Source organism: Rhodoferax sp. GW822-FHT02D07, assembly GCF_058802405.1.
This window is the reverse complement of sequence record NZ_JBXAOD010000003.1, coordinates 1-110010: the sequence shown is the minus strand read 5'-3', so window position 1 is coordinate 110010 and position 110010 is coordinate 1. Positions and strand designations below refer to the sequence as shown.

The following is a 110010-nucleotide window of genomic DNA, read 5'->3' as shown; positions in this document are numbered from 1 at the left end:
GGTAGGCGGCAGCAGGGCCACGCTGGCCACCGAGAAGATCTTGATGATCTTGTTCTGGTTGATGTTGATGAAACCAACCGTGGCGTCCATCAGGAAGTTGATCTTGTCAAACAGGAAGGCCGTGTGCGAGTCCAGCGAGTCGATGTCGCGCAAAATCTGGCGCGCCTCTTCAAACTGCTCGGCGTTGAGCATCTTGCTGCGCATCATGAAGCTCACGGCACGGCGCGTGTCCATCACGTTGCGACGGATGCGGCCACTCAAGTCTTCGTGACGCGCGATCGCGCCCAGCGCTTCGCCGGCAATCGCGTCGGTCACATTGCCCGACAGCACTTTCTTGCTGACTTTCTCCAGCTCGTCGTAAATGCCTTCGAGCGTATCTGCCGAGTATTCGGCGTCGGCGTCGAACAGCTTGAGCAGCACTTCCTTGGCGTCCTCAATCAGGCCCGGTGCCCGGCGCGCACGCATGCGCAGCAGGCGGAATACGGGCACATCCTCGTCGTGGATGGAGAAGAGTACGCCCTTGCTCTTGAGGTGGTCGTTGACCAGATTCAGGATAAAGGCGGCACGCACTGTTCGCGGCTCATCATCGTCGGCGACCAGAAAGTCGCTGCGGATGTGCACATCGCCATTGTCTTCGGCGTAAAAGCGCGCGGATTCCTCGATGTCCTCGTCCATCGCGTCTTCCGGGATGGACAGGCCGTAGTACTGTTTGACCCAGCGCTTTTCTTCTGGCGTGGGGGACTCCAGGTCCACCCAGATGGGCTGGAACTTGGAAAGCTCTTCCAGCGACTCGATTTCTTCCTGAAACAGTCGGCCGTTGGCGAGCGTAAAGATATTGAGCATGGCTCACTCCCGAGGTGGTGTTGTCTGCGGTGTGGGGTTGGGTGCTTTCAACCCCGAGGCAGAGCCGGGAGTCGAAAGCTACCGACTAGGGTAGGTTTCCAAGGAGCGATCTCCAGTTGTGATGACCGGCAAATTATCGCACCGCACACGCGGTGTTAGAGTGCTTCGCCTACTTCCCCACCCATTTCTTTACCGTTCCTTTATGAACACTGCGCTTTCGCCCCGCCGCGAACTGTGGCTATTGATCACCCTGGCCGGGATTCAGTTCACCAACATCCTGGATTTCATGATCATGATGCCGCTGGGGCCTGCGTTGACCACGTTGTTCCAGATCAGCGACGCCCAGTTCGGCATGCTGGTCTCGGCCTACACTCTAGCGGCGGGCGCCTCAGGTCTGGCGGCCTCCACCTACATCGACCGTTTTGACCGCAAGCGCCTGCTGCTCACGCTGTACGGCCTGTTTGCGCTCTCCACGCTGGCTTGCGGCTTGGCGCCCACCTACGGTAGCCTCATGGCCGCGCGCATTGCGGCTGGCATCTTCGGGGGCGTGCTCTCGGCCCTGGGCCAGACCATCGTGGGCGACGTGATTCCCTTCGAGCGCCGCGGCCGTGCCATGGGCATTATCATGACCTCGTTTTCGCTGTCCACGGTGGCGGGTGTACCTCTGGGGCTGTTCCTGGCTGCCAAGTTTGGCTGGCATCTGCCCTTTATCCTGATCTCGGTACTCAGCCTGCTCTTCATGGTGTTTGCCCAGCTCTCGCTGCCCCCGTTGCGCGAGCATCTGGCGGTGCAGGCCCATGCCTCGTCCTGGGAGCGTATCCGCGATGCGGTGGCGGACCGCAACCACCAGCGCGCCTTTGTCTTCTCGGCCCTGTTGATGTTCACAGGCTTCACCGTGATCCCCTACATCACCATCTATATGCAGACCAACGTCGGCATGCATGCCGAGCAGATCCCGCTGATCTACCTCTGCGGCGGCGTGGCCACCCTGCTGTCGGCCCGTGTGGTGGGGCGCCTGGCGGATAGCTGGGGCAAGTACAAGACCTTCCGGGTGATGGCCCTGTTCGTGCTCGTGCCCATGGTCATCACCACCCAGCTGGGGCCTGTGACCACAGCTTGGGGCATGGGCTGGGTTTTGCTGATCACCACCCTGTTTTTTGTTTTCATGAGTGGCCGCATGATTCCGGGCATGGCCATGCTGACTTCGGCGGCCAGCCCGGCTGTGCGTGGCACCTTCATGACCCTCAATTCCGCCGTTCAGTCTGCGGCCATGGGCGTTGCGGCATTAGTGGGTGGTTACATCATCAGTCGTGACGCGGGCGGCATGGTCCAGCACTATGGCTGGGCGGCCGTGGTCGGTGGCATCGCCAGCCTGTTTGCCATCGTGGTGGGTGCACGCCTGAATCTGCATGCAGGGCCGCCGCCGGCCCCCAAGTGAGTGCCCACCAGAGAGTCCCTGCATGTTGCATTGCATTACAAAAACCGATTGCAATCACCTCCAAACGGGCGCATAGTCATTCGCAAGACGACCGCAAATAGGGTTTAGAAATTCGGATATGAAGTGTGAGCGCCAACCACCATGTGGAAGGCTTTTTCAACCCTGAGAGCAACTGGAGGCTATTTATGAATTTGACGATCAGCGGTCATCACCTTGAAGTTACCCCCGCTCTGCGCACCTATGTCACGACCAAGCTCGATCGCATCATGCGCCACTTTGATCAAGTGGTAGACGTCAAGGTACTACTCACCGTTGAGAAGCAAAAGGAAAAGGAGCGACGGCAGCGCGCCGAATGCAACATTCACGTCAAGGGCAGTGACATGTTTGCAGAAAGCGCTCACCAAGACCTCTACGCTGCCGTGGATGAGCTGGTCGACAAGCTGGATCGCCAAGTCGTCCGTCACAAGGACCGTCTGCAAAACCACCATCACGAAGCGCCCAAGCGTTTGATGTAAATCCGGAACGCTAGGGACTGCCACCCAAAAACCGCCCTTTCACGGGCGGTTTTTTTGTGTGCATAATTCGCTCCACACCATGAACCGACTCGCGTCCATCCTCTCCGCTTCGCAAGTGCTTGCGCAAGTCGATGTCACCAGCAAAAAGCGCGCTTTTGAAGAAGCGGGCCTCCTGTTCGAGAACCTGCACGGTCTCAGCCGGGCCTTGGTGACGGACAGTCTGTTCTCCCGCGAGCGCCTGGGCTCCACCGGTCTGGGTCATGGCGTGGCCATCCCGCACGGTCGCATCAAGGGTCTCAAATCCCCCATGGCAGCCGTGTTCCAGCTGGCGCAGCCCATTGGCTTCGACGCGCCGGACGACATTCCGGTGAGCCTGCTGATCTTCCTGCTGGTGCCTGAGGCGGCAACGCAGAAGCATCTGGAAATCCTGTCTGAAATTGCCGAGTTGCTCAGTGACGCAACGCTGCGTGAGCAACTGACGGTTTGCACCGATTCGCTGCAATTGCATGGCCTCATTGCCGGTTGGCAATCGGCCCGCGCGGCCTGATTTTTCTGAGCGAGCCGCGCAGTGAAGCCCACCGCGGTCAGCGCTGACGCCCTTTTTGAAGAGTTTCGTGCCTATCTCCGTTGGGAGTGGGTCGCCGGTTTGGGCGCTTCCGAGCGCCGCTTTGACGAGGTTGCCATCAGTGCGGCGCGTTCCGGCGCTGACCTCGTCGGCTACCTCAACTACATCCACCCCTACCGCGTTCAGATTCTGGGTGAGCGTGAAATCACTTACATCACCAATGCCACGCCGGAAGATTGTGCGCGCCGCATCTCCCGGATCGTGACCCTGGAGCCGCCGGTGCTAGTCCTGGCGGATGGGCAAGCGGCCCCGCAGGCGCTGCTCTCCATGTGCGAGCGTGCGCAGATTCCGATGTTCGCGACCAAGGAGTCCTCGGCCTTTGTGATCGATGTGCTGCGGGCTTACCTGTCCAAACACTTTGCCGAGCGCATGTCCATGCATGGCGTGTTCATGGACATTCTCGGCCTGGGCGTGCTCATTACCGGCGAGTCTGGCCTGGGCAAGAGCGAACTGGGTCTGGAACTGATCTCGCGCGGCAACGGCTTGGTGGCCGACGATGCGGTCGATCTCTACCGCATCAACCAGACCACCATCGAGGGGCGCTGCCCCGAGTTGCTGCAAAACCTGCTGGAGGTGCGCGGCATCGGGCTGCTCGATATCCGTGGCATCTTTGGTGAAACCGCTGTGCGCCGCAAGATGCGCCTCAAGCTCATCGTGCACCTGGTGCGCCGCGAGACCCTGGAGCGTGAGTACGAACGCATTCCGTATGAGCCGCTAACCCAGGATGTGCTGGGCATTCCCGTGCGCAAGGTGGTGATTCAGGTGGTCGCCGGCCGCAATATCGCCGTGCTGGTGGAGGCTGCGGTGCGCAACACCATTCTGCAGCTGCGCGGCATCGACACCTACCAGGAGTTCGTCGAGCGCCACCGTAAGGCCATGCTCCAGGGCGGCTGAGGGTTTTAGTGATCGGAAACTTCCCCTGGCCGATTCAGCGCAGGGGGTGAATGTTCCGGACAGTCTCAGTGCTGGCTCTTGGCGCAATTGGCGCACAGGCCGTAGAGCGACATTGCATGTTCCTGCAAAAGCCAGCCTTTGCTCTTGGCGATGGCTTTCTGGAGATTCTCAATCTTGTCGTCGAAAAATTCCTCGACCGTGCCACACTGGGTGCAGACGAAGTGGTCGTGGTGCTGGCCTTCGTTGAGCTCATAGACCGCCTTGCCGCCTTCGAAGTGGCTGCGGTTCAGGATGCCGGCCTGTTCGAATTGGGTCAGCACGCGGTACACCGTGGCCAAGCCCACATCCGAGCGTTCCTGCAGCAGGACACGAAACACGTCTTCGGCCGTCATGTGGCGCTGGGTACCGCGCTGGAATACTTCCAGGATCTTCAGGCGTGGGACCGTGGCTTTGAGGCCCGTATTCTTCAGTTCGTTGATGTTGCTCATGGCGTTTTCCCGGCGCGGGCGCAAATCGGGCTGGCACAGGCCAGCCGCTACAATCGGCCGATCATATCGTCACTGACTTTTCATGCCTAACACCCTGCTGCGCGGTTCCCGTTTTTCCTTGGGTCTTTTGGCCTTGCTGGCCCTCACAGCGTGCAGCACACTCAAGGGTACGGGCGATGCAGTGACGACAGCGGTGCAGCCCTACAAAATCGATATCGTTCAGGGCAATGTGGTGACGCGCGAGCAGCTCGCCGTCTTGCGTCCCGGCATGCCGCGCGCCATGGTGCAGGATGTGCTGGGCTCCTCCCTGCTGGCAAGCGTGTTCCACGCCAACCGTTGGGACTATGTGTTTACCCTCAAGCGCCAGGGCGCCGAGCCGCAGTCGCGTCGCGTGACCGTCTTCTTCAACAATGACCTGCTTGATCGGGTTGAAGCGGATGAACTGCCCAGCGAGTCGGAATTCGTCGCCACCCTGCGCTCCAACCCCGTCAAGGGCCCTTTGCCGGCCCTGACCGCGCCGGACGACAAACTGCAGAAGTTTCCTGCTCCGGCAAGGGGGGGGGATGTGACACCGGCACCTGGCACTGCCCCGGCCAATCCGGTGGCCTATCCACCGCTTGAACCTGCGGCGCAATAAGTTTTTCAGACAGGACAGGGACATGACCCATACGATTGCCATCGCTGGCGCCTCCGGCCGCATGGGCCAGATGTTGATTGAGGCCGTGCGTGCGGCCGATGATTGCCGCTTGGGTGGCGCGCTGGACCGCGCAGGCAGCCCCAGCCTGGGCCAGGATGCGGGCGCCTTTGCAGGCCAGCCCACGGGCGTGCTCATCACCTCCGATCTGCGCCAGGGCCTGCAAGGTAGCCAGGTGCTGATTGACTTCACGCGCCCTGAAGGCACGCTGGAGCATCTCAAGGTCTGTCGTGAACTGGGCGTGGCCGCCGTCATCGGTACCACCGGCTTTACCGAGGCGCAAAAGGCGGAGATTGCCGAGGCCGCCAAGCACATCGCCATCGTCATGGCGCCCAATATGAGTGTGGGCGTGAACGTCACGCTCAAGCTGCTGCAGATGGCGGCCAAGGCCATGGCTACGGGCTATGACATCGAGATCATCGAGGCGCACCATCGCCACAAGGTCGACGCTCCCTCGGGCACCGCGCTGAAGATGGGTGAAGTGATCGCCGAGGCCTTGGGTCGGGACCTGAAAGATTGCGCCGTGTATGCCCGCGAAGGCGTCACCGGCGAGCGCGATCCCTCCAGCATCGGCTTTGCCACCATCCGTGGCGGCGATATCGTGGGCGACCACACGGTGCTTTTCGCCGGTACCGGCGAGCGCATCGAAGTCACCCACAAGTCGTCCAGCCGTGTGACGTATGCGCAGGGCAGTCTGCGGGCCGCACGCTTTCTGGCAGGCCGCAGCGCAGGCCTGTTTGACATGTTCGACGTGCTCAATCTGAAATGATGCCGGCCCATCTGTTTCAGGGCGATACGGTCAGCACCACGGTGTCAGTGGTGTTGCTGGGCATGTCGATCTGCAGCTGGGTGGTAATTCTCTGGAAGGGCTGGCTGCTGCAGCGCGCGGCGCGCGATGTCGCCCGCTGCACTGCGGCCTTCTGGCAGGCACCGAATTGGGAACAAGGGCGCGATACCGTGCGTGCGTTGGATCGCGAGTCCCTCGTCAGCCCGCTGATTGAGTCAACCGCAGGGGCCCTCCCCGGAACGCTGGGAGCCAGCGGTGACCGCTCCCAGCAGCTGACCCGTGTGCTGCGCGATGCTCTGCATGCCATCCTGCGGCAGTTGCAGGCTGGGCAGGTCTTGTTGGCCACTGTGGGTTCCACGGCGCCTTTCGTGGGTCTGCTGGGCACGGTCTGGGGGATTTACCACGCGTTGATGGGCATCGCCGGGGCAGGGCAGGTCAGCATCGACAAGATCTCCGGCCCCGTGGGTGAGGCGCTGATCATGACCGCAGCGGGCCTCGCGGTCGCCATTCCCGCTGTGCTGGGCTACAACATCCTGGGTCGACTGATTGCCCGGATTGAAGCGGACCTGGAAGGTTTTGCGCGCGATCTGCGTGAGCTTTTACTGACATCTCAGGCATGAGTTTCGGCCGTCTGGAGCGCACGCCCGGCGCACAACCCATGAGCGACATCAACATGACGCCGCTGATTGACGTCATGCTGGTGCTGTTGGTGATTTTCATCATCACGGCGCCCCTGATGGTCAGCGCAGTGAAGGTGGATCTGCCCAAGACGGAAGGTGCCCAGGCTGCAGACGGGTCCCAGTTTGTATCGCTGGCGCTGGATACATCGGGGCAAGCCTATCTGGCAGACCAGCCGATTACATTGCCGGCGCTGGCCCAGGCACTGCAGAAAACCGCGGCCCAGAACCCGCAGACCGAGGTGCAACTGCGCGCCGACGCCACTGTGCCCTACGGCAAGGTGGTGGAGCTGATGGGACTTGCCCATGCGGCGGGCCTGAGCCGTATCGGCTTTGTGGCTCAGCCCGAGGCGCCAGCTGCCGCGGCCACTCCCTAGCCCTTCTGCCGTCCGCGCTGGCGCAGCGCCTAAAATCCTTCCAAGCCTTTTCCACTGGCAGCCCGGCGCTGCCCCTTCCCCATGCAAGACAAGTATCAGCACCTCGACGTAGAAAAATCGGCCCAGGACCATTGGGCCCAACCTCTGTGGAACGGTCAGAACGCCTACCGCGTGACCGAAGACACGAGCAAGAAGAAGTTCTACGCCTGCTCCATGCTGCCCTATCCCAGCGGCAAACTGCACATGGGCCACGTGCGTAACTACACCATCAACGACATGCTCACGCGCCAGTTGCGCATGCAGGGCTACAACGTCTTGATGCCCATGGGCTGGGATGCGTTTGGCCTGCCTGCCGAAAATGCGGCGCTGAAGAACAAGGTGCCTCCCGCGAAGTGGACCTACGAGAACATCGCCTACATGAAGAGCCAGATGCAGTCCATGGGCTTGGCGATCGACTGGAGTCGTGAAGTCGCCACCTGTGACCCTGAGTACTACAAGTGGAACCAGTGGCTGTTTTTGAAGATGCTGGAAAAGGGCATTGCCTACCGCAAGACCCAGGTGGTGAATTGGGACCCAGTGGACCAGACGGTGTTGGCCAACGAGCAGGTCATTGACGGCAAGGGCTGGCGCACCGGTGCCGTGGTGGAGAAACGTGAAATCCCCGGCTACTACCTCAAGATCACCGACTACGCGCAAGAACTGCTCGACCATGTGCAGATGGGCAACGAGAAGGCCACGCTGAACGGCTGGCCCGACCGCGTGCGCCTCATGCAGGAAAACTGGATCGGCAAGAGTGAAGGCGTGCGCTTTGCCTTCCCGCACGACATCAAGGACGCCAGCGGCGCGCTGATCGGCGAAGGCCGCATGTACGTGTTCACCACGCGTGCCGACACCATCATGGGTGTGACCTTCTGCGCGGTGGCGCCTGAGCATCCCTTGGCCGCCCATGCGGCGGCCGGCAACCCCGCTCTGGCCACCTTCATTGAAGAATGCAAGACCGGAGGAACTACCGAAGCCGAGCTGGCCACGCAAGAGAAAAAGGGCCAGCCCACAGGCCTGTTCGTCACGCACCCGCTGACGGGTGCGCAAGTGCCGGTCTGGGTCGGCAACTATGTGCTCATGGGATACGGCGATGGCGCTGTGATGGGTGTGCCTGCACATGATGAGCGTGACTTTGCGTTTGCGCTCAAGTACGGCATCGAGATTAAGCAGGTGGTGGCCGTGGAAGGCGAGACCTTCTCGACCACCGTATGGGCCGACTGGTACGGCGACAAGCAACGCGGCGTGACCGTGAACTCTGGCAAATACGACGGCCTAGCCTACAAGGCGGCCGTGGACGCCGTGGCAGTCGACCTGGCGGCCAAGGGCTTGGGCGAGAAAAAGACAACCTGGCGTCTGCGTGACTGGGGCGTGAGCCGCCAGCGCTACTGGGGTACGCCTATCCCCATCATCCATTGCGAAGAGCACGGTGCTGTGCCGGTGCCCGAGAAGGATTTGCCGGTTGTGCTGCCGCAGGACTGCGTGCCGGACGGTTCGGGCAACCCGCTGCACAAGCACGAAGGCTTCCACGCCGGCGTGGTCTGCCCCGTCTGCGGCAAGGCCGCGCGTCGTGAGACCGACACCATGGATACTTTTGTGGATTCGTCCTGGTACTTCATGCGCTATTGCGATCCGAAGAACCCGGACGCCATGGTGGCCGGTGGCGCGGACTACTGGATGCCGATGGATCAATACATCGGCGGTATCGAACACGCCATCCTGCACTTGCTGTACGCCCGCTTCTGGACCAAGGTAATGCGCGACCTGGGTCTGGTGAAAGTGGACGAGCCCTTCACCAAGCTGCTGACGCAGGGCATGGTGCTCAACCACATCTACAGCCGCCGCACCGCCAAGGGCGGCAAGGAATACTTCTGGCCGCATGATGTGGAGCATGTGCTCGACGAAGCGGGCAAGGTGGTGGGCGCCAAGCTGAAGAACGCGGTGGACAGCGCCGACGGCAAGCTGCCCGTGGGCACTGCCATCGACTACGAGGGCGTGGGCACCATGTCCAAGTCCAAGAACAACGGTGTGGACCCGCAAGAACTGATCGCCAAGTACGGCGCCGACACCGCGCGCCTGTACACCATGTTCACTGCGCCGCCCGAAGCCACACTGGAGTGGAATGATGCCGCCGTCGAAGGCAGCTACCGCTTCCTCAAGCGCGTCTGGAACTTTGGCTACAAACTGTCTGCTATGGATTCCGTAGCTGCTCGCGCAAGCGTGGCAGGGGCTGGGAGCCTGAAAGACGTTGAATTCGGCAAGGAAGCCAAGGCCCTGCGTCTGGAGATGCACACCGTGCTTAAGCAGGTGGAATTTGACTACCAGCGCATGCAGTACAACACCGTGGTCTCCGGCACCATGAAGATGATCAACGCGCTGGAGGGCTTCAAGGCCCTGGACAGCGCCGGTGCCCAGGTGGCGCTGATCGAAGGCTTTGGCATCCTGCTGCGCTGCTTGTACCCGGCCACGCCGCACCTGACGCACGCGCTGTGGTCCGGCTTGGGCTATGCGGGCGCGCTGGGGGATCTGCTGGACGCGCCCTGGCCCCAGGTTGACCCCTCGGCCCTGGTGCAGGACGAGATCGAGCTGGTGCTGCAGGTCAACGGCAAGCTGCGCGGTGCGGTGCGCGTGCCTGCGGGCGCGGACAAGGCGGCTATCGAAGCCGCTGCCCTGGCCAGCGAAGCCTTCCTGGCCCACGCCGCTGGCGCAACGGCCAAGAAGGTCATCGTGGTGCCCGGCCGTCTGGTCAACGTGGTGGTCTGATCCGGTGATGCAGCGCCGCTCCTTGTTGACCCTGCCCGTGATGGCGCTGCTGGCCAGCTGCGGCTTCAAGCTGCGCGGCCAGCAGACCTTTGCGTTCGAGACCATTGCGGTTACGCCCGAGCGCGGCGGCGCGGTGGCGTCCGAGCTTGCGCGCTATCTGGGTGGCATCGTCCGTCCGCTGGTGCCGCCAGCCGGTGGCCAGCCGCCCCAGGTGGTCGTGGACATCCTGCAGGAGCTGCGCGAGAAGACCGTGGTGGGGGTCAATACTTCGGGCCAGGTGCGTGAGTTCCAACTGCGCATCCGCGTCAGGTTCCGCATGCGCACGCCGCAGGGGCGCGACCTGATCGACGAGACCGAAATCATTCAGCAGCGCGACATCAGCTTCAACGAATCCGCTGTGCTGGCCAAGGAGGCCGAAGAGGTGCTGCTGTACCGCGACATGCAATCCGACATCGTGCAGCAGTTGTTGCGCCGCATTGCCGCGGTCAAAACCCTGGACTGAGCATGGCACTGGATCGCGTGGACCAAACCCTGTTGGAGCTGCTGCAACGTGACGGGCGCATGAGCGCGCAGGCGCTGTCCGAAGAGGTGAACCTCTCTGCCCGCGCCACGCTCAATCGCATCCGCAAGCTCGAAGAAGACGGCCTGATCGCCGGCTACCGCGCGCTGCTGGCTCGCAAGGCGCTGGGCGAGCATGTGTCGGTGTTTGCCGAGATTGCGCTCAAGGACCAGCGCCAAGCTACGGTGCAGCGCTTTGAAGCCACCATGGTGGCTTGCCCTGAGGTGATTGCCTGCCATCTGGTGAGCGGCCGCTACGACTATCTGGTGCGTCTGGCCTGCCGCGACCTGGCCCATTACCGCGACCTCACCAACACCTGGATCGACGATGTCGGTCTGGGCATCGACAAGGTAGTGACCAGCACCGAGCTGCAAACGGTCAAAGAATTCGCAGGCTTTCCGCTGATGGTGCGCGACGAAGACTGATTCCGAAACGGAATCGTCAAGCTGCCAGTTCAGCGCTTTGCGCGCTTTGCCTGCATTGCTTCGGCGCTTACAGCGCCCACCTCCTGCCTAAACTTCTCCTATGCCGGTACTGCGGATTCCGCACAAACTCCGGCAGTCTGAGGAGAAGAACATGACCCGTTATATCGACGTGCACGACATGCAGGCGCTGGTGCGCCAACACGGCCTGGCCCCCATGATGTCCGAGATGGCCCAGACCATCCGCGAAGACTTCCTGCGTTGGGAAGACTTTGACAAATCCCCACGCACCGCAAACCACAGCCGGGACGGCGTGATCGAACTCATGCCTGTGTCCGACAACGCGCTCTACGCCTTCAAGTACGTCAACGGCCACCCCAAGAACCCGCTGCAAGGGCTGTCCACCGTCATGGCCTTTGGCGTGCTGGCCGATGTGGCCACCGGCTACCCCGAGCTGCTCAGCGAGCTGACCATCACCACCGCCCTGCGCACGGCAGCCACCTCCGCCATGGCGGCCAAGGTGCTGGCCCGGCCGGAGAGCAAGACCATGGCCCTGATCGGCAATGGCTCGCAGAGCGAATTCCAGGCGATTGCCTTCATGACCCAGCTGGGCATCACCACCCTACGTGTGTTCGACGTGGACCCCAAGGCCACCGACAAGCTGGTGGCCAACCTGCGGCCTTACACCGAGGCTGGCAGCCTGACCATCATCCGCTGCGCTTCCACACGTGAGGCTGTGCGTGGCGCCGACATCGTGACCACGGTGACCGCCGACAAGACCAACGCCACCATCCTGACGGCCGACATGATCGAGCCTGGCATGCACCTGAACGCCGTGGGCGGCGACTGCCCCGGCAAGACCGAGTTGCAGGCCGAGATCCTCAACCACGCCAAGGTGTTTGTGGAATTCGAACCGCAAACCCGCATCGAGGGTGAGCTGCAGCAGATGCCTACCGACTTTGTGGCGCATCCGCTGTGGCAGGTGCTGGCCGGTACGGCCGTGGGCCGTGACGACGCGGCCCAGGTCACGCTGTTTGACTCGGTCGGTTTTGCGCTGGAAGACCTGTCGGCCCTGCGCTATGTGCATGCCCTGTCGCAGAAGCTGGGTGTGGGCAGCACCGTGCAACTGGTGCCTGACCTGCCGGACCCCAAAGACCTGTTCGCCTGTGCCACGGCCGCACGTCCCGCGCTGCGCAAAGCCGCATGAGCACGTCCGTGTTGCATCTGGTGGGCGCCGCCGTGGGCGAGGGCGCCAGTGATGGCGGTTGCAAATGGGGCGCTGCTGTGCTGCGCGAGCACGGCATTGCCAATGCGCTGGCTGCCACGGGCCGTACCGTGACCTGGGGTGAAACTGTCACCGCCCAGCCCATGCATGCCACCAGCCGCCTGAACGCCATTGAGGGTTTCTCGGAGCGCCTGGCCGGCGCCGTGGCCCAGGTGCTGCGCCAGCACCAGCAGCCCCTGGTGCTGGGCGGTGACCATTCCTGCGCCGTAGGCACCTGGAGCGCCGTGGCCGACCACCTGCGCCCGCAGGGCGCGCTCGGCCTGATCTGGATCGACGCGCATCTGGATGCCCACACCCCCGACACCTCGGACAGCCAGGCGCCGCACGGCATGCCCGTGGCGGCGCTGCTGGGCCATGGCTCGGCGGGCATGACGGAGCTGTTTGGCTGGCGCCATAAGCTGCGTCCGGAGCATCTGGTCATCATCGGTGCGCGCAGTTACGAGCCGGCCGAAAAAGCGCTGCTGGACGGCTTGGGCGTGCGCGTGATGTTCATGCCCGAGGTCATGGAGCGTGGCTTTGCCGCCTGCTTCGCAGAAGCCCGCGAACGCGTGCAGACCGGTACGGCCGGTTGGGGCATCAGCTTCGATCTGGACGGCCTGGACCCGCGCGACGCGCCGGGCACCGGCACGCCGGTAGAGCAGGGCATACGCCTGGCCGACGCGCTGCAGGTGTTGGCCGGTTGCAGCCAGGATCCGCAGTTTGTGGCGCTGGAACTGACCGAATACAACCCGCTGCGTGACTTTGGCGGCCAAACCGCCCAGGCGGCGACGGAGTTGGTGTGCGCCATGCTGGCACCTGAAGCCAAGACGATGGGGCTGGCTGCCTGAGTTTTCGTGTCGGGGCCTTAAACTTGGGCCCCTATGCAACTCGCAGCGAATCAACTCCACAACCACCTGCAGCGCGGGCTCAAGAGCCTGTACACCCTGCACGGTGACGAGCCGCTGCTGCAGCAAGAGGCGCTGGATGCGATCCGCGCCAACGCCCGCGCGAACGGCTACACCGAGCGCACCTCGCACACCGTCGCCGGCGCGCACTTTGACTGGAGCGAGGTGTTGGCGGCCGGTGGCTCGCTGAGCCTGTTTGCCGACAAGCAGATTGTCGAAATCCGCATTCCCAGCGGCAAGCCCGGCAAGGACGGCAGTGTCGCGCTGCAGCAGCTCGCCGAAGGCGCGCAAGGCAACGACTCCACGCTCACCATCGTCATGCTGCCGCGTCTGGACAAGATGACCAAGTCCGGCGCCTGGTTTGGCGCGCTGGAAAGTTTTGGCGTGACCATCCAGGTGGACCCGGTGGAGCGCGGTGCGCTGCCGCAGTGGATTGCCCAGCGCTTGGGCGCCCAAGGCCAGCGCGTGGCGGCCGGGGAAGAGGGCCAGCGCACCTTGCAGTTTTTTGCCGACCGCGTGGAAGGCAATCTGCTGGCCGCACACCAGGAAATTCAGAAGCTGGGCCTGCTGTTCCCAGCCGACGTGAACGATGGCGTGCTGACCTTGGAGCAGGTGGAGAGCGCCGTGCTCAATGTGGCGCGCTACGACGTGTTCAAACTGTCCGAAGCCGTGCTGGCCGGCCAGGCCCAGCGCGTGCAGCGCATGCTCGACGGCCTGCAGGCCGAAGGCGAAGCAGAGGTGCTGGTGCACTACACGCTGGCCGAAGACATCCGTGCGCTCAAGCGCGTGAAAGACGCCATGGCCCAGGGCCGCCCCTTGCCCATGGCACTGCGTGAGAACCGCATCTGGGGCGTGAAGGAACGTTTGTTCGAGCGCGTGCTACCCAAGCTCTCTGAATCCAAACTGGCCGAGCTGCTGCAATCCGCCCATCTGGTGGACGGCATCGTCAAAGGCCTGAAGCAACCCGACTGGCCCACGACAGGCTGGCAGGCCCTGCACCGGCTGGCGCTGCAGCTCTGCGCTCTTTGCGGGGCTGGCGCCGCGCGGCCCGCGCGCTAGGCGGGTGCAGCTGCGGTTTCGGCCATGACGTCCTCTTCCCAGCGCCACGGTCCGCGCCACAACCAGATTTCCATACGCCTGCAGGGTTTGTGGGACGGCGTTTGGCAGTCCGTGGACGCGCAGCAATGGAATGACAGCGGATTTCTCTTCTTCCATGCGCAGGAACTGCAACCAGGGGCCGTGTCGTTCAAGCGCAGCTTGCAGCACTTTGAGTGCGAGTTGGTCTGGGCCAAGGCCTTGAACGACGAGGCCGTGGTGCTCGAAATGCTGCTCAACGGCGCCATCCAGGCCCAGTCGCAGAAACTGCAAGCGCAGCCCGAAACCCAGCAACGCTTGCTCAATCTCATGCGTGTGCAGGGCATGGTGGAGGCCAAGCACAAGGTCTTGTCCGCGCTGGGCGGGCAGCTGTCGCCCGATCAGTGGCAGGTACGCGTGCAGGAGCGCCTGCAAAAGCCGCTGTACCAATCCGGCGTGCGAGTCGACTCCCCGGTGTGGCGGGCTCTGGTGGACGAGGCCCTGCCGATGGAGGGCGTGGTGCGGGATCTGGAGCGTTGGTCGGGGACCCTGAAAGGGGCGTGATCCTCCACAAGCCCCTGTCCACCATGCGCCCGGCGGCAGTGGACGATAATCGAGGGCTGCGCAATAGCATCTGTGCTACCGCCCATTTCGAGGGTTTTCCCATGCCTGCCTACCGTTCCAAGACTTCCACTGCCGGCCGCAATATGGCTGGTGCCCGTTCGCTCTGGCGTGCCACCGGCATGAAGGACGACGATTTCAGCAAGCCCATCATCGCGGTGGTCAACTCCTTCACGCAGTTTGTGCCCGGCCACGTGCACCTGAAAGATCTGGGCCAGCTGGTGGCGCGCGAGATTGAGGCGGCAGGTGGCGTGGCCAAGGAATTCAACACCATTGCTGTGGACGACGGCATCGCCATGGGCCACGACGGCATGCTCTATTCGCTGCCCAGCCGCGACATCATTGCCGACAGCGTGGAATACATGGTCAACGCGCACTGCGCCGATGCCATGGTGTGCATCTCCAACTGCGACAAGATCACGCCCGGCATGCTGATGGCCGCGATGCGCCTGAACATCCCCGTGGTGTTTGTGTCCGGCGGCCCCATGGAGGCCGGTAAAGTCAAACTGCTCAACCCCACCACCCAGAAAATCGAGTTCAAGAAGCTGGACCTGATTGACGCCATGGTGATGGCCGCGGACGACAAGGTGAGTGACGCCGATGTGGCCGAGGTGGAGCGCTCTGCCTGCCCTACCTGCGGCAGCTGCTCCGGCATGTTCACCGCCAACTCGATGAACTGCCTGACCGAAGCGCTGGGCTTGTCCCTGCCCGGCAACGGAACGGTGGTGGCCACGCACGCGGACCGTGAAAAGCTGTTCAAGCGCGCAGGCAGTCTGGCTGTTGAGCTGTGCAAGCGCTACTACGAAGAGAACGACAGCAGCATCCTGCCGCGCTCCATGGGCTTCAAGGCGTTTGAGAACGCGATCGCGTTGGACATCGCGATGGGCGGCTCCACCAACACCATCCTGCATATTTTGGCGGTTGCGCAAGAGGCCGAAATCGACTTCACCATGGCCGACATCGATCGCATGTCCAAGATCGTGCCGCAGCTGTGCAAGGTCGCACCCAACACCAACAAGTACCACATTGAAGACGTGCACCGCGCTGGCGGCATCATGGGTATTCTGGGCGAGCTGGACCGAGCAGGCCGCCTGCACACCGATGTGCCCACCGTGCACAGCAAGACCATGAAGGATGCGCTGGACGCCTGGGACATCAAGCGCAATCCGTCCGAGGAGGTCAAGACCTTCTACATGGCCGGCCCCGGCGGGATTCCCACGCAAGTGGCGTTCAGCCAAGCGGCCCGCTGGCCGAGTCTGGATACCGATCGTGCCGAGGGCTGCATCCGCTCGTTTGACCATGCCTTCAGCAAAGAAGGTGGCTTGGCCGTGCTGGTCGGCAATATTGCCTTGAATGGTTGCGTGGTGAAGACCGCGGGCGTCGACGACAGCCTGTTGGTCTTTGAAGGCCCTGCCCACGTGGTGGAGTCGCAGGATGAGGCGGTGGCCAACATCTTGGCCGACAAGGTGGTGGCCGGTGACGTGGTCATCGTGCGCTACGAAGGCCCCAAGGGTGGCCCCGGCATGCAGGAAATGCTCTACCCCACCAGCTACATCAAGTCCAAGGGCCTGGGCAAGGCCTGTGCGCTGCTGACCGACGGACGCTTCTCGGGCGGCACCTCGGGCCTGTCCATCGGCCACGCTTCGCCCGAAGCCGCCGCCGGCGGTGCCATCGGCCTGGTGCGAAATGGTGACCGCATCCGCATCGACATCCCCAACCGCAGCATCAATGTGCTGGTGTCGGACGAAGAACTGGCCAAGCGCCGCGTGGAGCAGGACGCCAAGGGCTGGAAGCCTGCGCTGCCGCGTCCGCGCAAGGTGTCTGCAGCCCTCAAGGCCTACGCCAAGCTGGTGATGTCGGCTGACAAGGGCGCTGTGCGCGACCTGTCGCTGCTGGAAGACTGAAGCCCGCCGCCATGAACGCCATCAACGTGACCGAGTACGCCCAGTCCCTGGGTGCACAAGCCAAAGTGGCATCTGCCCGCATGGCCAGTGCGTCAGCAGCTACCAAAAACGTAGCGCTGCGGACGCTGGCGCGCCTGCTGCGCGAGAACATCGCGGCTCTGCAGGTGGACAACGCCAAGGACATTGAGCGTGCGATCGCCAACGGCCTGGCCGCACCCATGGTGGACCGGCTCAAGCTCACCCCCAAGGTGCTGGAAACCTGCGCCGAAGGCTGCGAGCAGCTGGCGGCGATGGCGGACGTGATTGGCGAAATCATTGGCATGAAGCAGCAGCCCAGCGGTATCCGCGTGGGCCAGATGCGCGTGCCGATTGGCGTGTTCGGCATGATTTTCGAGAGCCGGCCCAATGTGACGATCGAGGCGGCCAGCCTGTCGATCAAGAGCGGCAACACCTGCATTTTGCGTGGCGGTTCCGAAGCCATCGAATCCAACAAGGCGCTGGCCAAGCTGGTGCAGCAGGCCCTGCAGGAAGCCGGTCTGCCGGTGGACGCGGTGCAGCTGGTGCAGACGACTGACCGCGAGGTGGTGGGCCAGCTCATCGCCATGCCGCAGTTTGTCGACGTGATCATCCCGCGCGGTGGCAAGGGCTTGATCGAGCGCATCAGCCGCGAAGCCAAGGTGCCCGTCATCAAGCACCTGGACGGCAATTGCCATACTTATGTGGACGACCCCTGCGACATCGCCATGGCCGTCAAGGTGGCGGACAACGCCAAGACGCAGAAGTACAGCCCCTGCAATGCCAGTGAAGGCCTGCTGGTGGCGCGTGGTGCGGCGGCCGAGTTCCTGCCCCGCATTGCGGCCGTGTATGCCGCCAAGGGCGTGGAGATGCGTTGCGATGCGGAAGCGCTGGCGATCCTGAAGTCCAATCAGCCTCTAGCCCCCGTGGATAGTGCGCAAACAGCTCCTGATTTGGTAGCAAAACTGGTGCCTGCCTCCGAGCAGGACTGGTACGAGGAATACCTTGCGCCCATCATCAGCATCAAGGTGGTGGCTGGCGTGGACGAGGCGATTGCCCATATCAACCAGTACAGCAGCCACCACACCGACGCCATCCTGACGACCGACCATGTGCACGCCCAGAAATTCCTGCGCGAGGTGGATTCGGCCAGCGTGATGGTGAATGCCAGCACGCGCTTTGCCGACGGCTTCGAGTACGGCCTGGGCGCGGAGATCGGCATCAGCACCGACAAGTTCCATGCGCGCGGCCCCGTGGGTATCGAGGGGCTGACCTCGCTGAAGTACGTGGTGCTGGGTGAGGGCGAGATCCGGACCTGAAAAATACCGGGGACTAGAGGAAAACTTCCTTGTTAATCCGCCCGGGAGGGTGTACTTTCACTGTGGCTCGCTGAGCGCCTGAAGCGCCGCCCGGAGCGCTGTCAGCAGAATGAAGGTAGATGTCTCTTGAGTATTTCGCTTCTCTCCAAACTCGAAAAAATCACTGCCACCCGCGACTTCGCCGCCATAGAACACAGCCTGCTGAGGGCTATCGGTTCCACCGTCCATGTGGCGGAGTTGTCCATATGGACCCTGGACGCCAACCATGAGGTGACGCGTGCCTTGCACTACCACCGCCAGATCGAGGTCCGGGGTGGCAGCATGGGCCGGGATACCGAGCAGGTGGACACGGTCTATACCCATATCGAGGTGCCCGAGGATGTGCGCAGCCTCGCCCAGACGGTGGTGCTGACGCAAAAAGCCTCCTCGCGGCGAACGTCCACCGGCGGCCTGCAGATGTTTCCCCTGCTCAGCTCGCGCGGACTCACCGGTGTCATCAGCATGCGGCTGGAACAGCCCATGGATGAGCAGAACCAGGCGCTGGTCAACGGCATCCTGCGCGTGTATTCCAACTACCACGCCCTGCTGGACGAGAGCCAGCGCGACCGGCTCACCGGCCTGTACAACCGCCACGCCATGGACCTCAATATCGACCGCATGTGGTCGGTCCTGGGGCGCGAGGCCACCCATAGCGACACACGCCGCTCCAGCGTGGTCCAGATGTACTCGCTGGCGGTCATTGACATCGACCACTTCAAGCGCATCAACGACACCTTCGGCCATGTGCTGGGGGACGAGATCCTGCTGCTGGTGTCGCGCCTCATATCCAGCTGCTTCCGCAAGAGCGACCCGGTCTACCGCTATGGCGGGGAAGAGTTTCTGGTGGTGGCCGGCTCCGATTCGGCGGAGGCGACGGAGGCCCTGTTTGAGCGGGTGCGGGCCAAGATCGAGGGCCATGTGTTCCCGCAGGTGGAGCAGATCACCATCAGCTTGGGCTACACCATCATTGATCCGGGCCTGTCCCCCTCCGAAAACATAGGCCGGGCTGACCGGGCCCTCTACTGCGCCAAGGAAATGGGGCGCAACCAGGTGCAATCCTTCCTGGACCTGCGCACGCGCGGCCTGCTGCCCGAGGCGCGCTACGGCTCCACCGAATTGTTCTGAGCGGCGGACGGGTTTTTTGTGGAAATGCCGGCTTGCAAAGGCCGACGGTGCCCCCAAGTGCGGGGCACTTCTAGAATGTTGCTCCCACCTACAAGAAAGCCGCGCGCATGGTTCCCCACCTCGTCACCGCCCTCACTGGCCCGATCAATGAACTGGAGCAGCGCGTGCTGGATTCCATGCCGGCCATCGAGCGCTGGTTCCGCCTGGAGTGGATGGAGCACACGCCGCCTTTCTATTCCTCGGTCGACGTGCGCAATGCCGGCTTCAAGCTCGCCCCGGTGGACACCAACTTCTACCCCGGCGGCTGGAACAACCTGACACCCGCCATGCTGCCGCTGGCCGTGCAGGCTGCGCAGGCGGCCATCGAGAAGATCTGCCCCGAAGCGCGTAACCTGCTCATCGTGCCCGAGAACAGCGCGCGCAGTGCCTTCCACCTGAACAACCTGGCCCAAATGCGCCGCGTGTTCAATATGGCCGGCCTGAATGTGCGCATCGGCTCCATCAGCCCTGACATCAAGAAAAGCACCACCTTCGAGCTGCCCGGTGGCGAGTCAGTCACGCTGGAGCCTGTGGTGCGTACCAAGGGCCGCCTGGGCCTCAAGGACTTTGACCCCTGTACCATCTTGCTCAACAACGACTTGCGCGCCGGCGTGCCCGGCATTCTGGAAGAGGTGCACGAGCAGTACCTGCTGCCCCCGTTGCACGCCAGCTGGACGACCCGGCGCAAGAGCACCCACTTCAAGTGCTACGAGGAAGTGGCCAAGCGCTTTGGCAAGCTCATTGGCGTGGACCCCTGGCTCATCAACCCCATGTTCGACAAGTACGGCGTGGTCGACCTGGCCACGCCCGCCGGCATCGATGCGCTGGTGCAGCGCGTAGACGCCATGCTCACCAAGGTGAAGAAGAAGTACAAGGAATACGGCATCAAGGAGCGGCCCTTTGTCGTCATCAAGGCCGACAACCGCACCAGCGGCAACGCCATCCTGTCGGTGCGCGACATGAAAGACCTGGAAGCCCGGTTGCGCAAGCTGGGCGCCGGGCTGGAAGCCTCGCCCGCCCCGCTGGAGCTGATCCTGCAGGAAGGTGTGCTGACCAATGAGCGCGTCAACGATGCCGTGGCCGAGCCTGTGGTCTACATGATGGACCGCTATGTGGTGGGCGGTTTCTACCGCATGCACGCCGAACGCGGCCAGGAAGAAGACCTCAGTGCCCCCGGCTCCCGCTATGTGCCATTGGCATTTGCCGAGAGTACGCACTTACCTCAGCCCGGTGAACGCCCTGGCGCCAGCGCACCCAACCGCTTCTACATGTACGGCGTGATCGGCCGCCTGGCCATGCTGGCCGGTAGCTACGAACTCGAAGCCACGGACCCTGACGCAGAACGTTACGACTGAGGCCCGTCAAGCCCCCCGAAGGGGCCCAGTTGCTGCGCTGCAACACGGTTGGGGTTTCCACTCAAATTGCCCCTGTGCCCCCTTGTGGGCTCGGGCGCCGGGAGCAAAATAGCGGTCCCCAATGGAATGGACCCCGGCGCCAGCGATGTGCCGGGACAATTTGTGTCAGCTTCAAAATCGTCTCTCGCGGCGCTCACCCTGGGCGCTATTGGCGTGGTCTACGGCGACATCGGCACCAGCGTGCTGTATGCCATGAAGGAAGTCTTCGGCTCCGGCCACGTGCCCTTCACGGCCGACAACGTCTACGGCATCCTCTCCATCTTCTTCTGGACGCTCACCGTCATCGTCTCCATCAAGTACGTGGTGCTGGTGCTGCGGGCCGACAACCATGGCGAAGGCGGCTTGGTGGCCATGCTGGCGCTAGCCTCGCAGTCAGTGAAACACCGGCCCGAGCTGCGCCGTGTGCTGCTCATCGTGGGCATCTTCGGCACCTGCCTGTTCTATGGTGATGGCGTCATCACGCCGGCCATCTCGGTGCTATCGGCGGTGGAGGGCCTGGAGGTCATCTCTCCGACCTTCAAGCGCTATGTGATCCCCATCACCCTCGTTATCCTGTTTGGGCTGTTCTTCGTGCAGAAGCGCGGCACGGCCGGTATCGGCAAGTTCTTCGGCCCTATCACCGTGGTCTGGTTTGCGGTCATTGCCCTGCTGGGTGTGAGCCACATCGTCGAGCACCCCTCCATCCTCTGGGCCATCAGCCCGCACTATGCGCTGGGCTTCATCTGGAACAACCCCGGCACCACCTTCATCATCCTTGGCGCCGTGGTGCTCTGCGTGACGGGCGGTGAGGCGCTCTATGCCGACATGGGCCACTTCGGCAAGAAGCCCATCCGCCTGGCCTGGTTCTCCATCGTCATGCCCGCGCTCACGCTGAACTACTTCGGCCAGGGCGCGCTGCTGCTGGATACCCCCGCGGCGGTCAAGAACCCCTTCTTCATGATGGCGCCCGACTGGGCGCTGCTGCCCCTGGTGGGGCTGGCCACCATGGCCACGGTGATTGCCTCGCAGGCGCTCATCTCGGGTGCCTTCTCGGTCACCAAGCAGGTCATCCAGCTGGGCTACCTGCCGCGCCTGCAGGTCACGCACACCAGCGTCAAGGACACGGGCCAGATCTACCTGCCCTTTGTGAACTGGGGCCTGTTCGTGGCCATCGTGCTGGCCGTGGTGATGTTCAAGTCCTCCAGCAACCTGGCCGCAGCCTACGGCATTGCCGTGTGTACCGACATGTTGATCACCACCGTGCTGACCTTCTACGTGGTGCGCTATGGCTGGAAGTACCCGCTGTGGATCTGCATTGCTGCCACCGGCTTCTTCTTCGTGGTGGATTTCGCCTTCTGGGCCTCCAACCTGCTCAAGCTGTTTGACGGCGGCTGGTTCCCCCTGGCGATTGGCGGGGCCATCTTCACGCTCATGATGACCTGGAAGGACGGCCGCCGCCTGCTCAACGACAAGCTGCGCGCTGATGCCTTGGACCTTTCCAGCTTTCTGGAAGCGGTGTTTGTGAGCCCGCCTGCGCGCGTGGAGGGCACTGCCGTGTTCCTGACCTCGGAAGTGGGCACCGTGCCCAATGCCCTGTTGCACAACCTCAAGCACAACAAGGTGCTGCACAGCAGCAACCTGTTCGTGACGGTGAAGAGCCACGAGGTGCCCTGGATTGGCATGGACAAGCGCCTGCAAATCGATTCGCTGGGCCACGACTGCTGGCAGGTGGTGGTGCACTACGGATTCAAGAACGACCCCGACCTGCCCAAGGCACTGGAGCAGATCAAAGGCCGCGGCTGTGAGCTGGAGACGATGACCACCAGTTACTTCCTCTCGCGTGACACCGTGGTGCCCACGCTGGGCGAGGGCATGGCGCCCTGGCGCGAAAAGCTCTTCGCGCAAATGCACCACAATGCCAGTGCGGCGGCGGACTTTTTGAACCTGCCCAATAATTCAGTCGTGGAGCTAGGCTCCAAGATCGAAATCTGAATCTCCAGGGGCCGCGCAGCGGCCCCGCTTCTTTGTGCCTGCCATGCGATTTTTCAAAGACCTGAGTCTCTCGGCCTTCACCGCCGGTTTTGTGGCCGTGCTGGTGGGCTTTACCAGTTCCGTGGCTATCGTCTTCCAGGCCGCGCTGGCGCTGGGCGCCACGCCGGCCATGGTGGCCTCGTGGATGTGGGCGCTGGGCATTGGCATGGGCCTGTGTTCGCTGCTTCCCTCGCTGTGGCTGCGCAAGCCGGTCATGGTGGCCTGGAGTACGCCGGGTGCTGCCGTGCTGGCTACCGCGGCCACGGCAGGCGGTTTCGGCATGGCCGAGGGCGTGGGCGCCTTCATCCTGTGCGCCGTGCTCATCACCGTGGCGGGTGCCACCGGCTGGTTCGAGCGCATCATGAACCGCATTCCGCTGGCGCTGGCCTCGGCCCTGCTGGCGGGCGTGCTGGCGCGTTTTGGTCTGTCGGGCTTTTCTGCGGCGCAGACGGCTTTGCCGCTGGTGGTGCTGATGCTGCTGGCCTATCTGCTGGGCAAGCGCTTTATGCCGCGCTATGCCGTGCCGCTGACGCTGCTGGTTGCTATTGTTTTCGTAGCTGCTCGCGCAGAATTCACGGGGGCTAACATCGAGTTTGGCTTGACAATGCCGGTCTGGGTCACGCCCACCTTCTCGCTGGCGGCCTTCATCAGCATGTCGCTGCCGCTGTTCGTGGTGACCATGGCCTCGCAAAACCTGCCCGGTGTGGCCGCCATCCAGGCGGCGGGCTATGCGGACCGGCGTTCCGAGGGTGGCGATGCCGGCATTCCCATCTCCAAGGTCATCACGCTCACGGGGCTGGTCACGCTGGTGCTGGCGCCGTTTGGCGCGTTTGCGCTCAACCTCAGCGCCATCACCGCCGCCATCTGCATGGGCCCCGAGGCCCACAGCAATCCGGCACGGCGCTACACGGCTGCGGCTTCCTGCGGTGCTATCTATATCGTCATCGGCCTGTTTGGCGCCGCCATCACTGGCGTGCTCACGGCCTTTCCCAAGGAGCTGGTGGCCGCCATTGCGGGGCTGGCGCTCTTGGGAACCATCGGTGGCGCGCTGGCCGCTGCGCTCAAGGACGAGACCCACCGCGAAGCCGCGCTCATCACTTTCCTGGTTACGCTCAGCGGGGTCGTAATAGCCGGAGTCGGCTCAGCCTTTTGGGGGGTGGTGGCCGGCGTGCTGGCGCTTTTGGTGCAACACTACGGCCGCAAGCCCCCCGGCGCCTGAGCGGCGCGCCCCATTCTTCGCTATTGCCCGAGACCTTTGCCATGGACATTCTGTTTGTTGCCGACCCGCTGGAATCCTTCAAGACCTACAAGGACACCACCTTCTCCATGATGCGCGAGGCCCAGAAGCGCGGTCACCGCATCATCGCCTGCGAGCCCAAGCACCTGGTCTGGCAGCGCGGAGGTGTGGTGCAGGCTGCTGTGCGTCGCATCACCCTGACGGGCCAGCTTGATGTCTGGTTCACCGAGGCCGAGCCCACCACTATGGCGCTGAAAGACTTTGACGCCATCATCATGCGCAAGGACCCGCCGTTTGACAGCGAATTCTTCTACGCCACCCACCTGCTGGAGCAGGCCGAGCGCGAGGGTGCCCAGGTCTTCAACAAACCGCGTGCGCTGCGTGACCACCCCGAGAAGCTGGCGATTCTGGAATTCCCGCAGTTCATCGGCCCCACGCTGGTCACGCGTGACCCGGCCGCCGTGCGCGCCTTCCATGCCGAGCATCGCGACATCATCCTCAAGCCTCTGGACGGCATGGGTGGCATGGGCATCTTTCGCGTGAAGGACGATGGCCTGAACCTGGGCGGCATCATCGAGACGCTGAACAAGGACGGCGCCCAAACCCTGATGGTGCAAAAGTTTTTGCCCGCCATCAAGGACGGCGACAAGCGCGTGCTGGTGATTGGCGGCAAGCCCGTGCCCTACTGTCTGGCCCGCATTCCGCAGGGTGGTGAGGTGCGGGGTAACCTCGCGGCCGGTGGCAAGGGCGTGGCCCAGCCGCTCAGCGATAGCGACCGCCGTATTGCCGAGGCGCTAGGCCCCATCCTGGCCGCACGCGGCCTGCTGCTGGTGGGCTTGGATGTCATCGGCGACTCGCTCACCGAAATCAACGTCACCAGCCCCACCTGCTTCCAGGAAATCAGCGATCAAACCGGCTTTGACGTGCCGGCCATGTTCATCGACGCGCTGGAAGAGGCCCAGTCCGCCGCCAGCCGCACGCGGTAAACCGCGCTGGTTGCGCAGATAAACAGGTCGCAGCCTGTGGTGCCGCCAAACACCAAATTGGCCGCGCGCTCGGGCAACAGTAGCTTGCCCAAGAGGGCCCCACTGGGCGCGTAGCAGTGCACGCCGTCGCCCGCGCTGGTCCACACCCGGCCCAGCGCGTCCACGCGGAAGCCGTCAAACAGGCCCACATCGCAGTCCGCAAAGACAGTGCCACCGGACAGGGCATAGCCCGGCCCCACCTTGAAGACTCGGATGTGTTTGGGGCCGTCTGCAAAATGGGTGCGTCCTGTGTCCGCCACATAGAGCCGGGTTTCGTCCGCGTTGAAAGCCAGGCCGTTGGGCCGCACAAAGTCGGTCAGCACGGCCTCGCATTGGCCGCTGGCCGGGTCCACGCGGTATACATGGCAGGCGCCAATCTCACTGTCGGCCTTGTGGCCTTCGTAATCACTGTCGATACCGTAGGCCGGGTCAGTGAACCAGATGGCGCCGTCACGCGCCACCACCACGTCGTTGGGGCTGTTGAGGCGCTTGCCCAGCCAGTGGCTGGCGATGGTGGTTGTGCTGCCGTCGGCTTCCTGCCGCGTCACGCTGCGCGAGCCATGCTCGCAGCTCACCAGCCGGCCTTCGCGGTCCAGCGTGTGGCCGTTGGCAAAGCGGGAGGGATTGCGGTAGTCGCTCACCGTGCCCGTAGCCTCATCCCAGCGCAGCATGCGGTTGTTCGGAATATCGCTCCAGACCAGGCAGCGCTGGCCGGCCAGCCAGGCCGGGCCCTCCACCCATTTGCCACCGTCTGCAATGCGTTCAGGCGCGCCATCCCCGGTGAACAAATACGGAAACTGGGGGTGAAGGCTGTACAGATGGGGCATAGGCGGCGGGGCAAAGTTCACAGTTTGTTGCTTTTATTGTGCGTCTGATAGCGCAGCTTGGTGCCGAGGCAGGTGCACCGGCGCACAATCGCGTGGCGTGGTCCGCTGCCATGGTTGCTGCAGCGGCACGAAACGAAGGAGCACATCCCATGAGCACACGCATGCATTACACAGCCCTGTTGGCAGCCAGCCTGTTGGCCGCATCGGCACAGGCCCAGGTCCTGGGCACCATCACCGCCTCGTCGACCAACGTCAAGGTGGGGGAGCCCGTCACCATCACCGCCAATATTGACGTGATCAACAACAACTACTGCGGCTTCGTCGTTGGTTTTGGCGACGGCACCTTCAAGGACGCGGTGAGCGATGTGAATACCCCGGTGCCTCTGGTCGTCACCCGTACCTATGACAAGCCCGGCGCCTACCATGTGACCCTGGGTGGCAAGAATGTACAGAACCACCCGAACTGCGGCGGCCCGGAGCGCGCAGTGGACATCACTGTGACCGGTATGGCCGCCAAAGCGGCGCCCGCCAAGCCCGGCGATGTGTGCGAGAAACCCTGGAAGCTGTCCGGCAAGTTCAACGCCAAGACCGGTGCTTTCACCTGCGCAGCCAAGCCGGGCACTGCCTTGCCTGCCGCCAAACCCAGCTGCAGCGGTGACCTGAGCTACTTCGAGAACACCAAGAAGGGCCAGTACGGCTGCAAGCCCTGAGGAAGGGCAGCGGGCAGACCGCCCGCTGAATGCTTACACCGTAGCGGAGGCTGCCAGGGCGAGGGCTTTGGCAGCCTCTTCCGCTTCGCGCTGGGCCGCAGCCGCAGCTGCTGCCGCAATCAGCGTGGCCTTGCAAAAGGTACGTGCGAGCGGTTGGCCATCGGCAAAAGCCTGCAGTTCGCCGGCCTCCATGGAAACCCAGGTTTCGTTGGTGGTCAGCGGCTCCGTCACCACAATCACCAGCCGGTCTTCCGGGCCATTGAGCTCGGACAAGTCCACAGTCACATCCTCGTCCTTGAGCTGCACGTGGCTGAAGGGGTGTTGGCGCACCACGTAGCAGAGCTTGGTGCTGGCGTGGGCCCACAGGGCCTGGCCGTTGCTTAGTAAAAAGTTGAAGGTGCCGTGCCGCGAAATCCGGGGCACCAGCTCGGCCAGCGTTTGCGTCAATTCCTCAACCGTAGGGACTGAAGCATGGGATTTGTTGAGTTCTTGCAGCAACCAGCAAAACGCCAGCTCACTGTCTGTGCTGCCTACCGGCTTGAAGCTGCCGTGCAGCGGCGGATTGAATTCCTTGAGATCGCCGTTATGGGCAAACACCCAGTAGCGGCCCCAGAGCTCACGCGTGAAAGGGTGGCAGTTTTCCAGGGTGACGGCGCCTACCGTTGCCTTGCGCACATGGGCCACCACGTTGTGGCTCTTGATCGGGTAGGACTTGAGCATCTTGGCGATGGGCGAGGTCGACGCGCTTTCCTTGTCCACAAAGTGCCGCGCTGCCTTGCCGGGCTGGTCGCCTTCGCTCTCAAAGAAGGCGATGCCCCAGCCGTCCGAATGGTGGTCGGTGCAGCCGCCGCGCTGCGAGAAGCCGGTAAAGCTCAGCGTCAGGCTGGCCGGCAGGTGGCTGTTCATTCCGAGCAGTTGGCACATGGAAACAGTTTACTCCGCAGGGCTGGGGGCGGTGATGCGAAAACGGTTGGTGCTTATGCGCGCAAGTCAGGTGCGTGGCTCGGACCAGAACTTGCCGCCCGTGGCCCAGTTGTCGCGCTTGACGTCGGTGATGATGATGTCCACCGCTTCGGGCGAGCAGCCCAGAGTCTCGACGGTGACGCGCGTCACTTCCTCGACGAGTTTCTTCTTCTGCTCCTGCGTGCGGCCTTCAAGCAATTCAACGTGGTAGGTAGGCATGGGCGTCCTGGGGAAATAGTGGGTGCAGATTAGACTGCGGGGTTTCCATTGTCCTCCGACTCGCCCTTGCAAATTTTGTTCCCGCCCTATCCGCGAGCCTGCGCCAACCGGGTGATGACGCTGGTGTTGGTGCTGCATGCCCTGCTGGGCGCGGCGCTGGGCCTGTCGGTGGACGAGGCGCACTACCTGCTGTACGCCGCCCACCCCGCGCTCAGCTACTTTGACCACCCGCCCCTGGTGGGCTGGGTGCAATGGCCGCTGGTGGCACTGGGGGCGCCGGTTGCCGTGTTGCGCTTCATTCCCGGCCTGCTGTGGCTGGGCACCGTGTGGGGCGTGTACCGCCTGAGCCTGCGCCTGTTGGCGGGCCACGTTCTGGCCCAGCCCGCGGCACTGGGCGCCGTGCTGGCGCTGGCGCTGGCGCCACTGCTGCATGTGCTGGGCATAGGTCTGCTACCCGACACCCTGCTCATGGCGCTGACCGTGGCACTGCTGTGGCAAACCACCACGCTCATGGAGCCGGAGGCGCTGGATAGCCCCAAGGCCTGGCTGCGCATGGGCCTGCTGCTGGGTCTGGCTGGTCTGGCCAAGTACACGGCCGTGTTTACTGCGCTGGCATTGGGCCTGGTCTTGCTTTGGACGCATGGCCTGCGCCTGCTGCGCAAGCCCTGGCTGTGGGCGGCGCTGGGTCTGGCGCTGGTGTTGATCCTGCCGGTTTTCATCTGGAATGCGCAGCACGAGTGGGCCTCGTTCGCCTACCAGGTGGCGCACGGCCAGGGCCACCATGAGTGGCTGGGCCTTAATGTGCTGCGCTTCCTGGTGCTGCAGTTGCTCGCCTTTGGCCCGCTGCAGTTGGCGGCGGCCTGGGCGCGCGGGGCTGGCCCGGCACGCTGGCTGTGGGTGGCGTTTGCACTGCCTTTCGGCATCTTCACGTACATGGCCGGCGGCGGCACCAGCCTGCCGCACTGGACGGCTCCAGCCTGGGTGGCTCTGGCGCCGATGGTGGGCCTGGGGTTGGCGCGAGCCTGGCAATCGTCAGCGCGCTGGCTGGTTCTGGTCCTGGGCGCCGTGCAGGCGCTGGCCTGTGCTGGCCTGCTGGGCTTGATGCTCACGGCCGGCTGGCCGATTTTGCCGGGCAGCACCGCCCCGGTCGCTCCGCAGCCCAACCCCTTTGCCGACCTGCATGGCTGGGACGCGGCGGGCGCCCGTGCGCAGGCGCTCGCTGCGCAGCAGGGTCTGGGCAGTGTGGCCGTGCAGAACTGGACGCTGGCCAGCCGCCTGGGCTGGTATGCGCGGCCCCTGCCGGTGCACGTGCTGGAAGACCGGCCCACGCAGTTCCGTTTCTGGGCGGGCGACCTGCCGGCCGGTGGCAACACCTTGCTGGTGGACTGGTCCTACCTGTCGTATGACGCGCCCCTGGGCGCCCACGGCTTTGCCAGCTGCACCCTGTTGGATTCGCAGGAAGTGACGCACTGGGGCATGCCGCTGGCCAGCTTCCGTTTCTACGATTGCCGCGGCTGGTCCGGCCAACCGCAGGCGAATTTGGAACCGCGCAAGCCCTGAGTGCGGGCGCGTACGCACTACACTGGCGCCCCTTGCTTTTCACCATGCTGCCCCCTCCCACTACCCCCCACGCCCTCGCCAGCCCGCTCGCCCGCGCGTGGTGGTGGCTGCCCCTGCTGGTGCTGGGCCTGGGCACGCCGCTGTGGCTGCACTGGTGGGAGCCAGGCATGTTCCTCGCCATCAACCGCTGGGGCGCGCCCGTGGCGGCCGAGTTCTGGACGGGTCTGTCCCTGCTGGGCAATGGGTGGGGCATTCTGGGCGTAACGGCGCCGCTGCTAGCGCTGGCACCGCGCCTGATGTGGGGGTGGTTGTGTGCTGCGCCCTTCGCTATCCTGTTTGCGCGCACTGGCAAGTTTTTTATCGAGAGCCCGCGCCCCGCCGCCGTGGTGGAGAACGACCAGATGCGCGTGGTGGGCGAGCTGCTGCACAACGTCTCCATGCCCTCGGGCCACACGCTGACCGCCTTTGCGGTGGCCGCCGGCATCTTTTTCGCGCTCACGCCCGCGCTACGCCGCCGCCATTGGTGGCTATGGCTGGCGGCTGCGGGCTGCGGCCTCTCCCGCATCACCGTAGGCGCGCACTGGCCGGGTGATGTGGCCGTGGGCATCAGCCTCGGCATCCTCTCGGGCCTGCTGGGCCACCAGCTCTGGATGCGCCTGAACGAACGCCACTTTGCCCCCACCGCCTGGAGCCTGCGCGTGGTGGCCGCGCTGGTGGCGCTGGCCACCTACCACCTGCTCACCGAGCCGCTGGACTTCGCCGAGAACCAGCCCACCCAGTACGGCGTGGCGCTGTTGGCCATAGGCTCACTGCTGGCGTTTGTGCGCCAGAGCCTTCGCGGCAGCATTCAAGCCAAATAGGGCTCTAGCCCTCGTGGATAGTGCGCAAACAGCTCCTGTTTTGATAGTGGACTGAATCGCATGAGGCCTTGGCTGGCCTAGCCGGCACCAGCCCGCTACCATGGCAGCATGAAAAAAATTCTTGTGACCGGTGGCACCGGTGCTGTGGGCCGGTATGTGGTGGACGAGCTGGTGCAGCACGGCTACCAGGTGGGGGTGATGGATCTGGCAGCGCCGGCGCGCAGTGATGTGGCGCACCACGCGGTGGATGTGCTGCAGCTGGACGCGGTGTTGCAGGCCATGGCGGGCTACGAGGCTGTCATGCATGTGGCGGGCATTCCGCACCCGCTCAATGACCCGGCCAAACGCGTGTTCGACGTCAATGTGAACGGCACCTTCAATGTGCTGGAGGCTGCGGCCCAGCTGGGCATTGGCAAGGTGGTGTTCACCTCCAGCGAATCGACCATGGGCTTTGCCTTTGCCACGCACCGGCTGGCGCCGCTCTACATCCCGGTCGACGAGGCCCACCCCGCGCGCCCGCAGGACCCGTATGGGCTGAGCAAGGTGGTGAGCGAGCAGATCTGCAAGACTTATTCCGAGCGCTATGACATGCACACCGTCTGCCTGCGTATGCCCTGGGTCTGGCTGCCTGAGGATGCGCAGCGGCCTTTCTACCGATCGCTGGTGGCGGAGTACCGGAACTGGAACAAGAACCTCTGGACCTTTGTGGATGCGCGCGATGTGGGCACGGCGCACCGCCTGGCGCTGGAAACAGCGCTGGAGAGCCGGCACGAAGCCTTCTTCATCACCGGCCCGCAACACTGGACGGGCCTGAACGCACGCACGCTGATGGCCGAATTCTGGCCCGAGGTGACCGAGTTCGCACCGGGCTTTGTGGCCTCGGACCCGCTGATCTCCCATGCCAAGGCGACCGCCTTGCTGGGCTACCGGCCGCGCTATGGCGTGGCCGATGTGCTGGGCTGAGCCGGCGCGGGCACCGCCGGCCGGTGCAGGTGGTGACGGGCAAAGGGCTTGCCTTGGCCGGAGGCCAGCAGGGCCAGGCGCACTTCCAGATTGTGGGTGGGCAGGTAGGTGGCGCTGGTGCTGTGCAGCGCCAGCAGCAGCACCAGCGGCGCGACTTTGCTGGCCCAGTGCGGTAGCGGGCGCGGCTGGCCCTCTGCGGCAAGCGCCCGCAACGTGGGCAGCACGACAGCAGCGCCCAGCACCCAGCCGGCCACGACCTCGCTGACGCTGTGGGCGCCCAGCACGACGCGGGACACGCCCACGGCGAGCACCATGCCTGCACTCAGCACGGGCAGCCAGCCCCCGCGCTGCAGCGCTGGCCAGGGAATGCCACGCAGCACCAGCGGCAGGATGGTGGTGGCCAGCAGGGTGTGGCCGCTGATGCCGGTGAAATCCACCGCGGCGATGCCGATGCCCCAGCCGAAAAATAGACATTTGGTGAATACGGTGAGCGCCACGGCCAAGGCCAGGTGCAGCACATAGCGCCGGGCGATGCTGCGCAGACCAGCTTCCCACAGGCCGCCCAGCACCAGTGCCAGGGCGGGCAGCAGCAGGCTGGAGGAACCGAGGTGGGTGATGATTTGCCAGACGGGCAGGGGACTGGAGGCGTCGGCCATGAAGGTGATGTTGCGCTGCAATAAAGACGCGCCAGTGTAGCCCTGCGCTGCGGCAGGCAGGGTCACCGGACGCAGCCGATCAGACTAGCGCCGACGCGATCTGTACCTCGCCCAGCAGTGTGCGGTGGATGGGGCACTTGTTGGCAATCTCCAGCAGCTTGGCCCGGTCTTCGTCGGACAGGGCACCGTCGATGTGAATCTGGCGGTTGAGCTGGTAGATGGATTGGCCCTCGGCGTCGCGGCTCTCCGTGTGTTCCACGGTCACGCGCAGATCGGTCACGGCGAGGTTGCGGCGGCGGATGTAGAGCTCCAGCGTGAGCGTGGTGCAGGCGGCCAGGGCGGCGTCCAGCAGGGCGTGTGGATCGGGCGCCAGGTCGGTGCCACCCAGGGGCTTGTCCACATCGGCGGCCCAGGCGTGGCGGCCGTCGGACAGGGTGGTGAGCGAGCCGTGCGCGCGATGCAGCTGGGCGGTGATGGTCATGGTGCCGGGTCCTGTGGTGGATGAGAAAAGCTCAGACGATCAAGGGATCGTCCTGCATGGCTTCGATCTGGTCTTCCAGCATCTGGATCTGGCCCTTCCAGTAGTCGCTGCTGCCAAACCAGGGAAAGTTGCGCGGGAAGGCCGGGTCGTCCCAGCGGCGCGCCAGCCAAGCGCTGTAGTGGATCAGGCGCAAGGTGCGCAGCGGCTCAATCAGCGCCAGCTCGGCGCGGTCGAATTCGCGGAACTGTTCATAGCCGTCCACCAGCATGCCGAGCTGCCGGGTCTGCTGCTGGCGGTCGCCGCTGAGCAGCATCCACAGGTCCTGCACGGCGGGGCCGGTGCGGGCGTCGTCCAGGTCCACAAAGTGCGGGCCGGGGCCGGCCGCGGCGGCCACATCCGTGGGCGTCCAGAGGATGTTGCCCGGGTGGCAGTCGCCATGCAGGCGCAACTGGCGGATACCGGAAGAATTGACCTTGTTTTGGCCACTGGCCCCCGCCATATCTGCGCGAGCAGCTATTAAATCAATAGCGGACTGGCAACGCTGGGCCCACAGGCTTTGCACGTCCAGCGGCACCATGTGGTGCTCGAGCAGCCACTGCATGGGTTCAATCGCAAAGGTCTGGACGTTCAGCGCCGGGCGGTGTACGAAAGCCCGTTTGGCGCCTACGGCGTGGATGCGTGCGAGAAAGCGGCCAATCCACTCCAGCACCTCGCCATCGTCCAGCTCGGGCGGGCGCCCGCCGCGGCGCGGGCTGACCGAGAAGGCAAAGTCGCCAAAGTGGTGAAGGGTCCGGCCTTCCAGCATCAGCGGCCCCACAGCCGGGATCTCATCGGCCATCAGCTCGGCCGCGAAGTCGTGCTCTTCCTGAATCTGCGCGTCCGTCCAGCGCCCGGGTCGGTAGAACTTGGCCACCACCGGGGCGCCGTCTTCCAACTGCACCTGGTAGACCCGGTTTTCGTACGAAGACAGCGCGGTCAATCGGCCGTCGCCGCGCAGGCCCACGCTGTCCAAAGCGTCCAGCACCAGGTCCGGGGTCAGGGCTTCAAAGGGGTGGCGTTCGCTGTCGATGGGGCTGTGCATGGAGGTATTGTCCCCTGCCCGCCAAGCCGTACCGGCGACAAGGACTTAGCCCAGCGGCCCCAGGTCGTCGCCGTAGAGCGGCGCCGGGCTCGATACGTCCGCGTCGGAATCCGAATAGCCGCTGGCTGTTGCTGCTTGCGCGTTGTGGGCGAGCTGGGCAAACGGCAAGGCCTGCTTGACCAGGATGACGGTGCAGGGCGCGTCCATGGCGACCTTGATGGGGACGGTGGCGACGAAGCGCTGGGTCATCAGGCCATGCGTGGCCGCCCCCATCACGATGACGCTGACATTGTTGCCACGCGCGTAGTCCAGCAGGGCCTGGGCCACGTCACCGCTCTCCAGCACATGGCAGGAGGTCTGGTGGCCCGGGTGGTCCAGTGGCTGGGCCCACTGGCGCAAGGCCGTCAGGTAGCGGCGGTGCACGCTGGTCTCGCTGTTCTCGTCTTCCGAGGTGTTGGTCAGACTGCTGGAAATGACGGTCACGCAGGCCAGGCGGGCGCCGGGGCGCGTGCCCAGGGCGCGTGCCACGGCTTCACGCAGCGAGTACAGCGTGGCATCGCTCACGTCCTTGTATGGCACGGCGACCATGACGATGGGCACCTCCTGCACCTGCCGTGCGGGCAGAGGGCTGGGCTGGTAGTGCATGCCGGCGGCCTTGAGCCAGCGCTTGAAGTGGGTGCGAAACGGGGTGCCTTCGGTTTGGGTGCCGCGCTGCGTCACATGGACCTGGGTGGGGTGCGTGAGGTCGAAGGCCAGGTGGGCGGCGGATGGGTAGCGTTTGGCAGCCTCGGGCTCCAGGCAGCGCAGCACCACTTCCTGCAGCCAGGCCGGAATGTCCGGGCGCCGCTTGCGCGGCGGTGTCGGGTCTATCCACAGGCGCTGGCGCAGGCCAGCGGTGGTTTGCGGGCTGCCAAAGGGCAGCTCGCCGGTGCAGAGCTGGTAGAGCATCACGCCGATGGCAAACACATCGCTGCGCGGATCGCCGCGCACGCCCACCACCTGTTCGGGCGCAATCCACGCGGGGGAGCCCACGGCCTTGCGCAGCTGTTCGGCCAGCAGGTCGGGGTAGTGCGCATGGCTGGACAGGCCAAAGTCCAGCAGTACGGCGCTGCCGTCTTCGCGGAAGAGCACGTTGGCCGGCTTCAGGTCCAGGTGCACCGTGTTCTGTTGGTGCAGCGCGTGGGCCGCGCGCGCCATGGCCGCGCCCAGCTTCGCAATGGTGTCTACATCCAGCTGCAGCGGGCTCTCCAGCCAGTGGTCCAGCGTCTGGCCCTGCACATACTCCATGACCAGGTAGGGCACACGCTGCAGGTCACCCGCGGCCACAAAGCGCGGCGTGGTGCTGCCGTGCAGGGCCTGCAGGATCTGGCATTCCACCTCGAAGCTAACGATGTTCTCCGCGCCATCGCCCGCCGTCATGCGCGGAATCTTCATGGCCATGGCAAAGCCCGGGCCGGGGCGCGCGTCGGCGTAGACCACGCGGTAGATGTGGGCCATGCCGCCGGAGTGGATGCACTCTTCGATGCGGAAGCCGTCCAGCTCGGTACCAGGGGCCAGCAGCTTCATCGTCCTTCCTCCAGCCGGTGGGCAAAGAACTCAGGCAGGCCGGCGCGGCGGATGGCGGCGGCGGCGGCATAGTGGTCGTAGGGCACGCGGTGAAAGGTGAGCTGGGCGCGTTCGGTGTCCAGCACGGCGTACATGGCCTGGGGGTGGCCATCGCGCGGCTGGCCCACCGAACCCACGGTGGCCAGCCACTGCCGGTGTTTGGGCACCGGTACCGCCACACCGGCCTGGGGCGTGAACATCATCAATCCGTCGGTGGCACCGCGGTAGTACAGCGTTTGCAGGTGCACGTGGCCGCCAAACACATAGCGCACGCCGGGCCACTTGTCGGTGGCATTGAGGCTGGCGGTGGCGGCACGTGCGTCGTAGACATAACGCCAGAGTTCGGGCGCATCCACACTGGCGTGCACCATGAGCACGCTGTCCAGGTGATGGGTCAGGGGCAGGGTGTCCAGCCAGGTGCGTTGCTCGGGGCTGAGCTGAGCGTGTGTCCAGGCGGCGGTGCTGTCGCCCACGGTCTTGATGGTGGCGGGCGGATGCACGGCCATCTCGTCGTGGTTGCCCTTGAGCACGACGGCACCTTCCTCGGTGAGCAGCTGGATGCGTTCCACCACCTCTGCCGGTTGGGCGCCGTAGCCCACCAGGTCGCCCAGGACGGCAAAGCGCTGCACCTGCTGGGCGCGGGCATGGGCCAGGCAGGCGTCCAGCGCCTGGAGGTTGCCGTGGATGTCCGACAGCAGGGCCAGTCTCATCAAGTCTCCGAAGTTAGAGGGCCGGTTGTGGGGCCCAACGCGCGATCATGCGCGCCGCGCCTGACGGCAAGTTTGCAGCAAAAAAGGCCGGCCCCGCAGCGCGGAACCAGCCTTTTGCGCAAGGCGCGTGGGGGCTTAAACGACGGTGATGGTCACGTCGATGTTGCCGCGGGTGGCGTTGGAGTAGGGGCAGACCTGGTGGGCCTTGTCGACCAGCGCTTGCGCAGCGGCCTTGTCCATGCCGGGGATGGAGACTTCCAGTTGCACTTCAATGCCAAAGCCCTGGGGGATTTGGCCGATGCCCACGGTGGCGTTGATGGATGTGTCAGCGGGCAGGGCAATCTTCTGTGTGCCGGCGACGAACTTCATGGCGCCGATGAAGCAGGCGCTGTAGCCGGAGGCGAACAGTTGCTCGGGGTTCACGCCGCCGCCGGGGCCGCCCATTTCCTTGGGCACGGCCAGTTTGAGGTCCAGCAGACCATCGGAAGTGCGGGTGGTGCCGTCGCGGCCGCCAGTGGACTTGGCGTGGGCTTGGTAAATCACTTTTTCGATCTTGTTGCTCATGGTGCGTCTTTCATAAAGTGCTGCGCTTGGCAGCGGGGTGGGTAATGGGGTTGTCTCGGGATCAGGCGGCGGTGAGGCGCTGGCGCAGGGCCTGCACCTGCTGGGTCAGGCTCATCAGCTCGTCCAGCGGGCAATCGGCGGCGGCCAGCACGCAGGCGGGGATTTTTGTGGCTTGCACTTTGAGGGCGCGGCCCTTGGCGGTCAGGAATACTTCGACGCGGCGCTCATCGGCGACGCTGCGCTGGCGGCTCAGCAGCTCGGCCTGCTCCATGCGCTTGAGCAGGGGGGTGAGCGTCCCGGAATCCAGAAACAGGCGTTCGCCCAGGGCCGAAACACTCAGACCGTCCTGCTCCCACAGCACCATCATCACCAGGTACTGCGGGTAGGTGAGCTGCATGCCATCCAGCAGCGGCTTGTACAGCTTGGTCATGGCCAGGGAGGTGGAGTACAGCGCAAAGCAGAGCTGGTTGTCCAAACGCAGGGCGTCGTCGTTGGCAGGGAGGGTGGATCGGCTGAGCATGGGCTAAATTGTAGGCATCAATTAAATTGTGTTCAATTAAATTGATAAAAACCATTCTCTGAAGATGGGCATGAGGCTGCCAAGGGTAAATGGGGGCTTGGCAGCGGCGGGGTGGCTGGGGTAACGTTAACGTCACCCTGAAGGAGGCAGTTCGCGTGTTCGACTACATCATCATCGGCGCCGGCTCGGCGGGTTGTGTGCTCGCCGCCCGGCTTAGCGAAGACCCCACAGTGAACGTGGCCCTGCTCGAGGCCGGCCCGCCCGACAACAGCGTGCTCATCCATTGCCCCGCGGGGCTGGCCGTACTGGCCAAGAACGGGCAGGCCAACTGGAAATTCGACACCACGCCGCAACCCGGCCTGAACGGGCGAACCGGCTACCAGCCACGCGGCAAGGTGCTGGGCGGTTCCAGCTCGGTCAACGCCATGATCTACATCCGCGGCCAGAAGGAGGACTACGACCATTGGGCGTCGGAAGGCAATCCGGGCTGGAGCTATGACGAGGTGCTGCCCTATTTCAAGAAGGCCGAAGACAACGACCGGGGTGCCGATCGCTTCCACGGCCAGGGTGGCCCCCTGCATGTGCAGGACTTGACCAGCCCGAACCGCCTGGGCCCGGTGTTTGTCGAGGCCGGGCGCCAGGCAGGCTATGCGGTCAACCCGGACTTCAATGGCGCCAGCCAGGAAGGCGTGGGTGTTTACCAGGTCACCCACAAGAATGGCGAGCGATTCAGCGCGGCCAAGGGCTACCTCACGCCCAACCTCGGGCGGCCCAATCTGCATGTGTTCACGGGCGCGCACACCACGCGCATCCTGCTGGAGCACAAGCGTGCCGTGGGCGTGCAGTTCCTGCACGAAGGTGAGATGAAAGAGCTGCGTTGCAGCCGCGAGGTGCTGCTCAGTGCGGGCGCGCTGCAGTCGCCGCAAATCCTGATGCTGTCGGGCATAGGTCCGCACAAGCATCTGGTCGAAAAAGGTATTGCCACCCTGCACGACCTGCCGGGCGTCGGCCAAAACCTGCATGACCATATCGATGTGGTGCAGCTGGTGAACGCACCGAAGCTGACGGAGACTTTTGGTGTGTCCTTCACCGGCATGGCCAACGCCGTGCGTGGCATTTTCGAATGGCGCAAGCAGCGCACCGGCATGCTCACCACCAACTTTGCCGAGGCGGGCGGCTTCATCAAGAGTCAGCCCGACGAGCGCACCCCTGATCTGCAGTTCCACTTCGCCATCGCCAAGCTGGTGAACCATGGCCGCAGCACCGTGCTGGGCCACGGCTATTCCTGCCACGTCTGCCTGCTGCGTCCCTACAGCCGCGGCAGCGTCACGCTGGCGAGCAAGGACCGGTTCGACGCTCCGGTCATCGACCCGAACTTCCTGGGCGAACGCGACGACGTGGACCGCCTGGTGCGCGGTTTCAAACTGATGCGTACGGTGTTGGAGCAACCGGCGCTAACGGGCTTGGGGGGCAAGGAGGGACCGAAGTCAGCCGCCGCACGTAATGATTTTGAGATTGAACAGTTCATCCGCGAGAACGCGGACACCGTCTACCACCCCGTCGGCAGCTGCCGCATGGGCCAGGGCCGCATGGATGTGGTGGACCACGAACTGCGCGTGCATGGCATCCAGGGCTTGCGCGTGGTGGACGCCTCCATCATGCCCCGCATCGTGAGCGGCAATACCAATGCGCCGACCATCATGATTGCGGAGAAGGCGGCGGATTTGATCAAGGTGGCGTGGCCGACGGCAGTTTGATGTGCTATTGATTTGCTAGCTGCTGGCGAAATATCGACGGGGCTAGGGGCTTGTTTTATATAAAATCTTTGCTGAGATTTGGTCCGCACACGGCGGGCGGCGTGGCCCGCGTTCTCCGGCTCGCGTCGCGGGCGGCCGTTTCTGGTGGGTTGGGCTTACTGCGTTAACGCCCCAATCGGTGCGCCTGCTCTGTGGCAACCGCGAGTGCGGCCTGCGCCCGCGGACCCCGCCACCCGCCACCCGCCTAGGTTGTTGGGCTTGGGGGCAATTTGGAATTTCAGTTTCAGACTGGAAGCCGACTTTCGAATAGCCCAGAAGCAGGCTTTCAATGCATCAAAGCGCATAGCCACCTTTTTGACCGTGAGGTTAGGCGCTTTACAAACCCGCATACCGACCGTCATCATCAACGTAATAGACCTCCGTTAAATACCACCTCCCCGACTGATAGATCAGGTGATACTCGTAGTCTGCGACAAAACTTGAGACGACCGTTGATTCTGATTTTGTTGTTACGACGGCCGTTTGATTGGAGATATGGCTTGAAACAATGCGCTCTTGCCTTGGCGAGTGATCTGACTCGGTTCCAAATGCAATTGACTGTCCTTTGAAGGCAGGAAGACAAAACCTTTTCAGCAATTCTATGTAAGCAGCTTCTGCTTGCTTTATTCCTTCGCCCGAAGGTAGCTGCGCACTCAATTTCAGTGCCTTGTCATTCCACTCCTGATACTCCTCGATGAACTGTTGAACCAATAATTCTGGTTTTACAGCGAAGGTGGGCGGAGCGCAAAACCCTGAGATTGAAGTCGAGAAGAATGCAAGAAAACGTTTCATGGTCGCCTAACGAATAATGTATGAAAAGCGTTCGGAATAGAAACAAACTGAGTCTTGCCGCAGGATGACCGCTTCCGCCGCAGAGCAGCCGTCACTCACTTCGCAAACCGCTTGCGCGTCAGCGCCAGCGCAATCCAGAACGAGCCCACCGCATAAACCGCCAGCACCGCCAAGTGCCGCGAGGCATCCGAAGGCCACTGGTCCATGAACAGCGGTCGTATCAACGCTACTGCGTTGGACAGCGGCAGCCAATCCGCCACTACGCGCACGACTGTGGGTAGCTGTTCCAGCGGGAAGAAGACGCCGCTGAGGAACATCATGGGCGTGAGGAAGAGCGTGAAGTAATAGGTGAAGAAGTCGTAGCCTTTAGCCAGTGCGTTGAAGATGAGCGCGATGCAGCTGAAGGTGATGCCCACGCCGAACAGGATGGGCCAGGCGACGAAGAGCTTGGGGCTATGACTGATGCCCAGCGCCAGCATCACGCCCAGAATGGCGGTGACGGTGAATAGCGACTTGAAGGCGGCCCAGAGCATCTCTGCCAACACCACGTTGTCCAGGCTCACGGGCGCGTTCATGATGCCGTCCCAGGTCTTCTGCACATGCATGCGGCTGAAGGCGGAGTACAGCGCCTCGAAGGACGCGGCCTGCATGGCGCTCATGCAGATGGAGCCACTGGCCAGGAACAGGATGTAGGGCACCTGCTGGCCGCCCACGTTGACCTGGCCGACCAGTGCGCCCATGCCGTAGCCAAAGGCGACCAGCCACATCAGCGGTTCGGCGATATTGCCGACCAGGCTGGGGATGGCGAGCTTGCGCCATACCAGCAGATTGCGCAGGAACACGGGCCAGAAGCGCAGCGACACTTCGGGCGCGCGCCAGATCGATTGCGGCTTGGCCGGGGTGTAGGGGGATGCGGTGCTCATATCAGGCGTCCTCGCGGATCTGGCGTCCGGTGAGTTTCAGGAACAGGTCTTCCAGGTTAGCCGGGCGGTGCAGGGTGCGCAGCTGTGGGTAGGCGGTCAGGGCCTGCAGCAGCGCGCCGGCGTCCTGCGTGTAGAAGAAGACGGTTTCGCCGCTCACTTCCACGCGTGCTGCCAGTGCGCGCAACGGGCTGTCCACGAGCGAGAGGGCGCCATTGCCATACACCTCCACCACATCGGGCTCCAGGTGCTGGGCGATCAGGTCGCGTGGCGTGCCCTCAGCGATCTTTTTGCCATGGTCCAGCACCAGCAAGCGGTTGCAGAGGCGCTCGGCCTCGTCCATGAAGTGGGTGGTTAGCAGGATGGACTTGCCTTGTTGCAGCAACACCTGCAGGCGTTCCCACATGAGGTGGCGTGCCTGCGGGTCCAGGCCCGTGGTGGGCTCGTCCAGCAGCAAGAGCTTGGGATCGTTCACCAGCGCACGGGCCAGGCTCAGGCGCCGGCGCATGCCGCCGGAGAGCTCACCGGGTTTTGCGTTGGCCTTGTGCGAGAGCGCAGCAAACTCCAGCAGCTGCGGAATGCGCGCCTTGATGGCGGCGTCCTTCATGCCGAAGTAACGGCCATAGACTAGCAGGTTCTCGGCGCAGCTGAAGTCCGGGTCCAGCGTGTCGAACTGGGTGACCACACCGAGTTGGGCCTTGATGGCCATGGCGTCGTGCGGCATCTGCCAGCCCAGCGCATGGATGCTGCCGCCATCGGGCAGGGTGTGGCCCAGACACATGCGGATGGTGGTGGTCTTGCCTGCGCCATTGGGGCCAATGACGCCCAGGCATTCGCCGGGCGCGATCTCGAAGGACAGGTCTTTGACGACCTCCGCATCGCCGTAGCGCTTGTGCAGATGCTGCACTTCAAACAGTTTTTCCGTCATGCGCGGCATTGTGCCGCAGGCCTTTGAAAGCGCTCAGTCGGCCTGCAATAGCCTGCCGCGCCCTTGGGCCTTGGCCTGGTAGAGGGCCGCATCGGCGCGTGCCATGAAGTCGGCCAGACTGTCGTCGTCGGCTTGCTGCATGGCCAAGCCTGCGCTGTAACCCACACGCAGTGAGGGCTCCTGGATGCCTTCTTCTTGTATCCCCAGGCGCAGGCGTTGCTCCACATGCAGGGCGGCACGTTTGTCGGTATTAGGCAGCAGCAGGGCAAACTCTTCACCGCCCAAACGGGCTGCGATGTCGCCGCTGCGCCGGTTGGTGCGCAGTTGCTGGCCCACCATGCGCAGCACCTGGTCGCCCGCTTCGTGGCCCTGGGTGTCGTTGATGCGTTTGAAGTGGTCCAGGTCCAACATGATCAGTGCCAATGGCCGCTGCTGGCGGCGTGCCTGCTCCCAGGCCACCGTGGCGCGTTCGTCCCAGCCATGGCGGTTGAGCAGACCGGTGAGGTTGTCAGTCAGGGCCTGTTCGCGCAATGCCGATTCGGCCTCTTCGCGCCAGGCGACCAGCACGGCGACCGTGGTGAGCACCAGGGCGACATTGGCAGTGATTTGCGCCAGCACGTTGACGATGTGCGGTGCATCGAAGGTGGGGTACAGCTCCGGATACCAGGCACCTAACACGCCGCGCCCCAGCGATGCAAGGGCCACGGCGGTGTAGCACAGCGCAATCAGACTGCGCCAGCGCAGTCCCGCTGGCAGCCGTGGGCGCAGCGTGGCGCGGGCCACGACCAGCAGCTGCAGGGCCAGCAGCAGGTTGGCATAGCCCACGCGCAGGCTGTAGTCGCCAAAACTGAGCGCATAGCCCAGTGGCATGAGTACCACCAATACCTGCAGCAGGCGCTCGTACGGGCGCCGCCCCAGCCAGGCCTTGAGGGCCAGGAACATGAGGTAGTTGGCGGTTGAGGCCATCACCATGGCCGCGGTGGACAGCACCGGGTCCAGCCAGTGGCCGAAGGCAAAGCCCGAGCTGATGATGGCCACCCAGCCGAGGGTTTGGCTCAGCAGGCTGTACTGCGCCAGGCGCGCTGCGTGGCTGATGCCCTTGCCCATGATCAGCGGCAGGGCAAGGGAGACGGTGCTCAGATTGAGCGCCGTCAGCACCAGGACAGTCAGGACATGGATGGGCGGCATCCGCTTACTGAAAGGCCACTTCGGCAAAGCTGCGCAGCTTGCGGCTGTGCAGTTGGTCGGTGCCTTGGGCACGCAGCAGTTCCAGTGCCCGGATGCCAATGCGCAAATGCTGGTCCACCCGCTCGCGGTAGAAGTGGTTGGCCATGCCGGGCAGCTTGATCTCGCCGTGCAACGGCTTGTCGCTCACGCACAGCAGGGTGCCATAGGGCACGCGAAAGCGGAAGCCGTTGGCGGCGATGGTGGCGCTCTCCATGTCCAGCGCCACGGCGCGGCTCTGGCTGAAGCGGCGCTGCGGCGTGTTGTCGGGCAGCAGTTCCCAGTTGCGGTTGTCAGTGCTCGCCACGGTACCGGTGCGCATGATGCTCTTGAGCGCTGCGCCTTTGATCTGCGTGACATCGGCCACGGCCTCTTCCAGTGCGACTTGGATTTCGGCCAGTGCCGGGATGGGCACCCACAGTGGCAGTTCTTCGTCGAGCACATGGTCCTCGCGCACATAGCCGTGTGCGAGCACATAGTCGCCCAACTGCTGGCTGTTGCGCAGGCCGGCGCAGTGGCCCAGCATGATCCAGGCGTGTGGGCGCAGCACGGCGATGTGGTCGGTAATCGTCTTGGCGTTGGCCGGGCCCACGCCGATGTTGACCATGGTGATGCCCGCGTTGTCGGCACGCACCAGGTGGTAGCCGGGCATCTGCGGCAGGCGCGGGGGGGCGGAGCCCTGGGCATCGGCCGGGTCGGTTGGCAGGCCCACGCGGCGCGTCACCACATTCCCGGGTTCGATGAAGGCGATGTACTCGCTGTCGGGCTTGGCCATCTCGGCGTGGCCCAGGCGCACGAATTCGTCGATGTAGAACTGGTAGTTGGTGAACAGTACAAAGTTCTGGAAAGCGCGCGGCGAGGTGCCGGTGTAGTGGCGCAGCCGGTGCAGCGAATAGTCCACACGCGGCGCGGTGAACAGGGACAGCGGCAACGGGTCACCTGCCTTGGGGCTGTAGGTGCCGTTGGCAATGCCGTCGTCCATGGCGGCCAGGTCGGGCAGGTCAAACACATCGCGCATCAGCGTGCGGCGCTGCGCGCTCATGCTGCCTTCCACGTGGTCGTTCTCGGCAAAGGAAAAGTGCACAGGGATGGGCTGGCTGCTGGTGCCCACTTCCAGCTCCACACCATGGTTCTGCAGCAGCAGGCGGAACTGCTCCAGGTAATAGCTGCTGTACAGGTCGGGGCGCGTCAGCGTGGTCTCGAAGCGGCCCGGGCCGGCCACAAAGCCAAAGCTCAGGCGGGCGTTGTCGGCGCCGGGTTTACGAAACACCGTGTCGGTGTGGATGCGCACCAGCGGGTAGCAGGCACGCACATGGCCCTGGCTGTCGTCGCCGGCCACAAAGCGCTGCATGGCCTGGCGCAGATGCTGGATGCTGCTCTCATAAATGCGCTGCACCTGGGCCAGCGCGGCGGCGGCATCGGTGAAGCGGGCGGGGGCGATGAAAGGGGGCAAACTGGACATGGACACTATTGTGCCGCGTGATTGTTTCGACGGTATGCGGTAGAGTGCGGACTGGACCAACCCGAGGGCCACGGTGCCAGACCCCAAAGATTCGCGTTTTCACGAGACTGGTTTCCCCTCCTTGCAGTGGGAAGAGGAAGACTTGCCCACGCGGCCCATGCCGTTTCATGAGCGCCCGCTGCAGGCCCGCATCGACCACGAGATGGCCATCATCGCCGAGCACCACATCCGCATCGCGCTGGCCATCGAGAAATTCTGGGGTCACCGCGACTGCGTGGAGTACCTGCAAACCCTGGTTCTGAGTGGCGGCTACAGCGACAGCAGCCGCAACCGCGTCGGGTTCAAACCCGAAGTCCTGTCCGCCCTGATCAACCTCGCGGCCCTACACCGCATCGAGTGAGGCAGCGGCGGCCGCACAGGCCGCGCAGATGCAGGATTTCCGGCGCTGCTCCGTCGGCACGCGGGCCAGCAGCTCTTCTGTAAAAGTGGCTTCCATGCACCAGCAGGGTGGCTGCTTTTGGCCGGTGGTGCGCTCCACTTCCATGGCGCACAGGTTGCCCTTGCCGCACAGCGGGCACACTTCGGGGTTGGGGACTGGTGGGGTGGACATGGTGTCCACAGTGTAGCCACCCCCTCCGGTTTACAAAAGGAAAGCAGGCAGCATGGGTGTGGAAATCGAACGCAAATTCCTGGTCCAAGGTGAGCCGTGGCAGGGCGTACCCGGCGTGGCCTACCGCCAGGGTTACCTGAACCGCGACAAGGCCCGCACGGTGCGCGTGCGCATCGCGGGTGAGGCCGCCTTCCTGACCATCAAGGGCCAGAGCGTGGGCGCCACGCGGGCCGAATTCGAGTACCCCATTCCCGTGGTCGATGCGCAGGCCTTGCTGGCCCTGTGCGATGGGCCGTTGATCGAGAAAACCCGTTACCTGCTGGACCACGCCGGCACGCGCTGGGAGCTGGATGTGTTTGCCGGTGACAACGCCGGACTGGTGGTTGCCGAGGTGGAGCTGGAGTCGGAAGGCCAGGTGTTTACGCGCCCCGACTGGCTGGGCGACGAGGTCACGCAGGATGTGCGTTACTTCAACTCCAACCTGGCCCAGAACCCCTACTGCCGCTGGGCGCCCGCGTAGCGGGCCTGTAGCGAGGCGGCTAGGCTGGCAATGGCCGCTTGCCAGCCAGCACCGGGAACCTGCCGGTGCACGGCGAAGCCGGGGAACCAGGGTGAGGGCGAGCCCTGCTCCTGCCAACGGAATTCGGCCGGTGCGGGCACCAGCACATCACCGCCCAGCCCGAGGCCGGCGGCCAAATGCACATTGGTGTTGCTCACGCCCAGCAGCCCGTCCAGACAGGACAGCAAGGCCAACAGTTCATCCAAATCCTCGTCGCAGGTGCTGGCGTCCAGCACGCGTTCAGCTCCCAGGCGGGCGTGGACCTCCGCCAACTCTTCGGGCAACAAGCCGCGCTGCAGGATGACGACGTCCACGTCCAGCGGCGCCAGCAGGTCCAACAGCGGCCCGAGTGGCGCCGCCTTTTCCAGCCAACGCTGGGTGCTGAAGTCGGCGTACTGCATCTGGGTGCCGGCGCGCCAGGTCAGGCCCAGGCGCGGCCGGGTGCCGCCCAGCAAGGGGTGCTGTGCCACCAGCCGCTGGCGTGTGGCGGCATCGGCTTGCAGGGGCACCGCCGCCGGATACGTGTTCTCGCCCAAGGCCAGGGGCAGATCACCAGCCAGCAGCGTGTGCTGCGCGGATTCCGTGTGTCCGCCTGAAATCAACGTCGCCAGGGCCGGTTGATGCCGCAGTGATGCCAGCTTGGTGTTGCACAGTCGGTAGTCCACCCGCGCGCCACGCGCCTGCAGGGCGGGCAGGTAGCGCATGAAGAACAGCTCGTCGCCAATGCCCTGTTCGCCCAGCACCTGCACGGTCTGGCCGCGCAGGTCGGCAGGCAGGGGCGGGGTATGCGGCTCCCACCCGGCGGGCGCGCCTTCAAAGGCCTGGCGGTTGAAGCGCCAGGCGTAGTGCGCCCAGCCGCTTGCCAGCTGCCCCTGGCGCAGCAACACCAGGGCCAGGTTGTGGTGGGTGCCCTGGCGTTTGGGGGCTAGCGCCAGGGTGGCTTCCAGCGCGGTCTGCGCTGCCCCGGTTTGGCTGCGATGGGCCAGCAGGGTGCCCAGGTTGTGGTGCAGGCGCACGGACTGCGGCAGTTGTTGGGTGGCCACCTGCAGCAAGGCGATGGCTTGGTCTGGTAAGCCGGTTTGTTCGTAGAACACGGCCAGGTTGTAGGCGGCTTCCTCGTGCCCGGGGGCCAGCATGAAGGCCTTGGTGAGCTGCATTTCGGCGGCGGTGTTCTGGCCGATCTGCTGCAGCGCCCGGCCCAGGGTCAGCGCGTGTTCGATGGCCAGCGTGGCGTCAGCGCCGGGGTTCAGGTCCTGCAGCACCGCCACCACATCGTCATAACGACCTAGATGGAACAGCGATTCACCGGCCAGGAAGCGCCAGTAGACGTTGTGTGGCTGCATTTCCAGCGCCCGGGCGTAGGCGTCCAGCGCCTGGGCGAACTGCCCTTGGGCGTAGTGCTGGTCGCCGATCAGGGCGTGTTCCAGCCCGGGTGCGTTAGCCATGGCGCTGCTGTGAGTAGTCGGCCAGCAGCCGCTCGCGGTGCCACTCGGCGGCCATGGGGTCGTCGGCGTATTCGTGGAAGCAGGGCGTGCCCAGCGTCCAGTGCAGCAGCTTGGCGTCGGGGTTGGCGCCAAATTCCTGTGGCAGCCAGTTCCATTCGCGTGGCAGTGCGCCAATCAACTCGTCGGCCAGCCAGGTGAAGCGGTGCAGCTGTGCGCCGGTTCCGTTTTCCACAAAGGCGGGTGTGACCACGCGGTTGGCCGGGTGGCCGCAGTTCCAGAGCACCACGCTGGACCAATTCTTGCGCGGGTAGTCCTGGTTCTTGGAGCCCAGGTACTTGCCCTGGGCCTTGGTCTTGTAGTCGTGCTGCACGCACATCACGGCCTTGCTCTCGTCGCGCAAGGCCCAGAGTTCGCTGATGTCGGTGCGCAGCACCATGTCGCCGTCCATGAAGAGGGCCCAACCTTGGTAGTCGGTCAGGTGGGGCAGCAGGAAGCGGCTGTAGATGAACTGGTTGCTGCCGTCGCCGTGGGTTTCGCGGTAGTCAGGCAGGGTGTGCAGCGCCAGCGGCGTGATGGCCACCGGCTGGCGTGCATGGCGCACGATGCTGTTGGCGCACACGTGGTAGGCCACGGCTTCGCGCGGGTCATAGCCAATGAAGATCCGGATCATGCGCCATGCTAGGCCGGGGTGACGGGCCTGAAGCGCAGAAAAGCGCTGCTTTGCCCCGCCAAAAAGCGGGCGCGTCTTTGCAAAGCAGATACATGGCGCTGCTACGCTGGCTGCGGGCCGGCACCCTGCAGGCCAGATGCAAAGGAGCGCGTGATGCAAGGAATCCACCGATCGTTTCTGGTTGCCGCCTTGGGCGGTCTGTGCCTGCTGGGCAGTGCCTTGGCCCAGCAGAACCCACCACCCAAACCGCCCGAGGGTCAAGGCAATGGACAAGGTGGTGAGCACCGTGGTCCGCCACCCGAGGCGCTGGCCGCCTGCAAATCGCTGGCCAGCGGGGCCGCCTGCAGCATGACCACGCCCCAGGGCAGCATGAGCGGCACCTGCGGCGCCCCCGAAGGCAAACCGCTGGCATGCCGCCCGGCGCGTCCGCCCCAAGGGAAGGGCCAGGGTGACAGCGGCAACAAGCCACCGCCCAAACCCGCCAACTGATGGGCGGGCGGATGCGCTGGCTGCTGCTTCTGGGCGCGCTGCTGCTGGCCGGCTGCGGCGCACAAGGACTGTTCTACCACCCGGACCAGGTGCTCTACAGCACCCCGGCCGAGGCAGGCCTGCGCTTTGACGCGGTACGCTTCCCCAGCCGGGACGGGACGCAATTGACGGGCTGGTTCATCCCCGCCAGCGGTTACGCCAACCCGCGCGACGCCAAGGGTACGGTGGTGCATTTCCATGGCAACGCGCAGAACATGACGGCCCATTGGCAGTACGTGGCCTGGCTGCCGCGCCGGGGCTATAACGTGTTCGTGTTCGACTACCGGGGCTATGGCGCGTCCCAGGGCAAGCCCGACGTGAAGGGCGTATTCGAGGACGCCAACAGCGCGCTGGACTATGTGCGTACTCGCAGCGACGTGAACCCCGAGCGCCTGCTGGTGCTGGGCCAGAGCCTGGGCGGCACCAACGCCATTGCCACCGTGGGCAGCGGCAACCGGGCGGGCGTGAAGGCGGTGGCGATCGAGGCCACCTTCTACTCCTACAGCAGCATCGCCAGCGACAAGGTGAGCGGCGCCGGCCTGCTCATGAACGACAGCTACAGCGCGGCCCGTTACGTGCAGGCGCTCTCGCCGCTGCCACTGCTGCTGATCCACGGCACCGCAGACCCGGTGATTCCCTACGCCCATGCCACGCGCCTGCTGGAGCAGGCCCAAGCCCCGAAGCGCCTGATCACGGTGGAGGGCGGCGGCCACATCGACGCGCTGACGCCGCGTTTTGGCCACACCTACCAGGATGCGGTGGTGGACTTCTTCGATGCGGCGCTGGGCCTGCTGCCCGCCGTGGCAGCCAATCCATAAGCAATTTATGCCTCCAGCCCTCGTGGAATGTGCGCGAGCAGCTCCTGAATCAGGAGCATTACACTGCGGGCCATGACTTCTTCTGTCCTGGCCCGCAGCCCTGCGGCGGAGTACACGCAGCGCATGAACCGGGTGTTGGACCATATCGACCGGCACCTCGATACGCCGCTGGAGCTGGCCGCGCTGGCTGACGTGGCGCACTTCTCGGCCTTCCACTTCCACCGCATGTTTGCCGCCTGGATGGGCGAGACTCTGGGCGACTACGTGCGCCGCCGGCGCCTGGAGGTTGGCGCCTTGCACCTGGCGGGCAATATACGGGCCAGCGTGCTGGAGGTGGCCTTGGGCGTCGGGTTCGGGTCGGGCGAGGCGTTTGCCCGCGCCTTCAAACTGCACTTTGGCTGCACGCCCACGGCCTGGCGCACCAACACGCCGCAGCGCTGGGCGCAGGAGCTGCAGCACGCACGCCGCCTGGTGGAGCGCAATCTGGATCAGGCACGGAGCAAGCACGATCAGGCGGGGACGGGCGCTTCTGGCGACCATGCAGGCCTGTCCAACTCCAGGGAATCCGCCCTCATGCAAGTCACCATCACCAGTCTGCCCGCCGTGCGCGTAGCCTATATGCGCCACATCGGCCCCTACGGCCTGCCCATCAACCAGTTCTGGAGCCAGACCTTTGTGCCCTGGGCCAGCGCGCAGGGCCTGCTGCCCGGTGCGTCCTGCTACGGCATCGGCCAGGACGACCCGCACATCACGCCCGCCGCCCAGTGTCGCTACGACGCCTGCGTGGCGGTGCCGGACGGCTTTGTGGCCAAGAGCCCGGCCTCCATCACCACACTACCCGGCGGCCGCTACGCCGTGGCCGCCTTTAAGGGCACCGTGCCCCAGCTCACGCTGGCCTGGACCGAACTGCTGCGCGACTGGCTGCCCGCCAGCGGCATGCAGATGGACGGACGCCCGCTGTTTGAGCACATGCCACCCGACACGCAGTACGACCCGGCCACCGGCGTGTTCACTTGCGAGCTGTGCATACCGGTCAAGCCGCTGTAGGCCTGCGCACCACCTCATTCGTCCACAGGGACGTACATGTCGAACTTCATCGCATCGATCACCACATTGGTGGTCATGCGGATGACTTGGGGCACTTCCGCCATCAGCCGGGCGGAGAGTGCGTCGTAGTCCTTCACGCTGCGGCTGAGGATGACCATGACCAGGTCCACCGCGCCGGTGACGTAGAAGAGCTGCTGCACTTCGGGCTCCTTGTGTACCCAGGTGCGAATGCGTGGCAAGGCCTCGTAGTTGTCTTTCAGCTCAATGCCGACCACAAATTGCATGCGCTGCCCCAGCGCTTGCGGGTTGACCACCGCAATTTCCGCCGTGATGACCTTGTCCGCGCGCAAGCGCCGCAGGCGGCGTTGCACGGCGGAGGCAGACAAACCGACCGCTTCGGCAATCACTTCGGCATTGACCTGGCAGTCGCGTTGCACGAACTCCAGAATCTTCCGGTCAAACTGGTCCAGGGGCGTTTCCATCGATTCATTGTAGGCAAGGGAGGGGCGAGACCGGAATCGGCGCTCATCTGGACTTGTGCGCCGTTTTTCTGCAGAAAAGAGCCGGATTACGCCGCCTGGCGGCGTTTCTTTTGGGGAAACTTGAGATTCCTTTGCGCCTCAAAAACGCAGTTTTGCGTGCGTAACGCGCCAGCCTTTGGTGCGGTGGCTATGGGCATTATGGTGGCGTTCATCGCCATCGTCATGCGGGCCGGCGTGCCCACGCGGGGGACAGGGTTGGGTCTGTTTTTTGGCCGCTTGGCCGGTTCTATCTGGAGTCACAAAGAATGAAAGCTCGGGTTCTGAAAATGGTGGTGGGTGGTTTGCTGATGACGGCAGGCCTGGCGTTTGCGCAGGATGTCGTGCGTATCGGCACGCTTTCGGACTACCCGCCCTTTGAGTACAAGGATGCGTCCGGCCAGCTCAAGGGCATGGAGATCGAACTCGCCAATGCCATGTGCAAGCACATGCAGGCCAAGTGCGAGTACGTCACCATGGACTTTGACGCGCTCATCCCCGCGCTCAAGGCCAAGAAGATCGATGCCGTCCTGGCCCAGATGTCCATCACCGACGAGCGCAAGAAAGTGGTGGACTTCACCGACCTGTTCACCCTGGCCCCCGTGCAGTACGTGGCCAAGGTGGGCTCGGGCATCAGCGAAGACCCGGCTACCCTGCGCGGCAAGACGGTGGGCGTGTACAGCGGCTCCAACCACGAGACTTACCTCAAGAAGCGCCTGCCCAAGGCCAAGTCCGGCATCGCCACCAAGTCCTACCCCAACCAGGACGCCATTTGGCTGGACCTGGAAGCCGGGCGCGTGAACACAGCGCTCGGCGACACCACGGTGGCCTATGAATGGCTGCAGAAGACCGGCAAGGCCAAGGGTTTTGACTTTGCGGGCAAGCCGCTGAACGATGTGGAAATGTTTGGCGAAGGCACCGGCATCGCCGTGCGCAAGGGCGACCCCCTGAGGGCGCGCCTCAACACCGCCATCAAGAAGGTGCTGGCCGACGGCAGCTTTGCCGCAGAGAACAAGAAGGTGTTCCCGTTTAGCATTGCGCCTGCCAGCAAGTAAGCCCAGCCAATGAATGGCCGCACCCGCCCGCTGGCGCAGGTGGCGGTGCTTTTCCGGAGTCGAAATGGATGTTTTGCAGGCCTACACGGGCCAGCTGCTGCAAGGTGCGCTGATGACCGTGCAACTGGCTTGCGCCGCCCTGGTGTGCGGGCTGGGGCTGGGCCTGCTGCTGGCGGCCTGCCAGCTCAGCCGCCATGCTTGGCTGCGCCGCCCGGTGCGGCTGGCGACCGGGGTGCTGCGGGGCGTGCCGGAGTTTCTGGTCGTTCTGGTGTGCTACTTCGGCCTGTCCAGCTTCATCAACACGCATTGGGACGGGGCCTTTGACATCAGCCCCTTCTTTGCCGGTGTGGTGTCGCTGGCGCTGGTGTTGGGGGCCTATGCCTCCGAGGTGTTTCGCGGCAGCTTTGTGGCCCTGGAGCGCGGGCAGCTGGACGCCGCGCGTTCCTTGGGGATGACGCCGGTGCAAACCTTTTTTCTGGTGCGCCTGCCGCAGGCCTGGCGCATTGCCCTGCCCAGTTTGGGCAACCTGTGGCAATCGCTACTCAAGGACACCTCGCTGGTCTCGGTGGTGGGGCTGGAAGACCTGCTGAAGAAGTCCAACATGGCTGCGCAGGCAAGCCACCAGCCGTTTATGTTCCTGATGGCTGCGGCCTGCATGTACTTTGTGCTGCTGGCGCTGACCGAGCCCGTGTTCTCGACGCTGGAACGCAGGGCGCAACGCCCCTACCTTCGCTGACCATGGACGCCTTTCTCAGCGATCTTTTCGCCCTGCTGCGCGACAACCAGACCGAGTTGTGGGAGGGCCTGGTGGTTACGCTGCAGCTCTGGGTGGCGTCCGGTCTGGCCGGTTTGGTGCTGGCCTTGGTGCTGGCGCTGAGCGCCAGCCATGGCGGCCCGGCCCTGCAAAGGGCGACGCGCATTTACAGCGCGGCCTTTCGTGGCACCCCCCTGCTGGTGCAAATGTTCCTGTTGTACTACGGTTTGAGCCAGTTCGAGTGGGTGCGCGCTTCGGCCGCGTGGGGCGTGCTGGAGGATGCGTTTTACTGCGGCCTCCTGGCCCTGACCTTCAATATCGCGGCCTATATGGCCGAAGACATGCGTGCCGCCATCCTGGCCGTACCTGCTGGGCAGCAAGAGGCAGCGCGCGCCTTCGGCATGCCGGGTGCCACGGTGGTGCGCCGCATTGTGCTGCCGCAGGCGCTGCGCATTGCCACCCCGGCGTTGGGCAACGAAGCGGTATCGCTGCTCAAGGCCACGGCCCTGGTCAGCACCATTACCGTTTTTGACCTCACCGGCGTGGCCCGTCGCCTGTCTGTTGAGTCGTACACGACGGATGCCCTGCTACTGGCCGGCGTGGTCTATGGGGTGTTGACACTGTGCATCACCGCCGGTGTGCACCTGCTGGAGCGGCTGCGGAAAGCCCCCTGAGCCCGCGCTGCCGCAGGCCTGCTGCAAAGCCGGTTTGTGCGCTTCTCGCCAGCGTGTCCGTGCCCGAGTTTGCCGCCGCTGCGCGCGGGGTTTGGCTAATCTGGGAACCCATTTTTTTGACTGATGGATGTATGTTGAATCCCCTGGAACAGTTTCTGGCGCATGACCGCTTGATGGTGCTGGACGGCGCACTCGCCACCGAACTGGAGCGCCGTGGCGCTCAGCTCAACGACCCCCTGTGGTCCGCCAAGCTGCTGATTGACCAGCCCGAACTCATTCGCGCCGTGCATGCTGACTACTTTCTGGCCGGCGCCGATGTCGCCACCACCGCCAGCTACCAGGCCACGTTTGAAGCCTTCACCGGCCGTGGCATGAGCCGCACGCAGGCAGCCGACCTGATGCGCCTCTCTGTCACGCTGGCGTGCGAGGCACGCGATGCATTCTGGGCGGACCGGGCCCACCGTGTTGGCCGCATCCGCCCACTGGTGGCGGCGTCCGTCGGGCCCTACGGCGCCATGCTGGCCGATGGCTCGGAGTACCGTGGCCACTATGGGCTGGACCGCGCCGCGCTGGCGGCCTTTCACCGTGAGCGCCTGCAGGTGCTGGCCACTTCGGGCGCAGACCTGCTGGCCTGCGAAACCATTCCCTGCCTGGACGAAGCCCTGGCCATTGCCGATGTGCTGGCGGAGCAGGGCAACGCGGTGGCCTGGATCAGCTTCTCCTGCAAGGATGGCGAACACAACGCCCAGGGTGAACGGCTGGCCGACTGCGTGGCCGCGCTCGAGGCCTACCCGCAGATCGTCGCCATCGGCGTGAACTGCACCGCGCCGGAATTCGTGGCCAGTCTGGTGGAGCAGGCCAAAGCCCGAACCACCAAGCCCGTGCTGGCCTACCCCAACTCGGGTGAGCACTACGACGCCGAAGGCAAAGTCTGGGCCGGTGCGTGTGATCAGGCCGCAGCCTACGCCGAACAGGCCCAGTGCTGGCAAGCCAAGGGCGCACGCATGATCGGTGGCTGCTGCCGTACCGGGCCGGACGATATTCGGGCGGTCCGGCGCCTAGGTTAGGGTTGAATCAAAGGCTATTGGGCTGCCGGCGCTTGCGCAGGCGGAGTCTGCATCTGCTGTGCAGCTTTGGCCCGCTGGGTGTAGCTCTGGTAGGCCGGCAGTGCGACGGCGGCGACGATGCCAATGATGGCAACAATGACCAGCACAGGAAATCCCAGGCCCAGGATCTTGACACCCAGGGTGTTGGGCGGTGTAGGGGGGCCGTAGTCGTTCTCGCCCTCGGTGCCGGATTTGAAGATCCATACCAGGCCCACAAAGGGAATCAGGGCGAGCAGGCAGGTCCAGCCCGACCAGTTCATATCGTGGCTGCGCTGTATGGTCAGCAGAATCATGAAGATGCCGTAGGCGAGGGCGACCAGGAACCCCAAGAAGTCACCGAACTTACCCAGCAACTGGCTCGCCACAGCGGCAACCACGATGATCAACAGATAGGCTCCGAAGGTGTAAGCGAGATAGCGCATGCGGCCGATGCGGCCCTTCGCACTGAACGGGCGGACGTCCTGAAACTGCTTGCCTCGTGTGCGCACATCGCCGACAAGGGCTTCGGGTGGAGCATAGGGGTTGGTGGCTTGCATGGCGGTCCTTTCGTGGTGAAGCAAGTGTTACAACAATCCGGCGCGTTTGATGGCGTGGTAGCGGTTGACCAGGCCGGTGGCGAGTTGTTCGGGTTCCACATCAAGCGAGAGCGGGTCGTTGCCCAGGCTGCGTTGGAAGGCATCGCGGCGCGACTGTTCGAACAGATGGGCGGTGGCGCTTTGCGCGACGGCTGTGACGTCGGTGAGGGGCTGTTCCGCAATCTGGCGCAGCACGCGCTCGCGCAGGCTGGCCACCATCACCAGGTGGCGCTGGCGCAGCAGTTTGATGGCGGGCGAGAGTTCGTAGGCGTCTTCGTCGCGGAAGTTGGTCAGCACGATGACCAGGGCCCGTTTGTGCTGGGTGCGCGCAAAGCGCTCGGCCACGGCCAGGTAGTCGGAGTGGGTGGCCGAGGGCTCTAGGTCGTAGAGCGTGTTCATCAGCGCGTTGAGGGAGGCTGTGCCCTTGCGCGGCGCAAAGCGGCGCTCCTGGCCGGCCGGGTTGCCGAAGGTGAGGGCGCCAACTTCGTCGCCCTCTTTCAGCGCCACATAGCTAAGCAGCATGAGGGCGTTGAGCACCTGGTCGAAATGTCCGCTGCCCGGTTGGTCGTGTCCTTCGTCGGCGCGCATGCGCCGGCCGCAGTCTAGCAGGAACATTACGCACTGATCACGCTCGTCCTGGAACTGCCGCACCACGGGCTTGCCGCGGCGCAGTGTGGCCTTCCAGTCGATATGGCGAATCGGGTCGCCGCGTTGGTAGTCGGCGAGCTGGCGGAAGTCGGTGCCTTGGCCGCGCTGCGCGTAGCTCTTGATGCCGATCTGCGCCAGACGCCGGTCGCCGGCGAGCCAGGCATAACCCATGAGGGCGGCAAAGTTGGGGTAAATGCGCAGCGTTTGTGGCTGGCCCAGCGCCTGCTGGACTTCAAACATGCCCAGCCGTGTGCGCCAGCGTACATAGGTCTGGCTCCAAGTGGCCGGGCCGCGATGCATCGGGGTGACGCGGTAGCGCAGCGCCAGCCGCCCCTCCGCTGGCACCTTGCCGTTCTGCGGCAGGCCCTGCAAGGCGAACTTCCCGTCGACAGCGTCGAACACGCGCACCGTCCATGGCTGCGTACCCTCGTTGAGCAGCGTCAGCGCAATCACCTTTTCCACGCCCAGCGCAAAGGCTTGCGGCAGATTGCGTTCCACGCGCAAGGGCGCCCGCCGGTAGGCGCGCAGGCTCCACAGCAGATCGGCCAGGGCCAGCGCCGTCAGAAGGGTCACGGCGACGCCCACTACGCCGGCGACCAAGGGCAGGGCGAGCCCGACGAGCAGCGCCAGCGCGCTGGCGCAGGCCAGGGTTGCGGTGGCAGCCAGCAGGCGGCGGCCGGGCAGGAAGTGCAGCACGCGCAGTCCTCAGAGGCGCGGTGCCTCGACGCTGTCGAGCGCGCCGTCGAGCAGTTCGTCAACCTCGCGCCCTTCGAGCTGGGCATCGGGTGCGAGCTGCACGCGGTGGCGCAGTACGGGCAGCACATAGCGTTTGACGTCGTCAGGCGTGATGAAGTCGCGCGCCGACAACAGGGCGTGCGCACGCGCTGCACGTACCAGGGCAATGGCTCCGCGTGGGCCGGCACCGCTGGATAGACCGGGCCACTGGCGCGTGGCGCGCGCAATGTGCACGGCGTACTCGACCACGCCCGCGTCGCAATGGACTTGGGCCGCGAGCCGCTGCAGCGCCAGCACGGCCGTGGCGTCCAGGGTGGCCGAGATGCCGTCGAGCTGGAACTGGTCGCCGGTCTGGCCCAGTGTGGCGCGTTGCACAATGGTCGCCTCTTCCTCCTCGCTGGGGAAGGCGACATGGATCTTGAACAGAAAGCGGTCGAGCTGGGCCTCCGGCAGGGGGTAGGTGCCTTCGGTGTCCAGCGGGTTCTGCGTGGCCAGCACCATGAAGGGGCTGGGCAGCTTGAGCGTCTGGCCTTCGAGTGTGACCTGGTATTCCTGCATTACTTCCAGCAGCGCGCTCTGCGTCTTGGCGGGGGCGCGGTTGATCTCATCGGCCAGCAGAAGGTTGGTGAAGACCGGGCCCTGGTTCACGCGCAGCGTACCCGTGACCGCACCCGAGCCCTGGGCGTCGAGCACGCTGTGGCCGGTAATGTCGGAGGGCATGAGGTCGGGCGTGAACTGCACGCGCGCGTAGTTCAGGTGCATGGCTTTGGCCAGTGTCCGTGCCAGCAGGGTCTTGCCCAGGCCGGGCACACCCTCGATGAGCACGTGGCCCGAGGCGATCAGCGCCACCAGTGTCTGGTCCACCGCCGCGTCCTGGCCGACCAGGGCTTTGCTGATCTCGGCGCGCAGCACGGCGAGTTGTTCGGTGGCGTGGGTCAGGGTTTCGGCTTGGATGTAGGACATAGGGCTCAGGATTGGTGGGAATGGACTTCAGGAAGGTGCTTGTTGCGCAGACGGCGGCGCGCGGTTTCCAGCAGGCGCAGGGTCTGCAACGTGGCCAGCGCACTGCGTTTGGCATCGGTGCGCATGGCGTAGGTGAGGGCGGGCGTATCGAGCTGCGTGATGCGGGCTACGTTTTGGGCGCGCTCCTGCAGGTTCAGGCTGCGGTAGTGGCGCACCTGGCGCATGGCGGCTTCGTCGAGCGCGCGCAGCAGGGCTTGGTGCAGGGTCTGGGAGCTGCGGCGGCGTAGAAATTGCGCTGTGCCGCGCACCTGCTCGGCCATGGAGCGGCGCGCCAGGGCGGGCGCCGGCCCGACTGGGCCCAGGCGCACGCCATTGCGCCACAGCGCCAGCCCTATCAGGGCGGCAAATAGCATCAAGGCTACCCAGCCCTGGGTCCATAGCCATTGGAAGAGCGGCGGGCGCTTCTCGTTGATGACAAACCAGACCACGCTATGCGCACCCAGGTTCAGCGCGCGGACCCAGGCCTGCGCGTTGTCTGCGCTAAACAATTCCTCGTGCATGCCCAGCTTGTCGGCTTCCAGCGCGGTCACGCTGCCTTGGCCCAAGGCCACGCGCAGGGCCTCGTAGCCCTGTTCGTTGCTCAGGCCCCAGAGCACGGGTTGCGGGGTCTGCAGTGTGCGGTAGGTTACGGTGCAGACCAGGAAGCTGCGCGGGACAGTGTTGGCCGGCGCGTCTATCTGCTGTTCTTTGGTGGGGTGGCAACTGGTGGTAAGGGGGCGGTAGTCGTCGTCCTCGTCGTCATCTTCCGTATCTTTGGCTGCAGGTGGTGCTGTGCTTGGCTTGGTGGACTTCTTGTCGACTCGCTGCACGGGAATCCAGGTACTGAATTTCTTCTGCTGCAGGAAATAGGCGGGAATGATGAGATGGCCACCCTGCTCCACCCAATGGCGCAGGCGTTCGAGGTTTCCGGGGAACAGATCCCAGTGCGGCGAGGTGAGTATCAGCCTGGCGCCGGGGGGCGGCAGGGTGCGCAGGGAGTCGCTCTGGACCACCGTGGCACCCAGGCGCCGCACCAGGTGCTGGCTGGCGTACCAGGGATTGGTCGCCGCTTCCCCCTGGGCTGGTTGACGGGTTTCGATTTCGGCCCACTCCAGCGCCTGGCTCAGCCAGACCAGCAGCAACGCGGAGAGCACTGCCATGCCCCAGCGCAGGGCCCGGTCCAGCGTCATGCGCGGGTCTCCTGGTTCGGATGGTCGAGCAAGAGGGTAAAGCCTTGGCAGAGTTGCTCCAGGGTGTCGCTGCTGGGCAGTTGGCTACCATAAGTGGCGCGTTGCCAGGCCGTGACGAGTTGCTGTACCAGGGCGCTGCGTTCGGTATCCAGTCGCGTGTCGGCCAGTGCCACGCATTCCCCTTCGGTGCTGGCTGCCTTGATCGGCACCGCATATTGGTGCACCAGTCGCGAGAGCGTGGCGCGGTACAGCAGCGAGAGAGCCTGGCGGTGTTGGCCTTCTTGCCAGAGCCGCAACACCGCCTCGGCGATCTGTGCGGGTAGGCTGTGCGGACGGATATCGAGGGCGCTGACATGGCTGGGTAGCAGGTCGGGCACGGGCGCCAGTGCTTGATCGCGCACTCGGACCCAGCGCCGCAGAGCCACTAGAGCCCAGGCCGCGCCGCCCGTACCCAGGACCCAGATGAAGTAGCGGGCCATCTCGGTTATGGTCTCTATCCATTCGGGGATGTTGGCCGCTTCGCGGGTCTTGGGCGCCTTCTCCTTTGGTTCGGATTTGAAGCGCAGCACATGCTCCTTCTTGTTCTGCGCCCAGAGAGGATCTTCGCGGACTTGGGCGACTGCTGTCTGCACCTGTTCCGGCGTGGGGGTGTTGTCCTGTGCCAGCGTGTCGGCTTGCAGCGCGGCCCAGAGCAAGAAGCCCACTAGCGATTTAGCGGCTGAATGCACGGCGGAACTCCTGCTCCACGTCCCACGCCTCAAGCTCGACGCGCCGGTTGAGGTACATCGCAAACCCGGCGGCTACGAAAAAAGGCTCGACTAGAAGCACTGTGCTGGCATACAGCGCGTTGAGCAGCAACTCCGTGGAGAGGTGGCCTTCGGTCTCAGTCAACCACTGCCAGAAATCCCGGCCTGTCCCTTGCGGGGCGAAGGAAAGCATCAGCGCCACGGCACCCATGGTGAGAATCAGCTCCATGCTGGAGAACACCCATTGCAGGGCGAAACCTGCACCACGGTGGCCGTTGAGGATCTGGCTGCGCCGTTGTCGCAAGGACTTTCCCTTCTGCCCTTCGAGCTGGGTCAGCGGCAGTACATAGGAGCGCCAGGGTGAGAAGCGCAACCAAAACAGGCTGCTCCAAAGCTGCCGCCCCCAGACAGCCTTGCGTTGCTGCCACAGCGTGGCCCAGTCGGTGGGTTGGTTGAAGACTGCGCGCGACAACACGAATAGCAGCGTGCGGTCCATCCAGGGCTTCATCCAAAGCAGAAGCAGCATGGGGGCCCACAGGTTGACGAAAGTCAGCGCCAAGGCCAGCGCCGTGGTGAGGGTCCACACCGGCAGGTAACAGCGCCAGACCGAACGCCAGTGCCGCTGCACCAGCGCCACGCCCAGGTCACCCGCCTCGGCCATGAGGCGGGGGCGCAGGGTCACGGACAACGACTTAACCTGCATGTACGCCTCCTCGTAAAGGCGGGGCCGTTGCCGCGCGACCCTGCCAGCCCAGGTAGACCAGCACCAGCACCCAGCAGGCAGCGCCTACGACGTACTTCACGCCGGGCACGATCCAGGCCGCGGAAGACCAGAAGGCCTCGACGCCGGCCGCCACCAGAAGCATACCGACCACGCCATAGACCACGATGACGGCCGCCTGGGCCGCGTCCTTGAGCGCCTGCAGTCGCGTCTGTCGTTGGGGGGCGATGATGGCGTGGCCCAAGCGCAGGCCGGCCGCGCCTGCGAGCACGATGGCGGTGAGTTCGAAGGCCGTGTGGGTGACGACAAAGGAGAAGAAATTGGTGGCGTGGCCACTGGCGACGAGAAAGCCGCCCACCGCGCCTGCATGCAGGCCGTTGAACACCAGGTAGAAGATGCTACCCACGCCCGCGAAGATGCCTGCGGCAAAGCATTGGAAACCCACGCCGATGTTGTTCATGATGTAGTAGCCAAACATCTCCCAGTCGGTGCCTGCGGAGCGTAGCCGGCCTATGGAGTCTGTCTCGTGCCCGTACATGCCTTCGAACTCGCGCACCTGAGAGGCCTCCATGAGGTGGAGGATGAAGCCGGGGTCGCGGTAGCTGGCCCAGCCCACGGCAAACATTGGCACGAGGAACAGCAGTGCGGCGGCGAGCAGGTACCAACGGTGCGCCCGCACCGCCTGCGGAAAGCGGATCAGCGCGAGTTGACCCAACTGATGCAAGCCGTAATCGCGCCGCTGGTAGATATGCTGGTGTGCGCGTTGTGTGAGTTGCTCCAGGCGGTGCACCAGGTGCACCGGGTAGCCGCGCGCCTGCGCCAGCGCCAGGTGTTCGCAACAGCGCCGGTAGTGCACGGCGAGTTGCGGGTCGTCCAGCGGCTGCGGCGCGATTTTGTCCGGGCGCTTCACGCCATCGGCGTGGTCTAGGGCCTCTTCCAGCACCTGCCAGACACCGGCGTAATCAGCTTCGAATTTGAGCGGAGTCATGGCGTGTTCTGCGGGCGGCGCCCCATGAACCAATGGGCTACACCCAGCAGGCGCTCGCTGGCACCGTGAGTGGGGGTGTCGGGAAGTGCTTTGGGCAGGGCGGGCAGCGCCAGCTGAGCCAGTTCCTCCAGGCGCTCGGGCGTCAGGCTTTGGGCGCGGCCGGCCCAAGTAATGATGGCGGTCTGTTCGCGTGCATCCAAGGCGCGCCCCGGCGTCAGCGGCTCAGCCGCAGGCAGCGCGTGATGCAGGGCGGCGGTTTTACGATAGACCACCAGTGTGCCGGCGGCCATATCGCCCAGGCGCTTGAAGTCTGCCCGCCACAACACGGCCCAGGCGCCTACGGCATAGAGAAAGGGTAAGAAATCGGCAGCACGCAGCAGATTGCGTACGATGGAGGCAGCCGGCGTGACTGGCAGGCCGGAGTCCATCACCACCTTGAGGCCCATGGCCATCTTGCCGGGTGTGGCGCCCTTGCCAAGCTCAAACACCATGGGGTAGATCCACTCCAGGCAGAAATAAGTGATCAGCAGGAATGCGCTGCCCATACGACCGGCTTTGGATACCAGCAGCGAGAGTGCGATAAACACCACCAGTTTGATGATGAAGTCGATGAGGTAGGCCAGGAAACGCGGCACCAGCCCGGCCGGACGCAGCGACAGCCGTATGCCCTCGGGTGTCTCCACCTCGTACAACGTATCCAGGGCGGCGGCGCCCTGCGATGCGATCATGCGCGGGGTCTAGATGCGGATGACGACAGTGTCGGCAATCTGGTCATGCAGACACTGGTGTGATTTGCGGAAGATCAGCAGGCAGTCGACCAAGGAATAGATCTGTGCGACGACTGGAATGATGCCCGCGATGCTGCCAACGCCATAGCGCAGGCCCAGCAGCCGCCCGACCGAGGCGGTGCTGCCATCAGTGCGCACAATGCGCATGCCCAGCAAGGCTTTGCCCACCGTCTGCCCGCGTGTGACCAACAGGTAGCCATGCAGCAATAAAAAGCAGACAAAACCTGCTAAAGCTGGTAGCAGATGTATGGTTGTCAGCGCCTCGTCTTTGGGCGCGAATGGGTTCCATGGGGTGAGCCAGGCAATCAAGCCAAGCACACCCAGGATGAGCGCACCGTCAATCATGCCGCCTCCAAAACGCCGAGAGCGTGAGGCCAGGATGCCGGCCTCGGTGGAGGGTTGGATGTCCGAAACGGGCGCCTGGGGCGGGGCGTAGCGGTTGTCTTCGTCGCTGGCGTGCACTGAAAATTCTCCCTTGTGACTGAGGTAGCCTGTTGTTCTTGGATGCCACCGTTACAAATAATAGCATCTGAAAACGCCGCCCCAAGGGGCCTGGAGTGCATGTGGATATGCTTTGGCGCATTCCATGTAACAGGAGACTACGGTGCACCCTTCCTCCTTCCCCCTGCAGCTGCTGGCAATGGCCTGCGCTGCCTTGCTGGCCCCGGCCCATGCGCAAGACCAGGCCCTTGCCTCGCGCGTGGCGCGTGTCACCGTCTACCCTGGTAGTGCCACGGTGGAGCGCGTGGCCAAAGTGCCGGCTGGTGCGCGCAGCATCACACTCGATTGCCTGCCCGCCTCCTTGGATGTGCAAAGCCTGCAAGTCAACGCCGACGCCGCTGTGCGCGTGGGCGAGTTCCAGGTGCGCACGCAGGACCGCGATCTGGTCGCGGCCTGCGCCAGCCCGCTCGATGGACGCATCCGCGAGCTGGAGGACCAGGTCGCCGCGCTCAAGGCCGAGCAGACCGCGCTGGAGCTGGTCGACAGCTACCTCAAGAGCGTGGCCGTGGGCGGCAAGGACGACGCAGCGGGTGGCCGGCTGCCCACCCCCACGCCGGTGCAGATCACGGGCACGGTCGAGACCTTGCGCAAGTCGTCCCTGGAGGCCCAGGTGCGCAGCCACCAATTGGAGCGCCGGCAGGAGGCCCTGCAACAGGCGCTCAAGCCGCTGCTGGCCGAGCGCGAGCGCAGCGCCAGCCAGCGCGCGCAGGTGGTGTCGGTTGCGGTGAACCTGGCGACCGAGCGCGAGGCCGAGCTGCGCCTGTCCTACCAGGTGCGCGGCACCGGTTGGCAGCCCAGCTACCGCGCCACGCTAGATGCGGACAAGTCCACCGTCCTGCTGGAGCGCCAGGCGCTGGTGGCGCAAAACAGCGGCGAGGACTGGAGCAATGTGCAGCTCACCCTCTCCACCGGCCAGCCCGGGCGTGCCACCCAGGGCCGGCTGCCGCGCCCCTGGACGTTGGACGTGGCTGCGCCGCAGCCCAAGCTGTCCAGCAGCGGCTATGTGGCCATGGTGGCCGCCCCCGCCCCCGCGCCCATGGCCGCGCCGGTGGCGCAAGAGTCGCGGGCCCGCGTGGCAGAGTCGCTGCCGAACTTTGACGTGAGCTTTGTGGACCGGAACTTTGTCACCGAGTTCTCGGTGCCGCAGCGCATCAGCGTGCCCTCCAGCGGCCAGCGCGTGACGCTGGCGCTGGGCACCTACAGCGTGCCGGTCAAGCTGCTCACGCGCATCGCCCCGGCGGTGGAAGACGCGGCCTATCTGGTGGCCGAACTGGCGCCGCCGCCCGGTGTCTGGCCCGTGGGGCCGGCCACGCTGTACCGCGACGGCACCTTGGTGGGCACGGGGCGTATCGACTTTGCGGCGGCGGCCAACACCGCGGGCGCCAGCAGCCTGACCTTTGGGCGCGACGAGCTGGTCACGGTGCGCGCGCTACCGGCGCAGGACCTCAGCGGCAGCAGCGGCTTTGTCGGCTCCCGCACCGAGCGCCGCTCGCGCCACGCCTATACGGTGGAGAACCGCCACAAGACCCCTGTGGCGCTGCAGGTGCTGTACGCCGCACCGGTGTCGCGCAACGAGAAGATCGAGATCGAGTCGCGCTACCAGCCCCAGGCCAGCGAACTGGCTTGGAACGGCAACCCCGGCACCGTGGTCTGGCAGCAGACCTTGGTGGGCGGCGGCACGGTGCAGTTCAGCGCCGAGCACACCATTCGCTACCCCAAGGACATCGAGCTGCAGGAACGCCAGTAAGCACCAGCGACCTCAGGCCGCGGCCTTGACCTTCAAGCGCCAGGCGTGCAGCAGCGGCTCGGTGTAGCCGCTGGGCTGCACCAGGCCCTTGAATACCAGCTCAGTGGCCGCCTGGTAGGCTGCGCCTTTGAAGTTGCCCACCATGGGGGTGTAGAGCTTGTCGCCGGCGTTCTGCTTGTCCACCTTGGCGGCCATGCGTTGGAAGGTCTCTTCTACCTGGGCCTTGGTGACCACGCCGTGGTGCAGCCAGTTGGCCATGTGCTGGCTGCTGATGCGCAGGGTGGCGCGGTCTTCCATGAGGCCGATGTCGTTGATATCGGGCACTTTGGAGCAGCCCACGCCCTGATCCACCCAGCGCACCACGTAGCCCAGAATGCCCTGGGCGTTGTTGTCCAGCTCGGCTTGCTTGTCGGCATCGCTCCAGTTGGGCGTGGCGGTCACGGGGATCTGCAGCAGGTTGTCCAAGATGCCGTCGCGGGCCTTCTCGTAGTTGGTCTTTTCCAGTTCCTTCTGCACGTCGCTGACCAAGAGTTGGTGGTAGTGCAAGGCGTGCAGGGTGGCGCCGGTGGGGCTGGGCACCCAGGCGGTGTTGGCGCCGGCCTTGGGGTGGGCAATCTTCTGCTCCATCATGGCTTTCATGAGGTCGGGCATGGCCCACATGCCCTTGCCGATCTGTGCCTTGCCGCGCAGGCCGCTGGACAAGCCCACCAGCACGTTGTTCTTCTCATAGGCCGCAATCCAGGCGCTGCTCTTCATGTCCGCCTTGCGGATCATGGGGCCGGCTTGCATGGCGGTGTGCATCTCGTCGCCGGTGCGGTCCAGGAAGCCGGTGTTGATGAATGCCACGCGGCTTTGGGCAGCGGCAATGCAAGCCTTCAGGTTCACGCTGGTGCGGCGCTCTTCGTCCATGATGCCCAGCTTCACGGTGCTGTCCGGCAGGCCCAGCATCTGCTCCACGCGGGTGAACAGCTCGGCGGCAAACGCCACCTCGGCGGGGCCGTGCATCTTGGGTTTGACAATGTAGACCGAGCCCTTGCGCGAGTTGCGGATGGCGTCTTTCTTGGTCTTCTTCAGGTCGTGCAGGGCGATGGTGGTGGTGACTACGGCGTCCATGATGCCCTCGGGGATTTCTTTGGTCGTGCCGTCGGCTGCGGTGTAGGTGATGGCCGGGTTGGTCATCAGGTGGCCCACATTGCGCACAAACATGAGGCTGCGGCCGTGCAGCTTGACTTCTTTCTTGCCGTCAGGCGCGGTGTACGTGCGGTCGCCGTTCAGGCCGCGGGTCAGCGTCTTGCCGCCCTTCTCAAACTGCTCCACCAGCGTGCCTTGCAGAATGCCCAGCCAGTTGCCATAGGCCAGCACCTTGTCTTCGGCATCCACTACCGCCACGGAGTCTTCCAGGTCCAGGATGGTGGACAGCGCCGCTTCCAGCACCAGGTCGCTCACACCAGCTGCATCGGTCTTGCCGATGGGGGTAGCGCGGTTGATGATGATGTCCAAGTGCAGTCCGTTGTGCTGCAGCAGCACGCTGGAAGGGGCCTTGGCGGCACCCTGGAAGCCGATGAACTGGGCCTTGTCGGCCAGCTTGGAGGTAGAGCCGTCCTTCAGCGTGACGACCAGGTCACCGCCCTTGACGGCGTAGCCGGTGGAGCCCACGTGCGAGCCCTTCTTCAGCGGGGCCGTACGGTCCAGCACGTGGCGTGCGTATTCAATGACCTTCTTGCCGCGCTTGGGGTTGTATCCCTTGGGGCCAACCTTCTCTTGGCCTTTTTCTTCCGAGATCACGTCGGTGCCATACAGCGCGTCGTACAGGCTGCCCCAGCGCGCGTTGGCGGCGTTCAGCGCGTAGCGCGCGTTGAGCACAGGCACCACCAGCTGCGGGCCGGCTTGCGTGGCCAGCTCGGCGTCCACGTTCTTGGTGCTGATCTTCACCTTCTTGGGGCTGGGCACCAGGTAGCCAATCTTTTCCAGAAAGGCCTTGTAGGCTGGCATGTCGGCAATGGGGCCGGGGTTGGCGGCGTGCCAGGTGTCCAGCTCGGTCTGCAGGCGGTCGCGCTCAGCCAGGAGGGCGATGTTCTTGGGGGCCAGGTCGGCCACGATGGCGTCAAAGCCTTTCCAGAAGGCCTCGGGCGTGATGCCGGTGCCGGGCAGGACCTTGGATTCAATGAACTGGTGCAGGCTGGTGGCCACCTGCAGGCGGTGCGCGGTGGTGCGGGGCGTCGTGGTTGTCATAAGGGCCTTTCTGGGGAAGGGGCGGTCAACAAAATAATGGCATTGCCAAAGCGCGGGTCTTCAGCTTGGGGGTGACTTTATTCCATCCTCTGCGGATTACTATATGGAAGAACATCAATCGATTTGTGACAAATTAGGAGGTAGTGCATGTCCATCCGCCATCTGGTCCTGCTGAAGTTCAAGGCCGACACGGCCCCCGCCCAGGTGCAGGCGCTGGAGACCGCCTTTGCCGCACTCGCAAGCAAGATCAGCGCCGTGCAAAGCCTGGAATGGGGCACCAACAACAGCCCCGAGGGACTGGCCAAGGGCTTCACGCACTGCTTCAACCTCACCTTTGCCGACGAGGCCGCCCGCGCCGTCTACCTGCCGCACCCGGAGCACATGGCCTTTGTGAACATCCTCAAGCCCGCGCTGGACGACGTGCTGGTGCTGGACTACACGGTCTAGGCCGGCTACTAGTCCATTCGACCCATTGCATGGGGGCGCCGCGACACGGCGCTGTCATGCGGCATTCCTAGCATGGCCTGTTTTTACACAGGGGTCTCCATGCACACCAAGTCCGCCGTTTCCGCCATCGTCCTGGCGCTTGCCTCCGTGGCTGCATCCGCGCAGTCCTTCAGCCTGTCCAACTACAGCGTCCAGAACACCTACGGCCTGGACCTCAGCGTGGGCGCAGTCTCCGGCCTGGAAGGCTCGGCCATCACCTACGCGCAGGACCGCGGCACCCTGTTCTTTGTGGGCGACGAAGGCAAAGGCGTGGTCGAAATCTCCAAGACCGGCACGGCACTGGGCTCCATGGCCTTCACCGGCTGGGGCACCAAGAGCACCAAGGACGGCAACGACTCCGAAGGCCTGGCCTACCTGGGCAATGGCGTGCTGGCGGTGGCCGAAGAGCGCCTGCAAAACATCTACAAGTTCAGCTACGTGGCTGGTGGCAGCGTGGACCTGGGCACCGTGCCCTACGTCTCGGTGGGCCCGACGATTGGCAACATCGGCATCGAAGGCCTGAGCTACGACGCCCGCAATGGCAGCTTCGTGACCGCCAAGCAGGACAACCCCGCCACGCTGAGCATCTTCAACAGCCTGCCCTTCTCCACCGTGGCCGCGCCCGACGCCGTGCCCACCATCACCTTCAGCGGCGCCACCGGCCTGTTCGGCCTGTCGCAGCTCTCCGATGTGCAGACCCTGTCCATCCTGGGCAACAACAACCTGCTGGTGCTGAGCACCGGCACGGCCGCCGGCGATTCGCGCGAGCTGATCGAGATCACCCGCACGGGCACCGTGGTCAGCCGCCTGGACCTGAGCCACATCGCCCCGCGCAATGCCATCGAGGGCGTGACGATTGACGAGCGCGGCACCATCTACCTGCTGGCCGAGCAGGACCAACTGGCCGGTGCGGCGGCCAACAGCAAGTCCCTGCTGATCGTGCTGACCGCCCCCGTGCCCGAACCTGAAACCTACGCCATGCTGCTGGCCGGCCTGGGTCTCATGGGCGTGGTGGCACGCCGCAAGCGCCGCCAGGTCCAGGGCTGACCCCACTGTCGCCGGCGTGTGGGCCGGTACCCGAGGGGAACATCTAACAAGAAGGAGCGGCGCGACAGGCGCCGCTCTGCATTTGGCGTAAAGTTTGCGGGCTGTGCCGCGTGTCCCACGCGCGGCGGCATTTTGACTACCGCCCCGCATGACACCCGATCCAAGCTCACCCAAAGCCCTGCCGCTGGCCGGCATCCGCGTCGTTGAATTCACCCACATGGTCATGGGCCCCACCTGCGGCATGACGCTGGGTGACCTGGGGGCGGACGTGATCAAGGTCGAGCCCCTGGCCGGCGACAGCACGCGCAAGCTGCTGGGCAGCGGCGCGGGCTTCTACCCGCTGTTCAACCGCAACAAGAAAAGCATTGCGGTGGACCTGAAGAGCGCCAAGGGCCGCGAGATCGTGCTCAAGCTCATCGCCACGGCCGATATCGTGAGCGAGAACTTCAAGACCGAGACCATGCAAAAGCTGGGGCTGGACTACGCATCTTTGAGCAAGCTGGACCCGCGCCTCATCTACGTGAGCCACAAGGGCTTTCTGCCCGGACCCTACGACCACCGCACCGCACTGGACGAGGTGGTGCAGATGATGGGCGGCCTGGCCTATATGACCGGGCGCCCCGGTGACCCGCTGCGCGCGGGCTCCAGCGTCAACGACATCATGGGTGGCATCTTCGGTGCCGTGGGCGCCATGGCCGCGCTGATGCAACGCCAGCAGACCGGCAAGGGCCAGGAGGTGCAGAGCGCGCTGTTCGAGAACAACATCTTCCTCGTGGCCCAGCACATGCTGCAGTTCGCCGTCACCGGTAAGGCCGCCGCGCCCATGCCCGAGCGCATCTCGCCCTGGGGCATTTACGACGTCTTCAGCGTCAAGGACGGCGAGCAGATCTTCCTGGCCGTGGTGGGCGACGGGCAGTGGAAGACCTTTTGCGAAGCCTTTGGCTACGCCGACCTGTTTGCCGACGAGCGCGTGGCCAAGAACAACGACCGCGTGCTGTCGCGCAGTTGGCTCATCCCTGAGCTGCGCCAGCGCCTGGCGCAATTCAGCCGCGCGGAACTGAGCGAGCGTTTCGAGGCTGTAGGCCTGCCCTTTGCGCCCATCACCGACCCGCAGCACCTGTTTGACGACCCGCACCTGCAGCAAACCGGTGGCCTGGCGCCCATGGAGCTGCCCGATGGCCGCCAGACCCGGGTGCCCTTGCTGCCGCTGACGCTGGGCGGCGAACGCCTGGGCCTGCGCCTGGACCCGCCCAAACTGGGCGAGCACACCAATGCGCTGCTGCAAAGCCTGGGCTACACCGCGGACGACGTGGCCGCGCTGCATGCGGAAGGCGTGGTGCTATGAAAAAACTAGCTGCTTGCGCAATATCTACGGGGGCTGGAGGCTGAAACCATGGACAAACTCAAGCAACTGGAGTCCTTTGTGTCCGTCGCCACCCGTGGCAGCCTGACCGCTGCGGCGAATGCCGAAGGCGTGGCCCCGGCCATCATGGGGCGCCGCCTGGACGGGCTGGAGGAGCGCCTGGGCGTGAAGCTGCTGATCCGCACCACGCGGCGCATCACGCTCACGCACGAAGGCAGCGCCTTTCTGGAAGACTGCCAGCGCATCATTGCCGACGTCACCAACGCCGAAGCCAGCGTCAGCGCCGGCGGCGTGAAGGCGGCGGGGCATTTGCGCATCACCGCGCCGGCCGGCTTTGGTCGCCGCCACGTGGCGCCGCTGGTACCCAAGTTCCGCGAGCTGCACCCGGATGTGACGATCTCGCTCAACCTGTCCGACCGTGTGGTGGACATTGCGGGCGAGGGTTATGACTGCGCGGTGCGCGTGGGCGACATGCCCGACTCGTCCCTGGTGAGCGTGCGCATGGCCGACAACCGCCGCCTCTGCGTGGCCACGCCGGCGTATCTGAAGCGCCACGGCACGCCGCAGACGCCGGCCGACCTTTCCCGCTTTCACTGCCTCACGCTGTCCAGCGACGCCTCGCAGACCCGTGGCTGGGCCTTCAAGCAGCCCAATGACGAAGTGATTTATCTGAAGCCCGCCGGCCCGCTGGATTGCAGCGATGGTCAGGTTCTGCACGACTGGTGCTTGGCCGGCTACGGCATCGCCTGGCGCAGCACTTGGGAGGTGGAGTCCGAAATCGCCGCCGGCCGCCTGGTTGCTGTGCTGGAAGACTACGCCGCCCCACCCAACGGCATCTACGCCGTCTTCCCCCAGCGCAAGCACCTGCCGCTGCGCGTGCGCCTGTGGATCGACTTCATCAAGGAGCGCTACAGCGCGGCGGGCTACTGGCAGTCGCTATAAAAACAGGAGCTGCTTGCGCAGGTTTTATGGGGGCTGGGTGCCCATTTGGCACTGAACTACTCCAGTGAGATCACCACCTGGTTACGCCCGTTGCGCTTGGCCTGGTACATGGCCGCATCGGCGCGGCGCAACACGCTGGCCTGGCTCTCTTTGGGCCCCAGAACGGCCACGCCAAAGCTGGCGGTGAGCGCAATAGTGGCGCCGCCGGTGCGCATGGGGGTTTGCTCCAGGGCCAGGCGCATGCGGTTGGCGGCCTCGCGGGCACCGGTGATGCGGGTGCCGGGCATGAGGGCCAGAAACTCCTCGCCGCCATAGCGGCCCAGCGCATCCACGGTGCGCAGATTGCCTTGGATCACGCCCACCACGTGGCGCAGGGCGTCGTCGCCCGTGGCGTGGCCATGCCGGTCGTTGATGTCCTTGAAGTGGTCCAGGTCAAAGAACACGCAGGCCACCGGCTCGCCCCCGCGCTGCATGCGCTCGCGCTCAAAGCCCAGCCGCTCCTCGACGGACGCGCGGTTCAGGCAGCCGGTCAGGTGGTCCTGCTCGGCCAGGTTGCGAAAGCGCTTGACCAGGCGCCCCGCCGTCAGGCCCGCCATGGTGATGTTCATGGCCATGACGATGATCGTCAGCATCCAGAGAAAGGGCGTGAAGTGCGGGATCTGCGCAAACTGCCCGGTGGGGGCTGGCAGATAGCCGGTAAGCACCAGCACCGCGCGCAGCAGCATGGCCAGCGAAGCCACCAGAAACGGCCCGCTGATGGACCAGCGCACTCCGGGCGCAAACTGGTCGTTGCGCAGGCCGCAGTAGCAGTCCCAAAAGCAGTTGAAGGTGAGGGCGGCCACGGTGAGCGAGAACACCACTGCGCGCACGTTGTAGGAGCTGCTGTCGGGCGCTACCTGCAGCGTGATGACCATGGCGATCAGGATGGGGCTGAGGCGCCGCGCCAGCGTGGGCAACTCGTCGAGCCGCACCAGATAGACGATGCCGCTGTGAAAGGCTGCCAGGCCCATGAATACCAGCCACTCGACGCCCTGGTAGTGCAGGTAGCTGGGCTCGGTGCCGCGTTGCACCAGCACGGCGACCGTAACGCCAAACAGCAGGTTCGCCAGACAGAAGCGCCAAGTCGCCTTGGGCACCATCTTCATGGCGCCGCCCAGCACCCCCCATGAGAAGGCCCACATGGCGCTGAGCACCATGACCATGGCGAACAATGTGTTGTCGACCTGTCCCAAACCTGCCTCACTGCCCTGTCAGTGCTGTTGTTCGGGCCAGTGTACTCCTGCACCTGCAAGTTGTTTGGACTATTCGCGGGCCGGTGGATAGGCCATCCGGCCTGCGGCGGGCTCAGCGTTTCTTGCCGTGTTTGGACCAGTACTGAAACTCGTCTTCGTGCACTTCCAAGTCTATCTCGGCCACGCGGGCCTGCAGGCGTTCCTGCACATCGGCCACGGCTTGGTTGTAGACCAGCGGGCCGACCTCTTCCAGAAAGAAGCCCAGCAGCCCGCCGGCCGCCACGTTGCCGATGGGCTCGTCCATGTGCTCGCGGAAGTAGCGCTCGATGGAGGCGATGGCCTGCTGGCGCGCCTCCTTGGTGATCTCAATGGCCATGTCAGGCCCCGCCGAATTCCCGGCCCAGCTCGCCCGCGCGGGTCTGTGCGGCGAACAGGGCTTTGGCAAACAGGGCTTTCACGCCGCTCTCGTCCATGCTGGTGATGGCCGCATGGGTGGTTCCGCCCTTAGAGGTGACTTTGGCACGCAGAGTCTCGGGGGAGTCGGTGGACGCACGGGCCAGTTCGCCCGCGCCAATGAAGGTGGCCACGGCCAGGCGGTAGGCCTGCTCGCGCTCCAGGCCCATCTGGGCGCCGGCCTCGGTCATGGCTTCCATGAAATAGAACATGTAGGCCGGGCCCGAGCCGCTGATGGCGGTGACCGCGTCCAGCTGCGCTTCCGCCGTCAGCCACACGGTGGCGCCGGTGGTGGCGATCACCTCGTCGGCCCAGTCCTTGTCCGCCTGCGTGACGGCGGGGCGGGGGTACAGCGCGGTGATGCCCTTGCCGATGAGCGCAGGCGTGTTGGGCATGGTGCGGATGATGCGTTCGCTGCCCAGCCAGGCGGCAATGCTGTCGCTGGGAATGCCGGCGGCCACGCTCAGGTGCAGGGCGCCGGTGTTGTGGGCGGCCACCGCAGCGGCGGCGTCCTTGAAGGTTTGCGGCTTCACGGCCCAGACGATCAGGTCTGCGGTGGCCAGAAAGGCACCGGCCTCGGCCTGCGCGGCAATGCCGAAGTCGGCCTGCAGGCGCTCGCGCGCTTCGGCCCAGGGTTCCACCACGTCAATCTGGCTGGCCGCAAAGCCCTGGCGGACCAGCCCGCCGATGATGGCGCTGGCCATATTGCCACCGCCTATGAATGCAATGCGCTTGCCCATGGTGTTGTGTCCTCTGGAGATGTCGTTGAGCGCCAGAGTCTAGCCAAAGCTATAGCCGCAAGGCCGACAAAGGGCTTACAGCGTGGTCTGGCGCACAGCGTGTTCCCATTGCTCCATGCGCTCCCGGGCGCGGGCGGGCGCCATGGTGGGCAGAAAGCGGCGCTCGGCCTTCCACAGGTCGGTCAGCTCGCTGGTGCTGCCGTACACGCCGGTGGTCAGGCCGGCCAGGTAGGCCGCACCCAGGGCGGTGGTCTCCGTCACGGCGGGGCGCACCACGGGAATGCCCAACAGGTCGGCCTGGAACTGCATGAGCAAATCGTTCACGCACGCACCACCGTCCACGCGCAGCTCGGACACCTGTGCGCCGCCCGCGTGCACCGCGTCGCGGCTCATGGCCTGGAGCAGGGCGGCACTCTGGAATGCTATGCTTTCGAGAGCAGCTCGCGCAATGTGGGCGAGGGTTGATCCACGGGTCAGGCCTGTAATGGAGCCCCGTGCATCGGGCTTCCAGTAGGGTGCGCCCAGGCCGGTGAAGGCTGGCACCACAATCACGCCGCCCGCATCGGGCACGCTCTGCGCCAGGCTCTGCACCTCGCCGCTGCCCTGGATGGCGTGTAGCCCGTCGCGCAGCCACTGCACCACGGCACCGCCCACAAACACGCTGCCTTCCAGCGCGAATTCGGGTTGGGCAGTCGTCTGCGCCGCGCTGGTCGTGATGAGGCCGTTTTCCGATATTTGGAAGTTGTGGCCCGTGTGCATGAGCATGAAGCAGCCCGTGCCGTAGGTATTCTTCACCATGCCCGCCTTGAAGCAGGCCTGGCCAAACAGCGCGCTTTGCTGGTCACCCGCCACTCCACCAATCGGGATGGCGCCGCCCAGCAGCGCGGGCGCCACTTCGCCAAACAGCGAGGCCGAAGGCTGCACCGCCGGCATCAGGCTGGCAGGAATGTCCAGCGCGGCCAGCAGGTCGTCGTCCCACAGGTTGGTGTGCACATTGAAAAGCATGGTGCGCGAGGCATTGCTCACGTCGGTTACGTGCACGCGGCCCTCCGTCAGCTGCCAGATCAGCCAGCTGTCGATGGTGCCAAAGGCCAGCTCGCCGTTGGCGGCCTGCGCGCGCGCGCCGGGCACGTGATCCAGGATCCACTTGAGCTTGGTGCCCGAAAAATACGCGTCCACCAGCAGGCCGGTCTTGTCGCGGATGGTGTCGGCCAGGCCCCTGGCGCGCAGTTCGGCACAGGTGGGCTCGGCGCGGCGGTCCTGCCAGACGATGGCGTGGTGGATGGGCTGGCCGGTCTTGCGGTTCCACACCACCGTGGTCTCGCGCTGGTTGGTAATGCCCACGGCCTTGACCTGCGCCGCCGTGATGCCGGCCTTGGCCAGTGCCTCGCGCGCGGTGGCGAGCTGAATGCGCCATATCTCCAGCGCGTCGTGTTCCACCCAACCGGGCTGGGGGTAGATCTGGGTCAGCTCCTTTTGCGCCATGGCCACGATGCCCCCTTCGGGGGTGAACACGATGCTGCGCGAACTGGAAGTACCCTGGTCGAGGGAAAGCAGATAGGTCATGGTGGTCAGTGGGTAAAAAAATCAGGGCAGAGCCACGGTCAAGCGCACCTGAGCCTCGGTCAGCAGCGCGGGGAATGGCTCAGGTGGCTGCGCGTCGGTGAACAGGCGGTCGATCTGCGACAGCGTGGCCACCTCCACCATGGCGGGGCGGTTGAACTTGCTGATGTCGGCGGCCAGCCAGACCTCACGTGCATGCGAAATGATGGTCTGCGCGACCTTCACTTCGCGGTAGTCGTAGTCGCGCAGCGTCCCGTCGGCTTCTATGCCGGAGATGCCGATCAGCGCAAGGTCCACCTTGAACTGGCGGATGAAATCCACCGCCGCCTCGCCCACGATGCCCTGGTCTCGCCCACGCACCACGCCGCCCACGACGATGACCTCGCATTGGGGATTGGTGCTGAGGATGCTGGCCACGTTCAGGTTGTTCGTAATCACGCGCAGGCCGGTGTGGTGCAGCAGGGCTCGCGCAATCGCTTCGGTGGTTGTGCCGATGTTGAGGATCAGCGAGCAGTCATTCGGGACTGCCCCGGCCACGGCGCGGGCGATGCGCGTCTTGCCTTCGGCGTTCAGACTTTCGCGCTGCTGATGGGCGATGTTCTCGGTGGTGGAGCTGGGCACCCGCACACCACCGTGAAAACGGGCGAGCAGACCTTCGTCCGCCAGGCGCTGAACATCGCGGCGCACCGTTTGCAAAGTCACCCCCAGGGTCTCTGCCAGTCGCTCCACGGTGACAGAGCCTTGTGCCTGGACGACGGAGAGCAGGGTGAGTTGTCGGGGGTTGGGTTGCATGGTGTGTTTGTACCCCGAATCTCCGGAGCGGAACGGACTGTAAAACGAATCAAAAAGAATAATTACAGGGTTATTACCAAGAGAAATCGAATCAAAACGAACAATAATTATCCAAATCGAAAACCAATCGGGTTCTCTATGCAACAAAAAAAGGCGGCGTGATGCAGTTGACTCTGGAAGGCATCAGCAAGAAGGTGGGGCCACAGACTTGGCTGTACGACATGGGCCTGGCACCGCGCAGCGGCGCGGTGACGGTACTGCTGGGGGCCACCCAGGCTGGCAAGACCAGCCTGATGCGCATCATGGCGGGGCTGGACGTGCCCACCACGGGCCGGGTGCGTGTGGACGGCGTGGACGTGACCGGCGTTCCTGTGCGGGACCGCAATGTGGCCATGGTTTACCAGCAGTTCATCAACTACCCCTCGCTCAAGGTTCGCGAGAACATCGGTTCGCCGCTGAAGCTGCGTGGCGAGAAGAGCGTGGACCAGCGTGTGCGCGAACTGGCCGCCAAGCTGCACATCGAGATGTTTCTGGACCGATACCCCGCCGAGCTGTCGGGCGGCCAGCAGCAGCGCGTGGCCCTGGCCCGCGCGCTGGCCAAGGGTGCGCCGCTGATGCTGCTGGACGAGCCGCTGGTGAACCTGGACTACAAGCTGCGCGAAGAGCTGCGCGACGAGTTGACCGCGTTGTTTGCCGCAGGCGACTCCACGGTGATTTATGCCACCACCGAGCCCGGTGAAGCCCTGCTGCTGGGCGGCTACACCGCCGTGCTGGATGCGGGCGAGCTGCTGCAGTACGGTCCCACTTCCGAGGTGTTCCACGCACCGCAATCCATTCGCGTGGCGCGCGCTTTCAGCGACCCACCTATGAACCTGCTGGCTGCCAGCGTGGCGCCCACCGGTGTGCAGTTGGCCCAGGGGCCGCAAATCGCCCTGGCCCTGCCTCCCACCAAGTTGGCCTCGCTGACCGTGGGCATGCGCGCCAGCGCATTGCGTGTGCGTGCCCAGGAGGGCGATGTGGCGCTGGTGGGCACGGTTGAGCTGGCCGAGATTTCGGGCACTGACACCTTTGTGCACTTCGAAACCCCGCTGGGCGAACTGGTGGCGCAGCTCACCGGCGTGCATCACTTTGACCTGGGGCAACCCGTCACCTTCTTTTTCAACCCTGCGCAGGTCTATGTGTTTGATGCGCAGGGCATGTTGCTGCTGGCCCCGGTGCGCGGCAAAGGACGTTGATATGGCACGCATAGAACTTGATCTGGCCCACGCCTACCGGCCCAACCCGCAGCAGGACAGCGACTATGCGTTGTTGCCCCTGAAGATGGCCTTTGACGATGGCGGTGCCTATGCATTGCTGGGGCCTTCGGGCTGCGGCAAGACGACGCTCCTCAACATCATGTCGGGCTTGGTCACGCCTTCGCAGGGCACGGTGCGCTTTGATGGTCAGGACGTCACGCGGGCCACGCCGCAGGAACGCAACATTGCGCAGGTGTTCCAGTTTCCTGTGATCTACGACACCATGACGGTGGCCGAGAACCTGGCCTTCCCGCTGCGCAACCGCAAGATGCCGGCGGACCAGATCAAGAAGCGCGTGGGTGTGATTGCCGAAATGCTGGAGATGAGCGGCCAGCTCAACCAGCGCGCCGCCGGACTGGCCGCTGATGCCAAGCAAAAGATCTCGCTCGGCCGCGGTCTGGTGCGTCCTGACGTGTCGGCCGTGTTGTTCGACGAGCCGCTGACCGTGATCGATCCGCACCTGAAGTGGCAGCTGCGCCGCAAACTCAAGCAGATCCACAACGAGCTCAAGCTCACGCTGATCTACGTGACGCACGATCAGGTGGAGGCGCTGACTTTTGCCGAGCAGGTCGTGGTGATGACGCGCGGTCGCGCCGTGCAGGTGGGATCTGCGGCCGATCTGTTCGAGCGGCCCAGCCACACTTTTGTGGGTCACTTCATTGGGTCTCCGGGCATGAACTTCCTGTCCGGGCGCAATGCCGATGGCGACTTTCATACAGCGGGGACTGTGGTTGCACTGCCGCTGGAGCGGCCCTTGGCAAACGGCGAATTCAAGCTCGGTGTGCGCCCTGAGTACGTGAGCCTGGCCGCGGCGCAGGCCGAAGGGGCCTTGTCCATGACCGTGACGCAGGTGCAGGACGTGGGAACCCATGTGATCGTGAGTGCTGTGCGCGAAGGGCACACCGTCAAAGCGCGCCTGGCGGCGGATGCCGTGCAGCTCAGTGTGGGTGACAACGTATGGCTGCAGGTGGTGGGGGAGCACACCTGCTTCTACCAAGATGAGGAGATCGTGGGATGAGTACGACGACCAAGCCGGTGAACCAGAAAGCCTGGTTCCTGATTCTGCCCGTGCTGCTGTGTGTGGCGTTCTCGGCCATCCTGCCGCTCATGGTGGTGGTGAACTACTCGGTGCAGGACATCATCTCGCCCGAGCGCCGAGTCTTCGTGGGCACCGAATGGTTTGCCGCCATCATGCGCGACGAGGAACTGCATGGCGCGCTGCTGCGCCAGATCACCTATTCTTTTGCGGTGCTGGCGGTGGAGCTGCCGCTGGGCATTCTGCTGGCGCTGTCCATGCCCGCGCAGGGCTGGAAATCATCGGCCGTGCTGGTGGTGGTGTCGCTCTCGCTGCTGATTCCCTGGAACGTGGTGGGCACCATCTGGCAGATTTTCGGCCGTACCGACATCGGCCTGATGGGCGCGGCGCTGCTGGGCCTGGGTATTGACTTCAGCTACACCGGCAACCCGGTGCATGCTTGGCTGACCGTGCTGCTGATGGACGTATGGCACTGGACGCCGCTGGTGGCGCTGCTGGGTTATGCGGGTTTGCGCTCCATCCCCGACGCCTACTACCAGGCCGCCAGCATTGACGGTGCCAGCAAGTTCGACGTGTTTCGCTATGTGCAGTTGCCCAAGATGCGGGGCGTGCTGATGATTGCGGTGCTGCTGCGCTTCATGGACAGCTTCATGATCTACACCGAGCCCTTTGTACTCACGGGCGGTGGCCCGGGCAACTCCACCACTTTCCTCTCGCAATTCCTTACGCAAAAAGCCGTGGGCCAGTTCGACCTGGGACCCGCCGCCGCCTTCTCGCTGATCTATTTCCTGATCATCTTGTTGATGTGCTTCATTTTGTATAACTGGATGCAGCGCGTCGGCACCCAGGCTAAGGAGGGTGGTCATGACTAAACCCAAATTCCAGAAACGCTCGCTGTTCATGCTGGCGTACGTCGTGTTTGCGCTGTTGCCCATTTACTGGATGGTCAACATGTCGTTCAAGACGAACAACGAAATCCTCGCGGGCTTCACGCTGTTCCCCGACCATTTCACCTGGGACAACTACAAGACGATCCTGACCGATCCGGCCTGGTACTCGGGCTACATCAACAGCCTGATCTATGTGGGCATCAATACGGTCATCTCGCTGACCGTGGCACTGCCGGCGGCCTATGCGTTTTCGCGCTACAGCTTCTTGGGTGACAAGCATGTGTTCTTTTGGCTGTTGACCAACCGCATGACTCCGCCCGCAGTGTTCCTGCTGCCGTTCTTCCAGCTCTACACCTCGGTTGGGCTGATGGACACCCACATTGCTGTGGCACTGGTGCACTTGCTGTTCAACGTGCCTTTGGCGGTGTGGATTTTGGAGGGCTTCATGAGCGGCATCCCCCGCGAGATTGATGAAACCGCCTACATCGACGGCTATTCCTTCCCGCGCTTCTTCATCCGCATCTACATCCCGCTGATTAAGGCGGGGGTGGGCGTGGCGGCGTTTTTCTGCTTCATGTTCAGCTGGGTGGAACTGCTGTTGGCCCGCACGCTGACCAGTGTGAACGCCAAGCCGATCGCCGCGACCATGACCCGCACGGTGTCGGCTTCTGGCATGGACTGGGCCACGCTGGCTGCGGCTGGCGTGCTGACCATCGTGCCGGGTGCCATCGTCATCTGGTTTGTTCGCAACTACATCGCGAAGGGTTTCGCGATGGGCCGTGTTTGAGAGGACTGCAAGATGTTTGACTGGATGGCATGGACCACGCCTGTGGCCGTCTTTTTCTGCTGCATTGCACTGATGCTGGTGGGGATGACCCTGTGGGAAATCAAATCGCCCACCATATTGCGCAAGGGCTTCCTGCCCATGGAGACCACGCGCGGTGACCGCCTGTTCGTGGGGCTGCTGAGCGCGGCCTATGTGAATCTGGCTTTTGTGGGGATCAGCGGGCGCCTGGTTGAGTGGATGGGGCTGGAGTCTGAACCTTCGGTCTGGATCAGTTTTGTTGTTTCCATGGGCTTGCTCGCGCTGATCATGCGCAAAGGCTGAGTCGCACGAATTTCAAGGTGCGGCTTAACCCCCTGGGGCTGCACCATTCTTTCAAAACAGGGGGTTATCAGACCGAGGAGATTGACAATGAAATTGAAGTATTCCGTATTGGCTGTTGCCATGGCGTGCGCCGTGGGTGGCCAAACATGGGCTGACGAAGCTGCTGCCAAAAAATGGATTGACAGCGAGTTCCAGCCATCCACCTTGAGCAAGGCGCAACAGGCCGCTGAAATGAAGTGGTTCATCGATGCCGCGCAGAAGCTGCAGGCCAAGGGTGTGAAGGAGATTTCCGTGGTGTCCGAGACCATCTCCACCCACGAGTACGAGTCCAAGACCTTGGCCAAGGCCTTTGAAGAAATCACTGGCATCAAGGTCAAGCACGACCTGATCGGCGAAGGCGACGTGGTTGAGAAACTGCAAACCTCCATGCAGTCTGGCAAATCCATTTACGACGGCTGGATCACCGACTCCGACCTGATCGGTACCCACTACCGCTACGGCAAGATCATGAACCTGACCGACTACATGGCCGGTGCAGGCAAAGAATGGACCAACCCCGGTCTGGACCTCAAGGACTTCATCGGCACCAGCTTCACCACCGGTCCTGACAAGAAGCTCTACCAGCTGCCTGACCAACAGTTTGCCAACCTGTACTGGTTCCGCGCTGACCTGTTCGAGAAACCCGAACTGAAAGCCAAATTCAAGGCCAAGTATGGCTACGAGTTGGGCGTGCCCCTGAACTGGAGCGCCTATGAAGACATCGCTGCGTTCTTCAGCGAAGACGTGAAGACCATCGATGGCAAGCCGATCTACGGTCACATGGACTACGGCAAGAAAGATCCTTCCCTGGGCTGGCGCTTCACCGATGCCTGGTTGTCCATGGCTGGGACCGCAGACGTGGGCATCCCCAACGGCAAGCCCGTGGACGAGTGGGGCATTCGTGCTTCCGCCGACGGCTGCACCCCACAGGGCGCCTCTGTCTCCCGTGGCGGTGCGACCAACTCGCCTGCCGCCGTGTACGCACTGACCAAGTACATCGACTGGATGAAGAAGTACTCGCCCAAGGAAGCCATCGGCATGACTTTCGGCGAAGCTGGCCCTGTGCCTGCCCAAGGCCAGATCGCCCAGCAGATCTTCTGGTACACCGCCTTTACCGCGGACATGATCAAACCTGGTTTGCCCGTGGTGAATGCCGACGGCACGCCCAAGTGGCGCATGGCCCCTGGCCCCAATGGCCCGTACTGGAAGCAAGGCATGCAGAACGGCTACCAGGACGTAGGTTCGTGGACCTTCTTCAAGGACCATGATGCGAACAAGGTGGCGGCTGCCTGGCTGTACGCCCAGTTCGTGACGGCCAAGACCACGTCGCTGAAAAAGACGACCGTGGGCTTGACGCCTATCCGTGAGTCCGACATCCAGTCCAAGGCCATGACCGACATGGCGCCCAAATTGGGTGGCCTGGTGGAGTTCTACCGCAGCCCCGCGCGCGTGGCCTGGACACCCACCGGGACCAACGTTCCCGACTACCCCAAACTGGCCCAGCTGTGGTGGAAGAACGTAGCCGTGGCTGTGACGGGTGAGAAGACCCCGCAAGCCGCCATGGACAACTTGGCCGAAGAGATGGACGGTGTGATGAGTCGCCTGGAGCGCTCCGGCATGGCCGTGTGCCCACCCAAGCTCAACGCCAAGAGCAGCCCCGACAAGTGGCTGAGCGACAAGGGTGCGCCCTGGAAGAAGTTGGCCAACGAAAAGCCAAAGGGTGAAACCATTGCGTACGACACTTTGTTGAACGCATGGAAAAACGGTAAGGTCCGCTAATTCGCGGGCTGTAGAAGAACGGCCATGCAGGAACTTCCTGGATGGCCGCTGTTCACAAGGTTCTTTCAGCGGGTTCTGGGCGCTGTGCCCGCCCGCTGTTCATTTAGAAAATATGTATGGCCATTGATGCGCGCCCCCTCCCCACCCCGCGTGAAGACCTGATTGCGCGTCTGGCGCAAGACCACACCTACGACATTGCCATCGTGGGCGGCGGCGCGACCGGTCTGGGTGTGGCGTTGGACGCCGCTGCGCGCGGCCTGCGGGTGGTGCTGGTCGAGTCACACGACTTTGCCAAAGGCACCTCTTCGCGCGCGACCAAGCTGGTCCACGGCGGGGTGCGCTACCTGGCGCAGGGCAACATCTCCCTGGTCCGCGAGGCGCTGCACGAGCGCACCACCCTGTTGCAGAACGCCCCGCACCTGGCCCAGCCGCTGCCCTTCGTGATGCCTTCCTACCAATGGTGGGAAACCCCGTTTTACGGCGCAGGTCTCGTGGCTTACGACGCACTGGCGGGAAAGGCGGGTCTGGGAAAAACGGAGTTTCTGGGGCGCCAGACGGCCCTGAAGTACCTGCCCCAGGCGCGGGCCGAAGGGCTCAAGGGCGGCGTGAAGTACTGGGACGGACAGTTCAACGACGCCCGGCTGGCCCTGGCGCTGGCCCGGACGGCGGCGACCAAGGGCGCTTTGCTGGTGAACTACTGCCGTGCCGCAGAGCTTCTATATATAGAGGGCAAGGTCAGTGGCCTAGTGTGTGAGGATGTGCTGACCGGTCAGCGACACGAGATCCGGGCTGGCTGCGTGGTGAACGCCACGGGTGTCTGGGTGGACGAGCTGCGGCAGAAAGACGGCGCTGCCAATCCGGCAGACGGTCGCAAACCCACCCAGGCCATGGTGGCCCCCAGCCAGGGCGTGCATATCGTGGTGGACCGGGAATTTCTGGGTGGCGACACCGCCCTTATGGTGCCCAAGACGGCCGATGGCCGGGTGCTGTTCGCCGTGCCGTGGCTGGGCAAGGTCATTCTGGGGACGACAGACACCCCCCGGCACGATCTGGCGCGGGAACCGCTGGCTTTCGAAGAGGAAATCGAATTCATCCTGTCCGAGTCGGCCCGCTACCTGCGCCGGGCCCCGACCCGGGCCGATGTGCGCAGCATCTGGGTGGGTTTGCGGCCCCTCGTCAAGCCGCAGGACGACGATGGCAACAGCACCAAAGGCATCAGTCGCGAACACACGGTGCTGGTCAGCCGCAGCGGCTTGGTCACCGTGACGGGCGGCAAGTGGACCACCTACCGTGCCATGGCGGAGGATGTGCTTGAAAAATGTGCAGAAAAAGGTCTGGTGCCGCAGCGCCCACAAGGCGTGACGGTGACGCTGCGCCTGGTGGGCGCACAGCGCGGTGGCACGGCAGTGCAATCCATCTGTCTGCCGCCGGGGTTGGCAAGTTATGGCGATGAGCGATCGGTGGTAGCCCAGATGCCGGGTGCCAATGTGGAGTTGGCGCCAGGGTTGACGGAGGGCATGGTGCGCTTTGCGGCCCGGCACGAATACGCCGTGACAGTGGAGGACATGCTGGCCCGCCGCTCCCGTCTGCTGTTTCTGGATGCGGCCCTGGCGAGCTCCTTGGCTGCCCGGGTAGCGGAAATCCTTGCGGAAGAAACCGGTCTTCCGCCCCAGGAGGCCGAATTTAAGGCCCTGGCACAACAATATTTGCTGGTTGCCCACTAAAAATTGTTGACAGCCTGCGTAAAAGTAGGCAAAATCGTGGGCTTCGCTTGAAAAAGCATGAAGGTTCTGCCCAAATGGATGTCGCATGAGTGGTTTGTGCGGCAGACAGCGGGCCCAAGACTGACTGGTTGATCGTGTTTGCCGCAGTGGCAGGTGCAATCCTCTGGTGCAAGTTGGGAATATTGAAATGATCCAAACTGAATCTCGACTGGAAGTTGCCGACAACACCGGCGCGAAGTCCGTCCTGTGCATCAAGGTGCTGGGTGGTTCTAAGCGTCGCTATGCGTCTGTTGGCGACATCATCAAAGTTAGCATCAAAGAAGCCGCGCCCCGTGGCCGCGTCAAAAAAGGCGAGGTTTACAGTGCTGTGGTGGTTCGTACTGCCAAGGGCATCCGCCGTGGCGACGGCTCTTTGGTGAAATTCGACGGCAACGCAGCAGTGTTGCTTAACGCCAAGTTGGAGCCTATCGGCACCCGTATCTTTGGACCAGTGACCCGCGAGTTGCGCACTGAAAAGTTCATGAAGATCGTGTCCCTGGCTCCTGAAGTTTTGTAAGGAGCCGCCATGAACAAGATTCGCAAAGGCGACGAAGTCATCATTATCGCAGGTCGCGATAAGGGCAAGCGCGGTGTTGTTTCTCTGCGCAAGGACGACTCCCATGTGGTCGTCGAGGGTATCAACCTGGTGAAGAAGCACACCAAGCCCAACCCCATGAAGGGCACCACGGGCGGCATCGTTGAAAAGACCATGCCCATCCATCAGTCCAACGTGGCCATCTTCAATGCGGCCAGCGGCAAGGCTGATCGTGTTGGTATCAAGGTGCTGGCTGACGGTAAGCGCGTTCGCGTCTACAAGTCCAGCGGCGAAGAAATCAAGGTGGCATAACCATGGCACGTTTCCAAGAACATTACCGCGACAAAGTGGCGCCTGAGCTGACAGCCAAGTTTGGCTACACCTCGCCCATGCAAGTCCCCCGTCTGACCAAGATTACCCTGAACATGGGTGTGAGCGAAGCCGTTGCTGACAAAAAGGTCATGGACAACGCCGTGGCTGACCTGACCAAGATTGCTGGTCAAAAGCCTGTGGTGACCAAGTCCAAGAAGGCTATCGCCGGTTTCAAGATCCGTGAAGGCCAAGCCATTGGCTGCATGGTGACTCTGCGTGGCGTGCAAATGTATGAATTCCTGGACCGTTTCGTGACCGTGGCTCTGCCCCGCGTACGTGACTTCCGTGGTATTTCTGGTCGTGCGTTCGATGGCCGTGGTAACTACAACATCGGCGTCAAAGAGCAGATCATTTTCCCTGAAATTGAATACGACAAGGTGGATGCCTTGCGTGGCCTCAATATCAGTATCACTACAACGGCCAAGACCGACGAAGAGTGCAAGGCACTGCTCGCCGGCTTCCGTTTCCCGTTCAAGAACTGAGGTCACCCATGGCAAAAATGGCTTTAATCCAGCGCGAACTGAAACGTGATCAGTTGGCTGCCAAGTACGCAAAGAAATATGCGGAATTCAAGGCGATCGCGGCTGATGCAAAGCGTTCTGAAGAAGAACGTGCTGCTGCCCGTCTGGGTCTGCAGAAGTTGCCCCGCAACGCCAACCCGACCCGTCAGCGTAACCGCTGCTCCATTACGGGCCGTCCCCGTGGAACGTTCCAGCACTTCGGTCTGGCACGCGCCAAGATCCGTGAAATGGCTTTTGCCGGTGAAATTCCTGGCATCACCAAGGCCAGTTGGTAAGCGATTGGAGAACTGAATATGAGCATGAGTGATCCCATCGCCGACCTGCTGACCCGCATCCGCAATGCACAAATGGTTGCCAAGACAACTGTTTCCGTGCCCTCTTCCAAGGTGAAGATTGCGATTGCGCAGGTGCTGAAAGACGAAGGCTATATCGACGGTTTTAAGATTTCCACCGAAGGTGGCAAGTCTGAACTGGAAATCGCCTTGAAGTATTACGCCGGCCGCCCCGTGATCGAGCGTATTGAGCGCGTGAGCCGCCCCGGCCTGCGCGTGTACCGTGGCAGCGAAGCAATCCCCCAAGTCCAAAACGGTCTGGGTGTTGCCATCGTGACCACCCCCAAGGGTGTTATGACTGACCGCAAAGCGCGTGCCTCCGGTGTCGGTGGCGAAGTGCTGTGCTACGTCGCTTAACGCTACATTGAGGAGTAAGAAACAATGTCCCGTGTAGGCAAACTTCCTGTCACCATTCCTGCTGGTGTTGAGGTATCCATCAAGGCTGACCAGATCAGCGTGAAAGGTTCCGGCGGCACTCTGCAACTGGCTCAAAACAGCCTGGTGAAGATCGCAAACGATGCTGGCAAGCTGAGCTTCCAGCCCGCCAATGATTCCCGTGAAGCTGACGCTATGACTGGCACTTTCCGCCAGTTGGTCAACAACATGGTGGTTGGCGTGACCAAGGGTTTTGAGCGCAAGCTGACCCTGATCGGTGTGGGTTACAAGGCGCAAGCCTCTGGCAACAAGTTGAACTTGGCTGTGGGCTATTCCCACGCGGTCAACCTGGATATGCCTGCAGGCATCACCGTGGCCACCCCCTCCGCCACTGAAATCTTGATCAAGGGTGCAGACCGCCAACGCGTTGGCCAGATCGCAGCCGAAATTCGTGCCATTCGTCCTCCCGAGCCTTACAAGGGCAAGGGTATCCGTTACTCGGATGAGACTGTCGCGATCAAAGAAACCAAGAAGAAATAAGGAGCTGCAACATGTTGACCAAAAAAGAGCAGCGTCTTCGCAGAGCCCGTCAAACCCGTATTCGCATTGCGACTCAGGGTGTTGCACGTCTGACCGTTACCCGCACCAACCTGCACATCTACGCCAGCGTGATTTCTGGCGATGGCGGCAAGGTTCTGGCCAGCGCATCTACTGCCGAAGCAGAAGTGCGCAAGTCCCTGGGTGCTACCGGCAAGGGCGGCAACGTCGCCGCAGCCCAGATCATTGGCAAGCGTGTGGCCGAGAAGGCCAAGGCAGCGGGTGTGGAGAAGGTCGCGTTTGACCGCTCCGGCTTCGCTTACCACGGTCGCGTCAAGGCGCTGGCAGATGCCGCGCGTGAAGCTGGCTTGCAGTTCTAAGCAGATCGGAAATAAAGATGGCTAAAGTTCAAGCAAAAATGCAAGGTAAGGCCGAGGGTCCTGAGGACGGTCTGCGCGAGAAAATGATCGCGATCAATCGCGTGACCAAGGTGGTGAAGGGTGGCCGTATTCTCGGCTTCGCAGCACTGACCGTGGTTGGCGATGGCGATGGCCGTATCGGCATGGGCAAGGGCAAGTCCAAGGAAGTGCCCGCTGCTGTGCAGAAGGCTATGGAAGAAGCGCGCCGCAACATGCTCAAGGTTTCCTTGAAGAACGGCACGATCCACCACACCGTGATGGGTCACCACGGCGCTGCCAGCGTCATGATGGCACCGGCTCCCAAGGGTACCGGCATCATCGCAGGCGGCCCCATGCGCGCTGTCTTCGAAGTGATTGGTATCACCGACATCGTGGCCAAGAGTCACGGTTCTTCCAATCCCTACAACATGGTGCGCGCCACCCTGGATGCCTTGTCTGTGTCGACGACACCGGCTGAAGTGGCTGCCAAGCGTGGCAAGACCGTTGAAGAAATCTTCGCTTAATCGGGGACTTCGATATGACAACACAACAAACAGTCAAGGTCCAGTTGGTGCGTAGCCCGATTGGCACGAAAGAGTCCCACCGCGCCACCGTGCGTGGCTTGGGTCTGCGCAAGCTCAATAGCGTCAGCGAACTGCAGGACACTCCTGCTGTGCGCGGCATGATCAACAAGATCGCCTATCTGGTGAAGGTGCTCTAAGGGATTCATGATGGAACTCAATAACATCAAGCCCGCAGCTGGCGCCAAGCACGCCAAGCGTCGCGTGGGTCGCGGTATTGGCTCCGGCCTCGGCAAGACTGCCGGCCGTGGTCACAAGGGTCAAAAGTCCCGTTCCGGTGGCTATCACAAGGTCGGCTTCGAAGGCGGCCAGATGCCCATGCATCGCCGTCTGCCCAAGCGCGGCTTCAAGTCGCACCTGCTGAAGTTCAACGCCGAGATCACCCTCTCCGCGCTGGACGCACTGGGTCTGGCCGAAGTCGATCTGCTGGCTCTGAAGCAAGCAGGTGCCGTGGGTGAACTGGCCAAGGTGGTCAAGGTCATCAACACTGGCGCAGTTGCCAAGGCGATCAAGCTGACTGGTATTGGCGCTACTGCCGGTGCCAAGGCTGCGATCGAGGCCGCTGGCGGAAGTATCGCCTAAGTCTGCTGGACGAAAGTTAGCAAGTGGCAACAAACGCGGCTCAAACAGCAAAGACTGGCAAGTTCGGCGACCTGCGTCGCCGCCTTGTGTTTTTGCTGCTCGCTCTGGTGGTTTACCGCCTGGGGGCGCACATTCCAGTGCCTGGCATCGATCCCGCGCAGCTGCAGCAGCTGTTCAAGGGTCAGCAAGGCGGCATATTGAGTTTGTTCAATATGTTCTCGGGTGGTGCGCTTTCCCGCTTCACCATCTTCGCGCTGGGGATCATGCCGTACATCTCGGCCTCCATCGTGATGCAGCTGCTCACCTACGTCCTCCCGGCGTTTGAGCAACTGAAGAAGGAAGGTGAAGCCGGACGTCGCAAGATCACCCAGTACACGCGTTACGGCACGCTGGGTCTGGCACTGTTCCAGTCCCTGGGTATCGCCTTGGCGCTGGAGGCATCTGCTGGTCTCGTGATTGCACCGGGTTTTGGTTTCCGTATGACGACCGTCGTGACGCTGACCGCAGGCACCATGTTCCTCATGTGGCTGGGCGAGCAGATCACGGAGCGTGGCTTGGGCAATGGGATATCCATCCTGATCTTCGGCGGTATTGCCGCGGGTCTGCCCAATGCGGTGGGTGGTTTACTGGAGTTGGTTCGTACGGGTTCCATGAGCATCATCGTCGCACTGATGATCGTTGCTCTGGTGGCCCTGGTGACCTACTTCGTGGTGTTCGTCGAGCGTGGACAGCGCAAGATTCTCGTAAATTACGCCCGTCGCCAGGTTGGCAACAAGGTGTATGGCGGGCAGTCTTCGCATCTGCCGCTGAAGCTGAACATGGCGGGTGTGATTCCCCCCATCTTCGCCTCTTCGATCATCCTGCTGCCCGCAACGGTTGCCAACTGGTTCAGTTCCGGTGACTCGATGCGCTGGCTCAAAGACATCGCCAGCACGCTAAGCCCCGGCCAGCCCGTGTACGTGATGTTGTATGCCGCCGCTATCGTGTTCTTCTGCTTTTTCTATACGGCCTTGGTGTTCAACAGCCGTGAGACTGCAGATAACCTGAAGAAGAGTGGTGCATTCATTCCAGGTATTCGCCCGGGTGACCAAACCGCTAAGTACATTGACAAGATTCTGTTGCGCTTGACTTTGGCGGGTGCAATCTACATCACATTCGTGTGTTTGTTGCCTGAATTCTTGATCCTGAAATACAACGTGCCATTCTATTTTGGTGGTACATCGCTGTTGATTATTGTGGTGGTGACCATGGACTTCATGGCCCAGGTTCAAAACTACATGATGTCGCAGCAATACGAGTCTTTGCTCAAGAAAGCGAACTTTAAGGCTTCTTGAATCGGGTAGTGTCCGATGGCAAAAGACGACGTGATTCAGATGCAGGGTGAGGTGGTTGAAAATCTGCCGAACGCTACATTCAGGGTTAAGTTGGAAAATGGCCATGTAGTGTTAGGCCATATTTCCGGAAAGATGCGTATGCACTACATACGTATTCTTCCAGGTGACAAAGTCACTGTTGAGATGACTCCGTACGACTTAAGTCGGGCACGGATTGTGTTTAGAGCCAAGTAATAGCGCAGGTTCCGCGCGAATCAAAGTCGGAACGGAGCTAAGAGTTTTAGGAGAGAAAAATGAAGGTTTCGGCTTCGGTCAAGAAAATTTGCCGCAACTGCAAAATTATCCGTCGCAAGGGCGTTGTGCGCGTGATCTGTACAGATCCCCGTCACAAGCAGCGTCAGGGTTAATTGCAAGAGTTTTAGAGGACGAAAATGGCACGTATCGCTGGCATCAACATTCCGCCGCATCAGCATTCTGAAATTGGCCTGACCGCCATTTTTGGTATTGGTCGCACTCGCGCCCGCAAGATCTGTGAAGCTTGCGGCATCGCTTACTCCAAGAAGGTCAAGGACCTGACGGACAGCGATCTGGAGAAAATTCGCGATCAAATCGCTCAGTTTACAATTGAGGGTGATTTGCGTCGTGAGACAACCATGAACATCAAGCGTTTGATGGACATTGGTTGCTACCGCGGCTTCCGCCACCGTCGTGGCCTGCCCATGCGTGGTCAGCGTACCCGCACCAACGCCCGTACCCGCAAAGGCCCGCGTAAGGCTGCTGCGTCCTTGAAGAAATAATTGGGATAAACCAACATGGCAAAAGCCCCCTCCAACAGCGCAGCGCAGCGCGTCCGCAAGAAGGTTCGCAAGAATGTTGCGGACGGTATCGCGCACGTGCACGCTTCGTTCAACAACACCATCATCACCATCACGGATCGCCAAGGCAACGCACTGTCCTGGGCTTCTTCCGGTGGTCAAGGTTTCAAGGGCTCCCGCAAGTCCACTCCCTTCGCTGCCCAGGTGGCATCCGAAGTGGCTGGCCGCGCAGCGCTTGAGCAAGGCATCAAGAACCTGGACGTCGAGATCAAGGGCCCCGGCCCCGGTCGCGAATCCTCCGTTCGTGCCTTGGCTGCATTGGGTATCCGCATCAACATGATTGCTGATGTGACTCCCGTGCCGCACAACGGTTGCCGCCCTCAAAAGCGCCGCCGTATCTAATTTATCAACAAGCCCACCGCCGTCAACTTTCGTTGACGGCTCCCGCATTTCTGTGCGGAAGATGACATAAAGGAAGTTCAAGTGGCACGCTATCTCGGCCCCAAGGCCAAACTCTCCCGCCGCGAAGGCACGGACCTGTTCCTGAAGAGCGCACGCCGCTCTATCGGCGACAAGGCCAAGTTCGACTCCAAGCCTGGTCAGCACGGCCGCACCTCTGGTGCCCGTACCTCCGACTACGGCCTGCAACTGCGCGAGAAGCAAAAAGTCAAGCGCATGTATGGCGTGCTGGAGCGTCAATTCCGCCGCTACTTCGCAGAAGCCGATCGTCGCAAGGGCAACACCGGTGCCAACCTGATGTCCCTGCTGGAATCCCGCCTGGACAACGTTGTGTACCGCATGGGCTTCGGTTCCACCCGCGCAGAAGCACGCCAACTCGTGTCGCACAAGGCCATCACCGTGAACGGCAATGCCGTGAACATCCCTTCCTACATGGTCAAGGCCGGTGACGTCATCGCCGTGCGCGAAAAGTCCAAGAAGCAAAACCGCATTGTTGAAGCCCTGCAATTGGCCCAACAAGTGGGCATGCCTGCCTGGGTCGAAGTGAGCATCGACAAAGCCGAAGGTACCTTCAAGTCGGTTCCTGACCGTGACCAATTCGGTGCCGACATCAACGAATCGTTGATCGTCGAACTGTATTCGCGCTAATAGCATCTGAGTCGTTGAAATCGTTCCTACGTCGCGGGGCACCGCGATGTAGGTGCTTCACCAGCCTTACCGGCGTAACGAGCCGGGGGTATTGAGAGGAAGTTTGAATGCAAAATAGTTTGCTGAAGCCCAAGTCCATCAGTGTTGAACAAACCGGTGTCAACCGTGCCAAAGTGGCTCTCGAGCCGTTTGAGCGTGGCTATGGCCACACATTGGGCAACGCGCTGCGTCGCGTGCTCTTGTCCTCCATGCCTGGATTTGCAGCAACCGAAGTCACGATTGCAGGCGTTCTGCATGAGTACTCTTCGATCGACGGCGTGCAAGAAGATGTGGTCAACATCCTTCTGAACCTCAAGGGTGTGGTGTTCAAGCTCCACAACCGTGAAGAAGTGACCCTGAGCCTGCGCAAGGACGCAGAAGGCTTGGTCACGGCTGCAGACATCCAGACTCCCCATGATGTTGAAATCATCAACCCGGATCATGTGATCGCCACCCTGTCGCACGGCGGCAAGCTGGACATGCAGATCAAGGTTGAAAAGGGTCGTGGCTATGTGCCCGGCAGCATGCGCCGTTACGCGGATGAACCCAACAAGTCCATCGGCCGTATCGTTCTGGACGCCTCGTTCTCCCCCGTGAAGCGCGTGAGCTACACCGTGGAAAGCGCCCGGGTGGAACAGCGTACCGATCTGGACAAGCTGGTTGTTGAAATCGAAACCAACGGTGCGCTGTCTGCAGAAGATGCAGTGCGCGCATCCGCCAAGATTCTGGTGGAACAGCTGGCTGTGTTTGCCCAGCTCGAAGGCAGCGAATTGGCTGCGTTCGACTCTCCGGCACCGCGTGGCAATACGCAATTCGATCCGATCCTGCTGCGTCCTGTGGACGAACTGGAACTGACGGTGCGTTCCGCCAACTGCCTGAAGGCTGAAAACATCTACTACATCGGTGACCTGATCCAGCGCACCGAGAACGAGCTGCTCAAGACCCCCAACCTGGGTCGCAAGTCGCTCAACGAAATCAAGGAAGTGCTGGCCTCTCGCGGCCTCACCCTGGGGATGAAGCTGGAAAGCTGGCCCCCGGCTTCCCTGGAAAAGCGCTAAGCGCTTTCACCAAAAGCGCTTAACGCTTATTTGAAATGGACCCCTAGGGGTTCCGTGCCACGGGCAGTACCTGATACGGCTGCCTGTTATTAAAACTGAAGGAAATTATCATGCGTCACGGACACGGACTACGTAAACTCAATCGCACCAGCTCGCACCGCCTCGCGATGCTGCGCAACATGATGAACTCGCTCATCGAGCACGAAGTCATCAAGACCACGGTCCCCAAGGCCAAGGAACTGCGCCGTGTGGTGGAACCCATGATCACCCTGGCCAAGGAAGCCACCGTGGCGAACCGCCGTCTGGCATTCGACCGCCTGCGCGACCGTGACAGCGTGACCAAGCTGTTCGACGTGCTGGGTCCCCGTTTCAAGGCCCGTCCCGGCGGCTATACCCGCATCCTGAAGATGGGTTTCCGCGTGGGTGACAATGCGCCCATGGCCCTCGTTGAGCTGGTGGATCGTGCTGAAGAAGTTGTTGAAACTTCTGACGCAGCCCAAGCTTAATAGGTTATAATTTAAGTCTTGACGCGGAGTGGAGCAGCCTGGTAGCTCGTTGGGCTCATAACCCAAAGGTCGTTAGTTCAAATCTAGCCTCCGCAACCAATAAGACACGTGGTCGTATACCAGTATGGCCACGGCATCAAAGGCTCACTTCGGTGAGCCTTTTTTGTTTTGTGCGCCAGAATTCTTTTGCGCTGTGACGCGCTTATGCGGGATCCAGGGAGCGCAGCATGTGCAGCAGTTCAGCAATGCTGGCGTTGAGGTGACTGACGCTGTTTTCGCGCTGGCTGCGGGCGAAGGCGTGCCAGGTGCTGATGTTGAGAATCTCCAGCTTGCCGTAGGAGATCTTGAGCCATTCCTGTTGTGCGAGTTGTTGCACGTATTCCGAGAACAGCGTGCGTGATACGCCGCACAGCGAGGCGAGGGTGTTTTGGGCGATGGGGATTTCCACGCCTTCCCCGAAGCCAATGGTCGGTGGCCGGTCGGACTTGTAGGCCAGTGCCTCGGCAAACTGGGCCAGCCCCATCACCACACGCAGGCAGGGATTGCCCAGCTTCATGAGCGTGAGGGTTTCCGCAGTTTTCTGCACCCGCCAGGCCATGAGTTTGGCCACATAGCGCGCGAACTGGGGTTCCTGCACAAACAGCGCATCAAACGTGGCGGCGGGTAGCGTCAGGACCTCGGTCGCCGTGAGGCAAACATAGTCGGCAAAGCTGGGCTTGCGGTTAATGATGGACTGCTCGCCGAACCAGCTGCCCTTGCCGTAAATGGACAGGGGTGTGGATTCGGAGTTGGTCGTGGCAACCGAGGCGGACACCAAGCCTTCAATGATGTACTGCCAGTGCCCGACTTCGCCGCCCTTGACCCAGATTCTGCGCCCCGCGTCGAAGGACTGCACTTTGACCAAGCTGGCGGTCTGTGCGGCCACCGCGTCGGGCAGACCCAGCTTGCGCAGGCGCTGCACGATATAGCTGTTGGCGGGGCCGGCTGCCATGCTCAGCGCGCGAAATGGTCGAAGCTGGCCCACGGCCCGGACAGGAGGCAGCCAGTGCCATCGACAACGCGCAGGCCGGGGGCTGCGTCAATGCTGCCGACGCGTGTGACCGCCACACCGCCGGCGCGGGCGGCGGCTTGTACGGCATTGGCATGGGCAGGCGCAGCCGTGAAAACAAGTTCGTAGTCATCTCCGCCGGCAAGCACACACTCCAAGACTTGGGCGTCTGATATTTGATAGTCAAAAGTGCCACTGGCCCCCGTCAAATTTGTGCGAGCAGCTAGCAAATTCATAGCAACGGTTGAGTCCAGCGTCGCCCCTGCCGCGCTGCCTTTCAGGATATGGCCCAGGTCGCCCAGCAGGCCATCGCTGATGTCGGCGGCCGCGCTGGCGATGCCACGCAGCGCCAGGCCCAGGGCGACGCGCGGGGTGGGCTGTTCCAGCCGCTGGCGCGCCAGCGCCATGGCTGCGGGGGGCAGCGTGATCTGGCCTTGCAGGCATTGCAGGGCAAGTGCGGCATCGCCCAAGGTACCGCTGACATAGATGTCGTCGCCGGGGCGGGCGCCGCCGCGTAGCAGGGCCTGCCCCGGCGGCACCTCGCCCATGACGGTGATGCAGATATTGAGGGGGCCGCGCGTAGTGTCCCCGCCCACCAGTGCGCAGCCGTGCGCATCGGCTAGCGCCAACAGACCTTCGGAGAAGGGCTGCAGCCAGGCCGGATCGGCCTCGGGCAGGGCCAGCGCGAGCGTGAAGGCGCGCGGTCGGGCGCCGCAGGCCGCCAGATCACTCAGGTTCACGGCCAGGGCCTTGTGGCCCAGGGTGCGCGGGTCCACATCCGGGAAGAAGTGGCGGCCGCTGACCAGCATGTCGCTGCTCACGGCCCATTGCATGCCAGGGCTGGGCTGTAGCAGTGCGCAGTCGTCGCCTACGCCCAAGGCCACACCGGCATCCAGCGGCCGGGTGGGCCGCTGGAAATAGCGTGCAATCAGCTCGAATTCACCCAATCCGGCCATGGCCGATCAGGTCCCGCTGTCGCGGGACGGCCAGAAGAAGCTGCCGGGAGCCTGGCGCAGCCGTGCCCGAATGGCCGCCTGAATGCGGGAACGGCCCACGCCGGACACATTGTGGGCTTGCAGCGCCACGCGAAAGGCCAGGTAAAAGCTCACGCCTACGTTTAGCATGCCGATGAAGGGAATGCTGGCGGCGGCCCACCATAGGGCCGGGCTCTTCACCACCTCCCAGCCTAGGGCGGCACAGGCGGCGCCCAGTTGGCCGGTGGACAGGGTGACGTGGCGCACGTCCAGTGCCGGACCCAGAAAGGCCAGGATGGGCGGCACCAGACCCAGCATGAAGCCCAGCGAGATGTTTGCTGCCAACCCTGAGATGTTCTGGCGCATGAACAGGGCCCAGCGGTCGGCCCGCGCCGCGCCCAGCCAGGCCGTGATGCGGGGGTTGAAGCGGATGGCCGAGTCCAGCCGGTGCAGCACAAACCAGTTTTCCACCCAGCCAGCCAGGATGCTGCTGGCAAACAGCAGTACGCCGGTAAAGGCGGCAAACAGCAGGCAGGGCCCCAGCAGCGTGAGCGAGTGCAGCACGTAGATGGCGCGGTCCTCGGTAATCATGTCGTGGCCCAGGGTGTAGCGCATGGCCAGCGACAGCGCGATGGCCACCGGGAACACCACGATGACGTTGCCCAGCACCGCAGCTACCTGCGAGCGCACCAGGTGGGTGACCTCATCCACAAACGCCCCCAGGGCCTGCGCGTCGCTGATGTCCTTGAGCTTGGCGGCCATGGCCGGTGCAGTCATGGCCGGTTGCTTGGTGGCCAGGGTGAAGTGCAGCAGCTGGATGGCCACAAAGCTCAGTGCATAGGAGGCGCCGGACCAGAAGCCCGACCAGAAGGCCGAGAGCCCCAGCGCCATGATGCCGAACTTCATGGCCGTGGTCAGCGCGGTGAGCGCGCCGCCGCCAGCCGCATTGCCCAGCATTTCGCGGTACTCGGCGCGGGTGCGGGTGATGTAGTGCTCGCCCGTTTCGCTGCTGCGCTCGGCCACCTTGGCCGCCAGCAGGGACGAGTTGGACGCCACCAGCGCGCCTATGCTGCGTTGTTCCCGGCTCACGCTGGCCAGGTGCGAGAGCAGGCGGGCGCTGGCGCGGTGGCTCTCGCCGTCCAGCAGGCAATCCAGCAGGGCGCGCACGCGCAACACGCGCTCGCGCAGCTGGCGCAGGCGGAACACCAGATCGACCGAAATGCCGTGCGCGTCCAGATGGGTGTAGACCGAGGCGGCGGCATGGCGGCAGGCATCGAGCTGGCTGCGGAAGTGCTGCACCGCCAGCTGGGTGTCCTGTCCGGCCAGCCAGGCATCGCGGACGGCATCCAGGTCGGAGGAGAGGTTGTGGAAAGGGCTGGCGTCGCGCGCGGGGCTGCTCATGCGCAGCCGGATCTCGGGGGAGAAGCCGGCCGAGCGGATCTGGCTGGTGCAGTAGGTCATGGCCTCCAGCAGCATGCCTTGCCAGTGGGTCAGGCCCGGGTGTTGGGAGGCCAGGTGGCCGCCAGCGGGCGTGCTCAGCAGCTGTGTGAGGCGCTGCAGCGTGGTATCGGGCAGGGCGGCAATCCATTGGGCATCCTGGTCGCCGTCCAGCACCTGGCCGAACAGCTCGGACGCATCCACGGTCTCCGGCGTGGCGGGTAGCAGCTTGTGGTGCAGGCGGTCCACCAATTCGCTGACAAAGGCATTGCGCGATGCGAAGCCGTAGTCCGAGAGCAGGGTGCTGCCGTCCACCGTGTGCAGTAGCGCGCGCCACCAGGCCTGCAGTTTCTCGGCAGTGTGCGGACGCGCATCGAGCACATCGAGCAGCAGGTTCACACGGCCGGCTGCCGCCTCGGGGCTGTCGCCATCGCCACGTACCCAGTCGATCAGCTCAATCAGCCAGACATGGCGCTCGACCAGCCCGGCTTCGGGGTTCAGCGTCTCCAGCAGGGTGGAGATATCGCGGTGGTGCGGGTGCGCCACCATCAGTGCAGGGTGCGGGAGCCACCCGCATCGCTCAAGGCATCCAGCACGAACATGGGGATGTCCGCATCGAACTTCTCGCCATCCTCGGCCACGCAGAAGAAGGTGCCGTGCATGGTACCGGTGGGCGTGCGCAGGCGCGTGCCGCTGGTGTACTCAAAAGCCTGGCCCGGCTTGAGCAGGGGCTGCTGGCCGACCACGCCAAGGCCTTTGACCTTTTCGGTGTGGCCATTGGAGTCGTTCACGTTCCAGGTGCGGGAAATCAGCTGGGCAGTGACCTCGCCGGTGTTGGTAATGGTGATGGTGTACGCAAACACGTACAGTCCGTCATCCGGCGCGGACTGGTCGGGCAGGTATTGGGGCGTCACTTCCACCAAGAATTCGTATTTGGCCATGGGCCAATGCTACCTGCGAAAATAGGAGCCCTGTCAATATCCCGCCAAAGCCCACTGCCATGACGTACCGCATCGCCCCCTCCATCCTGTCTGCCGACTTTGCCCGCCTGGGCGAGGAGGTGAAAAACGTCATTGACGCTGGTGCCGACTGGATCCACTTCGACGTGATGGACAACCATTACGTGCCCAACCTGACCTTTGGTCCCATGATCTGCAGCGCCCTCAAACCCCATGCCAAGACGGCTGCGGGCGTGGCGGTGCCGATTGATGTGCACCTGATGATTTCGCCGGTGGACGCCTTGGCCGCCAGCTTTGCCGAGGCCGGAGCCGACTACATCAGCTTCCACCCTGACGCCTCCAGCCACGTGCACCGCAGCATCCAGGCCATCAAAAGCAAGGGTGTGAAGGCCGGCCTGACCTTCAACCCGGCGGAGCCGCTGGATGTGCTGGACTGGGTGATCGACGATATCGACCTCATCCTCATCATGAGCGTGAACCCCGGCTTTGGCGGACAAAGCTTCATCGACTCCGCATTGCGCAAGATCGAGGATGTGCGCAAGCGCATTGAGGCCTCCGGCAAGGACATCCGCCTGGAAGTGGACGGGGGCATCAAGACCGACAACGTCCGCCGCGTGGCCGATGCGGGCGCCGATACCTTTGTCGCCGGCAGCGCCATTTTCGGCAAGCCCGACTACAAGGCCGTGGTGGACGCCATGCGCCTGGCCCTGAAGGCCTGAGCGGCCATTGGCCAACGCCTGGTGCCTGTGAGCTCCCGCTTCCGCAAAATGGTGCTGGCCTTTACCGGCAGCGGCATGGCGCACCGCCGCGTGCGCCTGGCCATGTACGGGATGATGGTGCTGCTGGCGCTGCTGTCCCTCATCCGTGCCTGGCGCATCACCGATTCGGAAGCCATGCGCCAGATGGACATGGAGATCATCCGCATCGCCAGCGACGAAGGGGCCCTGGCCCAGCGCCTGGGCTCCCAGGCGGAGCAACTCGCCCTGGTAAGCAACCGCCAGCCTGCACAGATTTCCCGTCTTGCCGGCGCGCTGACCGACTCTGTGGCGCAGGCCCGCTACCTGGAGGTGCTGCTGCAGCGGCAGCTGGAGGTGGAGTCGGCCGAGCGTGGCCCGGATGTACAAACGGCGCTGCACGAGTGGCAGCGCCAGCGTGACGCCTTATGGGCGCGTGCCCAGACGGTGCTGTCGCCGCTGCCGCCGGATACGGCTTCGTCTTCCCCGCCCGCGCAGGCCCTTGAGTTGGCGCTGGACGATGCTCTGGTGGCCAACCGGGCGTTGGTGGACGCCGTTCAGCGCGCCGCCGGTGCGCGAAGCGCGCTGTCCACGTTCCAGGCCCAGCGTTTCAGTGGTTTGGCCGTATTGCTGTTTCTGCTGTTGGCGCTCACCGTGGTGGAGCCCACCGCGCGTGCGGTGCGCCGCCAGTACCTGGCGCTGTCGTACCAGACCGAACGGCTCACCCGATTGGCGCGCGTGGCTGAGCTGAGCTCCAATGCCATCGCCATCACCGACGCCCAACACCGTGTGCAGTGGATCAACGCCGCCTTTACCCAGCTCGCCGGCTTTACCCAGACGCAGGCGCAGGGGCGACGAATTGGCACCCTGCTCAAGGCGCGCAGCGCCGACCCGGGCCGCTTTGCCGAGTTCTACGCCGCCCTGCGCGAGCGCCTGGGCATCAAGCGCGAGATCCGCATTGCCACCCGCAAAGCCGAGCTGGGCTGGGCGCTGGTGGACATGCAACCCATCCAGGACGATGCGGGTGACGTCAACGGCTGGGTGCTGGTGGCCACCGACATGACCGAAGTCCGTGCGCAGCAGCAGGTGCTGAGCCTGGCCGTGGACGGTGCCGGGCTGGGCATCTGGCACTGGGACATGGTGGCCGACACGATTACGTGCAACGACCGCTTTCTGGCCATGCTGGGCTACCAGCCTGGCGAGCTGGACATGCAGGCCACGCGCTGGTTCGACCTGATCCACCCCGAAGACCAGGCGCACTGGCAGGAATCGTTGCGCCACCACCTGCGTGAGCCCGCCATTCCGCACCGCCTCTCGGTGCGGGCGCACCACCGGGCCGGGCGCTGGGTGTGGGTGATGTTCACCGGCAATGTGGCCCACCGCGACGTGCAGGGTCGTGCCCTGCGCATGGCCGGTGTGGCTATGGACGTGAACGCCCAGAAGGCGATGGAGCAGCAACTGCGGGTGGCGGCCCGAACCGATGGCCTGACCCAGTTGCCCAACCGCGCGGTGGTGCTGGAGCGCATCCGCAGCGCCATCGAGCGGCACTGGGCCCAGCCGGGCTACAACTTTGCGGTGCTGTTCATGGACTTTGACCGTTTCAAGCAGGTCAACGACACCCTGGGCCACACCGTGGGCGACGAGCTGCTGCGCCAGATCGCGCGCCGCCTGCAGGACAGCCTGCGCCCCGGCGACAGCTTTGTGCACACCAGCGACTTTGCCCAGATGGCGGCGCGCATAGGCGGCGACGAATTTGTGGTGCTGCTGGACGACATCCGTGGCGACCTGGATGCCGAAATCGTGGCCAGCCGCCTGCTCGATGTGCTGGCCGCGCCTTACCAGGTGGAGGGCCACCGCGTGAATTCCACCGTGAGCATCGGCATCGTCACCAGCGCCCATGCCGAGCTGGACGCCGACAGTGTGCTGCGCGACGCTGACATTGCCATGTACGAGGCCAAGCGCACCGGCCGCGCACGCTACGCCATGTTCGACCCGGCCATGCGCCAGCGCGTCAACGCCTCCGTTTCGCTGGAGAACGACCTGCGCCAGGCGCTCACGCTGGGCCAGATGTTCGTGGTCTACCAACCCGTGGTGCAGTTGGGAAGTCAGGCGCTGCGCGGGGTGGAGGCGCTGGTGCGCTGGACGCATCCGCAGCGCGGCATGGTCTCGCCGGTGGACTTCATTCCCGTGGCCGAGGCCTGTGGCCTGATCGACGCGCTGGGCCAGTTTGTGTTGGAGCAGGCCTGCCAGACCTTTGAGCAGCTGCAGCAGCAACTCGGGGAGCAGGCGCCGCCGCGCATTGCCGTCAACCTCTCGCGCGCCCAGCTACGCCAGCCGCGCCTGGTGGCCGATATTCTGGAGGCCGTGCGTTCGCACAACATGTCCCCCCAGCAGCTGGTGCTGGAGGTGACCGAGAGCCTAGCCGCGCAGGACAGCGCGGTGCAGGAAACCCTTCGCGCCATCCGTGCGCTGGGCGTGGGTCTGGCACTGGACGACTTTGGCACCGGTTACTCCTCGCTGTCTTGTCTGCATGAGCTGCCGGTGCACACCGTTAAGATTGACCGTTCCTTTGTGAGCCAGGCCGCGCACAGCGAGTACCACCGTGTATTGATCGAGGCCACCCTGCGCGTGGCCCGCACGCTGGGTCTGGGGACCGTGGCCGAAGGCATAGAAACCCCCGAGCAGGCCGCCCAGATGTTGGCCATGGGCTGCGAACGCGGCCAGGGCTACTGGTTCAGCCGGCCGCTGGAGGCCGCCGCCCTGGTGGCCTGGGTGCAGGCCGGTGGCGCCCAGGTGCCGGCTCCCGAACACGCTACCTGAAGGAACGATTTGTGTCTGTGACTCCCTTGCCCTGGCCGCTGCGCCAGTTTGACGCCGCCATCGTGGACCTGGATGGCACCCTGGTCGATACCCTGGGCGACTTTGTCGAAGCCCTGCAGCGCATGCTGCGCGACCTGCCCGCACCCTTTGCCGGTTTCATCGTCACCCACGCCCTGGTGGAGCAGATGGTGGGCAAAGGCTCGGAACACTTGATAAAAAGCCTGCTAGCCCACGTGGACAGTGCGCAAGCAGCTACGAATTCTGTAGCGTTGTACGAGCAGGCCTGGGCCCGCTACCAGGTGCACTACCAGGCCATCAACGGAGACTACTCGGCCGTCTACCCCGGCGCGCTGGAGGGGCTGCGGCAATGGCAGGCGCAGGGCCTGCACTTGGTCTGCGTCACCAACAAGCCCACTGCGTTCGCCCGTACGCTGCTGCGTCACAAGGGTCTGGATGGCTTCTTTTTGCACGTAATTGGTGGCGACGCCGTCGCACGCAAGAAGCCCGACCCCATGCCCTTGCTGCACGCCTGCAGCCTGCTGGGCACAGAGCCGGACCGTACGCTGATGGTGGGCGATTCCAGCAACGACGCCCAAGCCGCCCGTGCGGCAGGTTGCCCGGTACTGCTGGTGCGTTACGGCTACAACCACGGCGAGCCGGTGGAGGCTGCCGGGGCTGACGCCTATACTGACGCGCTGGACGCGCTGCGCTGGGCCGACTGAGCCAGCGTGCGCTCTCGCCGCTCAGCCCGGCAGCAGGGCGGGGCGGTTGGCGTCGACCTTGAAGACTGCCACCAGCGACACCAGATCCTGCGCCTGCTGCTTGAGCCCGCTGGCCGCCGCAGCCATCTGCTCCACCAGCGCGGCGTTTTGCTGGGTGGCCTGATCGATTTGTGACACGGCCTCGCTGACCTGGCTGACGCCGGTGTTCTGCTCTGAGCTGGCTGCGCTGATCTCGCCCACCATGTCGGTCACGCGGCGGATGGCGCTGACTACCTCTCCCATGGTGTTGCCGGCCTTGTCCACCAGGGTGCTGCCCTGCTCGACCCGTTCCACGCTGGCACCTATCAGTGCCTTGATCTCCTTGGCCGCTTCGGCGCTGCGCCCGGCCAGGGCGCGCACCTCACTGGCCACCACGGCAAAGCCACGGCCCTGCTCACCGGCCCGGGCGGCTTCCACCGCCGCGTTCAACGCCAGGATGTTGGTCTGGAAGGCAATGCCGTCGATCACGCTGATGATTTCGGCGATGCGGCTGGACGACTCGTTGATGTCCTTCATGGTGTGCACCACCTGGGAGACCACCTCGCCGCCCTGTTGCGCCACGCTGGAGGCCTGTGCCGCCATCTGGCTGGCCTGGCGCGCGTTGTCGGCGCTGTGGCTCACCGCCGAGCCCAGCTCTTCCATGCTGGCAGCGGCCTCTTCCAGCGCGCTGGCTTGCTGTTCGGTGCGGGCCGACAGGTCGTGGTTGCCCTGCGCGATCTCGGAGCTGGCCAGGGCCACGCTCTGCGAGCCCTCGCGTACCTTGATGACCAGGGTGGACAGGCTGCCCTGCATAGACTGCAGCGATCGCATGAGGGCGGCAATCTCGTCGCGGCCCCGAGTCTGCAGGTTGGCCGTCAAGTCGCCACTGGCCACGCGGTCGGCCACCGTGACGGCCTCGTTCAGCGGCTGCACGATTTGTCGGCTCAGCAGGATGCTGCCCACCAGCCCGGCCAGGGTCACCAGCACCATGACGCTGTAGGCCAGGGTGCTGCCGCGGGCTGCGGTGGTGCTGGCGGTCTCGGAGACCTTGGCCTCCTGTTCGGAAAGCTGTTTGCGCAGTTCGCCCAGCAGGGCCACGGCATCGCGGTCCTTACCGCGGGCGGCCTTGTCACCGGCCGCGTAGTCGTTGTCCGCCGCCTTGTAGGCCTGCAGCGCTGCTTCATAGCCCTGGGCGGCGGACTGCATGGCTGCCACGAGCTTGGCTGCGGTTTCCTTGGTCGGCCCGGGGTCCAGCAGGGTGCCCAGCTCGTCCAGGCCCTTGGCCACTGCCTTCATCTCGGCCTGGTGGGCAGTCCAGTAGCGGTCCAGGTCCTTGGCCTCCTTGCCGCGCAGCAGCACGTTTTTCCATTCCTGCACGGCGGTGGAGAAATTGCCCGCAATATCGGCCGCCTTCTTGTTGGCGGCCACGTCGCGCAGGACGTCGTGCTGGTAGGTGGCGACGGCGCCGTTGAGGGTGCTGATGCCAAACATGCCCCCTATGAAAAGCAAGGTCAGGGCGATGGCGAAGGCCAGGGGGAGCTTGAGGCTGAGTTTCATTGCGCATTCTCCAAACGACGTTGTGGAATCACACGGCAAGACCTGTAAACACCTGTAACCAGACTACCGCCAAGCCGGGGCTTTGTCATCCCCCGGCAATGAAAATACGGCGCGCACCCATAAAAAAGCCTGCCAGGTTGCCCGGGCAGGCTTTTGTGCGTGTGGCTTGCGGCCTTACTTCTGGCCCAGCAGCGCGTCCTTGAGGCGGAAGTCGGCCGGCACCGGGCCGAACCAAATGGACATGATGGCCTTGTAGAACTCGGGCTCCTTGAAGGGCTCGCCCTGTACCTTGCCCTTGGCGGTCACCACCATGCCGGTGCCGGGAATCCAGTCCAGCGTGATCACATCGCCTGGTACCAGTACCTTGTTCTGCGTAAAGATGTCCCCCATGCGCAGCAGACCGGGGATCAGCTTGGACATCTCGTTCTTGGGCACGTTGTCTTCCACGCCGCGTGTCAGCAGCTTGCCGAAGGGACCAGCCTCTATCTCGCGCAGAAATGTCATGGTCAGGCGCTTCGGGCCGGGGGCGGCCATCAGCTCGTCGAAATTGCTGACCTTTTGGCTGGTGTAGAGGTCGCCCACATAGACCTTGAACGGACCCTTGTAGCGTGTGCCGGCGCCGTTGAGCTGCAGCTTGCTGCCGCCCACCACGGCGGAATCCTCGACCTTGACCCCATTAATCTCCTGGATGGCCGCAGAGGCCACGGAGCTGGCAAGGAGGGCGCCGCAGAGCAGCGCAGCGAAGGCACGCGAGAGTGTCATGGGGAAAATCCTTAAATAAGAACGATCGTTCTTTTTTGTAAGCAAATTTTGCAATGTCTGGCGCCCGGACGCATCAGGGTTTGTGCGGGTGACGTGAAATTTGAACGCGCCAGCCGGCCCCTGCGCGGGGTTTGCTACACTGGCACGCATGTTTATCCACCACATCAGCAGAATGGGTCTTAGTGACCGGGGAGCCTGGCCCTGGCGTACCTCGTCTGTTGTGCCTGGGCTCTGATACCTGCCGGCCGCCATTTCTGGGCGGCTCCCGCGCGCGGTTCCTGAGCTCTGCGCGGTCAAGTGGCACGGATTCCCCTCCGATCTATTGCGCGCACCCTTTGTGGCTGCAGCTCCGGCTGCCAGCAACCAAATGACAGTGTGATTTGAGAGGCTACGCCCCCATGACCGAATCCGAGTTCCAAGCCCTGCAGGCGCAAGGCTACAACCGCATCCCCCTGAGCACCCAGGCCTTTGCCGACCTGGAAACCCCGCTTTCCCTTTACCTCAAGTTGGCCCGCACCGAGGGCAGCACCGAACCCGCCGCCCACAGCTTCCTGCTGGAATCGGTGGTGGGTGGTGAGCGTTTTGGCCGCTACAGCTTCATCGGCCTGCCGGCTCGTACCCTGCTGCGCGCCAGTGGTTTTGGCGAGCAGGCCCGCACCGAGGTGGTGACCGACGGTGTGGTGGTGGAAACCTCCAGCGCCAACCCGCTGGACTTCATCGCCCAGTACCAGCAGCGCTTCAAGGTGGCGCTGCAACCCGGAATGCCGCGCTTTTGCGGCGGTTTGGCCGGCTACTTTGGCTACGACGCGGTGCGCTACATCGAGAAAAAGCTGCAAACCAGCTGCCCGCCCGATGAGCTGGGCACGCCCGACATCCTGCTGCTGCAGTGCGAGGAGCTGGCGGTGATCGATAACCTCTCGGGCAAGCTGCACCTCATGGTCTATGTGGACCCGGCCACGCCCAACGCCTACGCCGCCGGCCAGGCGCGCCTGACGGCCCTGAAAGCCAAGCTGGCCCAGGCCGTGAGCGCGCCCGAGATCAAGCCCAGCGAGAGCTTTGCACCCCAGCGTGACTTTGCCAAGGCCGACTACGTCGCCGCGGTGGAGCGTGCCAAAGAGATGATTGCCGGGGGCGACTTCATGCAGGTGCAGGTGGGCCAGCGCATCAAGAAGCGCTTCACCGCCTCGCCGCTGAGCCTGTACCGCGCGCTGCGCACGCTGAACCCCAGCCCGTACATGTACTTCTACAACTTCGGCGACTTCCACGTGGTGGGCGCATCGCCGGAGATTCTGGTGCGACAAGAACAAATAACGGCTGGCGACAAGCCAGCCACCAAGGTCACCATCCGCCCCCTGGCCGGCACCCGCCCGCGCGGTGCCACGCCGGAGCTGGACAAGGCGGCCGAGGTGGAGCTGATCGGCGACCCCAAGGAGCGCGCCGAGCACGTGATGCTGATCGACCTGGCGCGCAACGACATCGGCCGCATCGCGCAGATTGGCTCGGTCAAGGTGACGGACGCCTTCATCGTGGAGCGCTACAGCCACGTGATGCACATTGTGAGTAATGTGGAAGGCACGCTGAACGCGGGCATGACCAGCATGGACGTGCTCAAGGCCACCTTCCCGGCCGGCACGCTGACCGGCGCGCCCAAGGTGCACGCCATGGAGGTGATCGACCAGTTGGAGCCCATCAAGCGCGGCATCTACGGCGGCGCCTGCGGCTACCTGAGCTACGCGGGCGACATGGACGTGGCCATCGCCATCCGCACCGGCATCATCAAGGACCAGGTGCTCTACGTGCAGGCGGCAGCCGGCGTGGTGGCTGACAGCGTGCCCGAGCTGGAGTGGAAGGAAACCGAGGCCAAGGCGCGTGCACTCTTGCGCGCGGCTGAGCTGGTGGAGGAGGGCCTGCAATGAGCGCCTCACACAACACCTTGCCTCAAGCCCAACACTGCGAAACCATGGCTGAGGTGCGCAGCCACATCGACGCGCTGGACGAGCGCATCACCGCGCTGCTGGTGGAGCGCACCCACTACATGACCCAGGCCGCCCGCATCAAGCAGGACGCCGCCAAGGTGCACGACCAGGAACGTATCGAATTCATTGCGGAGCGCGTGCGCCGCATGGCTACCGAGCTGGGCGGCCAGCCCGACGTGCTGGAAACCGCCTACCGCGCCCTCATGGACGCATCCATTGCATTTGAGCACCGGGAGTTTGCCCGCCTGCGCCAAGGAGAATCCGCATGAAACTCGTGATGATCGACAACTACGACAGCTTCACCTTCAACATCGTCCAGTACTTTGGCGAGCTGGGTGCGGAGGTGGAGGTGTTCCGCAACGACGAGATCACGCTCGAAGGCATTGCCGCGCGCAAGGCGGACCGACTGGTGATTTCCCCCGGCCCCTGTTCGCCTGCGGAAGCCGGCATTTCGGTCGCCGCCATCCAGCACTTCATGGGCAAGCTGCCCATTCTGGGCGTCTGCCTGGGCCACCAGAGCATTGGCGCCGCGCTGGGCGGCAAGATCATCAGGGCGCAGGAGCTGATGCATGGCAAAACCAGCGTCATTACCACCACGCAGGAGGGCGTGTTCGCAGGCCTGCCGCAGCAGTTCACCGTGAACCGCTACCACTCGCTGGCCATCGAGCGCGCCAGCTGCCCGAAAGATCTGGCCGTGACCGCGTGGACCGATGATGGCGAGATCATGGGTGTGCGCCACACGGGTCTGCCGTTTGCGCAGCGCATGGAGGGCGTGCAGTTCCACCCGGAAAGCATCCTCACCGAGCACGGCCATGCCATGCTGAAGAACTTCCTGCAGTGAGGCAGCCATGAATCACTACGTTTTTGATAGCTGCTTGCGCAATGAATACGGGGGCTAGAGGCCAATATGACCAAGATGATTGATTTGCGCAGTGACACCGTCACGCAACCTACTGCCGCCATGCGCGCGGCCATGATGGCCGCGCCCCTGGGCGACGACGTGTTTGGCGACGACCCCACGGTCAACACGCTGCAGGAGAAGCTGGCCGCGCTGCTGGGCTTTGAGGCCGCGCTCTTCATGCCCACGGGCACCCAGAGCAACCTCTGCGCCATCCTGGCGCACTGCGGCCGGGGCGACGAGTACATCGTCGGCCAGCTGGCCCACACCTACCGCTACGAAGGTGGCGGCGCAGCGGTGCTGGGCAGCGTGCAGCCCCAGCCGCTGGCGCAGGATGCCGGCGGCCAGATGGCGCTGGCCGACATCGCCGGCGCCATCAAGCCCGACGACTGCCACTTCGCCCGCACCCGCCTGCTGTGCCTGGAAAACACCTGGAACGGCCACCCCATGCCCGCCAGCTACCTGCAGCAGGCCAGTGCGCTGGCGCGCGAGAAAGGCCTGGCCATCCATCTGGACGGCGCGCGCCTGTTCAACGCAGCCGTGGCTTCGCGCCAGGCGGGCGAAACCGCGCTGGCCTCGGCTAAACGCATCACCAGTCACTTCGACAGCGTCTCCGTCTGCTTCAGCAAGGGGCTGGGCGCGCCCGTGGGCTCCATGCTGTGCGGTAGCAAGGAACTGATCGCCCGCGCCCACCGCATCCGCAAGATGGCCGGTGGCGGCATGCGCCAGGTCGGACTGCTCGCGGCTGCGGCCAACCATGCGCTGGACCACCATCTGGAGCGTCTGGCCGATGACCACGCCCTGGCCCAGCGCCTGGCGCAGGGGCTGGAAGGCATTGCCGGACTCACCGTGCGCTCGGCCCAGACCAACATCGTGTTTGTGGACGTGGCCGACGGCCGCGGCCCGGAGCTGCTGGCGTACCTGAAGGCACACAACGTGCTGGCTACCGGGCTCATCGGCCTGCGTTTTGTCACGCATCTGGACGTGGACGCGGCCGGCATCGACCATGCGCTGGCCTGCATACGCGCCTTCTTCGCCCAGCCCGCGACCGCAGCCGCTGCCCCAGTGGCGCGCGGCGCAGCCGTGTACTGAGTGAGCCGCCATGTCCATGGATCAACTTCTGCTGTTTGCGGCGACCGGCGTGCTGCTCAACCTCACGCCCGGGCCGGACGTGCTCTACATCGTGACCCACGCGCTGCGCCGCGGCGTGCGCGCCGGCATGGTGGCTGCGTTGGGCATCACGGCGGGCTGCTTTGTCCACATCTTTGCGGCCGCCGTGGGCGTGAGCGCGCTGATGGCGGCATCGGCCACGGCGTTCACCGTGCTCAAGTGGGCGGGCGCCGCCTACCTGGTCTATGTGGGCGTACGCATGCTGCTCAGCAAGCCCGATGGTGCTATGCAATTGGGAGCTGTTGGCGCAGATTCCACGGGGGGTACAGGCCAAAATGGCTTGAAAACCGTGTTCCTGCGCGGTTTCTGGACCAATGCGCTGAACCCCAAGGTGGCGCTGTTCTTCCTGGCCTTTGTGCCGCAGTTCATCGCGCCCGCGGTGGAGCACAAGCCGCTGGCCTTTCTGCTGCTGGGCCTGCTGTTCAACTTCAATGGCCTGTGGGTGAACCTGGGCTGGGCCGTAGCCGCCGCCTGGCTGGCAGGCTGTGCTGGTGTGGTGCAAAAGAGCATGCATTGGCTGGACCGCATCGCCGGCGCGATGTTTGTAGGATTCGGAATCAAACTGGCGCTGACTGCAGCGCCCAAAGCCTAAGGAGCCCGGGCCATGACCCAGACCGTCAAAATCACCCCGCAGGAAGCCCTGCAGCGCACCATTGAGCACCGCGAAATCTTCCACGACGAGATGCTGCACCTGATGCGCCAGATCATGTCCGGCGAAATGTCGCCCGTCATGATGGCGGCCCTCATTACCGGGCTGCGCGTCAAAAAAGAGACCATCGGCGAGATCACCGCCGCCGCGCAGGTCATGCGCGAGTTCTCCACCAAGGTGGAAGTGGCCGACAAAACCAACCTCGTGGATATCGTGGGTACCGGCGGTGATGGCTCGCACACCTTCAATATCTCCACCTGCAGCATGTTCGTGGCCGCCGCCGCGGGCGCCAAGGTCAGCAAGCACGGCGGGCGCAGCGTCAGCAGCAAGAGCGGCAGTGCCGATGTACTCGAGGCCCTGGGCCTGAACATCAACCTCGCGCCCGCGCAGATCGCCCAGTGCATCGCCGAGCAGGGCATAGGCTTCATGTTCGCGCCCAACCACCACCCCGCCATGAAAAACGTGGCGCCGGTACGCAAGGAGATGGGCGTGCGCACCATCTTCAACATCCTGGGCCCGCTAACCAACCCGGCTGGTGCCCCCAACATCCTCATGGGCGTGTTCCATGCGGATTTGGTGGGCATCCAGGTGCGCGCGCTGCAGCGCCTGGGCGCCGAGCACGCGCTGGTCGTCTACGGCCGCGACGGCATGGACGAAGTGAGCCTGGGCGCAGGCACCATGGTGGGCGAGCTGAAGAATGGCGAGATCCGCGAATACGAAATCCACCCCGAGGACTTCGGCATGGTGATGGCCAGCAACCGCGCGCTCAAGGTGGAAACCGCCGAGGATTCGCGTGCCATGCTGCTGGGTGTGCTGAACAACCAGGCCGGCCCGGCCAAGGACATCGTGCTGCTCAACGCGGGCGCCGCGCTCTATGCCGCCAATGTGGCGAGTAGCATGGAAGATGGCATCAAGCTTGCGCGAACAGCTATCGAAACAGGAGCGGCTAAGGCCAAGCTTGATGCGCTGGTGGCGCTGTCGGCCCGCCTGGCCTGAAAGGAAAATCCATGAGCGACATTCTCGACAAAATCGTTGCGGTCAAACACCAGGAGGTGGCAGCCGCCCGCAAACGCAAATCGCTGGAGGTAGTGCGTACTGACGCCGAATCCCGCGTGCTCACACGCGACTTCGTGGGTGCCCTGCGCGCCAAGGTGGCGGCGGGCAAACCGGCTGTTATCGCCGAGGTCAAGAAAGCCAGCCCGTCCAAGGGCGTGCTGCGTGCCGACTTCATCCCGGCCGACATTGCGCAAAGCTACGCCGAGTACGGCGCGGCCTGCCTCTCGGTGCTCACCGACGTGCAGTTCTTCCAGGGCGAGGTGGACTACCTCAAGCAGGCCCGCGCCAGCTGCCAACTGCCCGTGCTGCGCAAGGATTTCATGGTCGATGCGTACCAGATCTACGAGTCCCGCGCCATGGGCGCCGACGCCATCTTGCTGATCGCCGCCTGCCTGGACGACGCGCAGATGCGCGAGTTCGAAGCCATTGCCCGCAGCCTGGACATGGCGGTGCTGGTGGAAGTGCACGACCAGCCCGAACTGGAGCGCGCCCTGAAGCTCAAGACCCCGCTGATCGGCATCAACAACCGCAACCTCAAAACCTTCGAGGTCTCGCTGGACACCACCCTGGCCCTGAAGTCCATGGTGCCGGCGGACCGCCTGCTGGTCACCGAGAGCGGTATCCACACGCGCGACGACGTGCTGCGCATGGGCGCCGCGGGTGTCAATGCCTTCCTCGTGGGCGAAGCCTTCATGCGCGCGCCCGAGCCCGGCGAGGCGCTGGACGCGCTGTTCGGCGGGTGAGCCATGGCAGACCAGTTGCTGCGTGCCGACCCTGCCGACTGGCCCGTGGCGCCGGGTTGGCAGGCGCTGACCGACCGATTCTTCGCCGCCGAGGCGGGGCAGGGCCTGCTGCAGTTCCTGCAGCAGCGGCTAGAGGCTGGCGCGGTGGTGTTTCCGCCCCAGCCCCTGCGGGCGCTGCAGCTCACCCCGCCCGAAGAGGTCCGCGTGGTGATCCTGGGGCAGGACCCTTACCACGGGCGTGGCCAGGCCGAGGGCCTGGCCTTCTCGGTGGCGCCGGGCGTGGCCTTTCCTCCTTCGCTGCGCAACATCTTCAAGGAATTGCAGCGCGATTTGGGCACACCGCCACCGGCCTTTCCCCAGCCGGGTGGCAGTCTCGTGAAATGGGCGCAAAAAGGCGTGCTGCTGCTCAACACCTGCCTCACGGTGGAGGAGGGCCAGCCCGCCAGCCACTCCGGCCGGGGCTGGGAGCTGCTGACCGACTCGGTGATCCGCCAGGTCTCCAAGGAGGCCCAGCCCGCCGTCTTCATGCTCTGGGGCGCACATGCCCAGAGCAAGCGCGCGTTGATCGATGCGAGCCGCCATCTGGTGCTCACGGCCAACCACCCCTCGCCGCTGTCAGCCCTGCGCCCGCCTGTGCCCTTCATTGGCTGTGGACATTTCTCGCAAGCGCGGGACTGGCGCGACCAACACGCACCCGCAGAAAAATGAAATTTCTGAGGAAGTTCATGACGAAGGCAAATTAACGTGGCATAATCCGGGGTTCACCGAAGGAGAGGTGGCCGAGTGGTTAATGGCAGCAGACTGTAAATCTGCCCTCTTACGAGTACGCTGGTTCGAATCCAGCCCTCTCCACCAGTGATGAGCTGATCGTTTTGGATGAGTCCGTGCGGGGTTCGTATAGTGGTAATACCTTAGCCTTCCAAGCTAAAGCGAGGAGTTCGATTCTCCTACCCCGCTCCAGAGCCCGGTTTGTTGATGGTGGCGGTGCAGATTTTTAAAAGCTTGTCTCTGACAAACTTTTGCCCTTTTGGCTCAGTGGTAGAGCACTCCCTTGGTAAGGGAGAGGTCGCGGGTCCGATTCCCGCAAAGGGCACCATTTTTAGGCGTTGCCGCTGGCATGTTGGTGATGGCGGTAATGCAAATTTGATTGTTTGAACCCATTACTTTTCGGAGCTGAACATGGCAAAAGAAAAATTCACACGTACCAAGCCGCACGTCAACGTGGGCACCATTGGCCACGTGGACCACGGCAAAAC

The 110010-nt window shown here is 63.8% G+C and carries 118 protein-coding genes, 4 tRNA genes and 2 pseudogenes (1 of these 124 only partly in view); 82 read left to right on the top strand and 42 right to left on the bottom strand.

Features of this window, described 5'->3' with window-relative positions:
* A protein-coding gene (corA, locus tag AC1RNN_RS08740) for a magnesium/cobalt transporter CorA (protein WP_493090941.1) crosses the window boundary here: on the bottom strand, positions 1 to 843 show its 5' portion. The gene continues 147 nt to the left of window position 1, outside the view; 843 of the gene's 990 nt are visible here — the first part of the coding sequence; its start codon is at positions 841 to 843; its stop codon lies beyond the left edge, outside the window.
* 202 nt (positions 844 to 1045) lie between these two features.
* On the opposite strand from corA, the gene AC1RNN_RS08735 reads away from it, so the two are divergent.
* The 4 genes from AC1RNN_RS08735 to hprK all read left to right on the top strand — a co-directional run bounded on the left by AC1RNN_RS08735 (position 1046) and on the right by hprK (position 4315).
* Positions 1046 to 2281: an MFS transporter gene (locus AC1RNN_RS08735; RefSeq protein WP_493090942.1), complete on the top strand. Its 1236-nt coding sequence runs from the start codon at positions 1046 to 1048 to the stop codon at positions 2279 to 2281.
* A 185-nt stretch (positions 2282 to 2466) separates the two neighbouring features.
* Positions 2467 to 2796, top strand: coding sequence for a ribosome hibernation-promoting factor, HPF/YfiA family (gene hpf / locus AC1RNN_RS08730; protein ID WP_493091073.1), 330 nt, complete (start codon positions 2467 to 2469; stop codon positions 2794 to 2796).
* A gap of 79 nt (positions 2797 to 2875) precedes the next feature.
* Positions 2876 to 3343, top strand: coding sequence for a PTS sugar transporter subunit IIA (locus AC1RNN_RS08725; protein ID WP_493090944.1), 468 nt, complete (start codon positions 2876 to 2878; stop codon positions 3341 to 3343).
* Between the two features lie 21 nt (positions 3344 to 3364).
* Positions 3365 to 4315, top strand: coding sequence for an HPr(Ser) kinase/phosphatase (hprK, locus tag AC1RNN_RS08720; protein ID WP_493090945.1), 951 nt, complete (start codon positions 3365 to 3367; stop codon positions 4313 to 4315).
* Positions 4316 to 4380: 65 nt separating this feature from the next.
* On the opposite strand, the gene fur is transcribed toward hprK, so the two are convergent.
* Positions 4381 to 4803, bottom strand: a complete 423-nt coding sequence (gene fur / locus AC1RNN_RS08715) for a ferric iron uptake transcriptional regulator (protein WP_493090946.1) — start codon at positions 4801 to 4803, stop codon at positions 4381 to 4383.
* Between the two features lie 82 nt (positions 4804 to 4885).
* Here fur and AC1RNN_RS08710 point away from each other — a divergent pair, with 82 nt between their 5' ends.
* The 18 genes from AC1RNN_RS08710 (at position 4886) to gshB (ending at position 25074) form a co-directional block, all read left to right on the top strand.
* Entirely contained in the window at positions 4886 to 5440 is a 555-nt protein-coding gene (locus tag AC1RNN_RS08710) for an outer membrane protein assembly factor BamE (protein ID WP_493090947.1), read from the top strand.
* A gap of 22 nt (positions 5441 to 5462) precedes the next feature.
* Positions 5463 to 6266 carry a 4-hydroxy-tetrahydrodipicolinate reductase gene (dapB, locus tag AC1RNN_RS08705; protein WP_493090948.1) on the top strand — a complete coding sequence of 268 codons (804 nt, stop codon included), beginning with the start codon at positions 5463 to 5465 and terminating at the stop codon, positions 6264 to 6266.
* Positions 6263 to 6904 (top strand): MotA/TolQ/ExbB proton channel family protein, encoded by a 642-nt coding sequence (locus AC1RNN_RS08700; protein ID WP_493090949.1) that lies wholly within the window; start codon positions 6263 to 6265, stop codon positions 6902 to 6904. Before dapB ends, AC1RNN_RS08700 begins: the two co-directional genes overlap by 4 nt.
* Positions 6901 to 7338, top strand: coding sequence for an ExbD/TolR family protein (locus AC1RNN_RS08695; protein ID WP_493090951.1), 438 nt, complete (start codon positions 6901 to 6903; stop codon positions 7336 to 7338). The genes AC1RNN_RS08700 and AC1RNN_RS08695 overlap by 4 nt, the downstream gene beginning before the upstream one ends.
* Before the next feature lie 81 nt (positions 7339 to 7419).
* Positions 7420 to 10140 carry a leucine--tRNA ligase gene (gene leuS / locus AC1RNN_RS08690; RefSeq protein ID WP_493090953.1) on the top strand — a complete coding sequence of 907 codons (2721 nt, stop codon included), beginning with the start codon at positions 7420 to 7422 and terminating at the stop codon, positions 10138 to 10140.
* A gap of 7 nt (positions 10141 to 10147) precedes the next feature.
* Positions 10148 to 10642, top strand: coding sequence for an LPS-assembly lipoprotein LptE (locus tag AC1RNN_RS08685; RefSeq protein WP_493090956.1), 495 nt, complete (start codon positions 10148 to 10150; stop codon positions 10640 to 10642).
* 2 nt (positions 10643 to 10644) lie between these two features.
* A complete protein-coding gene (locus AC1RNN_RS08680; protein ID WP_493090958.1) occupies positions 10645 to 11124 on the top strand; it encodes an Lrp/AsnC family transcriptional regulator in 480 nt (159 codons plus the stop codon).
* Positions 11125 to 11275: 151 nt separating this feature from the next.
* Positions 11276 to 12328, top strand: coding sequence for an ornithine cyclodeaminase (ocd, locus tag AC1RNN_RS08675; protein WP_493090959.1), 1053 nt, complete (start codon positions 11276 to 11278; stop codon positions 12326 to 12328).
* Complete coding sequence (locus tag AC1RNN_RS08670) at positions 12325 to 13233, top strand: arginase (protein ID WP_493090960.1); 909 nt, start codon at positions 12325 to 12327, stop codon at positions 13231 to 13233. The genes ocd and AC1RNN_RS08670 overlap by 4 nt, the downstream gene beginning before the upstream one ends.
* A gap of 33 nt (positions 13234 to 13266) precedes the next feature.
* The gene (gene holA / locus AC1RNN_RS08665) at positions 13267 to 14349 is read left to right on the top strand and encodes a DNA polymerase III subunit delta (RefSeq protein WP_493090962.1); all 1083 of its coding nucleotides are present in this window, start codon (positions 13267 to 13269) and stop codon (positions 14347 to 14349) included.
* Between the two features lie 24 nt (positions 14350 to 14373).
* Positions 14374 to 14928: a hypothetical protein gene (locus AC1RNN_RS08660; protein ID WP_493090964.1), complete on the top strand. Its 555-nt coding sequence runs from the start codon at positions 14374 to 14376 to the stop codon at positions 14926 to 14928.
* Between the two features lie 101 nt (positions 14929 to 15029).
* Positions 15030 to 16889 carry a dihydroxy-acid dehydratase gene (gene ilvD / locus AC1RNN_RS08655; protein WP_493090966.1) on the top strand — a complete coding sequence of 620 codons (1860 nt, stop codon included), beginning with the start codon at positions 15030 to 15032 and terminating at the stop codon, positions 16887 to 16889.
* An 11-nt stretch (positions 16890 to 16900) separates the two neighbouring features.
* Entirely contained in the window at positions 16901 to 18223 is a 1323-nt protein-coding gene (locus tag AC1RNN_RS08650; RefSeq protein ID WP_493090967.1) for a glutamate-5-semialdehyde dehydrogenase, read from the top strand.
* Positions 18224 to 18349: 126 nt separating this feature from the next.
* A complete protein-coding gene (locus tag AC1RNN_RS08645) occupies positions 18350 to 19387 on the top strand; it encodes a GGDEF domain-containing protein (RefSeq protein WP_493090969.1) in 1038 nt (345 codons plus the stop codon).
* 107 nt (positions 19388 to 19494) lie between these two features.
* On the top strand, positions 19495 to 20781 hold the full coding sequence (gene gshA, locus AC1RNN_RS08640; protein ID WP_493090970.1) for a glutamate--cysteine ligase: 1287 nt from the start codon (positions 19495 to 19497) through the stop codon (positions 20779 to 20781).
* A 162-nt stretch (positions 20782 to 20943) separates the two neighbouring features.
* A complete protein-coding gene (locus tag AC1RNN_RS08635) occupies positions 20944 to 22812 on the top strand; it encodes a potassium transporter Kup (RefSeq protein WP_493090971.1) in 1869 nt (622 codons plus the stop codon).
* Positions 22813 to 22855: 43 nt separating this feature from the next.
* Positions 22856 to 24070, top strand: a complete 1215-nt coding sequence (locus tag AC1RNN_RS08630; RefSeq protein WP_493090972.1) for a benzoate/H(+) symporter BenE family transporter — start codon at positions 22856 to 22858, stop codon at positions 24068 to 24070.
* 41 nt (positions 24071 to 24111) lie between these two features.
* A complete protein-coding gene (gshB, locus tag AC1RNN_RS08625; protein WP_493090973.1) occupies positions 24112 to 25074 on the top strand; it encodes a glutathione synthase in 963 nt (320 codons plus the stop codon).
* Here the strand turns inward: gshB and AC1RNN_RS08620 are convergent.
* Positions 24996 to 25940, bottom strand: a complete 945-nt coding sequence (locus tag AC1RNN_RS08620) for an SMP-30/gluconolactonase/LRE family protein (protein ID WP_493090974.1) — start codon at positions 25938 to 25940, stop codon at positions 24996 to 24998. The two genes, gshB and AC1RNN_RS08620, sit on opposite strands and share 79 nt — an antisense overlap.
* A gap of 149 nt (positions 25941 to 26089) precedes the next feature.
* Between AC1RNN_RS08620 and AC1RNN_RS08615 the strand changes: the two genes are divergently transcribed.
* On the top strand, positions 26090 to 26650 hold the full coding sequence (locus AC1RNN_RS08615; RefSeq protein ID WP_493090975.1) for a PKD domain-containing protein: 561 nt from the start codon (positions 26090 to 26092) through the stop codon (positions 26648 to 26650).
* Between the two features lie 33 nt (positions 26651 to 26683).
* Here the strand turns inward: AC1RNN_RS08615 and AC1RNN_RS08610 are convergent, their stop codons facing one another.
* The gene (locus AC1RNN_RS08610) at positions 26684 to 27574 is read right to left on the bottom strand and encodes a class II glutamine amidotransferase (RefSeq protein WP_493090977.1); all 891 of its coding nucleotides are present in this window, start codon (positions 27572 to 27574) and stop codon (positions 26684 to 26686) included.
* Between the two features lie 66 nt (positions 27575 to 27640).
* On the bottom strand, positions 27641 to 27970 hold the full coding sequence (locus tag AC1RNN_RS08605; protein WP_493090978.1) for a 4-oxalocrotonate tautomerase: 330 nt from the start codon (positions 27968 to 27970) through the stop codon (positions 27641 to 27643).
* Here AC1RNN_RS08605 and AC1RNN_RS08600 point away from each other — a divergent pair.
* The 3 genes from AC1RNN_RS08600 (at position 27899) to AC1RNN_RS08590 (ending at position 31215) form a co-directional block, all read left to right on the top strand.
* Complete coding sequence (locus AC1RNN_RS08600) at positions 27899 to 29392, top strand: ArnT family glycosyltransferase (RefSeq protein ID WP_493090980.1); 1494 nt, start codon at positions 27899 to 27901, stop codon at positions 29390 to 29392. The genes AC1RNN_RS08605 and AC1RNN_RS08600 overlap by 72 nt on opposite strands.
* 44 nt (positions 29393 to 29436) lie before the next feature.
* Positions 29437 to 30252, top strand: coding sequence for a phosphatase PAP2 family protein (locus tag AC1RNN_RS08595; RefSeq protein ID WP_493090982.1), 816 nt, complete (start codon positions 29437 to 29439; stop codon positions 30250 to 30252).
* A gap of 108 nt (positions 30253 to 30360) precedes the next feature.
* On the top strand, positions 30361 to 31215 hold the full coding sequence (locus tag AC1RNN_RS08590) for an NAD-dependent epimerase/dehydratase family protein (RefSeq protein ID WP_493090983.1): 855 nt from the start codon (positions 30361 to 30363) through the stop codon (positions 31213 to 31215).
* Here the strand turns inward: AC1RNN_RS08590 and AC1RNN_RS08585 are convergent.
* The 7 genes from AC1RNN_RS08585 to AC1RNN_RS08555 form a co-directional block, all read right to left on the bottom strand.
* The gene (locus AC1RNN_RS08585; protein ID WP_493090984.1) at positions 31188 to 31937 is read right to left on the bottom strand and encodes a phosphatase PAP2 family protein; all 750 of its coding nucleotides are present in this window, start codon (positions 31935 to 31937) and stop codon (positions 31188 to 31190) included. The two genes, AC1RNN_RS08590 and AC1RNN_RS08585, sit on opposite strands and share 28 nt — an antisense overlap.
* 13 nt (positions 31938 to 31950) lie before the next feature.
* The gene (locus AC1RNN_RS08580; protein WP_493090985.1) at positions 31951 to 32352 is read right to left on the bottom strand and encodes an OsmC family protein; all 402 of its coding nucleotides are present in this window, start codon (positions 32350 to 32352) and stop codon (positions 31951 to 31953) included.
* Between the two features lie 31 nt (positions 32353 to 32383).
* Entirely contained in the window at positions 32384 to 33433 is a 1050-nt protein-coding gene (locus AC1RNN_RS08575) for a serine/threonine protein kinase (protein ID WP_493090986.1), read from the bottom strand.
* Positions 33434 to 33478: 45 nt separating this feature from the next.
* On the bottom strand, positions 33479 to 34999 hold the full coding sequence (locus AC1RNN_RS08570) for a serine/threonine protein kinase (RefSeq protein WP_493090988.1): 1521 nt from the start codon (positions 34997 to 34999) through the stop codon (positions 33479 to 33481).
* On the bottom strand, positions 34996 to 35748 hold the full coding sequence (locus AC1RNN_RS08565; protein ID WP_493090989.1) for a metallophosphoesterase family protein: 753 nt from the start codon (positions 35746 to 35748) through the stop codon (positions 34996 to 34998). The genes AC1RNN_RS08570 and AC1RNN_RS08565 overlap by 4 nt, the downstream gene beginning before the upstream one ends.
* 135 nt (positions 35749 to 35883) lie before the next feature.
* Positions 35884 to 36312: an organic hydroperoxide resistance protein gene (locus AC1RNN_RS08560; protein WP_296467939.1), complete on the bottom strand. Its 429-nt coding sequence runs from the start codon at positions 36310 to 36312 to the stop codon at positions 35884 to 35886.
* Positions 36313 to 36373: 61 nt separating this feature from the next.
* The gene (locus AC1RNN_RS08555; RefSeq protein ID WP_493090990.1) at positions 36374 to 36832 is read right to left on the bottom strand and encodes a MarR family winged helix-turn-helix transcriptional regulator; all 459 of its coding nucleotides are present in this window, start codon (positions 36830 to 36832) and stop codon (positions 36374 to 36376) included.
* 155 nt (positions 36833 to 36987) lie between these two features.
* On the opposite strand from AC1RNN_RS08555, the gene AC1RNN_RS08550 reads away from it, so the two are divergent.
* Positions 36988 to 38589 carry a GMC family oxidoreductase gene (locus AC1RNN_RS08550; RefSeq protein ID WP_493090991.1) on the top strand — a complete coding sequence of 534 codons (1602 nt, stop codon included), beginning with the start codon at positions 36988 to 36990 and terminating at the stop codon, positions 38587 to 38589.
* Positions 38590 to 38964: 375 nt separating this feature from the next.
* Here the strand turns inward: AC1RNN_RS08550 and AC1RNN_RS08545 are convergent, their stop codons facing one another.
* The 5 genes from AC1RNN_RS08545 to AC1RNN_RS08525 all read right to left on the bottom strand — a co-directional run bounded on the left by AC1RNN_RS08545 (position 38965) and on the right by AC1RNN_RS08525 (position 43954).
* Entirely contained in the window at positions 38965 to 39420 is a 456-nt protein-coding gene (locus tag AC1RNN_RS08545) for a hypothetical protein (protein WP_493090992.1), read from the bottom strand.
* 95 nt (positions 39421 to 39515) lie between these two features.
* Entirely contained in the window at positions 39516 to 40343 is an 828-nt protein-coding gene (locus AC1RNN_RS08540) for an ABC transporter permease (RefSeq protein ID WP_493090993.1), read from the bottom strand.
* 1 nt (position 40344) lies between these two features.
* On the bottom strand, positions 40345 to 41268 hold the full coding sequence (locus tag AC1RNN_RS08535; RefSeq protein ID WP_493090994.1) for an ATP-binding cassette domain-containing protein: 924 nt from the start codon (positions 41266 to 41268) through the stop codon (positions 40345 to 40347).
* A 33-nt stretch (positions 41269 to 41301) separates the two neighbouring features.
* Positions 41302 to 42456 carry a GGDEF domain-containing protein gene (locus tag AC1RNN_RS08530; protein ID WP_493090996.1) on the bottom strand — a complete coding sequence of 385 codons (1155 nt, stop codon included), beginning with the start codon at positions 42454 to 42456 and terminating at the stop codon, positions 41302 to 41304.
* Between the two features lie 4 nt (positions 42457 to 42460).
* Entirely contained in the window at positions 42461 to 43954 is a 1494-nt protein-coding gene (locus tag AC1RNN_RS08525; protein ID WP_493090997.1) for an AMP nucleosidase, read from the bottom strand.
* A 73-nt stretch (positions 43955 to 44027) separates the two neighbouring features.
* Between AC1RNN_RS08525 and AC1RNN_RS08520 the strand changes: the two genes are divergently transcribed.
* Complete coding sequence (locus AC1RNN_RS08520; protein WP_493090998.1) at positions 44028 to 44354, top strand: hypothetical protein; 327 nt, start codon at positions 44028 to 44030, stop codon at positions 44352 to 44354.
* Here AC1RNN_RS08520 and AC1RNN_RS08515 read toward each other — a convergent pair.
* Positions 44337 to 44564, bottom strand: coding sequence for a cysteine-rich CWC family protein (locus tag AC1RNN_RS08515; RefSeq protein WP_493090999.1), 228 nt, complete (start codon positions 44562 to 44564; stop codon positions 44337 to 44339). The two genes, AC1RNN_RS08520 and AC1RNN_RS08515, sit on opposite strands and share 18 nt — an antisense overlap.
* A 52-nt stretch (positions 44565 to 44616) precedes the next feature.
* On the opposite strand from AC1RNN_RS08515, the gene AC1RNN_RS08510 reads away from it, so the two are divergent.
* Complete coding sequence (locus tag AC1RNN_RS08510) at positions 44617 to 45084, top strand: CYTH domain-containing protein (protein ID WP_493091000.1); 468 nt, start codon at positions 44617 to 44619, stop codon at positions 45082 to 45084.
* On the opposite strand, the gene AC1RNN_RS08505 is transcribed toward AC1RNN_RS08510, so the two are convergent.
* Together AC1RNN_RS08505 and AC1RNN_RS08500 are read right to left on the bottom strand one after the other, a co-directional pair.
* A complete protein-coding gene (locus AC1RNN_RS08505; protein ID WP_493091002.1) occupies positions 45060 to 46568 on the bottom strand; it encodes a tetratricopeptide repeat protein in 1509 nt (502 codons plus the stop codon). The genes AC1RNN_RS08510 and AC1RNN_RS08505 overlap by 25 nt on opposite strands.
* A complete protein-coding gene (locus tag AC1RNN_RS08500) occupies positions 46561 to 47238 on the bottom strand; it encodes a glycosyltransferase (protein ID WP_493091003.1) in 678 nt (225 codons plus the stop codon). The genes AC1RNN_RS08505 and AC1RNN_RS08500 overlap by 8 nt, the downstream gene beginning before the upstream one ends.
* A 153-nt stretch (positions 47239 to 47391) precedes the next feature.
* Between AC1RNN_RS08500 and AC1RNN_RS08495 the strand changes: the two genes are divergently transcribed.
* The 3 genes from AC1RNN_RS08495 (at position 47392) to AC1RNN_RS08485 (ending at position 49631) form a co-directional block, all read left to right on the top strand.
* Positions 47392 to 47727, top strand: coding sequence for a hypothetical protein (locus AC1RNN_RS08495; protein WP_493091004.1), 336 nt, complete (start codon positions 47392 to 47394; stop codon positions 47725 to 47727).
* 11 nt (positions 47728 to 47738) lie between these two features.
* Positions 47739 to 48584 carry an alpha/beta hydrolase gene (locus tag AC1RNN_RS08490; RefSeq protein WP_493091005.1) on the top strand — a complete coding sequence of 282 codons (846 nt, stop codon included), beginning with the start codon at positions 47739 to 47741 and terminating at the stop codon, positions 48582 to 48584.
* Positions 48585 to 48656: 72 nt separating this feature from the next.
* The gene (locus AC1RNN_RS08485) at positions 48657 to 49631 is read left to right on the top strand and encodes an AraC family transcriptional regulator (RefSeq protein ID WP_493091006.1); all 975 of its coding nucleotides are present in this window, start codon (positions 48657 to 48659) and stop codon (positions 49629 to 49631) included.
* 14 nt (positions 49632 to 49645) lie between these two features.
* Here AC1RNN_RS08485 and AC1RNN_RS08480 read toward each other — a convergent pair whose 3' ends face one another.
* Positions 49646 to 50113 (bottom strand): Lrp/AsnC family transcriptional regulator, encoded by a 468-nt coding sequence (locus AC1RNN_RS08480; RefSeq protein WP_493091007.1) that lies wholly within the window; start codon positions 50111 to 50113, stop codon positions 49646 to 49648.
* A 305-nt stretch (positions 50114 to 50418) separates the two neighbouring features.
* On the opposite strand from AC1RNN_RS08480, the gene AC1RNN_RS08475 reads away from it, so the two are divergent.
* The 4 genes from AC1RNN_RS08475 to mmuM all read left to right on the top strand — a co-directional run bounded on the left by AC1RNN_RS08475 (position 50419) and on the right by mmuM (position 53699).
* Entirely contained in the window at positions 50419 to 51204 is a 786-nt protein-coding gene (locus AC1RNN_RS08475; RefSeq protein ID WP_493091008.1) for an ABC transporter substrate-binding protein, read from the top strand.
* Between the two features lie 64 nt (positions 51205 to 51268).
* Positions 51269 to 51940: an ABC transporter permease gene (locus AC1RNN_RS08470; RefSeq protein WP_493091010.1), complete on the top strand. Its 672-nt coding sequence runs from the start codon at positions 51269 to 51271 to the stop codon at positions 51938 to 51940.
* 2 nt (positions 51941 to 51942) lie between these two features.
* On the top strand, positions 51943 to 52632 hold the full coding sequence (locus tag AC1RNN_RS08465; RefSeq protein WP_493091011.1) for an ABC transporter permease: 690 nt from the start codon (positions 51943 to 51945) through the stop codon (positions 52630 to 52632).
* Between the two features lie 131 nt (positions 52633 to 52763).
* A complete protein-coding gene (gene mmuM, locus AC1RNN_RS08460) occupies positions 52764 to 53699 on the top strand; it encodes a homocysteine S-methyltransferase (protein ID WP_493091013.1) in 936 nt (311 codons plus the stop codon).
* A gap of 14 nt (positions 53700 to 53713) precedes the next feature.
* Here mmuM and AC1RNN_RS08455 read toward each other — a convergent pair whose 3' ends face one another.
* Genes AC1RNN_RS08455 through AC1RNN_RS08415 form a run of 9 tightly spaced genes read right to left on the bottom strand, consistent with a single transcriptional unit; the run spans position 53714 to position 61593 of the window.
* Positions 53714 to 54274, bottom strand: coding sequence for a DUF805 domain-containing protein (locus AC1RNN_RS08455; protein WP_493091014.1), 561 nt, complete (start codon positions 54272 to 54274; stop codon positions 53714 to 53716).
* Positions 54275 to 54301: 27 nt separating this feature from the next.
* Positions 54302 to 55657, bottom strand: a complete 1356-nt coding sequence (locus tag AC1RNN_RS08450) for a DUF58 domain-containing protein (protein ID WP_493091015.1) — start codon at positions 55655 to 55657, stop codon at positions 54302 to 54304.
* Positions 55658 to 55666: 9 nt separating this feature from the next.
* A complete protein-coding gene (locus tag AC1RNN_RS08445) occupies positions 55667 to 56659 on the bottom strand; it encodes an AAA family ATPase (protein ID WP_493091016.1) in 993 nt (330 codons plus the stop codon).
* Between the two features lie 5 nt (positions 56660 to 56664).
* The gene (locus AC1RNN_RS08440) at positions 56665 to 57888 is read right to left on the bottom strand and encodes a DUF4350 domain-containing protein (protein WP_493091017.1); all 1224 of its coding nucleotides are present in this window, start codon (positions 57886 to 57888) and stop codon (positions 56665 to 56667) included.
* The gene (locus tag AC1RNN_RS08435; RefSeq protein ID WP_493091018.1) at positions 57885 to 58616 is read right to left on the bottom strand and encodes a DUF4129 domain-containing protein; all 732 of its coding nucleotides are present in this window, start codon (positions 58614 to 58616) and stop codon (positions 57885 to 57887) included. The genes AC1RNN_RS08440 and AC1RNN_RS08435 overlap by 4 nt, the downstream gene beginning before the upstream one ends.
* Complete coding sequence (locus AC1RNN_RS08430; RefSeq protein ID WP_493091019.1) at positions 58600 to 59337, bottom strand: hypothetical protein; 738 nt, start codon at positions 59335 to 59337, stop codon at positions 58600 to 58602. Before AC1RNN_RS08430 ends, AC1RNN_RS08435 begins: the two co-directional genes overlap by 17 nt.
* Positions 59327 to 60343: a stage II sporulation protein M gene (locus AC1RNN_RS08425; protein WP_493091020.1), complete on the bottom strand. Its 1017-nt coding sequence runs from the start codon at positions 60341 to 60343 to the stop codon at positions 59327 to 59329. Before AC1RNN_RS08425 ends, AC1RNN_RS08430 begins: the two co-directional genes overlap by 11 nt.
* Complete coding sequence (locus tag AC1RNN_RS08420; RefSeq protein ID WP_493091021.1) at positions 60340 to 61071, bottom strand: RDD family protein; 732 nt, start codon at positions 61069 to 61071, stop codon at positions 60340 to 60342. The genes AC1RNN_RS08425 and AC1RNN_RS08420 overlap by 4 nt, the downstream gene beginning before the upstream one ends.
* 9 nt (positions 61072 to 61080) lie before the next feature.
* On the bottom strand, positions 61081 to 61593 hold the full coding sequence (locus tag AC1RNN_RS08415; RefSeq protein WP_493091022.1) for an RDD family protein: 513 nt from the start codon (positions 61591 to 61593) through the stop codon (positions 61081 to 61083).
* Positions 61594 to 61771: 178 nt separating this feature from the next.
* Here AC1RNN_RS08415 and AC1RNN_RS08410 point away from each other — a divergent pair, with 178 nt between their 5' ends.
* On the top strand, positions 61772 to 63379 hold the full coding sequence (locus tag AC1RNN_RS08410) for a DUF4139 domain-containing protein (RefSeq protein WP_493091074.1): 1608 nt from the start codon (positions 61772 to 61774) through the stop codon (positions 63377 to 63379).
* 12 nt (positions 63380 to 63391) lie between these two features.
* On the opposite strand, the gene AC1RNN_RS08405 is transcribed toward AC1RNN_RS08410, so the two are convergent.
* The gene (locus tag AC1RNN_RS08405; RefSeq protein ID WP_493091023.1) at positions 63392 to 65611 is read right to left on the bottom strand and encodes a malate synthase G; all 2220 of its coding nucleotides are present in this window, start codon (positions 65609 to 65611) and stop codon (positions 63392 to 63394) included.
* Positions 65612 to 65758: 147 nt separating this feature from the next.
* On the opposite strand from AC1RNN_RS08405, the gene AC1RNN_RS08400 reads away from it, so the two are divergent.
* The 5 genes and pseudogenes from AC1RNN_RS08400 to AC1RNN_RS08380 all read left to right on the top strand — a co-directional run bounded on the left by AC1RNN_RS08400 (position 65759) and on the right by AC1RNN_RS08380 (position 69449).
* Positions 65759 to 66058, top strand: coding sequence for a Dabb family protein (locus tag AC1RNN_RS08400; RefSeq protein WP_493091024.1), 300 nt, complete (start codon positions 65759 to 65761; stop codon positions 66056 to 66058).
* Positions 66059 to 66130: 72 nt separating this feature from the next.
* Positions 66131 to 66976, top strand: a pseudogene (locus tag AC1RNN_RS08395) (SdiA-regulated domain-containing protein); the annotation flags it as partial.
* Positions 66977 to 67042: 66 nt separating this feature from the next.
* Positions 67043 to 67144 (top strand): annotated as a pseudogene (locus tag AC1RNN_RS08390) (PEP-CTERM sorting domain-containing protein); the annotation flags it as partial.
* A 148-nt stretch (positions 67145 to 67292) separates the two neighbouring features.
* Positions 67293 to 68489 carry a CaiB/BaiF CoA transferase family protein gene (locus tag AC1RNN_RS08385; protein ID WP_493091025.1) on the top strand — a complete coding sequence of 399 codons (1197 nt, stop codon included), beginning with the start codon at positions 67293 to 67295 and terminating at the stop codon, positions 68487 to 68489.
* A 48-nt stretch (positions 68490 to 68537) separates the two neighbouring features.
* Positions 68538 to 69449, top strand: coding sequence for a LysR family transcriptional regulator (locus tag AC1RNN_RS08380; protein ID WP_493091026.1), 912 nt, complete (start codon positions 68538 to 68540; stop codon positions 69447 to 69449).
* A gap of 56 nt (positions 69450 to 69505) precedes the next feature.
* Here the strand turns inward: AC1RNN_RS08380 and AC1RNN_RS08375 are convergent, their stop codons facing one another.
* From AC1RNN_RS08375 to AC1RNN_RS08355, 5 genes are all read right to left on the bottom strand, one after another.
* Positions 69506 to 70651, bottom strand: a complete 1146-nt coding sequence (locus AC1RNN_RS08375; protein ID WP_493137374.1) for a GGDEF domain-containing protein — start codon at positions 70649 to 70651, stop codon at positions 69506 to 69508.
* A gap of 142 nt (positions 70652 to 70793) precedes the next feature.
* The gene (locus AC1RNN_RS08370) at positions 70794 to 71057 is read right to left on the bottom strand and encodes a DUF2164 domain-containing protein (protein ID WP_493091028.1); all 264 of its coding nucleotides are present in this window, start codon (positions 71055 to 71057) and stop codon (positions 70794 to 70796) included.
* A gap of 1 nt (position 71058) precedes the next feature.
* Positions 71059 to 71874, bottom strand: coding sequence for a pyrroline-5-carboxylate reductase (proC, locus tag AC1RNN_RS08365; protein WP_493091030.1), 816 nt, complete (start codon positions 71872 to 71874; stop codon positions 71059 to 71061).
* 75 nt (positions 71875 to 71949) lie between these two features.
* Positions 71950 to 73440 carry a glycerol kinase GlpK gene (glpK, locus tag AC1RNN_RS08360; RefSeq protein WP_493091031.1) on the bottom strand — a complete coding sequence of 497 codons (1491 nt, stop codon included), beginning with the start codon at positions 73438 to 73440 and terminating at the stop codon, positions 71950 to 71952.
* 21 nt (positions 73441 to 73461) lie between these two features.
* Positions 73462 to 74229, bottom strand: coding sequence for a DeoR/GlpR family DNA-binding transcription regulator (locus tag AC1RNN_RS08355; protein WP_493091033.1), 768 nt, complete (start codon positions 74227 to 74229; stop codon positions 73462 to 73464).
* A gap of 161 nt (positions 74230 to 74390) precedes the next feature.
* Here AC1RNN_RS08355 and AC1RNN_RS08350 point away from each other — a divergent pair, with 161 nt between their 5' ends.
* The 26 genes from AC1RNN_RS08350 to AC1RNN_RS08225 all read left to right on the top strand — a co-directional run bounded on the left by AC1RNN_RS08350 (position 74391) and on the right by AC1RNN_RS08225 (position 91330).
* Positions 74391 to 75464, top strand: coding sequence for an ABC transporter ATP-binding protein (locus tag AC1RNN_RS08350; RefSeq protein WP_493091034.1), 1074 nt, complete (start codon positions 74391 to 74393; stop codon positions 75462 to 75464).
* A gap of 1 nt (position 75465) precedes the next feature.
* Positions 75466 to 76542, top strand: a complete 1077-nt coding sequence (locus AC1RNN_RS08345; RefSeq protein WP_493091035.1) for an ABC transporter ATP-binding protein — start codon at positions 75466 to 75468, stop codon at positions 76540 to 76542.
* Positions 76539 to 77432: a carbohydrate ABC transporter permease gene (locus AC1RNN_RS08340; protein ID WP_493091036.1), complete on the top strand. Its 894-nt coding sequence runs from the start codon at positions 76539 to 76541 to the stop codon at positions 77430 to 77432. The genes AC1RNN_RS08345 and AC1RNN_RS08340 overlap by 4 nt, the downstream gene beginning before the upstream one ends.
* Positions 77425 to 78237 carry a carbohydrate ABC transporter permease gene (locus AC1RNN_RS08335; RefSeq protein WP_294770429.1) on the top strand — a complete coding sequence of 271 codons (813 nt, stop codon included), beginning with the start codon at positions 77425 to 77427 and terminating at the stop codon, positions 78235 to 78237. Before AC1RNN_RS08340 ends, AC1RNN_RS08335 begins: the two co-directional genes overlap by 8 nt.
* A gap of 12 nt (positions 78238 to 78249) precedes the next feature.
* Complete coding sequence (locus AC1RNN_RS08330; protein ID WP_493091037.1) at positions 78250 to 78558, top strand: DUF2160 domain-containing protein; 309 nt, start codon at positions 78250 to 78252, stop codon at positions 78556 to 78558.
* Positions 78559 to 78645: 87 nt separating this feature from the next.
* Positions 78646 to 80376, top strand: coding sequence for an ABC transporter substrate-binding protein (locus tag AC1RNN_RS08325; protein ID WP_493091038.1), 1731 nt, complete (start codon positions 78646 to 78648; stop codon positions 80374 to 80376).
* Positions 80377 to 80492: 116 nt separating this feature from the next.
* Complete coding sequence (locus AC1RNN_RS08320) at positions 80493 to 82100, top strand: glycerol-3-phosphate dehydrogenase/oxidase (RefSeq protein WP_493091039.1); 1608 nt, start codon at positions 80493 to 80495, stop codon at positions 82098 to 82100.
* A 187-nt stretch (positions 82101 to 82287) separates the two neighbouring features.
* Entirely contained in the window at positions 82288 to 82656 is a 369-nt protein-coding gene (gene rplN, locus AC1RNN_RS08315; RefSeq protein ID WP_007861702.1) for a 50S ribosomal protein L14, read from the top strand.
* A 9-nt stretch (positions 82657 to 82665) separates the two neighbouring features.
* Positions 82666 to 82986, top strand: a complete 321-nt coding sequence (gene rplX / locus AC1RNN_RS08310; protein WP_493091041.1) for a 50S ribosomal protein L24 — start codon at positions 82666 to 82668, stop codon at positions 82984 to 82986.
* Positions 82987 to 82988: 2 nt separating this feature from the next.
* A complete protein-coding gene (rplE, locus tag AC1RNN_RS08305; RefSeq protein ID WP_294770403.1) occupies positions 82989 to 83528 on the top strand; it encodes a 50S ribosomal protein L5 in 540 nt (179 codons plus the stop codon).
* A gap of 8 nt (positions 83529 to 83536) precedes the next feature.
* Positions 83537 to 83842 carry a 30S ribosomal protein S14 gene (rpsN, locus tag AC1RNN_RS08300; protein ID WP_493091042.1) on the top strand — a complete coding sequence of 102 codons (306 nt, stop codon included), beginning with the start codon at positions 83537 to 83539 and terminating at the stop codon, positions 83840 to 83842.
* Between the two features lie 18 nt (positions 83843 to 83860).
* The gene (rpsH, locus tag AC1RNN_RS08295; RefSeq protein WP_493091043.1) at positions 83861 to 84256 is read left to right on the top strand and encodes a 30S ribosomal protein S8; all 396 of its coding nucleotides are present in this window, start codon (positions 83861 to 83863) and stop codon (positions 84254 to 84256) included.
* A 24-nt stretch (positions 84257 to 84280) separates the two neighbouring features.
* On the top strand, positions 84281 to 84814 hold the full coding sequence (rplF, locus tag AC1RNN_RS08290) for a 50S ribosomal protein L6 (protein ID WP_493091044.1): 534 nt from the start codon (positions 84281 to 84283) through the stop codon (positions 84812 to 84814).
* 11 nt (positions 84815 to 84825) lie between these two features.
* Positions 84826 to 85191 carry a 50S ribosomal protein L18 gene (gene rplR, locus AC1RNN_RS08285; protein ID WP_493091045.1) on the top strand — a complete coding sequence of 122 codons (366 nt, stop codon included), beginning with the start codon at positions 84826 to 84828 and terminating at the stop codon, positions 85189 to 85191.
* 17 nt (positions 85192 to 85208) lie between these two features.
* Positions 85209 to 85733 carry a 30S ribosomal protein S5 gene (gene rpsE / locus AC1RNN_RS08280; protein ID WP_493091046.1) on the top strand — a complete coding sequence of 175 codons (525 nt, stop codon included), beginning with the start codon at positions 85209 to 85211 and terminating at the stop codon, positions 85731 to 85733.
* Positions 85734 to 85747: 14 nt separating this feature from the next.
* Positions 85748 to 85930, top strand: a complete 183-nt coding sequence (gene rpmD / locus AC1RNN_RS08275) for a 50S ribosomal protein L30 (RefSeq protein ID WP_294770393.1) — start codon at positions 85748 to 85750, stop codon at positions 85928 to 85930.
* 10 nt (positions 85931 to 85940) lie between these two features.
* Positions 85941 to 86372, top strand: a complete 432-nt coding sequence (gene rplO / locus AC1RNN_RS08270) for a 50S ribosomal protein L15 (RefSeq protein WP_493091047.1) — start codon at positions 85941 to 85943, stop codon at positions 86370 to 86372.
* Between the two features lie 23 nt (positions 86373 to 86395).
* The gene (gene secY / locus AC1RNN_RS08265) at positions 86396 to 87706 is read left to right on the top strand and encodes a preprotein translocase subunit SecY (RefSeq protein ID WP_493091048.1); all 1311 of its coding nucleotides are present in this window, start codon (positions 86396 to 86398) and stop codon (positions 87704 to 87706) included.
* Positions 87707 to 87721: 15 nt separating this feature from the next.
* Positions 87722 to 87940 (top strand): translation initiation factor IF-1, encoded by a 219-nt coding sequence (infA, locus tag AC1RNN_RS08260; RefSeq protein ID WP_294770387.1) that lies wholly within the window; start codon positions 87722 to 87724, stop codon positions 87938 to 87940.
* A gap of 59 nt (positions 87941 to 87999) precedes the next feature.
* The gene (gene rpmJ, locus AC1RNN_RS08255; RefSeq protein ID WP_012348927.1) at positions 88000 to 88113 is read left to right on the top strand and encodes a 50S ribosomal protein L36; all 114 of its coding nucleotides are present in this window, start codon (positions 88000 to 88002) and stop codon (positions 88111 to 88113) included.
* A 24-nt stretch (positions 88114 to 88137) separates the two neighbouring features.
* Positions 88138 to 88503, top strand: coding sequence for a 30S ribosomal protein S13 (gene rpsM / locus AC1RNN_RS08250; protein ID WP_087496073.1), 366 nt, complete (start codon positions 88138 to 88140; stop codon positions 88501 to 88503).
* A gap of 15 nt (positions 88504 to 88518) precedes the next feature.
* On the top strand, positions 88519 to 88923 hold the full coding sequence (gene rpsK, locus AC1RNN_RS08245; RefSeq protein WP_094481697.1) for a 30S ribosomal protein S11: 405 nt from the start codon (positions 88519 to 88521) through the stop codon (positions 88921 to 88923).
* Between the two features lie 81 nt (positions 88924 to 89004).
* Positions 89005 to 89628: a 30S ribosomal protein S4 gene (rpsD, locus tag AC1RNN_RS08240; protein ID WP_493091049.1), complete on the top strand. Its 624-nt coding sequence runs from the start codon at positions 89005 to 89007 to the stop codon at positions 89626 to 89628.
* Between the two features lie 107 nt (positions 89629 to 89735).
* On the top strand, positions 89736 to 90725 hold the full coding sequence (locus AC1RNN_RS08235; RefSeq protein WP_294770380.1) for a DNA-directed RNA polymerase subunit alpha: 990 nt from the start codon (positions 89736 to 89738) through the stop codon (positions 90723 to 90725).
* Positions 90726 to 90835: 110 nt separating this feature from the next.
* Positions 90836 to 91231 (top strand): 50S ribosomal protein L17, encoded by a 396-nt coding sequence (gene rplQ / locus AC1RNN_RS08230; protein ID WP_479596326.1) that lies wholly within the window; start codon positions 90836 to 90838, stop codon positions 91229 to 91231.
* Between the two features lie 22 nt (positions 91232 to 91253).
* A tRNA-Met gene (locus AC1RNN_RS08225) sits at positions 91254 to 91330 on the top strand.
* 103 nt (positions 91331 to 91433) lie between these two features.
* On the opposite strand, the gene AC1RNN_RS08220 is transcribed toward AC1RNN_RS08225, so the two are convergent.
* The 4 genes from AC1RNN_RS08220 to apaG are packed head-to-tail and all read right to left on the bottom strand — an operon-like array spanning position 91434 to position 95631.
* The gene (locus tag AC1RNN_RS08220) at positions 91434 to 92222 is read right to left on the bottom strand and encodes a Crp/Fnr family transcriptional regulator (protein ID WP_493091050.1); all 789 of its coding nucleotides are present in this window, start codon (positions 92220 to 92222) and stop codon (positions 91434 to 91436) included.
* 2 nt (positions 92223 to 92224) lie between these two features.
* Positions 92225 to 93226, bottom strand: a complete 1002-nt coding sequence (gene thiL, locus AC1RNN_RS08215; RefSeq protein ID WP_493091075.1) for a thiamine-phosphate kinase — start codon at positions 93224 to 93226, stop codon at positions 92225 to 92227.
* A gap of 15 nt (positions 93227 to 93241) precedes the next feature.
* On the bottom strand, positions 93242 to 95239 hold the full coding sequence (locus AC1RNN_RS08210) for a site-specific recombinase (RefSeq protein ID WP_493091052.1): 1998 nt from the start codon (positions 95237 to 95239) through the stop codon (positions 93242 to 93244).
* Positions 95239 to 95631, bottom strand: coding sequence for a Co2+/Mg2+ efflux protein ApaG (gene apaG / locus AC1RNN_RS08205; protein WP_493091053.1), 393 nt, complete (start codon positions 95629 to 95631; stop codon positions 95239 to 95241). The genes AC1RNN_RS08210 and apaG overlap by 1 nt, the downstream gene beginning before the upstream one ends.
* A gap of 59 nt (positions 95632 to 95690) precedes the next feature.
* On the opposite strand from apaG, the gene rpe reads away from it, so the two are divergent.
* The 3 genes from rpe to gph are packed head-to-tail and all read left to right on the top strand — an operon-like array spanning position 95691 to position 99925.
* A complete protein-coding gene (gene rpe / locus AC1RNN_RS08200; RefSeq protein ID WP_493091054.1) occupies positions 95691 to 96368 on the top strand; it encodes a ribulose-phosphate 3-epimerase in 678 nt (225 codons plus the stop codon).
* Between the two features lie 27 nt (positions 96369 to 96395).
* The gene (locus AC1RNN_RS08195) at positions 96396 to 99203 is read left to right on the top strand and encodes an EAL domain-containing protein (RefSeq protein WP_493091056.1); all 2808 of its coding nucleotides are present in this window, start codon (positions 96396 to 96398) and stop codon (positions 99201 to 99203) included.
* Between the two features lie 17 nt (positions 99204 to 99220).
* Complete coding sequence (gene gph, locus AC1RNN_RS08190; protein ID WP_493091076.1) at positions 99221 to 99925, top strand: phosphoglycolate phosphatase; 705 nt, start codon at positions 99221 to 99223, stop codon at positions 99923 to 99925.
* A 21-nt stretch (positions 99926 to 99946) separates the two neighbouring features.
* On the opposite strand, the gene AC1RNN_RS08185 is transcribed toward gph, so the two are convergent.
* Together AC1RNN_RS08185 and AC1RNN_RS08180 are read right to left on the bottom strand one after the other, a co-directional pair.
* Positions 99947 to 101500 carry a methyl-accepting chemotaxis protein gene (locus AC1RNN_RS08185; protein ID WP_493091057.1) on the bottom strand — a complete coding sequence of 518 codons (1554 nt, stop codon included), beginning with the start codon at positions 101498 to 101500 and terminating at the stop codon, positions 99947 to 99949.
* Between the two features lie 174 nt (positions 101501 to 101674).
* The gene (locus tag AC1RNN_RS08180) at positions 101675 to 102262 is read right to left on the bottom strand and encodes a chalcone isomerase family protein (protein WP_493091059.1); all 588 of its coding nucleotides are present in this window, start codon (positions 102260 to 102262) and stop codon (positions 101675 to 101677) included.
* 398 nt (positions 102263 to 102660) lie between these two features.
* Here AC1RNN_RS08180 and trpE point away from each other — a divergent pair, with 398 nt between their 5' ends.
* From trpE to AC1RNN_RS08125, 11 genes are all read left to right on the top strand, one after another.
* On the top strand, positions 102661 to 104178 hold the full coding sequence (gene trpE, locus AC1RNN_RS08175; RefSeq protein WP_493091061.1) for an anthranilate synthase component I: 1518 nt from the start codon (positions 102661 to 102663) through the stop codon (positions 104176 to 104178).
* On the top strand, positions 104175 to 104507 hold the full coding sequence (locus AC1RNN_RS08170; protein ID WP_493091063.1) for a chorismate mutase: 333 nt from the start codon (positions 104175 to 104177) through the stop codon (positions 104505 to 104507). The genes trpE and AC1RNN_RS08170 overlap by 4 nt, the downstream gene beginning before the upstream one ends.
* Positions 104504 to 105079, top strand: a complete 576-nt coding sequence (locus AC1RNN_RS08165; protein ID WP_493091064.1) for an anthranilate synthase component II — start codon at positions 104504 to 104506, stop codon at positions 105077 to 105079. The genes AC1RNN_RS08170 and AC1RNN_RS08165 overlap by 4 nt, the downstream gene beginning before the upstream one ends.
* A gap of 75 nt (positions 105080 to 105154) precedes the next feature.
* A complete protein-coding gene (ltaE, locus tag AC1RNN_RS08160; protein ID WP_493091077.1) occupies positions 105155 to 106228 on the top strand; it encodes a low-specificity L-threonine aldolase in 1074 nt (357 codons plus the stop codon).
* A gap of 16 nt (positions 106229 to 106244) precedes the next feature.
* The gene (locus tag AC1RNN_RS08155) at positions 106245 to 106898 is read left to right on the top strand and encodes a LysE family translocator (protein ID WP_493091066.1); all 654 of its coding nucleotides are present in this window, start codon (positions 106245 to 106247) and stop codon (positions 106896 to 106898) included.
* Positions 106899 to 106910: 12 nt separating this feature from the next.
* Complete coding sequence (trpD, locus tag AC1RNN_RS08150) at positions 106911 to 107951, top strand: anthranilate phosphoribosyltransferase (protein WP_493091067.1); 1041 nt, start codon at positions 106911 to 106913, stop codon at positions 107949 to 107951.
* An 11-nt stretch (positions 107952 to 107962) separates the two neighbouring features.
* Positions 107963 to 108754 (top strand): indole-3-glycerol phosphate synthase TrpC, encoded by a 792-nt coding sequence (gene trpC / locus AC1RNN_RS08145; RefSeq protein ID WP_493091068.1) that lies wholly within the window; start codon positions 107963 to 107965, stop codon positions 108752 to 108754.
* Positions 108755 to 108757: 3 nt separating this feature from the next.
* Positions 108758 to 109462, top strand: coding sequence for a uracil-DNA glycosylase (locus tag AC1RNN_RS08140; protein WP_493091070.1), 705 nt, complete (start codon positions 108758 to 108760; stop codon positions 109460 to 109462).
* Positions 109463 to 109523: 61 nt separating this feature from the next.
* A tRNA-Tyr gene (locus AC1RNN_RS08135) sits at positions 109524 to 109609 on the top strand.
* A 31-nt stretch (positions 109610 to 109640) separates the two neighbouring features.
* Positions 109641 to 109714, top strand: a tRNA-Gly gene (locus AC1RNN_RS08130).
* Positions 109715 to 109775: 61 nt separating this feature from the next.
* Positions 109776 to 109850 (top strand) — tRNA-Thr (locus tag AC1RNN_RS08125).
* Positions 109851 to 110010: the final 160 nt, after the last annotated feature.

Coding starts and splice junctions, on each gene's coding strand:
- AC1RNN_RS08735 (WP_493090942.1), top strand. CDS start 1,046: ATGAACACTGCGCTTTCGCCCCGCCGCGAACTGTGGCTATTGATCACC.
- hpf (WP_493091073.1), top strand. CDS start 2,467: ATGAATTTGACGATCAGCGGTCATCACCTTGAAGTTACCCCCGCTCTG.
- AC1RNN_RS08725 (WP_493090944.1), top strand. CDS start 2,876: ATGAACCGACTCGCGTCCATCCTCTCCGCTTCGCAAGTGCTTGCGCAA.
- fur (WP_493090946.1), bottom strand. CDS start 4,803: ATGAGCAACATCAACGAACTGAAGAATACGGGCCTCAAAGCCACGGTC.
- AC1RNN_RS08710 (WP_493090947.1), top strand. CDS start 4,886: ATGCCTAACACCCTGCTGCGCGGTTCCCGTTTTTCCTTGGGTCTTTTG.
- dapB (WP_493090948.1), top strand. CDS start 5,463: ATGACCCATACGATTGCCATCGCTGGCGCCTCCGGCCGCATGGGCCAG.
- AC1RNN_RS08700 (WP_493090949.1), top strand. CDS start 6,263: ATGATGCCGGCCCATCTGTTTCAGGGCGATACGGTCAGCACCACGGTG.
- AC1RNN_RS08695 (WP_493090951.1), top strand. CDS start 6,901: ATGAGTTTCGGCCGTCTGGAGCGCACGCCCGGCGCACAACCCATGAGC.
- leuS (WP_493090953.1), top strand. CDS start 7,420: ATGCAAGACAAGTATCAGCACCTCGACGTAGAAAAATCGGCCCAGGAC.
- AC1RNN_RS08685 (WP_493090956.1), top strand. CDS start 10,148: ATGCAGCGCCGCTCCTTGTTGACCCTGCCCGTGATGGCGCTGCTGGCC.
- AC1RNN_RS08680 (WP_493090958.1), top strand. CDS start 10,645: ATGGCACTGGATCGCGTGGACCAAACCCTGTTGGAGCTGCTGCAACGT.
- ocd (WP_493090959.1), top strand. CDS start 11,276: ATGACCCGTTATATCGACGTGCACGACATGCAGGCGCTGGTGCGCCAA.
- AC1RNN_RS08670 (WP_493090960.1), top strand. CDS start 12,325: ATGAGCACGTCCGTGTTGCATCTGGTGGGCGCCGCCGTGGGCGAGGGC.
- holA (WP_493090962.1), top strand. CDS start 13,267: ATGCAACTCGCAGCGAATCAACTCCACAACCACCTGCAGCGCGGGCTC.
- AC1RNN_RS08660 (WP_493090964.1), top strand. CDS start 14,374: ATGACGTCCTCTTCCCAGCGCCACGGTCCGCGCCACAACCAGATTTCC.
- ilvD (WP_493090966.1), top strand. CDS start 15,030: ATGCCTGCCTACCGTTCCAAGACTTCCACTGCCGGCCGCAATATGGCT.
- AC1RNN_RS08650 (WP_493090967.1), top strand. CDS start 16,901: ATGAACGCCATCAACGTGACCGAGTACGCCCAGTCCCTGGGTGCACAA.
- gshA (WP_493090970.1), top strand. CDS start 19,495: ATGGTTCCCCACCTCGTCACCGCCCTCACTGGCCCGATCAATGAACTG.
- AC1RNN_RS08630 (WP_493090972.1), top strand. CDS start 22,856: ATGCGATTTTTCAAAGACCTGAGTCTCTCGGCCTTCACCGCCGGTTTT.
- gshB (WP_493090973.1), top strand. CDS start 24,112: ATGGACATTCTGTTTGTTGCCGACCCGCTGGAATCCTTCAAGACCTAC.
- AC1RNN_RS08620 (WP_493090974.1), bottom strand. CDS start 25,940: ATGCCCCATCTGTACAGCCTTCACCCCCAGTTTCCGTATTTGTTCACC.
- AC1RNN_RS08615 (WP_493090975.1), top strand. CDS start 26,090: ATGAGCACACGCATGCATTACACAGCCCTGTTGGCAGCCAGCCTGTTG.
- AC1RNN_RS08610 (WP_493090977.1), bottom strand. CDS start 27,574: ATGTGCCAACTGCTCGGAATGAACAGCCACCTGCCGGCCAGCCTGACG.
- AC1RNN_RS08605 (WP_493090978.1), bottom strand. CDS start 27,970: ATGCAGCACCAACACCAGCGTCATCACCCGGTTGGCGCAGGCTCGCGG.
- AC1RNN_RS08595 (WP_493090982.1), top strand. CDS start 29,437: ATGCTGCCCCCTCCCACTACCCCCCACGCCCTCGCCAGCCCGCTCGCC.
- AC1RNN_RS08590 (WP_493090983.1), top strand. CDS start 30,361: ATGAAAAAAATTCTTGTGACCGGTGGCACCGGTGCTGTGGGCCGGTAT.
- AC1RNN_RS08580 (WP_493090985.1), bottom strand. CDS start 32,352: ATGACCATCACCGCCCAGCTGCATCGCGCGCACGGCTCGCTCACCACC.
- AC1RNN_RS08575 (WP_493090986.1), bottom strand. CDS start 33,433: ATGCACAGCCCCATCGACAGCGAACGCCACCCCTTTGAAGCCCTGACC.
- AC1RNN_RS08570 (WP_493090988.1), bottom strand. CDS start 34,999: ATGAAGCTGCTGGCCCCTGGTACCGAGCTGGACGGCTTCCGCATCGAA.
- AC1RNN_RS08565 (WP_493090989.1), bottom strand. CDS start 35,748: ATGAGACTGGCCCTGCTGTCGGACATCCACGGCAACCTCCAGGCGCTG.
- AC1RNN_RS08560 (WP_296467939.1), bottom strand. CDS start 36,312: ATGAGCAACAAGATCGAAAAAGTGATTTACCAAGCCCACGCCAAGTCC.
- AC1RNN_RS08555 (WP_493090990.1), bottom strand. CDS start 36,832: ATGCTCAGCCGATCCACCCTCCCTGCCAACGACGACGCCCTGCGTTTG.
- AC1RNN_RS08545 (WP_493090992.1), bottom strand. CDS start 39,420: ATGAAACGTTTTCTTGCATTCTTCTCGACTTCAATCTCAGGGTTTTGC.
- AC1RNN_RS08540 (WP_493090993.1), bottom strand. CDS start 40,343: ATGAGCACCGCATCCCCCTACACCCCGGCCAAGCCGCAATCGATCTGG.
- AC1RNN_RS08535 (WP_493090994.1), bottom strand. CDS start 41,268: ATGACGGAAAAACTGTTTGAAGTGCAGCATCTGCACAAGCGCTACGGC.
- AC1RNN_RS08530 (WP_493090996.1), bottom strand. CDS start 42,456: ATGCCGCCCATCCATGTCCTGACTGTCCTGGTGCTGACGGCGCTCAAT.
- AC1RNN_RS08525 (WP_493090997.1), bottom strand. CDS start 43,954: ATGTCCAGTTTGCCCCCTTTCATCGCCCCCGCCCGCTTCACCGATGCC.
- AC1RNN_RS08515 (WP_493090999.1), bottom strand. CDS start 44,564: ATGTCCACCCCACCAGTCCCCAACCCCGAAGTGTGCCCGCTGTGCGGC.
- AC1RNN_RS08510 (WP_493091000.1), top strand. CDS start 44,617: ATGGGTGTGGAAATCGAACGCAAATTCCTGGTCCAAGGTGAGCCGTGG.
- AC1RNN_RS08505 (WP_493091002.1), bottom strand. CDS start 46,568: ATGGCTAACGCACCCGGGCTGGAACACGCCCTGATCGGCGACCAGCAC.
- AC1RNN_RS08500 (WP_493091003.1), bottom strand. CDS start 47,238: ATGATCCGGATCTTCATTGGCTATGACCCGCGCGAAGCCGTGGCCTAC.
- AC1RNN_RS08495 (WP_493091004.1), top strand. CDS start 47,392: ATGCAAGGAATCCACCGATCGTTTCTGGTTGCCGCCTTGGGCGGTCTG.
- AC1RNN_RS08490 (WP_493091005.1), top strand. CDS start 47,739: ATGCGCTGGCTGCTGCTTCTGGGCGCGCTGCTGCTGGCCGGCTGCGGC.
- AC1RNN_RS08485 (WP_493091006.1), top strand. CDS start 48,657: ATGACTTCTTCTGTCCTGGCCCGCAGCCCTGCGGCGGAGTACACGCAG.
- AC1RNN_RS08480 (WP_493091007.1), bottom strand. CDS start 50,113: ATGGAAACGCCCCTGGACCAGTTTGACCGGAAGATTCTGGAGTTCGTG.
- AC1RNN_RS08475 (WP_493091008.1), top strand. CDS start 50,419: ATGAAAGCTCGGGTTCTGAAAATGGTGGTGGGTGGTTTGCTGATGACG.
- AC1RNN_RS08470 (WP_493091010.1), top strand. CDS start 51,269: ATGGATGTTTTGCAGGCCTACACGGGCCAGCTGCTGCAAGGTGCGCTG.
- AC1RNN_RS08465 (WP_493091011.1), top strand. CDS start 51,943: ATGGACGCCTTTCTCAGCGATCTTTTCGCCCTGCTGCGCGACAACCAG.
- mmuM (WP_493091013.1), top strand. CDS start 52,764: ATGTTGAATCCCCTGGAACAGTTTCTGGCGCATGACCGCTTGATGGTG.
- AC1RNN_RS08455 (WP_493091014.1), bottom strand. CDS start 54,274: ATGCAAGCCACCAACCCCTATGCTCCACCCGAAGCCCTTGTCGGCGAT.
- AC1RNN_RS08445 (WP_493091016.1), bottom strand. CDS start 56,659: ATGTCCTACATCCAAGCCGAAACCCTGACCCACGCCACCGAACAACTC.
- AC1RNN_RS08440 (WP_493091017.1), bottom strand. CDS start 57,888: ATGACGCTGGACCGGGCCCTGCGCTGGGGCATGGCAGTGCTCTCCGCG.
- AC1RNN_RS08430 (WP_493091019.1), bottom strand. CDS start 59,337: ATGCAGGTTAAGTCGTTGTCCGTGACCCTGCGCCCCCGCCTCATGGCC.
- AC1RNN_RS08425 (WP_493091020.1), bottom strand. CDS start 60,343: ATGACTCCGCTCAAATTCGAAGCTGATTACGCCGGTGTCTGGCAGGTG.
- AC1RNN_RS08420 (WP_493091021.1), bottom strand. CDS start 61,071: ATGATCGCATCGCAGGGCGCCGCCGCCCTGGATACGTTGTACGAGGTG.
- AC1RNN_RS08410 (WP_493091074.1), top strand. CDS start 61,772: ATGGCCTGCGCTGCCTTGCTGGCCCCGGCCCATGCGCAAGACCAGGCC.
- AC1RNN_RS08405 (WP_493091023.1), bottom strand. CDS start 65,611: ATGACAACCACGACGCCCCGCACCACCGCGCACCGCCTGCAGGTGGCC.
- AC1RNN_RS08400 (WP_493091024.1), top strand. CDS start 65,759: ATGTCCATCCGCCATCTGGTCCTGCTGAAGTTCAAGGCCGACACGGCC.
- AC1RNN_RS08385 (WP_493091025.1), top strand. CDS start 67,293: ATGACACCCGATCCAAGCTCACCCAAAGCCCTGCCGCTGGCCGGCATC.
- AC1RNN_RS08380 (WP_493091026.1), top strand. CDS start 68,538: ATGGACAAACTCAAGCAACTGGAGTCCTTTGTGTCCGTCGCCACCCGT.
- AC1RNN_RS08375 (WP_493137374.1), bottom strand. CDS start 70,651: ATGGTCATGGTGCTCAGCGCCATGTGGGCCTTCTCATGGGGGGTGCTG.
- AC1RNN_RS08370 (WP_493091028.1), bottom strand. CDS start 71,057: ATGGCCATTGAGATCACCAAGGAGGCGCGCCAGCAGGCCATCGCCTCC.
- proC (WP_493091030.1), bottom strand. CDS start 71,874: ATGGGCAAGCGCATTGCATTCATAGGCGGTGGCAATATGGCCAGCGCC.
- glpK (WP_493091031.1), bottom strand. CDS start 73,440: ATGACCTATCTGCTTTCCCTCGACCAGGGTACTTCCAGTTCGCGCAGC.
- AC1RNN_RS08355 (WP_493091033.1), bottom strand. CDS start 74,229: ATGCAACCCAACCCCCGACAACTCACCCTGCTCTCCGTCGTCCAGGCA.
- AC1RNN_RS08350 (WP_493091034.1), top strand. CDS start 74,391: ATGCAGTTGACTCTGGAAGGCATCAGCAAGAAGGTGGGGCCACAGACT.
- AC1RNN_RS08345 (WP_493091035.1), top strand. CDS start 75,466: ATGGCACGCATAGAACTTGATCTGGCCCACGCCTACCGGCCCAACCCG.
- AC1RNN_RS08340 (WP_493091036.1), top strand. CDS start 76,539: ATGAGTACGACGACCAAGCCGGTGAACCAGAAAGCCTGGTTCCTGATT.
- AC1RNN_RS08335 (WP_294770429.1), top strand. CDS start 77,425: ATGACTAAACCCAAATTCCAGAAACGCTCGCTGTTCATGCTGGCGTAC.
- AC1RNN_RS08330 (WP_493091037.1), top strand. CDS start 78,250: ATGTTTGACTGGATGGCATGGACCACGCCTGTGGCCGTCTTTTTCTGC.
- AC1RNN_RS08325 (WP_493091038.1), top strand. CDS start 78,646: ATGAAATTGAAGTATTCCGTATTGGCTGTTGCCATGGCGTGCGCCGTG.
- AC1RNN_RS08320 (WP_493091039.1), top strand. CDS start 80,493: ATGGCCATTGATGCGCGCCCCCTCCCCACCCCGCGTGAAGACCTGATT.
- rplN (WP_007861702.1), top strand. CDS start 82,288: ATGATCCAAACTGAATCTCGACTGGAAGTTGCCGACAACACCGGCGCG.
- rplX (WP_493091041.1), top strand. CDS start 82,666: ATGAACAAGATTCGCAAAGGCGACGAAGTCATCATTATCGCAGGTCGC.
- rplE (WP_294770403.1), top strand. CDS start 82,989: ATGGCACGTTTCCAAGAACATTACCGCGACAAAGTGGCGCCTGAGCTG.
- rpsN (WP_493091042.1), top strand. CDS start 83,537: ATGGCAAAAATGGCTTTAATCCAGCGCGAACTGAAACGTGATCAGTTG.
- rpsH (WP_493091043.1), top strand. CDS start 83,861: ATGAGCATGAGTGATCCCATCGCCGACCTGCTGACCCGCATCCGCAAT.
- rplF (WP_493091044.1), top strand. CDS start 84,281: ATGTCCCGTGTAGGCAAACTTCCTGTCACCATTCCTGCTGGTGTTGAG.
- rplR (WP_493091045.1), top strand. CDS start 84,826: ATGTTGACCAAAAAAGAGCAGCGTCTTCGCAGAGCCCGTCAAACCCGT.
- rpsE (WP_493091046.1), top strand. CDS start 85,209: ATGGCTAAAGTTCAAGCAAAAATGCAAGGTAAGGCCGAGGGTCCTGAG.
- rpmD (WP_294770393.1), top strand. CDS start 85,748: ATGACAACACAACAAACAGTCAAGGTCCAGTTGGTGCGTAGCCCGATT.
- rplO (WP_493091047.1), top strand. CDS start 85,941: ATGGAACTCAATAACATCAAGCCCGCAGCTGGCGCCAAGCACGCCAAG.
- infA (WP_294770387.1), top strand. CDS start 87,722: ATGGCAAAAGACGACGTGATTCAGATGCAGGGTGAGGTGGTTGAAAAT.
- rpmJ (WP_012348927.1), top strand. CDS start 88,000: ATGAAGGTTTCGGCTTCGGTCAAGAAAATTTGCCGCAACTGCAAAATT.
- rpsM (WP_087496073.1), top strand. CDS start 88,138: ATGGCACGTATCGCTGGCATCAACATTCCGCCGCATCAGCATTCTGAA.
- rpsK (WP_094481697.1), top strand. CDS start 88,519: ATGGCAAAAGCCCCCTCCAACAGCGCAGCGCAGCGCGTCCGCAAGAAG.
- AC1RNN_RS08235 (WP_294770380.1), top strand. CDS start 89,736: ATGCAAAATAGTTTGCTGAAGCCCAAGTCCATCAGTGTTGAACAAACC.
- rplQ (WP_479596326.1), top strand. CDS start 90,836: ATGCGTCACGGACACGGACTACGTAAACTCAATCGCACCAGCTCGCAC.
- AC1RNN_RS08220 (WP_493091050.1), bottom strand. CDS start 92,222: ATGGCAGCCGGCCCCGCCAACAGCTATATCGTGCAGCGCCTGCGCAAG.
- AC1RNN_RS08210 (WP_493091052.1), bottom strand. CDS start 95,239: ATGGTGGCGCACCCGCACCACCGCGATATCTCCACCCTGCTGGAGACG.
- apaG (WP_493091053.1), bottom strand. CDS start 95,631: ATGGCCAAATACGAATTCTTGGTGGAAGTGACGCCCCAATACCTGCCC.
- rpe (WP_493091054.1), top strand. CDS start 95,691: ATGACGTACCGCATCGCCCCCTCCATCCTGTCTGCCGACTTTGCCCGC.
- AC1RNN_RS08185 (WP_493091057.1), bottom strand. CDS start 101,500: ATGAAACTCAGCCTCAAGCTCCCCCTGGCCTTCGCCATCGCCCTGACC.
- AC1RNN_RS08180 (WP_493091059.1), bottom strand. CDS start 102,262: ATGACACTCTCGCGTGCCTTCGCTGCGCTGCTCTGCGGCGCCCTCCTT.
- trpE (WP_493091061.1), top strand. CDS start 102,661: ATGACCGAATCCGAGTTCCAAGCCCTGCAGGCGCAAGGCTACAACCGC.
- AC1RNN_RS08170 (WP_493091063.1), top strand. CDS start 104,175: ATGAGCGCCTCACACAACACCTTGCCTCAAGCCCAACACTGCGAAACC.
- AC1RNN_RS08165 (WP_493091064.1), top strand. CDS start 104,504: ATGAAACTCGTGATGATCGACAACTACGACAGCTTCACCTTCAACATC.
- ltaE (WP_493091077.1), top strand. CDS start 105,155: ATGATTGATTTGCGCAGTGACACCGTCACGCAACCTACTGCCGCCATG.
- AC1RNN_RS08155 (WP_493091066.1), top strand. CDS start 106,245: ATGGATCAACTTCTGCTGTTTGCGGCGACCGGCGTGCTGCTCAACCTC.
- trpD (WP_493091067.1), top strand. CDS start 106,911: ATGACCCAGACCGTCAAAATCACCCCGCAGGAAGCCCTGCAGCGCACC.
- trpC (WP_493091068.1), top strand. CDS start 107,963: ATGAGCGACATTCTCGACAAAATCGTTGCGGTCAAACACCAGGAGGTG.
- AC1RNN_RS08140 (WP_493091070.1), top strand. CDS start 108,758: ATGGCAGACCAGTTGCTGCGTGCCGACCCTGCCGACTGGCCCGTGGCG.